The sequence below is a fragment of the Shivajiella indica genome, assembly GCF_042683085.1.
In the GTDB taxonomy this organism is placed as follows: domain Bacteria; phylum Bacteroidota; class Bacteroidia; order Cytophagales; family Cyclobacteriaceae; genus Shivajiella; species Shivajiella indica.
In genome coordinates this window covers 1-114,267 of sequence record NZ_JBHUIV010000005.1, presented here as the reverse complement: position 1 = coordinate 114,267, position 114,267 = coordinate 1, and the positions used below count along the sequence as shown (strand labels likewise).

The following is a 114,267-nucleotide window of genomic DNA, read 5'->3' as shown; positions in this document are numbered from 1 at the left end:
TTCCAGCTCCTCCACTACTTGCTTCTTAAAGCTAATACTGTACCTGTTGATTTCTCGAACCGTTTTTGTCATCTTTTTCCTGTTTTTAGTTTGACTTAATCTGTCAAGCTATTTCAGGACGTGACACATAATTCTACATTTCCAACTCCTCACTCCTCACTCTCCACTCATCACTTCCTACATCTACCACTAAGAGATGTTTCGCTTCACTCAACATGACGCAGGGTCTCTGCCCCACTTTCACATCCGACATTCCTTCTCACCTCTCGCTTCTAGTATCTCGCCTCTAATAAATCACTTCTGCCCATTTCTTTCCCGCAATCAGTTCCGCTTTTCTGTTCTCCCATTTTTCTTTGGAACCCATGATATTGATGAAAGCTTTATTCAGGTTTTCTTTTACTTTTTCATATCCGGCGATATAAATGTAGGTATTGGCATAAGACAACATTTCCAATATTTCTTCCGCCCTGGATTCAATGGCCTCATCCAACAAAATTGGATCTTCCCAATGTGGACGTGGACTAAGAGCATGAAAAGCCTCAAAGGTTGCCTTATCATAATAATTGGTCAGATCACCGTCTTTGTCATTAAGATAAAGTAATTCCAATCCACTTTTTGCGCCATAGAACAGGCGGATTTTGCCCTTCCAATCCTTCTCCTGGCTATAGATATGCTTGATAAATGCCCTGAAAGGAGCAATTCCTGTTCCCATACCTATCAAAATCATATTGGCATTTTTATCTTCCGGAACTTTAAATGGAAGTTCGAATGGACCGGTAATGGTGATTTCATCTCCAGCCCTTCTGTCGCAGAGATAATTGGAACTTACTCCATGGTATAATTCTCCACTAAAATCATCTACGTAAGAGCAGCGTTTGACGAGCATGGTAATTTTGGTGTTGCCATTTTCGGTAGCCGGTAAGTCTGCTACACTGTATAACCGATGGTGAAATTCGTTGCCAAAATCACTGCTATGTTTCACCAAAACACCGAAACTTTGATCCACTTTGCACTTGAATCCAGGATCTTCCACCTCCAGAATTATTTCCCTGATTTCTTCCTTATTGGTCGGGGTGAGTCGGTGTGTTTGCTTCACCTTTGCTTTATATTGCTGCTTGGTATTGAGATCTGATAAATAAGACATAGCAATAGTATTTTATGTGGTTGAATATTTTATCTTGATTTTTCTTTTTTACAAACTTTGGTGCAACCGCAGTTGCCACAACTTCTTCTTTCAGCTAAAACATCTACATCTGAAATGTTTTCCGAAAAGGTGTTCCGCCAAAGGGACTGAACACCAACCCAGGCCAGCATCATGGCTACTATGGCCCCGATTCCGATTATATAGGTGAGTATATTTTCCATCCTTAATTTTTTATCCTAATCCAGAAAAGCCCATGAATGTCAATGATAATATTCCTGCAACGAGTAAGGTGAGGGCAGTTCCTTTAACCACATTCGGTACTTCGGCAAATTCCAACTGTTCCCTGATACCTGCCATGAGAATCAGCGCCAGGGTAAATCCTGTCCCTGCACCGAGTGCATAAATCAGGCTTTGGGATAGACTGTAAGCTTTACTCGTTTGGAATAAAGCCAATCCTAAAATAGCGCAATTGGTTGTAATCAATGGAAGGAATATCCCCAAGGCCCTGAATAGGGCAGGGCTCATTTTTTTGATAAACATCTCTACCAATTGGACAGTGGAGGCGATGACCACGATGTAACTGATAAGCTGCAGGAATGGGGCATTGATTGCAACCAATAAAGCATGGATGCCATATGCACATAGAGAACTGATAAGCATCACAAAGGTCACAGCTCCCCCCATTTTGGAAGCTGTTTCCATTTTACCGGAAACCCCAAGAAAGGGACAGATTCCAAGAAAATAAGCCAGCACGAAGTTGTTGACCAAACTGGCATTGATAAATATGCTCCAATAAGATTCCGTATTCATACCTGTGCCTTTTTAGATTTGAAGAAATTGAAGAGTAAGAGCCAAAGCGCTAAGGTAAAAAATCCCCCAGCCGGCAGAATCATGATGATCCATTCCTGGAAGGATCCGGGAAAGATCTCGATATTGAAAATTGTCCCATTGCCCAACAACTCCCGTACTGCACCCAGGCAGAAAAGGGCGAAAACAAAGCCCAATCCCATGCCTAAGGCATCCATGATGGACTTCCCGATGCTGTTTTTAGAAGCAAAGGCTTCCGCTCTACTAAGGATCAGGCAATTGACAACGATCAGGGAAATAAATGCTCCTAAGTTTTTGTGCAGATCCACGCTGATGGCCTGAATGGCATAATCCACAATGGTCACGAATGTGGCAATGATCAGGATGAAGGAAGCTATCCTCACTTGTTTTGGGATAAAGTTCCGTAGTGATGCGACCAATATGTTGGACATCAAAAGGACAAATGCAGTTGCCAGCCCCATCGCGAGTGCATTTTGAGCAGTATTGGAAACGGCCAAAACAGGGCACATGCCCAAGACCTGTACAAATACTGGATTTTCACGCCAAAGCCCTTTGATAAATTCATCTGTCGAGCTTGGTGTGGTTTTCAGTTCAGTATTTTTTGTTATCCCAGCACTCATTTTAATCCAGTTTAAATTTTTCCAATTGATTGTAGATCAGAGGAATCATGGTGGAGGAACTTTCTCCAATAATATTTCCTATGGCTCTTGATGAAATTGTTGCACCTGTTATGCCATCTACTTCCCATGGATTGGTTTTACTTCCCTGCTTTACAGGTACCACTTTATTCTTAATCTGTTTGTAATCCTCTGTTAGAGCTACTGAAAGGGCATTGAAATTGGAAAGGAAATTTTCATCTTTTTCAATTTTATCTCCCAAGCCAGGCGTTTCCTTGCTTTCTAAAACATACATGCCAACTACCGTTTGGTTGGAGGGATTGTAGCCGTACAAAATCCGTATTACATCCGCATATCCTTGACCGCTGGCCTCTATGGCTATCCCGACTAAACTTCCTCCATCATCAAAACCCGCATAGACCAATTTTTTGCTTCGGTCTTTCCCATCTGAAGGGATAAAATTTCCATCTTCAATCAGTTCAAATATTTTGGTTTGGGATATTCCCGGTAATACCCTGAATACTGCTTGTTCGAGCGCTTCTGCTTTAAGTTTTTCTATCCTTTCTTTAGTGCCTTCGTAAGTCAACACAATCAATAGGGCACAGAAAACACCAATTCCTACCATAGCAGTCAGCATTTTTTTACTCCCTTGTGAAGCATCTGTTGGGGATGGTATGGTCTTATGTTGGCTCATTTTATCATTTTTTTAGTGCCATAGACTTTAGGTCTGATCATTTTGTCAATTTGTGGGCTGAGGGCATTGCCCAATAAAATGGCATACATAACCCCTTCCGGAAGACCGCCCCAAATCCTGATGACTACCACCAGAATACCTATGAAAGCCCCATAGATCCAAACCCCTAAAGATGTGATAGGAGAACCAACCATATCAGTGGCCATAAACACAGCACCCAACATCAGACCTCCTGAGAAGAGCATAAAGAGGGGGGAGGGGTAAACCTGATTATCGAGGAGATATAAGATACCGGTAAGGGCAAATACCGAAGCAAGTATAGCCACTGGAATTCTCCAGTTCATCATTTTTTTGTAGACCAAATAGAATCCGCCCAATACGATTATCAAGGAAGAAGTTTCTCCAATCGAACCACTGATAAGGCCCAGGGCGAGATCTGAGGTTTCAGCTGTTATTTTATCAAATTTGAATGCTGAAAGTGGAGTAGCCCCGGAAATGCCATCTATTATGGGTTCAGAAAAAGGAAGAGCCAAGACCGATTTGGAAATATTTAAAAACCTATCTTCCAAGAAAGAGGGATACCAAGTAGTAATGGCTACAGGAAAGGCCGCCTGAAGAAAGGCTCGGCCTACCAATGCGGGATTAAATGCATTGTATCCCAATCCTCCAAACACGAATTTCCCCAAACCTATGGCCAGAACCGCGCCTAGCAAAGTCATCCAAAGCGGGAAAATCGGTGGTAAAGTCAGTCCCAGAAGAATACCGGTTATCACTGCAGACCAATCTGATATTGTACTTTCTCTTTTGGACCACCTACAAAGCAGGTGCTCGGTGAGCAAACAACCGAAGACAGAGGTTGCAATGACCAACAGCGCATTGATCCCAAAGGCATAAATCGAAAACAATACAACAGGCATAAGGGCATAGACCACATTTTTCATAATGAGATCCGTGCTAACATCCTTTTTAATGTGAGGTGAGGAACTGATATGTAGGGTCTTGCTAAGCATTGTTTTTTTGTTGGGTGTTGGCTTTCCTTTTTCGGACAATTCCTTTTGACAAACGGAAATATTGTACCAAGGGGATATTGGAAGGACAGACATAGGAGCAAGAACCACACTCAAAGCAATCCATCAGATTGTACTCTTCTGCCATGGTATCGTAAGCTTCAAATTTGGCCAAAATCCCAAGCTTCGAAGGATTCAGGAAAATGGGGCAGGCATCCACACAGGCACCACATTTGATGCAGGGATAGATTTTGTCAGTTTTTTTAACATCATTGTCCCCAAAAACCACAATACCGGAAGTTCCTTTGACAATAGAAATATCCAAACTTGAGGCTGACACTCCCATCATAGGTCCTCCCATAAATACTTCATTGATATTATTACTGGCCCCAACCTGTTCCAGTACATATCGGAGTGGCGTACCGATAGGAATCAGGTAATTCCCTTTTTTACTGATAGCAGGGCCTGTAATGGTAATCACTCTTTCCTGGATCCCTTGACCGTGAGGCAATAACCTGCCAATCTCCGCTGTTGTGGCCACGTTGACAACTACCGCATTCACATCGATGGGTAAACCCCCAGAAGGAACTTCTTTTCCAATTATGGCAGTAATCAGCATTTTCTCTGCTCCCTGCGGATATTTCACAGGAACAACTTGCACCTTTACGGGCAGGTCAGTTGGAATTTTCCTTGAGAGATGGTCAGCAGCATCCTGTTTGTTGGCTTCAATGCCAATGACCACTTCTTTGGCTCCTGTTACTTTCAACAGATACCTTATTCCCATGAAAATATCATCTGCCTGCTCTAACATGACACGGTGGTCGGTAGTGAGATAAGGTTCACATTCAATCCCATTGATAAGAAGGTACTCACATTTTTTTCCATCCGGGATTTTGAGTTTCACATGGGTTGGAAAGGCTGCCCCACCCAAACCTACTATACCGGCATCCTGAATTCCTTGCAGAATTTCTTCAGGACTGGCAGAAAGCGGGATGGGTTTGCCTTCAATAGTTTCTTGTCCGGAAAATGGAAAGGGCTCCAAGTAAATTCCCGGTACCATCTGACCAGAAATTACCGGGACATTGGCAATTTTCCTAACCTTTCCCGAAACTGGGGAATGCATGGGAACAGACATATAACCATTAGCTTTGGCCAGTAATTGCCCCCGTACTACTTCCTGACCTTCTTTGACAATAATTTGTGATGGAGAGCCAATGTGCTGCTGCATGGGAAGAATGATAAGAGGAGCAAATGGGAATTGCCGGATGGGCAATCCATTTGTCTCCTCCTTGTTTTCCGGGGGATGAACGCCATGCTTGAAGGTATTTGAAGCCAGGTTGAACATGGGATCAATTAAATTTTTCGCCCCTTTTTATCCATTTTTCCATATCGGCGCCGTTTTTATCGGCAGGCAATCCGGGATGGATGACTCCAGCTGTACATTTTTCTGCTGCTTTGACCAGATCAGAATACGGTCCGGCATTGGGATCTTTGATATAGGCTTTTTTATCGTTATTGTAGGCGAAAACATTGGGATTGAGCTTGATGCATTCATCACAGGAAGTGCAGAAGTCAGTTTCTAGCCAAGGAGCCATATATTCTCCATTAGAACTAGGAGCTGGAATATCCGAACTTGCTGTATTTTTTTCTTCCAAAGCGAGATCCATGATGCCTGCGCCATTATCTCCTGCCAACTTCATCAGGCCTTTTGCAATTCTACCTACCACTTCGGCTCTTACTTTGCTTTCCATATCTTCAACCGGTGCAGCTTTTTCTGCTTTCACTCCGGCTATTGCTTTCAGCATAATCCAGAAATCACGGCGTTCTTCACAGGAATGGACCATGGTTTTGGAGACCAACACCCTTGTTAGGTGCTGCTTCCTGTCCACTGCCCAGATGAATGGGAACTTGCCTTCTCTTTCAGATTCATCCAAACCCAGGAACTCTTCCAAAACCACCATGTTTTCATTCCAGGTATCCCTTGGCGCATTTCTGAAATGTTTCCTGAATCGTGCTTCGGTTAAAGCAAAGTCGGCAAAGGTCATGGCGACCTCCATAGTTTTCTGACGGCCATTTTCAAGGTATTTGAGTTCGTAGGTAGGCCAGATTTTATCCAGGGCGGGATTGCCTTCCAGATCAAAGGCCTCCTGAGGAGTAACACCCTTCTCAGGATTATATCTAAACAAAGGATAAGCACGTGATTCTACCGCCAATTTCGCCTGATGGGCTCCAAGATCATCTGCAACGCCATGTTCTGGCTGGCAGGTAGTATACAAATTGAAAAGAGCAGGTCTTTTGGCCATCAACCCATCTATGAAACCTTCGATCATATGGCTGGTATTGGCTAGAGTGGATTGCATGACAAAAGTGTTTCTATGAGCCATGGCAATCAGCCCTATTTCTTTCCTTGGTTCAGGCTTGCCTTTCCAAACTTTGCCAAATTGAGCCATGTCTGATACTTGACCGATAAATCCGGAAGTACAGGCCTGTCCTCCGGTATTTGAATACACCTGTGTGTCAACTACCACCACTTTGATCGGCTTGCCGGAAGCCATCATTCGGGAAAGATTTTGGAAGCCGATATCATACATGGCACCATCCCCACCCAATGCGACTACAGGAGGGCACAATTTCCATTCCTCGTCCGTAAACTGTTCCCAATTGAAATAGGTAAAGAATTCTTTTTGTTCCCTGGAATTGTAATTCCCTTTCAATTCCATTTCTGCTTTTCGGATCAGTTTGAAACCATCTGCCATTTTTGCCATATGGCCTTCAAATATCCCCATGGCCATGGAGGTACTGTCTTGGAATAGGTGGTTGGCCCAAGGGAATGGATAAGGATTGTAAGGATAAGTACTTCCCCAAACTGAAGTGCAGCCTGTGGCATTGGTCATACCCATAGTAGAACGTCCTTTTCCGGTTGTTCCATTGGTATATTTCCATAATAAATGTTTCAATCCTGCCAGCATTTGGGTGGTTTCATGCAGCCATTCCTGATCAATTGGCTCTGAACCTTTTTCTGACTCCAATCGACTTGCAATGGAAGACATGGTCAGGTCTCCTCCCTTCATCTCAGAAACAATTTTGGACATCAGATTGCTGTCCATCACATTCATGGTTTTCATGAGACGTATTTGAATGTGTTTTTCCAGTTTTTCTACCAGTTCCTCCAGATAAGCGACATGTTTTTCAACCCTTGGAAGCATTAGGGATTCTACGGTAGCCATAAAGAGATGGACCACAGACTTTTCAGAACAACCCAAACAGGCACCATCTCCACTTGCGAAACTTTGATAAGCACTCTTGTCCAAAAGGATGGTTTCCAATGGGCCGATTTTTTCTTCCAGGTTGTCTATCCTATTGAATTTCTTTGGTGTGTTGGGAAGTTCAGACCAGACACTCCATTCCTCGCGGAGCCTGTTGATCGATTCGTCTGTTTGCTTGACAATCCTCAAGGCATCATCATCACAGACGGCCACGCATTCCATACAACCTTTACAGGTAGTTGGATTGACTGTTATGCTGAATAATCCCCCGCTATTTGCTTGCTTTTTCTCATGAAGGTCATAATAAGGACGGGTCAATGCAAATTGGAAATCTCCCAGTTCATCTCTGAACCATTCAAGTTCTGTTGCTAAAAGTGAATCCTTTTTCTCTTGGCTAATAACTTCATCTATGGCTTCATTGATCAGGTTGTTGACAGTGGCTTCACCATGGGGTTCATTGAAAAGGGTGCGGATTCTGGGTTCTAACTGTTTAACGGTTTTAGGTAAAAACTCCAGTTTGTCGTGTTTCCTTTTGACTCTTTTCAAAATGGTATCCAAAACATCGGATAATTCGCTGACCAACCCAGGAATAGCGGTATCAGGGCAGACCGTATAGCAGTTTCCGCAAGCAGTACAATTATTGGCAATCCATTCAGGATGTTCAAAGCGTATACCTGTCATATCCCTGAATAGAGAAGATGTTGCAGGCATCACACTCAACCCAATAAAGGGATCAGTCAGGTTGTCATTGCCTTGTCCAGTTTGATAGAAATTGCCTGTTTGTTCCCAAAAACGGTGGATATCACTGAGTTTGGATTCACTCACAGGGCTGTCTTTGAGCATGGATGGGATAGGAAGCGCAGTATGTCCATTGCTTTTTTCGGTTTGTGCGCCAAGAACTTTATTTTTTATTTCGTGAACTTCATCAAATCCCCGTTTCACTACCCGCATATTGTCATCTACCACCCTTTGGCCTTTGCTACCAAACTTGTGCTGTAATTGTTCTTCAATGGCTTTGAGTAATGCTTCATCACTTAAACCTGCCTTTTCCATAAGTGGTGAGGCAGCAAAAAATGCACCTTGGAAGGCAATACCTTGCATCCTTAGCTGAAGTTCCGGATCGGTGGCTTCCTCTCTGGCAATTTTGAAACCATCTACATAAAAAATTCGGATCTCGTTTTCAATGATTATTTTCTGATAGTGCTTTGGAATATCTGCCCAAACTTCATCCGCGGTTTTCTTCTCACTTTGGATGATGAATGTTCCCCCATTTTTAAGACCTGCCAGGGCATTGGTGTGCTTAAACACATTTGGATCGGGTGACAGCACCACATCCACGAAGAAATATTCACAGTTGATATTGATAGGTTCCGGGGCAGCAGCCAGGTAATAGGTAGTAGGCTGGCCTTTCTTTTCGGAACCGTATTTTGGATTGGCCTTGATGTCATAACCCAATAGGTCAAATAAGGTCATGGCCAGGTTTTTTCCTGTGGTAATGGCTCCCCAACCTCCTATGGAGTGGAACCTGACGGTAATGGCGCCTTTAGGCATCAGGTTTGGATTTTCAGATCCATGTACTGCCAAGTCTTTTACAAAAGGGTAGGCATCCTGAATGCTTTCCTGATGGGCTCTTTGTTTTGGGGAAAAGGCATTTTCCCTTATAAAATCAATGGATAAATAGAAATATTTCTTATGCTTGCCATCTGGGAGCATGTTTTCAATTGCTCCGATGATACCCTCTGGTTGCAAATCCCGGCTACCCATCCCAAAGGAGCCTGAATAGAGGGATGGCATGTCATTAGGAGTATAAGATGCCAGTTCAGGATAAGGTTTTTCTTTTTTGTAATTTCCGTTTTCCAGGCATTTGGTGATCACTGCCCTTGTTTCCCGCATAATTGGCGCATCTTCTGCCAAAGGCTGATCCAATCTTTCCAAGATGGTGACCCCTTTTCTTCCTTTCAATATATTTCCGAGAAGATCTGCCGGGAAAGGCCTGAACATTACAAGATCTACGACCCCTACTTTTATCCCTCTTGTTTTTCTCAAATAATCGACCACGGCTTCAGCACTGGAAACAACGCTTCCTTGTCCAAGAATCAGGTAATCCGCGTCTTCTGTTTTGTAAGTCATCACCCGTCCATATTTTCTGCCAGTAAGTTGGTAAAACTCTTCAAAAGCCTGGTCTGTAAGTTCTTTGATATGGTCAAAAAAGAAAGGCCTTTGAGCAGCCACACTTTGCATGTAGGAATCCTGATTTTGGACTATGCCTGCCATCAAAGGATTGTCTACATCCCACAATTCCGGTATCCTTCGGCGTTTATCACCATATATGATCCTTTGGGCTGGAGTTGGGGTATCAATGATATCATCAGGGCGGCCCAAAAATTCTTTGATCAGTTCGCGTTCAGGTAATAATAGAGATTCAATGAGGTGGGTGGTGAGGAAGCCATCCTGTGCAATGACCCCGGGATTTAGGGCAAGTTCTGCGATCCTGTGGGCAATGATATTAAGGTCAGCTACATGTTGGGCTTTTTTGGCAAAAAGTTGAAAAAAGCCTGTATCATCAATGGCGTGGTAATCATCGTGGCCAGCGTGGACATTTAAGGTGGATTTGGTAATGGCTCTTGCCCCTATATTTAAAACATAAGTCAGTCTTTTACCAACTGCTGCGTATAGAGATTCATGCATATAGGCGATGCCTTGACCGGAAGAAAAATTGGTAGACCGTAACCCGGTCATGGATAGTCCTGCAGTAACAGCCGCTGCAGCATGTTCCCCTTCAGGTTCAATGAAAATCAGCGGTCTTTCAGAAATGTTTAAGTGACCTTTGGCAGCTTCCTCTGCCCAATATTCACCCATTTGGGTAGAAGGGGTGATAGGATAGGCACCGGCTGCATCTGAGGACTCCCTTTCGCACATAATAGCAACAGTATTTCCGTCCATTGCCACTCTTACACCGGGGTATTTGAAATTTTTATTTTTGTTTTCCATGACAGTTTTGGGTTGTCAAATTGTTCTTAAGAGGTGAATAGGGCTATTTTCAAATGAAAACAGCATTAGCATTTGTGTATATGCTGACCAACTTTATATAAAGCGGAAAAATAAAATGGATTTACTTTTTAGCTTAAGCCCACCAAACCTCGGGTCTGCTTGGCAATTTTTATAAATTCCATGGCGGTGTGCAGATTGACCATCAACCTGTCTGCATGTTCCGCGTCCAATAATGGATTGAGATCAAGTTCCTTAAATTTAGGATCAATATTGTGGCATTGATGAAGTAACTCTTTGATGTGGTTTGAATTCTGGATATGAACCCCATGATTGAGGAGGTAGCCTGTAAGGTATTTTTCTATGGCTTTATAAGCATGCTTGCATACATTGTAATGTACCACATCTTCTTCAGGTCTGCACAGCTCTTCCTGGGCTGTATTCAACATTTCCTCAGCTTCGGAAAGTGTTGATTTGGATTTAATGTCGTTCATGGCTGGAAATATTTATTGGAAAAGGTATCCTATATTTTTGCTCAAGGTATCCACATAAAAGCTTAAAAATCATGACCTAAATCATTTTTTACCATGATTTACATCAATGGGGCTAGAATAAAAGGTGAAAAAAACCATGTTGCTTAAAAGAAAACTTTTAAAAGATTAAATCCTTCTAAGTAGTACTTCTAAAGGGGTATTTTCCATTTCTCGGCCAATGGGTTTTAGCCGGGGTAAGTACCACTACTTGGATTCAATCCATTTGGGATGATCCATACCAAAACCTTTTTAAAGGTAAAGTCATTATTCTACTAGAATAAATCAGTTCTAAAAATTCCAATCCGGAAGATTGTGTCCCGAACTTCGGGAGATTAAAATACAGATACTCTTAGAATTGACAAATGATGGGTTTGACATCAGGATTCAGTTCCCCTTTTTTTATAGGTGTAAGCCTGGAGGATTGCTGGTTTTCCACTCTCGGGAAAAATAAGGCTATATCATAGACCGCTCTCATTCTTTCTCTTTGGTCAAATGTAAAATGATCTACATCCCTTAAATAATCCATGATATTGGTGGAGATAAAACTCTTTCCGTCGCAGGTTGATTTGTTATTACTGAAGCGCTCGATTTGACTTCCCTGAAGAAGATGTGGAGGGGTATCTTCACAATAATCTCCAACATCACAATTGTCGAAAGTATGGTAAAGACCCAAAAAGTGACCCAGTTCATGGGCTAAAGTATATGGGTTTGGATTATTGTCCTTTATGGCAAAATTATAGTCAAGCGTAATGGAATAAGGAAAATCAAAAACCTGGTCCGTATTGACAAAAAGGCCGGGTATGGAATTATCGGGTATGTCAGGTAAATAGGCATAGCCCGCAGCGAATCCGATATTGTCAATAAATACATTAATATAACGGTTGGGATCCCAAATGGCGTTGAATTTCACCAGATCGTAATCGCTACTGTTTTGGGAGAAATCATTTGAAACAGTTATAACATTATAGCCCAGCACAGGCAAAGGGTTTCCCTCAGGATCTTTGTCCGCTAATCTAAACCTAAAATAGCTATTGACTGAATTCAAATTTCTTCGGAAGCTTGTTCTAAGGGAATTGTTAAAAGCAAAATTTGATTTCATGATCTGATCGTTCATCTCAGATGGGGAGATTTTAGGCCCATTGGAGAAAACATGAAAGATGATGGGCATTTCATAAACAGGCAAAATTTTGTCTTCCCGGGAGTCAATTTTAAGTGTATTGCTTTCTACTCCAAAGACCTTGGCTTTGGCATCAAGAATTCCTAATTGTTCTACGGAAATATTGTTTAGCCTGTCATTTTTCTGATTGCCGACCTGTAATTCCAAATTTCTAAAAATCTGATCTTCCAATCCGGTGATTTCTCCTTCAGGTCCAAACACTTTGATGGTAAAGTCCAGATTTCCGATTCCTTTGACTATATGTGAGTTTCTGGTTGTTGCAGCAAAATCGAGCACTACTTCCCTGATATATTCAGGTCCGACCACTCTTACTTCTATATTATTGCTAAAAACCTTTTCTTTTGTTGGGAAGGCGGCCCTCATCTGGTAAGTACCTTTTCGGGAAAGATCCAGTGTAGGTTGATTAATAATGGAATCAGTCAGTAATAAATCATATGGAATTGGCCTATTGTCAAATAAAGGCCTGTTATTTCTGTCAAAAAATCTAATGGATAGGTTGAGATCTCTCTGAAGGTTTTCTGAAAAGAAAAGCGTAAGGGGTGTAGCTATCTGTATCCTGTCAATCTGGTTAAGGTAAAAAGAATTCTCTTCCTCCCTTTCTACCATACAGGAATTAAAAAGGAAGAAAATGAGAATAAAAGAAATATACTTTAAGGTATTCATCTAGTAGACAAGGATAAGTTGAACCTGATTGATGCTGTTTGAAATGACCGGATCTTTGACGAAGTCATTAAGGGATTGGTAATACCTCAATTCCACCAACCTTTTTCCGATATAAGCACCTATTCCATAGGAAAAACCATATTGCAGGGAATTGGTTTCCACTTCGAAATTACTGACCGGATCACCGTCCAATGTAGTTTTCTGAGAGCTGCTGAGATAATACTTGGCAAAACCGCCAAATGAAACCTGACCTTTAATTTTGCCCCCATAAGTTAAAACTAAAGGTAGGGCATCTAATCCTAAAATAAAGTTATTAAATGTAGTTATCGCTGAAATATTGGGATTTATAGAATTATTGGATACCATTTGATATTCCAGGTAAGGTTCGATCCTGAACCGGTTCCAATCTGTGACTTTCCAGTCAAAAGCCATTCCCAAGGCAATTCCAAATTTATTATCCGAAGCAATCTGGCCAAAAGACAGATCCCCATAATCGAAAAAATTCAAAGAAGGGGATAGTCGTATCCCCATTTTCATTTCAGTTTTTTTGGCCGGGATGCTATCGGAAAGGAAAGCTTCTTCAGCTTCTTGGCCAAAAGCCTGAAAACAGGTTAAAAAAAGGATTGGTAAGAAAATTCTTTTCATTTGATAGGTATAAATCAACTTTTGTTACCCAGTTTTGAAAGTATTCTATCCAATCAAAATCCTGATTTGAAATTTAATTGATTTCCAAAATTGAGCTTTGGAAATTAAGGAATTATGTCAATTAATTCAACGGAATAGGGAATTTTGATTTCGTGCTTCCTGCCCAATTGACTTAATGGTTTATTTTGGAAGATCATAAACAGCATTATATGGATAATATTTGATCAGATTGTTTCTTTAATTGATTGCAACGTTTTTTAAACAAATTACATTAAATTGAAATATGTCCACCATGCTAAATATAACCCTTATTTATAAGAACTTAGGTTATTGGGTCCTGCAACTTTTCGTAAATTTATACTCCTGCCTTTATTAATCATTCTTAAGATTATCAGCAGGGTTGGAGAAGGCAGCGCGAACTGCCTGTGAACCTACAGTAAGCACAGACAAGACCAGGATCAAGGCGATTGCCAATGAGATGGTGCCCAAGCCCATATTGACCCTATTGGCCAAGGTTTGAAGCCATAGGTTATTGAGAAACCATGCTGCCGGTAAACCAACTACAATCGCAATTAGGACAATTTTGATAAAACCCATGGACAATTGCAGGGTGATTCCTGAGGCTGTTGCACCCAGGATTTTCCGGATGGCAACTTCTTTGATTTTTGTTTCGGCAATATAGGTAGCCATTCCCAACAATCCCAAACAGGAAATCATAATGGCCAGAAATGCCACTACTCCTACAACTTTGGTCAATAATCCAAAGAAAACCTGGTACATCTCCCTCATCTCAAAATCGAAGAAACCATAATCCATTTTAAGGTCAGGGTTGATTTTGTTCCAAGCTGTCTGAAGAGTGGCTATAATCTGGTCTTCACTTCCATTATATTTCACCTGAAGCTGACTGAACCCCTCGGGATTGTACATCAATGCCATCGGGGCATCATCCATCAGTAAATTTCTGTGGTTATAGTTGTGTACTACACCAATAATCTCATATGCATTGAGACCATCGCCTTCAAAAATTATATTTCCCAAAGCTGCACCAGCTGTTTCAAAACCTAATTTTTCTACTGCCAATTGATTAATGATGACCTTTGATTTGTTCGATTCGGGAAGTTGGGAATTGAAATTATTGCCAGCAATCAACTCCAAACCCATATTGTCCAGGTAATCCTCATCGACTTGGAAATAATCTATGTTCAGTTTCTCTGCTTCTGCAGTTGTCCTAAAATCCTCACCAAAAGTAATTCCGGATCCTGGTATGTGGGAAATTCCGGAAACACTTTCCACATTACTGTAGTGGAGCAGTTCAGATTTCAACAGCTCATAACTGGTATTGTTGAGCCTTACCAACATCTTGTCATCAACGGCAAACCCAACATCTTTGGTTAGAAAAAACTTTGTTTGGTTGAAAACTAATATAGCGGATAAAATGAAGATCAGAGAAATGGAAAATTGCAGGACCAATAAGGACTTCCGTAAGCCTAAGGCAGAGAATAATTTCACCCCTACCAAATTCTTCAACACTTTGATGGGCTGGAAAGAAGACAGGATTACAGCAGGGAAAAATCCGGCCAATATACCTACCAAAATCGCAAACCCGATTAAATAAGGGTACACTTCTAGGGAGGTGGAGAAATCCCATCTTAACACCTGAACCAGTTTGAGATTCAGTAAAAAAGGCTTGATCAATATGACAATCATCCATGAAAAAATCAGTGCCAACAATGCAATGACTACTGCTTCTGTTAGAAACTGTGTGAAAATCTGTATTCTTTTTGCACCTGTTACTTTTCTGACGCCGATTTCTTTGGCTCTAGTTAGTGATCGCGCAATGGATAAATTGGTAAAGTTGAAACAGGAAGTAAGCATAACAATTATTGCCAGTCCACCTAAAAATATGACCACAATTTTTGGTAAAATAGGTCCTATGGGATTGTTGAGATCCGGTCCCGGCGTAATTTTCGTAAGACTTTGCAAAGCAAAGGAATTGGTTTGAGGTTCACTTTGGCCGTATTGGGCAAAAGCGATTTCATTGAGGCTTTTTTGAATTTGTTGGGGTGAAAGCCCTTCCTCCAACAAAATGTACACATATCCGTCATAGATGTTCTCCCAAGAATCCAATGAACTTTTGTAGGAACTGTCTGATGCAGCTTTACTGCTCAGGGTAGAGATGGAAGCTAATCCATCAAAAATAATATGGGACTTTTGGTCAGGCTGATCTTTCAATACGCCAGTTACTTTGTAATCTCCTTGGTCTCCTACCTTAATCACTTCCCCTATGGGGTTAGGAGTGGTAAATATTTTTTCTGCAGCTTCTTTTGTCAACACTACCGAATAGGGATCAATCAGGGCTGTGGCTGGATTTCCCGATTCGAGTTCCAGTTCAAAAATTTCAAGAAATTCCGGGTCTGTATAAAAACCGGTCACAGGGATATTGATGTCTTTTTCAAAATCCACCATACTCCTGTTCCCAAAGCCCCTTTTAATGCGGACAGCCTTTTCAATTCCGGTATAATCCTCAAGCAGGACATTCCGTACAGCCAAGGTGGTGGAAGCAGTGGCTTTCCAATTATTGGGTAGTGTATTAATCCTAAAAATCCGGTCTTTCTTTGAGTTATGACGATCAAATTTATATTGGTCCATGACCAACATGATCACTATCAAACTTAGAGACATACTGATGGCCAAACCAAAAATATTGATAAATGAAAATGTACGGTGCCTGATTAAATTCCGGAAGGCTACCTTTAAATAATTTTTCCACATGGCTTTTTCTATTTTTGGTTATATGAATGAAATAATCACTAATGTTTTTCAATTTTGAAAACTTGGATTCCAATAAAGTGCCAGATAATTATGCCCTAAAACTTCCAATAAAGTTGTATTTATTTTTTTTTGATAATAAAAATGGACAGAATTGTTCGGTGAGGGACGATTTTAATTTTCAAACTTTAATCCATGATAATGACCTTATAGCTTGATTTTTTACTATTCGTGTTATTTCAGACAATTGATAAGAAACAAGGTCTTTTATTATAAATCCATCGCTACCTATTGACAATTTAATTGAGTTAAACTGTGATTGCTTTAATCACTTCGGAAAATATTTACCCTGTTCCGGACAGTTTATTGGGTTGTTGGTACTTGATTCATTTGGTAAAAGCTGATTTTAAAGTATCTTTTTTAAGATTGGTTATAATTACTGCCTATTTAACATGACTTAAACAGCAAGGGAAATGAAAAGAAGAAATTTTATCAAAACATCGGCCCTTTGCGCTACAGCAGTGAGCGCATTTGGATTTATCCGGTTTGATGGCGAAAAATATATAGGAGATTGTGCTACGACCTCTGATATTTTGGGACCATTCTATAGACCTGGAAGTCCGGAACGAAACAACTTAGTTGTTCCAGGTTCGAAGGGCCAAAAGGTAGAACTCCTCGGTAAAATCCTCCATCAGGACTGCAGCACTCCCTATAAAAACGCCAAGGTTGAGCTTTGGCATTGTGACGAAAACGGCGTTTACGATAATTCCACCCCAGCATTCAACTACCGAGGTACGGTACAAACTGACAATGAAGGCAATTATTCTTTTCAGACCATCCTCCCTGTGCCTTATGATGCAGGAGGGGGATTGATCCGACCTGCACATTTCCACATGATGGTGACAGCGGATGGCTATCAGCCTTTGGTTACCCAACTGTATTTTACCGGAGATAAAAATATTCCCAAAGACCCTTGGGCAAATGCTGCCAAAGGCCGTCATTTGAAAGTGGAGGATATTCCAAACGGCGTTAGCAAGGTTGTTTTCAATGTGGGCATGGCTAGAACATTGGCGGTGGAACCTGCTTCTATCGACAAACTTACCGGGACTTATATTCATGAAAGTGACCCAAATAAAACGATCATCCTTTTCAATAATCAAAATACAATTTGGGTAAAAAATGAGGTTTTTGGTCAGGAATACATTTATGCAGGTAATAACTTATTCGTCTATCCAGGCAATCCGGAAGGAAGTTTTGACAGGCTTGAGTTTGAAATCAGTCCTTCCGGGGCAGTTAAACTGACCCATTCCATACAATATGTTGACTTGGGAAAAGCAACTGAAGTTTATGTCAAATAGGGTGATTATTAAAACAAAATAAAAAAGTATTTTCTAGATACACATATGAAATTGAAAACAAACCTACTTTCCGTTATATCACTGATTCTATTATTGGCATGTAGCCCTCCTTCAGAAAAAGAAACTACTGCAAAAGAAATTTTTGCCATAAGCGAAGTACCCAAAAGAGAACTCAGAGAGGTTACTTTTTCTGGTTCTGGTTATGAATTGGGAATGCAACATGGGCAGTTTTTCAAAAAGGAAATCGGAGAAATCGTATTCAAATGGAGAGAAAGTGTAAAAGACCAATTGGAAAGAGAAGCCGATGAGGTGTTAAAAGAATTTTTTGCCTATGCAGATTTTGAAGGAAGCATCAAGAAATGGACTCCTGATCTCTACGAAGAAGTGAGAGGAATTGCTGATGGTTCAGGGCAGGATTTTGATCAGATCATGGTATTTAATCTGTTGGATGAGTTTTGGGTCTATCTGAATTCCATCGAAAACCATCACTGTAGCAATATCGGTGTCCCTTCAGTAAACGGTGGTCTTTCCAATATTGCCCAAAACATGGATATTGAACCCTATACGGATGGTTATCAAACACTTTTCAGAATCGAAGCTACTGCCGAAAGGCCTGAACAGTTGGTGCTTTCGCATCCGGGTTTGATTGCCCTGAACGGAATGAACAGTTCAGGCGTAGGTATGATCATGAATACCATTATGCAGCTTAATGCTTCCAATTCAGGATTACCTGTAGCCTTTGTGGTTAGAAAAGTACTTTCTTCTACGGATAAGGATGAGATCATTAAGTTCATCACCTCAATCAATCACGCTTCGGGACAGAATTACATCTTGGGAGTAAGGGGGGAAGTTTTCAATTTTGAGGCTTCGGCCAACAGGGTAGTGAGGTTTGATCCGGGAAACAAAAATCAAACCGTATACCATACTAATCATCCCATTGTCAACGATGATGTAAAACCTTGGTTTGCTGAATATAATCCTAATGAAATTGCAGATACTATCCCTATTACCTCCAACAGTTATATCCGATTGGCAGCTTTGACAACAAGAATTGCCGATAGGAATGCTGTCACAGATGACCATATCAAAGATGCACTTCGCTCGAAAGATGACGCCAACAATCCGGTGTGCCGGTCGGTAGATCCCAAAAAGAATGGATTCACATTTGCATCCGTGGTGATGACATTGACAGGAGAGCCCTATCTTCAAATTACAGCTGGCCCCCCTTCGGAAAGTGAGTATTTTACGGTTACTTTTTCCAATTAGGATAGGCTTGTTATTATGCTTTCTCAAATCATATTTTCATATAATGGAAGCGCTTTAAGCTAAAGACTGCGTAAAAATCCATTAATAACAATTACCTTTTATCCAATCCATAACCACTGACTTCAAAAATGAAAAAATCACTATTGATCCTTTCCCTGATTTTGACAACTTCAACCGGGCTTTTTGCCCAGTCCAAAACAGATATGGTCAAAGTCACCAACGATTTCCTGGAGTCTCTTTCTTCCGATGAAAAAAGTAGCGTTCTCTTTGCCATGAATGACAGCCTTCGAACCAAATGGACCAATCTTCCTATTGGTTTGGCACCAAGAAAGGGTTTGCGGTATGGCGATCTCTCCGAAGACAGTAAAATAAAATTCCATAAAATCCTAAGTACAATTTTCAGTTCTCAGGGATACCTCAAGACCTTTGCCATCATGCAGGTAGATGACATTCTTCATGAGATATTTGAAATAGCCTATGAGAGAAATCAAATTGATGAGCAGACCATTGGATTTATCCGCAAATTGAACTGGGATTATGGCAATTATTTTATAGCGATTCTGGGGAATCCAACTATGGATGATGCCTGGGGATTCAAATTTGAAGGGCACCATATTTCAATTAATCTTACAGTAACTAAGGATTCATTTAGTATGACCCCACTTTTTCTTGGTTCGGATCCGGCAGTGGTGGAAGTCACCCAATATGCAGGATTGAGGCCGCTGAGTAAGGAGGAGGATTATGGTTTTTGGTTTGTCAATACATTGGATGAAGATCAAAAAGCCAAAGCTACCTTAAGTCAAGAAGTACCTGGAGATATCCTAACCAACCCAGACAGACCCCAATGGTATGAAGAATTTATGGGCATTAAAGGCTCAGATCTCAGACCTGAGCAGCAAAATATTCTCCATTACCTGATTGAAGAATATATGAGAAATATGGAAAGGGAAAAGGCAGAGGAATACCTCGCTATTCTGCATGCGAGAGGAATGGATGAGGTTTATTTTGCCTGGATAGGAAGCTATGAACCCATGAAACCACACTATTACATGATCCACAGCCCTGATTTTATTATTGAGTATGATAACGTTGGCTTTTTGGACAATGCCAATCATATCCATTCTATCTTTCGGGAAAAAGGAAATGACTTCGGTGAAGACATTCTCCGAAAGCATTTATTGGAACATAAACATTGAATCCTATTCAGTAAAAATTTATCCTAATTGATTCAGAATTTGGAGGCTTATGTTTTGAACAGAGCTTTGGCAAGTAGGGGTATGCCTGACTTTTCGGGAAGATTGACGCAGAGTGATGTCGAAAAGATCAAAGCATTTATCCAGATTAGTGTTGATGCTGCTCAGTAATCACTAAAACAGGATAAAGTTGAATCTTTTCGACAATCCTAATGCATTACCTTACTTGGCAACCATAAACTTGTTTACATCAAGCCAGTGGATAAAGGCCTCAAACCAACGGTTACTGGTCCGGTTGGGATTTCCTAGGCCGAAACCGTGTCCCCCGTTTTGGTAAAGGTGAAATTCCACCGGAATGCCTGCTTTGTACCATGAATCGATGATACCAAACTGACCTCTGAAAAGGAAGTCATCCGTTGCGATGACATTAAACATAGGTGGTGCATTTTTTGGTACTTCTACTGGACCCATTCCCCCATAAATTGGACCTATAAAGGCGAGTTTCATGGTTTTGGAGTGTAAGGTAGAGTGCATGGTCAACCCTGCACCGGCAGAAAAACCAATCATGCCAATCCGATCTGTATCTACACCCCATTCTTCAGCCCTATTGACAATCATGGCATAAGCTGCTTCGGCATCTGCCAGTTGGTTGGATAAATCTCTTTGTGGTGGGGCAGGAGTAGTGTTACTTCCTGAACCTTCTGAAGAAGGGGCCGGGGCAGGGGTGCGTGGACGGTTCATCCAAGCGGAAAAATCTTCAAGGGATTCCGGAGTTGGGTTAAGTCTGTATTTGAGTACAAAGGCAGCGATTCCCTGGGCTGCAAGGGCCTCTGCCACTTCCCAACCTTCATTGCCCATGGAAAGCCAGCTGAAGCCTCCGCCCGGTGCAACAATTACTGCTGCCCCGTTAGCCTTTCCAGGTTCAGGGAGAAAAGGAGTGAGCGTGGCAGTGGAAATGTTTCGTGCCATCGGATCCCCCCACTGTCGGAACCAGGTCTCAGGAGCGGGCTGATTTTCGACACCTCCGGTTCCGAGTAAGATAGCGTTTGGCTCCGCTGGAGCTTCGAGAGGGTATATGGTGCCGTCCTGTGCCATTGCAGTAGAAGCAAAGGCCATAAAGAAAGCCAAAAAAGCCTTCAGCATAAAGAATCTGTGTGGGTTAGACATGGTTAAATAGGTTAAGAGATAGGTTTAATTGATAATGTCTTTGATTATTTTTTCCAGAGTTGACAGAATAAAGCCTTTCTTGATTTTATAATTTAGGGATGAATATATAAAAAAACTGTCAATATTACACTTATTATTTTCCAAAATACTTTCTAACAAATTCCTGTGAATTCAAAACAGGAAGTTCCGAAAAATAAAAATCAGTTTTATCTTCTGTCAGAATGACTTCACAACCTGAATGTAATGCTGAATAGTATTCAAGGCCATCCTTAAAATCAAACACCTTGGGATTCATAATGGCACTTCGAACAATTTCCTGATTGACAAGGGTACTTTGGACTTTTTGACACAAAATTTCCAGTTTCTTTTTTGCCAGTTTTCTCCCACTTTTTTTCTCAGAAAAATAAAAGATAATGGCCAAACAGATGGGAGAGGTAAAAATCTGATAATTGGGATTATCAGCCAAACTCAAAATTCTTGAAGAATAGTTAAAAAGTGGGTATTCATGATTGAGGACGGATATAAGGATATTGGCATCAATGAATATTTTCATTTTTTGGTGTTAAAATATTCGGATTTCATTTGTTTCCGGGAAGGGCTTTTCTTGTATTCGGTCTGCCCTTCAGCCAGGATGCTGATCCAGTCTGCTAAAGGCATATCATCCAAAGTCTTGTAATCGCCGGAAGTGATTTGGGCATATAGATATTCTGTCAATCTGGATAGACTGATATTTTGTTTCGCCGCAAATTCCTTTGCCTTTTCAATAACCTTTTTATCAAATGAAAGTGTGATTTTGGCATCCATGGTCTTAATTAGTTATACGTTTAATTTAAAAAATTTATACGTATAAATCAAAGTTTAATTCTATACAATAATAAAGGGTATTTTAAAAGAGATAATTATAGAAACTTATTGATATTGGGATATTACGTTAAGCTAAGTCTAAGGTGACCTAATGATTGGGAGGGTTAGGCTAGTGAGGTGATTTATTTCAAAAACAATTCCTTTATCCATCATGAAAAATTAAAGGATAAATCCTAAATTGATTACCTATCTGAAATTTCAAAAAATCTTGGTTTTAGATTTAAAAACTTCCACCAATCCCCATGAAAAAAGCCATTTCTACCCTCCTCCTCCTTTTCCTTGTTTTTCAAGTATTTGCCCAATCCATTTCCGACTACCTCTCAGTTCCATTTCCAACTTCATTGACAGCTTCTCCGGATGGGAATGCCATTGCCTGGGTTTTCAATGACCAAGGGGAGCGGAATGTTTTTTATGCCCAAGCACCGGGATATGAAACCAAGAAACTCACCGAATTCAAAGGCGACACCGGAGTGGATATTGGGGATTTGGTTTTTTCACCGGATGGAAAGATTCTGGTGTTTGTGAGGGGAAATACCAAGAATCCTGTGGGTGAACCCGCTAATCCGGCCCAATTGCAGGAAAGTACTGATAGGGAAATCCATTGGATTGATTTGGCCAAAGGGGAAGTGAAACACTTTTCAACAGGTTATGCCCCGCTCTTTCACCCTGGTGGGAAAAAATTGACTTTCATCAAATCAGGCAAGGTGTATTTGAAAGACCTTTCAGGAACGGACAAAGAGGATAAGCCTTTATTCTCTGCCAGGGGATCAATCGGCCAGTTAACATGGAGCCCTGATGGGAAATTATTGGCATTCACCAGCAGTAGAGTGGACCATGCATTTGTTGGACTGTTAGATTTGGAAAATGGGACAGTAAGCTATCCCGAACCCAGCATGGACCATGATGGCTATCCTGCCTGGAGTCCGGATGGAAAAAAACTGGCCTACCTCAGGGTTCCAAATATCAATAACAAACTGCCATTTACCTCCCTCAAAGAAGCCAATCCCTGGAGCATCCGGGTATTGGATGTGGCAAGTATGACAGGTGAAGAGGTATTTCAAGCCGATCGTGGTAAAGGGTCTGTGATGGTCCGTGATCTTCCTGCCATCAGTTCCCGTTTGTGGTGGACCACTTCAGGTTCCCTGGTTTTCCCTTGGGAGAAAAACAATTGGATGCATCTGTATGCAGTCAATCCTTTGAATAAAGAAGTCAAACACCTTACCCCTGGTGATGGACAGGTAGAGTGGGTGGAAAGCAGTTGGATTCCTGGTGAACTGCTGATCACTTCCAATATCGGGGATATTGATAGGAGACATATTTGGCGTTTAGATCTGAATAATTTTGATCTGAAACCTTTGGGTAAAAAGGATGAAATCCAATGGTCACCAGTCCGTTTGGAAAATGGTTTGGCATTTATTTCATCTTCCCACAACCGTCCTGCTTGGCCTGTAATTGTACAATATGGTCAGGAGAAATTATTGGCTGAAAACCTATTTCCAAGCCAGTTTCCAAAAAATCTGGTGATGCCCGAAGCACTTAAATTCAAAGCAAAAGACGGATTTGAAACCTACGGGCAGCTTTTCCTCCCACCAGATTACGATGCCAAAAAGAAATACCCTGCAGTGATTTTCCTGCATGGAGGAAGCAGAAGGCAAATGCTGTTGGGCTTTAATTACGGGCTGTATTACAGTCATGCCTATGCCATGCAACAGTACTTTGCGGCCAATGGCTATATCGCTCTTTCCTTGAATTACCGCAGTGGGATAGGGTATGGATTGGATTTCAGGGAGGAGGATAATTATGGGGCCGGTGGGGCAAGTGAAGTTCAGGATGTGATGGCGGCAGCTGATTACCTGGCATCCAGATCAGATGTGGATGCTTCCAAAATTATCCCCTGGGGAGGAAGCTACGGTGGATTTTTGACAGCCCATGTACTTTCCCAGGCACCCGGAAAGTTTTTGGCAGGGGTAGATATCCATGGGGTGCATAACTGGAACAATGACATTGGGGTGTTTGCGCCTTGGTTCAAGCCCGAAAAATTCCCCGAGATGGCAGAACTGGCATTTAAATCATCTCCTATGTACCATGTAAAGAATTGGAAAGAACCGGTCCTGTTGATCCATGGGGATGATGACAGGAATGTCTTGTTTTCTGAAAGTGTGGAATTGTTAGAGGTGTTGAGAAAACAGGGGGTACATGTAGAGCAGCTGGTATTCCCGGATGAGGTGCATTCGTTTTTGTTGCATCGAAATTGGGTGGGGGCATATGAGGCAACCTTTAGATTTATAGAGGAACAGGTGGGGAGGGAATATTGATATTCATTGATATTTTGAGGTCAAGGTTTTGTACATTCATTCAGTCTATGGTCTTTAAGGGCTAGTCAAATTCAACCCCAGTCGGGGTTGACGGGAAATGTTCATATTGGAATTTAAACCACACATCGCAATGTGGGGTAAAAAATGTTATTTAATCCAAGATTTTGATAACTCTGAAGGCCTGTCTACCGCCAGGTAGAAGTTGGATTTAAAAAGGGCTTAAAGAGAGATAAATTATTCCAGAAAGCAAAACCCAGCCTTCAGGTCAGTTCCAAACCCAAAAACCAGTTGGTAAAGTCATGCCAAAAGCCAAATTTGTAAAAGGTGAAAACAGAGACATGGTAGAGCAGTAACAGCCCCAATACAACCAGAAACACATCCTTTAGCTTATGTGCTTTCCAATCCCAGATTGTTAGCCCAATTACGATTATGTCAGCTAACAAAAAACCAAAAAATGGTACAATCGGCATACCTTCAATTTTAGGGGCTAAAGGTATTAAGGGTCGGATATAATTATAAATAATCCTGTCCGTAATCGGTGTAAACATAGGGAAAATAGTACATACCATATATCTGGCATGGGTCAATCTGTCCTTGCTGAAATACATTCCCAATCCATAAATAATGACCAAAACAATTGTCGCATTGACAATTAGGGCCATTTGATAGAGGATGGCTGTATTGATCCTTCCAAAAGAACTCAGGCTGAAATGGATCAGCAAAAAAGTCGAAATGATCAGGATGGGAAAAATCACAAATGAACTTTTGCCCACTAAATGGTGAATTTCAAATTTTTTAAACCGGATCAAAAAAGCCTGTCCTATCAACATCAGGCACCAGATAGTCATACTGATACCATGCAAGTGTTGGTAAAAAGAAAGATCCTTTTGAGGAAAGGAAAAATAACTTTTCCAGAATCCAAAAACAGCAAATCCGAAAAACAGGACCAGCCAAAAGGCAGAGTTTTGGTAAAGGGATTTATTCATTGAATCCAATTCAACTAAGGTAGTTTTTAATCACCTATACTATTTCTCTAATATAGCAGAAATTGGGTAAGAGTTTCTTAAATGGGTTGTTAGGATTATGATTCTACTTGATTTTGAGGTATTTAATTGGGTATTTTCTATGGATCATCTTTTTAAAATGGTATATTTGATCATAGCCCCTGAATTCTCGGTGGACTTTTTTAAGGCATTTCTCAAAACCCAAAAACTATGAAAGATCAAAGTTTCCGCCCGTCATTTTACAAATTCATCAAGACCACTCCATGGAAAAGCATTTTTTTCATTAAGAGTTATCTCATTTGTGGGTTATGCGTTACGCTTACTTTTTGGTCAGCCTGTAGTCCAAGAAATGAAATTGAAATAGGGGGGAGCGATATCAGCGGAGTGGTGAGCAGTCTTGATGGTCCGGAAGCTGGGGTTTGGGTAATTGCTGAGACATTTGATCTTCCCACAAGGTATGCCAAAATAGTGGTAACCGATGATGAGGGCAGATTTTTAATTCCCGAACTTCCTGAAGCGAAATACACCATTTGGGTGAGGGGGTATGGTCTGATTGACTCTCAAAAAAAGGAAATCACGCCTGGCAAATCCATCAATTTAGAGGCAGTTCCGGCTCCAAGTCCTGAGGCTGCTGCCTATTATTACCCTGGAGGATATTGGTTCTCACTTTTGCGGGTCCCTGAAATAAGTGATTTCCCTGGAACAGGACCCAATGGAAATGGCTTTTCCCCCAATATCAAAACCAGAGCTGATTTTTTAAGAAGTATCAAATCCGGGAATTGCATGGCCTGCCATCAATTGGGGAGTTTGGGAACAAGGAATATCTCTGAAAATTTGGGTAATTTCCATTCTTCAGAAGAAGCCTGGGAAAGGCGTTTACAGTCCGGGCAGGCAGGATCCAGTATGATTATGGGAATTCAAAGTTTGGGTAGGGAGGCTGTCCTTAAAATGTTTGCCGATTGGACAGATAGGATAAAAGAAGGGGAAATTCCCCAAACTCCACCAAGGCCTCAGGGAATTGAAAGAAATGTAGTCATTACCCAATGGGATTGGGCTGATCCCAAAGCTTATTTACACGATGTGGTTTCCACAGACCGGAGAAATCCTACGCTGAATGCCAACGGTCCTGTATATGGCGCATTGGAAGCCAGTGCGGATTATTTGCCTGTATTGGATCCTTCCAGTCATGAGATCAGTCAGGTGCCATTGACCGTACGGGATCCCAATACCCCTTTAGCCACAGGACCAGAGGTGGCAGCACCCTCTCTCTATTGGGGGGATGAGGCCATTTGGAACAGCCAGGCCAATGTCCACAATCCCATGTTTGATGATAAAGGAAAGGTTTGGATTACGGCTGCTGTGCGCCCTTTTGAAAATCCTTCTTTTTGTTTGGAAGGTTCGGACCATCCTGCCGCCAAAGTATTTCCAGTGGAAAGATCTTATCGGCATTTGGGTGTTTATGATCCTAAAACCAAAGAATATAAACATATCAGTAACTGCTTCAGTACACACCATTTGATGTTTGCAGAGGACGAAAACAATACCCTTTGGACCAGTGGTGGAGGACAGGTGATTGGTTGGCTGGATACCAAAATGTACGAAGAAACCGGAGATGAAGTGGCCTCCCAGGGCTGGACACCGCTGATTTTGGACACCAATGGAAATGGAAAAAGGGATGCCTATGTAGAGCCCAATGATTCCTTGGATCCATCCAAAGACAAACGGATTTCCAGAGGACTGTATGCTGTTTCACCTGCACCTGATGGTTCGGTTTGGGGTTCTTCTTTGGGGTATCCTGGAGCTTTGATCCGATTGAATCCTGGATCAAATCCTGTTGAAACTGCCTTAGTGGAATATTATGAACTGCCATTGGATGCAACGGGTTATCCTATTGAAGGTTACTCTCCAAGGGGCATGGATGTGGACCGCAATGGAGTGGCCTGGGTAGCCCTTGCCAGTGGGCATTTGGCGAGTTTTGACAGAAGGAAATGCCAAGGTCCTCTGAACGGACCCCATGCAACCGGCCAACATTGTCCGGAAGGATGGACTTTTTACACAGAACCTTTGCCCCAGTTGCAGGGACTGGATGAGTCAGGAAGTGCAGAATCCAGTTATTATACATGGGTAGATCAGTTCAATACTTTGGGTCTTGGGGAAAACATCCCCATCAATACCGGAAACGGCTCGGAGGGATTGTTGGTCCTTCAAGACGGCAAATGGGTGGTTTTGCGGGTCCCTTATCCACTGGGATTTTACACCAAATGGATGGATGGCCGTATCGATGATCCAAATGCGGGTTGGAAAGGTAGAGGCATCTGGGCCACCATCAGCACCCGGGCACCTTTTCATATGGAAGGAGGCAAAGGGACCACCAGCAAGGTGTATAAATTCCAAATGCGGTCCGATCCATTGGCGAGGTAGGAGTTTATTTTATTCCACAACTCTATTTTTTCCAAATTTTTTATTTGGATTTCAATTCATTTTCAAAATTTTCCAAATGAAATACCTATTTTAGGGAATTGTCAGCATCATTGATACAAATCTAATTTCATGGAATATATATCTCACAAACATTTGCCAATAAGAAGAATTGTTTGTCTATTTTTTGTTTTTTTATTTGGGATTGTCCCTTTCAAATCTACTGCTCAGATCAATTCGTCTCAAAGTATTCCCACTATTACAAATTATTCCTCTAAGGAATATAGAGGAAGTGCTCAAATCTGGAGTATCGGTCAGGATCATAGGGGGTTTATGTATTTTGGAACTTCCCAGGGGATCATAAAATATGATGGGAACACCTGGGAGACACTGATTTCCCCAGTAAAAAGCCTCAATACCACCACAAGGGCTTTGTTGAATGATGGCAAAGAAAATTTTTATTATGGCTCATTAGAAGATTTTGGATACCTGAAAGAGGATGAATTGGGCAATATCAAGCAAGTTTCATTGATAAATTTGATTCCTGAGGAACATAGAATTTTTAATGAAATATGGACCATTCATGAGCTTGATGAAAAGATTTATTTTCAGGCGAGGGGGGCTATTTTTATTTATTCTCCTCCAAAAGGAGTTCAGGAAGCTAAAATCGAAGTTTGGAAACCTGATACCCAATTTATGTATGCATTCCTAATAGATGACACTTATTATGTCCATCAGATAGATTTGGGACTTTTTAAATTGGTGGAAGGAAAACTCGAGTTCCTATCAGGCAGTGAATTTTTAGGAAAAGACAGGGCCCAGGTGATGTTTAATCATGGAAGTATTGGGGAGTTTGTGATAGGTACTTTTAGAGATGGGCTTCATCACTTCAACGGAAAATCATTTACTCCCTTCAAAACAGAGGCAGATGATTATATGATAGATTCCAGGCTCTATAAAGGCACAGTCTTACCTGATAAAAGTATTGTGTTGGGAGATGCGGCGAATGGTGTTCTTATTATTGATGATAAGGGCAAATTGATTACAAGAATTAATACTTCAAAAGAGTTGATCGATGATGGTGTTTACTCACTTTTTGTAGATAAGGGGGGAACACTCTGGGCCGGCACCAATAATGGCATATCAAAAATTGAAATTTCTTCTCCTCTTGCACGTTTAGTATCCCCTGACAGGCAGTTGGGTAATATTCTTTCTCTGAATGTTTTGGAGGATAATTTGTTTATAGGTGGTTCCCAAAATTTGCTTTTCATTGACAAAAAGGATGGAATGGTAAAGCAGGTCAAGGATGTTCCCAGTGCGCAGATTTTCACAATTATTTTGGACGGGGATCAATTATTGATCAGTAACCAAGGAATTTATTCCTATAAAAATGGGAAAAGCAGTAAAATTCCTGTTGCTGAAAACCTTCAGATTATTGAAATTCTGATTTCAGAATCACATCCTGGTTATGTATTTATCAGTGGAGCATTTGGAATAGCAGTACTTAAAAGGGAAAGAAGTCTTAATGCCCCTGGTGGTGAATATATATGGGAGTTTATAGGCCAACTTCCCCAAATCGAAAGGAATATTTATTCCTTAGCGGAGGATAGAGACGGTGAGCTATGGGGGGGGACACAGGCCGGAGAATTTTTCAGGATTACCTGGGCAAAAACAGCATCTAATAACATCGATATTTCAAATTCCAAAGTTAGGTCTTTTACAGAAGCAGATGGATTGACTGGGACAAGTGGTAGAGTCACCAAGGTCAAAGACAGAATTTATTTATCAGCCATTGATGGTTTTTATTATTTCGACAAAAATGAAGAGCGCTTTATAAAGGATACAGTTTTTAGTTTTTCAAATGAAATCGCAGATGTAAATTTTGATAGTTTCACTTTATTGGTGGATAACCTTGACCAGGTGATTGTTTTTTTTAAAAATGAAAGAAAGTTAGCTCTTCCCGGTCCAGACGGCACTTATATCTTACAGGATTATCCTATTAATCTATTTACAGGTGAAGGTTTAAGTACTTTTTATTCGGAATCTAATGGAGTCTTCTGGCTTGCAACCGATGAAGGTTTGATCAGGATTGATGGAGAAAAGCCGAATTCAACCGATCAGCCTTTTCCGGTTTACTTTACAAAAATAATTTCAAGTTCAGATACTTTGAGCCATAAAGTCCAAATGGGTGAAACATCTTTTCCTGAGATTGATTTCAAAAGTAATTCCATCCGTTTTAATTACGCAGCTCCTTTTTTTATTCAAGAGAAACTGACCAAGTATCAAACCTTTTTAGAAGGTTTTGATCAGGATTGGAGTAAATGGGAGGAAACATCTTTTAGAGAATTTACCAATTTACCAAGTGGTACCTATACCTTTAGGGTAAAGGCAAAAAACATCTACAACACCCTTTCGGATGAAATAGCCTATAGTTTTGTTATCCTTCCACCCTGGTATGCCACCTGGTGGGCGTATTTGAGTTATGTTGTATTTTCGGGACTGTTAGTAGGGTCCATAGTCGTCTCCCAGCGCAACAGGGCGATAAGCAGGGAAAGACAGCTTTCAGCCCTTCGGGAAGTTACCCTAAAAGCTGAGGCTGAAAATGAAAGACGCAAAAACATTGAGTTGATCGGCGAAATCGGAAAAGAGATTACCCGATCCCTATCCATCGAAAATATCATAGATACGGTTTACCACCATGTAAACAAATTAATGGATTCATCTGTCTTCGGAATCGGCATTTACAATAAACCCAACAACAGCCTGGAGTTTCCTGCCACCAAAGAAAAGGGAAGTGTTTTGCCGCCTTACAGTTACAAGGTGGATGACAATACCAGGCCTGCAAGCTGGTGTTTCAGAAACCAAAAAGAAATTTTCTCCAATGACTTTGAAATTGACCACCAACGTTATGTTGAGTTTGTTCCGCCTACAGTGCAGGGGGATGCTACACAATCCATTGTATATCTTCCCCTTTTTAATAAGGATAAAATCATCGGTGTTCTTACTGCACAGAGCTTTGAGAAAAATGCATATACGGATTTTCACCTCGATTTCCTGAGAAGTATTGCGACTTATGCGGCTTTGGCACTTGATAACGCAGAAGCGTACCGTGACCTGAAACATACACAGGAACAGCTTATCCAGTCCGAAAAGATGGCCTCTCTAGGAGAGCTTACCGCAGGGATTGCCCATGAGATACAAAATCCGTTGAATTTTGTGAACAATTTTTCGGAATTGAATGCGGAATTGATAGATGAGCTGGTGGAAGAAGCAGATAAAGGAAATATAGAAGAAGTTAAAGCTATTGCTGTCGATCTTCGGGAAAATGAAACAAAAATCAATTACCACGGTAAGCGGGCCGAATCCATCGTCAAAGGTATGCTGCAGCACAGCCGCACGGGGTCAGGAAAGAAAGAGCTTACAGATCTCAATGCCCTTGCAGATGAATACCTCAGATTGGCCTACCATGGACTTCGGGCCAAGGATAAATCCTTCCAGGCAGATTTTAAAGCGGACCTTGACCCCAATCTGCCTAAGTCGGAAGTGATGCCACAGGATATGGGAAGGGTACTGCTGAACCTGATCAACAATGCTTTTTATGCTGTGAATGAGAAGAGGAAAAAGCTTCTTGAAAGCGGGGACACAAGCTATAAACCTTTGGTGAAGGTCAAAACAAGAAGTTTGGGTAATGCCATAGAAATTTCTGTAATGGACAATGGGGAGGGAATTCCGGAATCAGTCAAATCCAAAATTTTCCAACCTTTCTTCACCACCAAGCCGACTGGACAGGGAACAGGATTGGGATTGAGCCTGAGCTATGATATTGTGAAGGCACATGAAGGCACATTGCTTGTGGAGTCTCCACCTAAATCTGGCATTGAAGAAATTCTGTCAGGAACTTTATTTATAATTACAATTCCTGTTTGAGAATTAAGTTAACACTCATTATTAAAAATCAACTTTTTGAAAATTGTTAAATAGAATCACTTAAATCAAAAAGCACAGGAAGTATTTTTAATTCCTTATAAATGTTTATTTTCCATGAATATTAGACTTCAGATTATTTATGCTTAAAAACACCCTTCCTAAAACCCAGACTCAACAAATTCGCACCTTATTTTTACTTTTTTTAATTACCCATTTTTTAGTGCTATTCCCAGTATCTGCCCAAATCAATCCTGAATTAGGACTTCCGTTAATTTCAAATTACACTTCCAAGATCTACAAGGGCCATTCCCAAATCTGGAGCGTCATTCAAGATGACAGGGGGATCATGTATTTTGGCACTACTTCAGGGATTACAGAGTATGACGGCGTGAACTGGAAACAGATTAAGTTACCAGGAGTAGGAGGGAATGCCATAATAAGAACGTTGGGAAAGGATAAAAAAGGAGTCATTTATTACGGAACGGTAAATGAATTTGGTTTTTTATCAGTCAATGAATTCGGAAATACCAAAGCTGTTTCTTTAACCCATATATTGCCTGAAGAATACAAGGGATTTTCGGTAATAAATTCAATTCAAAGTGTAGGTGATCATGTCTATTTCCAGTCCTCAGAAAATTTATTCAGGATTGAAGCGGAAAGCTCCAAACCTGATAGGGGATTGAAAATTTGGACTTCGGAAACTGGGTTTATGGCAGGCCATGAGCTTGAGGGATCGTTTTATATTGGACAGAGAAATAAAGGACTTTTTAAATTAGAAGGGGAAGAACTGGAACTTATTCCAGGAGGAGATTTTTTTATAGATCACCCTACATATTCAATATTACCCTATTCTCAGGGTAAAGGAGGGGATGTTCAGTTTTTGATGCCCACAGCCAGCAAGGGAGTATTTATATATGATGGGGGAAAATTCCAAAAACTGAAAACTGAACTTGATGATCAATTGGAGTCGGGTTCATTATATAGAAGTAAACTGCTGCCGGATGGCAATTATCTTTTTAGTGTCTTAGGAAAAGGTGCCTTTGTAATGAATCCCCAAGGGAAATTTATTCAGAAAATTGACTCTGAGGTTGGTATTCAGGATGATTCCATTTATGCCATTTTCATTGATGATTCAGGATTGATATGGTTTGGTATGGATAATGGTATTTCAAAAATTGAATTCAATTCCTTCCTGACAAGATTTTCAAGAGAGTCCGGTATCAAATCAGCCGTACTTTCAATTACCCGTTCAAATGGATTATTATACGTAGGGACTACATCAGGAGTATTTTTTCTTGATCCTACCAAACGGCAGTTTGAACTTGTACCTGAAACTGAAGGAGGACAGGTGTTTACTTTAATCAATGATGGAAATAGTCTATTGGTTCCTACTTCTTATGGGATAAAAGAAATAAAGCCAAAGTCGAGGGAAAGAAAATTTATCAATCCACAGTTATCTCCCATCAACTATTTATTCACCAAAAATAAGGGAGAAAGGTTATGGCTGGGAAGTACATATGGCATATCCGTATTTACCAGAAATGATAATCCAAATGAATTTCCCTGGATACAGGAAGGAGAACTTTTTGAACTCAAACTTGGTGTCTATACTATGGCGGAAAGGAATGATGGTAGCATATGGGCAGGAACTTCTTTAGGGATTGTATATAGAATAGTACCAAAAATGCTTCCTGATGGAAAGCTTGACTTGTTGAATTCAAAATTAGAGGAGTTTGGACCTGAGAGTGGTCTTGAAAATGGTCCTGGGTTAATTTATGGTGTAAATGGGGAGGTTTATTCACTCACAGAAGATGGTTTGGTTAAATTTAATCCCGAAGTTCAAAAATTTGAAAGGACTGATATTTTCGGAGAAATAAAGGTAGACTTTTCATCCACTGATAATTTTTCAGTTTTTGAGGATAGTGCTGGTAAGGTTTGGATGAGTATCAATAATAAAATCCGGGTAGCAAGCCCACTTCCTGACGGAAGCTATGCTTTAGAGGATAACCTTTTTAGTGCTTATCCCGGAGAGGATATTATTACCATTTACCCCGAAAAAGATGGGACTGTTTGGTTGGGAAGCGGTGAGGGTCTGTTTAGGATGGAGGGACAAAATGCAGTTGGGAAAACATTCAATGTACTTCTAAGACAGGTTTCTACAAAAGAAGACTCACTCCATATTAATAATCCCAATCAAAAAGCCATTTCTTTAAAAAATAACAATAACTCCCTCAAATTTGAATTTGCCGCTCCGTTTTATGAACAGGAAGAAAGGACAGTTTATCAGACTTTTTTGGAAGGGTTTGATAAAGATTGGTCGTCTTGGAACAGGAATTCATTTAGGGAATATACCAATTTATCTTCAGGTACCTACACCTTCAAAGTCAGGGCTAAAAACCTTTACAATACGGTAAGCAATGAAGCTACATTTACATTTACTATACTTCCCCCTTGGTATGCCACTTGGTGGGCTTACCTGTTTTATGTCTTGCTGATCGGGGGATTGATTACCGCCATTGTGAAATGGAGATCCAGTAAACTCCAAGCTGAAAACCGCATCCTGGAAGAGCGGGTGAATCAGCGTACTGCAGAACTTGAAAAATCCCTCGCAGACCTCAAATCTACCCAGTTTCAATTGATCCAATCAGAGAAAATGGCATCACTTGGAGAGCTCACTGCTGGAATTGCCCATGAGATACAGAATCCTTTGAATTTTGTGAATAACTTTTCTGAATTGAATACAGAATTGATTGAAGAGTTGGTAGAAGAAGCAGATAAAGGGAATATTGAAGAGGTGAAGGCTATTGCCGGCAATCTTCGAGAGAATGAATCCAAAATAAACCATCACGGTAAAAGAGCCGAATCCATTGTCAAAGGTATGCTGCAGCACAGCAGGACGGGGTCAGGGAAGAAAGAGCTTACCGATCTCAATGCCCTGGCAGATGAATACCTCAGGTTGTCCTATCATGGACTTCGGGCCAAGGATAAATCCTTCCAGGCGGATTTTAAAGCTGAACTTGATCCTCAGCTACCAAAACTGGAGGTGATGCCACAGGATATGGGCAGGTTACTGCTGAACCTGATCAACAACGCTTTTTATGCCGTGAATGAGAAAAGGAAAAAGCTTCTGGATAGCGGGGATACAAGCTATAAACCCATGGTAAAGGTCAAAACCCAAAGTCTGGGTAATGCCATAGAAATAGCTGTAATGGACAATGGCGAGGGGATTCCCGAATCCGTAAAGTCCAAAATCTTTCAGCCTTTCTTCACGACCAAGCCTACTGGGCAGGGAACAGGATTGGGATTGAGTTTGAGCTATGATATTGTAATGGGGCATAGTGGGGAATTAAAATTAAATAGTGAGGAGGGGAAAGGCACTGAATTCATCGTTATTCTGCCTATGTAGAATTAAGTGGAATTTTACAAACTAAGTATTGGTGTCTCAGTTATTTTAGTATTTTAGTTTTCAGAAATTTAATTTGAAAAATCCTGAGGGAGTACTAAGCCTGTTCAGGAAAATAGCTATCTTAACCTTAATACCAATGGCCTGTCTCCGACTGAAACTTCCTTCCGGACACCTCATTCTTGGTTGTTTGTTTCTGACCCTTTTCATTCCTTCCTTACTCTCCGCCCAGTCCATTTTCGAGCAGGTCGGAAGGCTTCCTGTTACTGTTTACACCAACGAGGAATATGGAGGAGATCCCTCAGTATTGGCTTCAATACAGAGTGAAGAGGGGCTGATGTACTTTGGTACTGCTACTGGCATACATGAATATGATGGGGTCTCCTGGCGTTCCCTGTTTAAAAGCAATGAATTAATCGGTATCCTTAGTTTTGCGAAAGATAACACAGGCCGGATTTTTTATACCGGTCAGGATTTTGGTTTTCTGGAAGCGGATTCAAAAGGAGAAACAAGGGCTGTTTCCCTGCTTCATCTGATCCCTGAGGAGTTAAGGTCAAACTTTGTTGCTGATGAAATCCATTTTTGGAACGGTTCCATCCTGCTTCGTACAAGAGATCATCACCTCATCCAGCTGGCGCTGAATGAGGATTTGACGCTGAAGTCCCTGAAATCCTGGCAGGCAGAGACAAGATTTGGAAAAAGCTTCTTGGTGGAGGATCAAATTTATGTGCAGCAGGCTGAGAGGGGACTGTACCGATTGGAAGGAGACGGACTAAAAATGATCCCGGGTACGGATATTTTTGGTAAAGAACGTCTTTCGGCCATACATCCATATTCTAAGGTTAAAGGAAATTCATTGCTTTTAGGAGCAGCAGGTACAGGATTCTATCTTTATGAAGATGGTGTTTTGACCAGGTTTCCAACTGAGGTGAATAACACGCTCAATAGTGCCACAACTCATAAAGGAAATTACTTTCTAAGCATTTATGGCGCAGGCATAGTCATGATGAATCAAGAAGGTGAAATAATCAAAAGGATAAGTACAGATCAGGGGTTGCCTTCAGATATTGTGTATAGTGTTTACTTTGACCAAACTGGGGGACTGTGGGCAACTACCGATGATGGTATGGCAAGAATAGCTATCAATACTCCAATTTTGAGTTTCGGTAAGGAATCGGGAATCGATTCAAGAGTCAGAAATATTCAGAAAGTTGGAGATCAGTTCTATTTAGGAACTTCTACAGGACTTCTAAAATTTGATATTGGTGAAAAAAAATTCAAAGCGGCCCTCCAAACTGCCTCTTTGCTTTATGATTCATGGGCTGATGGAGAAGATTTAATTATAGCAAATTCAGGAAATTTGGAACTCATCCGGGATGGGAAAACAATTAGATTTTATCAGGTAAAAGAAGGTAATCGTGCGCAGACAATTTTAATTCCAAAAAGCAATCCCAATCTTCTTTTGGTCGGTGCTACTAACGGGCTTATGGTTTACCAAAGAGGCCTTTCCAAAGAATACCCTTGGGAATATAGGGGAAATGTTCCAGGCGTTGAATCCGTTGGAACCATCCTTTATGAAGATAAGGATGGTAAGGTTATTTCAGGAAATGGAGAGAATTTGTTTGTGCTTGATCCAAAAGACATCGGTCTGGAAACTGACGATCCGACCAAAATGAAAGTTGCAGTTTTTGAAACCAATAGGTTAGAAACTAGGTATTCCTTGATAGATGGGGAGTTTTATATAAGCTCCTCTGAGGGCATGCTGAAATACTCCTCCAAAGAAGGGGAATTTGTAGCTACGGAAGACTTTAGTGCCATCGAAAAGGATATATTTGATTTTAACCAGGACAAATCGGGCATCATATGGTATGAATCCCTTGACAAAAAGAAATACATCCTTAACCGGGATGCTGAGGGGAAATTTGTCCGGGACGAAAGACCCAATTCCATTGCGCCTTACTTAAGCACCGAGGATTTTATTGATGAAGACAGCATCATGTGGTTTGGTACCCCTAAAGGCCTTGTCCGCTATGACCCCAAAAAAGACAATCAGAGCGATAAGAAATTTTTCACCCTCATCCGACGTATTGAAACCAAGACCGACACGATTCCCTTGCTTTTTTACGGAAGAAAAAAGGATATAGCTGCAGTAGAAAGGAAAGAGAATTCCTATCGCTTTGAGTTTGCGGCTCCCTACTTCGAAGAGGAGAAAAAAACCAAGTACCAGACCTATCTGGAGGGCTTTGATCCGGAATGGGTGGACTGGAACGACAATAAGTTTAAAGAATATACCAACCTGTCTCCCGGAACCTATACCTTTTATGTCCGGGCGATGGCATATACTGGAAGAGTAAGCGAGGAAGCGGCGTATTCTTTTGTGGTATTGCCACCATGGTTCGCCACCTGGTGGGCCTATTTGCTGTACGCGCTGTTGATGGGAGGAATAATCACCGCCATTGTAAAGTGGCGCTCCCAAAAACTCAAAGCTGAAAACCGTATCCTGGAAGAGCGGGTGAACGAACGAACGGCTGAATTGGAAAAATCATTGACCGAACTCAAGGCCACCCAGGCTCAACTGATCCAGTCCGAAAAGATGGCCTCCCTGGGAGAGCTTACCGCAGGGATCGCCCATGAGATACAGAATCCTTTGAATTTTGTGAATAATTTTTCGGAGGTGAGTAAAGAATTATTGGCGGAAATGAAAGAGGAGCTTGCCACAGGAAGCAAAGAGGAAGCCGAGGCAATAGCCGACGACGTGATCCAAAACCTCGAAAAAATCCATCACCACGGCAAACGAGCCGACGCAATCGTCAAGGGTATGCTGCAGCACAGCAGGACTGGGTCAGGGAAGAAAGAGCTTACCGATCTCAATGCCCTGTCAGATGAATACCTCAGGTTGGCCTATCATGGACTGAGGGCCAAGGATAAATCCTTCCAGGCGGATTTTAAAACGGACCTTGACCCCAATCTACCTAAGTTGGAAGTGATGCCACAGGATATGGGCAGGGTACTGCTGAACCTGATCAACAACGCTTTTTATGCCGTGAATGAGAAAAGGAAAAAGCTTCTGGATAGTGGGGATACAAGCTATAAACCCATGGTAAAGGTCAAAACCCAAAGTCTGGAGAATGCCATAGAAATAGCTGTAATGGACAATGGCGATGGGATTCCGGAGTCAGTCAAATCCAAAATCTTCCAGCCTTTCTTCACCACCAAGCCGACTGGACAGGGAACAGGCTTGGGACTGAGCCTGAGCTATGATATTGTGAAGGCGCATAGAGGGGAATTGGATTTAGATTCAATACCAGGTGAATCTACCCAATTTAGGATTATATTACCCTTAAAATGAATAATTAGGTATTATGTACTTATTTTAAATGGAAAATTACCATTTAAAGAAAAAAGGTTTTAAGCATATTCAAATAGATTATATTTAAAAAGTATTGTTCAGCATAATTCAAAAAAGGAATAAACTTTGAACCCCAATTTTAACCACAGCTTACATAACAGGGCCATTCTTCTTCGACTCTTTGGGACATTGGAAGAAGAATTATTGAATCAAATCCTTGAAAAAGGAAAAGTAATGGAACTGGACACAGGTGAATATCTCTTTCACCAAGGTGACCCTGACAGTTCTCTTTATATTGTTCTTTCGGGTAGGTTCCGGGCTCTCGCGGAACAGGAGGGGGATACATGGCATGCACTTGGTGATATTGGAGAAGGTGAACCGATTGGAGAATTTGCGCTATTTTTAGGTGAACCCCGATCAGCCAGCGTTGTGGCAATCCGGAAATCCATCGTACTGGAACTGAAAGAGAAAGATTACCTGGGAATAGTGGCCAAACATCCTGCATTTTCAACCAAATTAACCCGTTTTGTAGTCAACCGACTAAGGAGGAATACACTTCAGCAACACCTGGAAACATCGGCCAAAAATATTGCGGTAATCAACCTTCAGTCAGAGAATGACATTACGGATTATACAGAAGCCATTAAGGCCCAATTTGAATCCTTGAATGTCAGTATTCAGATACTTGACCATGATTCCCATGCTAAAATGGCATTGCAGGATATTTATGATACCCTGGAGCAACATGAGGGGTTGAATTTCCTGGTGTGCAGTGGCGAAAACCTGGAATGGTCCCGTCAATGTATTATTTATGCAGATTTGGTAGTATTGGCCACTGATTTTTATGCAGATAACAGGATTTATGAGATTGAGCGCCATTTGGATCTATATTCCAATAATATACTGAACAAGAAAATTTACTTACTTCTTCTACATCCTGAGGAGGCCAAATTCCCTGAAAATACCAGAAGATGGTTTGAAGGAAGGAAAATAGACCTGCATATACATTACCGGAAAAACCATGGTCCGGACATCAGACGTTTTGCCCGGATTCTGGCCAATAAAGCTATAGGGTTGGTATTAGGCGGAGGAGGCGCAAAAGGTTTTGCCCATTTGGGTGCAATCAAGGCATTGTATGATATGGGGGTGGAAATAGATTTTTTGGGAGGTACCAGTGCTGGGGCACTTTATGGAATGACAGCTTCGTTTAGCGATTTTAATAGGGAAAAAATAGATTTCTACAGTCAGGATTCTGCCAATAGCAAATTGACACGGAATGATTTCACTGTTCCTTTGATTTCCTTTATGTCAGGAAAGAAAATGAGCAACTACATCAAAAAGATGATGGGGAATACCTATTTGGAGGATTTTTGGGTAGCAAGCTATTGTGTTTCCACCAACTATTCCAATGCGTCTACCAAAGTTCACGATAGAGGACTGGCAAGAAAACAAATTGAAGCAAGTATTGCCATTCCCGGTATTTATCCCCCCGTGGTAATTGATAGGCAGCTTCATGTGGATGGAGGAGTAGTGGATAATCTGCCTATTGAAACTATGTACAAATATCCAGTAAAACACATCATTGCCATTTCTCTTACCCAGCTCAAATCCCAACCAGTGGAATTTGATGAAACTCCATCACCCAAAAAGATATTGCTGAATAAATTGACCGGAAAAAAGAAATACAGGATTCCGGGAATTACTTCTATTCTGGTCAATTCTTTGACTTTAAACAGTCGTCAAAAGCAGGAAATGGCAAAATCCGGTGTGGAAATATACCTTGAATTGGATCTGAAAGGGATTGGAATGTTAGATGATACCAGATGGAAAGAAATTGTACAGAAGGGATATGACCAGATGAAAGCTGCATTGGATAATTATCCTCCTGAACAAAAATTCTGGTAAGTTTTTTTGGAAAATCTGAACTATAATTTGCTGTGGAATATAATCTTCCGCATATTATTTATATTTTTAACTGAATTGAAATTTGATTTATGAATAGCCCAAACTGATTGGTTTAATGCAATGTTTTCCTGTTTTTTGAAAAAAAAGTTTTAAAAAGCAGAATCTCAAATCAGACCTCCTTTTCTGTAATTCCTGAAACTCAATGAGAAAATCCCTTACCCCAAGAAAAACCTTTCTTTTCCTCCCCATTTTTATCACTCTCCTTTTTTCTTGTGATCGGCGTACTGAGGTTCCTTTTCCTGAAAATGAATTAAGTTATGCATTTCCGGAAACCAAACCTTTTCAAATGCCGGAACCAAAAACCTTCGAATGGAAAGGTATCCATCCCGATAGTGTATTGGTTTCAAAGGTCCCTTTTGATATGGACAGGTTGCCATCCATTCCTTTTTCTCTGAATGAATTCAAGCCATTGAAGAAACCACTTGTTCCTCAACCTCTGGATTGGGAAAATCTACCTGAATTCCCTTTAAACATTGATACTATTTCTTCGAAACCTGTCCTGGTAAAACACTCCATTCTACCGGAACCCATCATTTCTGAAATCCAGGAAACAATAGTGCCCAACACTACCTCAGGAATAGTCAATTTTCCTTTGGAGAGAGGAAACTATGGGGTAAGTACTGCAGGATTGATTATAGATGATCATAATTTTGTCTGGCAGGCCAATAGGATAAACCTGGTCAAAATAGCAGGTGACCGGTTTTATTCTTACCCCATTCTATCAGAAATCCAGGACAGCCAAATTATTGGAATGAATAAGGATGCTTTTGGGAATATTTGGTTAGCAACAAGTGGCAATGGAATTTATCGGGTAAACCTTGAAACAAATATCATTACCAATTACAATATTCCTGAGGGCTTTCCAAATTTTGTATTCAGTATTGAATTTGAATCTGACGGAAAGATTTGGATATCCAGTAGCCGGGATGCATTGTATATTTTGGATCCAGTGGCAGAAACTATCAAAAGACTTCCGATCCAGGAGCTGGAAGGCATTTCTGATAATACACCTTTAGCAATAAAAAAAGATAGCCATAATAACTTATGGATCGGCAACAGAATGGATATTTCCATAATTTCCCCAGATAGAAAATCTTTTAAAAAAGTCGGTCCTGAGCAAGGTTTGGCAAGGGGAATTAAACCCGTTTTTTTTGAAGACAGTCAGGGGAATATGTGGATAGGATCTATTAATGGGTCGGTGGCCCAATTCCTTTCCCTTTCAGATAAAACTCTTACCACTTTGGGAAGAGATCAGGGATTTGAAGGGCAAGGGATACATTTCACTGAGGATAAACTGAACAGAATTTGGATCCATGACAATAATTTTTCCTATGTTTTTGACCTGCACAAAGGATTAATGAAAACAATTCAGACCAATGCTTCCTTATTTTCCGGATTTCCAGGGGCTGTGGTTTCGGATTCCAATGGGAATTTATGGTTGGGTTCCACTAATACAGGATTGTTGTTTATAGACCCATTAGGTCCTTTAGCTGAATTTTTTACAGCTAACCAAGGCTTTGAAGGCAATGATTTTTGGAGTTCGTTTGAAGATAGTATGGGTAGGATTTGGATTTTGTCTTACAAAAAAGTTCATATCTATGATCCGATCAAAAATGAAATGAAATTTTTAGGTTCTGAACAAGGACTGAGGAAGGGTGATGGAGATTACCGCCATTCATCAGTTTTAGATGAATTAAATATTTTCATCGGAACAGAAAGAGGATTTTCATTGGTTGACCTAGAAAATAAAAGCATCACAAATGTGAGTTTAAAACAATTTCCAAGAATTGTTTTCTTTTCAGGGTTTAAAGATAGGAAGGGAAATATCTGGTTGAGTACCAATTTAGGTATGTTTCTTTTTAATTCCACTTCTAAATCTTTTAAACATTTAAACCAGGAATCAGGCCTATCTTTCAATACAGTTTATTCTTCAAAAGAGGGCAAAGACGGAAGAATATATATTGCAACTTTGGATAAATTAAATATTCTGGACCCTGATGAAAACAGGATTTGGCATATTGGTGAGGAAGAAGGTTTAGGCTCTGATCAGATCTTGTCAATTCTTGAATCAGAACAGGGGGATTATTGGTTGGCTACTGTCAAAGGCATTTCTGTGGTGGATAAAGAATTCACAACAATAACCAATATTGACTCCAAAAATGGGCTGATTCCGGAAGATATCTATGACTTGGTTGAATCAGGGGAAAATATCTATGCAGGTTCAGGAAACGGGTTGGTTCAAATTCCTAAAAACCAATTTGGGTTTCGTAAAGAGGGTAAAATGGAGCCATTTAAAATTTATAATTATGCCAATGGTTTTGGATTTCCCTACAATGATTTCAATCAAAATTCAGGTTCCATATCCAAGACCGGTATTGGTTTTTATGGAATTACTCCGATTTTAGCAGTTACTACCCAAGAACCGATTTTTAATCCAACCGTTCCTGAGGTATTTATTACAGGTATGGACATTATGGATCAAAAGACGTCCTTCAAAAGGCTTACGGACATCCTAAGTCAGGTCAAGCCCGGCGATACCCTTTGGAATGCAACCCAAACTGATTTCTATTTTTCTGATAGTAAAATTGAGTCAGATGATTACCTGGCAAAAAACAAAATCACTTGGGACAGTCTTAGCCAAGCTTTTAATTTACCCGTGGGATTGAAACTTCCTTATGATCAAAATGCCCTCCATTTCTACTTTGAAAATCCAGACCCCAGAAGCCGGGGCAGTATAGTGTACAGCTATATATTGGAGGGCCATGATGACACTTGGTCCAATCCAATTTCTGAAGGGAAAACCAAGAGCTATTTCAACCTTAGTCCTGGGGAATACACTCTTAAAGTGGTATCAAAGGGTTTTAATGGTTCCTGGAGTAAACCTGCTATCATGAAATTCACCATTCTACCTCCTTGGTGGCAGACTTGGTGGGGCTATTTGATATTTGCCATGATCTTCTCGGGGATTGTTTGGGTTGCAGTTCAGATAAGATCCAATATTCTGAAAAAGGAAAACAGGATTTTGGAGGAAAAAGTAAAACTTAGGACTGCCCAGCTGGAAAAATCCCTTAATGACCTAAAAACTACCCAATCTCAGCTGATACAGTCTGAGAAGATGGCCTCCTTGGGTGAGCTTACTGCCGGCATTGCCCATGAAATCCAGAATCCATTAAACTTTGTAAATAATTTTGCAGAGGTGAGTTCGGAATTAATTTCCGAGATGGAAGAGGAACTGGATAAAGGAGCTATTGCCGAGGCAAAACTCCTTTCGAAAGACATCAGGGATAATCTCCAAAAAATACATCACCATGGAAAGCGGGCCGATTCCATTGTCAAAGGTATGCTCCAGCACAGCCGTGGAACCAGCGGAGAAACCAAACCCACTAATATCAATGGCATGGTCGAAGAATACATTAGACTTTCCTTTCAAGGATTCAGGGCAAGGGACAAGAGTTTTTCTGCCAGTTTTCAGACAGAATTGGACCCGGATCTTCCCCGCATCAATGTGGTCAGACAGGATTTGGGAAGGGTACTGCTCAACCTGATCAACAATGCGTTTTACGTAGTGAAAGAAAAAGCAAAATCGGGCCCTGAAGGCTATAAACCAGAAGTGGTAGTACGAACCAGAAAAACAGAAAAGGGTATTGAAATCTCAGTCCAAGACAACGGTCCTGGAATACCCGAGGCAATTAAAGACAAAATTTTTCAGCCTTTTTTCACTACCAAACCCACTGGCCAAGGCACTGGATTAGGACTGAGTTTGAGCTATGATATTGTGAAGGCGCATGGGGGCGATATTTGGGTGGAAAGTTTTCCTCCCGGAGGGAATGGTGAAGAGGGAAAAGGAACAACGTTTAAAATTTTTCTTCCTGTGAGTTAAGTATATGTTAGATTGGAATTCAATGAAGTGAAATCAAGAATGGGAAGTCAAAAACAAGCTTTAATACCAGAACCTTTAACATTCATGGTTTTGGTGGTGATGCTATCATCAGGTTGCTCAACTAAAAATAAACAAATAAGTAATAATAGTTTTCCCTCAAAAATCCCAGTTCTGATTGATACTGACCTTGGTGGAGATCCGGATGATATACAATCATTGTTTAGACTTTTACATTATTCAGACATTTTGGAAATAAAGGGGATTGTATCCACTCCTTGTTCCCAATTAGAAAGTCATCCTTGGGATACCATTCCCCAGGATAAATTGATCAAAGAATGGATACAGCGCATTGACATGGATCACCTCAGGAATAAGGGTTTCACTGAGCTTATGGGAGAGTATGAATTACTTCAGTTAGTCAAAAAAGGATCCCAGCAACCTCAGGCTCCAAGCAAATTAGGTAAAACTGAGGGCTCCGAATATTTATCTGAATTGGCAAAGCAATATAGAATGGAGAATCCTCTTTGGATTTTGGTTTGGGGCAGTATGACAACCTTAGCACAGGCCTTGCATGATCATCCTTCAATTGGTTCAAATATCCGAATTTATTCCATTGGATCAACCAATACCGAGCATGACAGTTTGAGCAGGAATTTTGTTTATGATTTTATGGAAAAGGAATATCCAGAACTTTGGTGGATTGAAAATGCCATTTTGCCCAAAGGAAAGCATGAAACTTTTAGGGGGGTATACCAAGGTGGAGAGCAGTCCGGAGAATGGGGGAATATTGCTTTCGTCGAAAATAACATTAGGGGTAAAGGGACGACCAGGAAAGGGATGTTTGATGAGAAATCAGGAGATGCATTTCCGGTGGCCACTTGGCCAAAAGGCACATTAAAGGAGGGAGATTCACCGTCCATCTTATACCTGATTTCTCCCTTAATTGGCGGAGTTGGGGATATCCATGATCCCACCCAGGAAAGTTGGGGTGGACAGTTTAGGAAAGCTTACCCTGAAAAATTCCCCAATTATTATGTTGACCTTGATGCCAGCCCGGAAGAGTGCCAGGCTACGATCAATAAGTGGAGGTTAGATTTCATGGCTGATTGGAAGAAACGGTGGGAGAGGTATGATTAATATTAAATTATTTTGAATTACCAGATAACCATCTTTCTCGGCAATCAATAATTATTCATAGGATTGAGGTGGACCGATCATAAATCCCTTGCCAGGCAGCTGATTAAAGATTTCAAAATATACTAATTGGGTTTTTTATTTTTTTTGGATTATCTTAATTCAGACCTAAAAAAACCTGTTATGAAATATTGCCTCATTGTACTATTCATCTGCTTCCCCTTTCTTATAATAGCTCAAACTGTCCTGAAATTTGAAGAACCTTCCAAGCAGCGGGTCTTTGTACTGACAGACATCACCAATGAACCGGATGACCAACAATCATTGGTCCGTTTCCTAGTCTATGCCAACGAATATGATATCGAAGGAATAGTGGCAACCACTTCCACCCATTTGAGAAACAATACCAGAAAGGATAAAATTGAGGAATTGGTCCGAAATTATGGGAAAGTCAGACCAAATTTAGACAAACATGCAGAAGGATTTCCTTCCATGGAATACCTGTTGAGTGTCACTTCAGAGCATCTTCCCTTATTCAGCATGGAAGGAGTGGGAGAAGGTAAAGATTCTCCAGGTTCCGAATTATTGATTCGGGTAGTGGATAAAGCGGATGAAAGACCACTATGGATATCTGTTTGGGGTGGAGCAAATTGTCTTGCCCAGGCACTTTGGAAAGTTAAACAGACTAGATCAGAATCAGAGGTTAAGAAATTTGTAGACAAACTTCGGGTTTATGCCATTTCTGATCAGGATTTCGCGGGAAATTGGGTTAGACAGAATTTTCCTGGCATTTTCTATATTGTAGATGCCTGTGCAGCAGACAATTGGAGAGAATATTATAGGGCAACTTGGACAGGCATTGCCGGAGATCGATGGTATAAGAATGGCCCCATGTTGGATTTTGACTTGGTGGACAATCCCTGGCTGATGGAAAATATCAGAGACAATCACGGGCCTTTGGGAGCAAACTACCTGCCTTTAGAATATATCATGGAGGGAGATACCCCGTCATTTATTGGTTTGATACAAAATGGTCTTGCCTGGTATAAAAGTCCTACATTTGGAGGTTGGGCAGGTAGGTATGAATGGTATAAATCCTTTGGGGAGGTCGATAAAATCTGGACTTCGTCCATCAACACGCAGGATGAAATCATATTACCTGATGGTAGATTAGAAGCCTCCAATCAGGCCACCATCTGGAGGTGGAGAAAAGCTTTCCAGCATGATTTTGCTGCCAGGATGGACTGGAATATTGCAGAAACTTATCAGAAAGCCAATCACAATCCTGTGTTGATGTTAAACGGCAACGAAGGAAAAGCTTTGGCATTTGGAAAAGTGGAGACGGGCAATATAGTAAGGTTATCAGCAAAAGGAAGCTTTGACCCAGATGGAGATCTGGTGAAATTCAAATGGTGGTTGTATAGGGAAGCCGGTAATTTTGATGGGCATCTTGAATTTTTTGATTCCCATGCAGAAGAACTTATTTTTACCATGCCAGCATTGAAACAAGGACAAAGTCTGCACATCATTCTTGAAGCAGTAGATAGTGGCAGTCCCTCTTTATTTAGTTATAGAAGAATTATTCTTACCCATCCATAAAAAGTTTAAAGAACTACCTCCCCAGCTTATGAACCCTCAGACCATTTCAACCAATCAACGCCTTGTTTCTTTGGATGCATACCGAGGACTCACCATGTTTTTGTTGATTGCGGAGGCTGCTTTTGTGTATGACTATTTACTGAAGCTTTTACCGGAAGATACCTGGTTGTATGGTTTGACTTTACAATTCACCCACCACCCATGGAATGGGCTCAGGTTTTGGGATTTGATTCAACCTTTTTTCATGTTCATAGTCGGGGTAGCCATGCCATTTTCCCTGAATAAAAGGCTTGCCATTGGTGGAGAAAAAGCCAAAGTGACCAAACATATTTTAAAAAGATGCCTGCTTCTTTTTCTCTTTGGTACAGGACTGCATTGTGTATATAAGCAGCAGCTTGTTTTTGAGTTATGGAATGTGCTGACCCAACTCTCTTTCACCATTCTTTTGACTTATTTTTTGATCCAACAGCCATTAAAGATCCAAGTGGGAGTTTCAATGGCATTATTGGGTCTTACCGAAATACTCTACAGATTCCATAATCCAGATGCTCCTTTTGTTATGGGGGAGAACTTTGGTTCTTATACTGATATGCTCCTTATGGGGAAAATTAACAGTGGGGGTTGGGTGGCCATTAATTGTATTCCTACAGCTGCCCATACGATTTGGGGGGCAATATGTGGCAATTTGTTGTTGTCTAAAAGGTCTGACCGGGATAAAATAAAAGCTTTCCTTATTTCAGGATTGGTTTTTTTGATTATTGGCTATGGACTTGACCTGAGTGGAATAACCCCAATCATTAAGAGGATCAGTACCAGCGCCTTTGTTTTTGCATCTGGAGGATGGGCTTTATTGGCTTTGGCTTTATTTTATTGGTTGATGGATGTCAAAAAGGTCCAATCCTGGGCCTTTGCATTTATTATTGTAGGGATGAATTCCATATTTATTTACCTTTTTGCAGAGGTTCTGGGACATCGGTGGCTTTTTGGATTTATTAAGATTTTCAGTTTTGGTTTTTTGGAGCCTTTAGGAATTGCAGTACCAATTCTGAACGTATTCAATGCGCTTCTGACCCTTGGGGCGATGTGGTATTTGTGTTATTTTCTTTATAAGAAGAAGATATTCTTTAAAATTTAAGCTGGCAGGATATCAGGAGGAAGAAATCAACTCAAAATTTAGCTGGGTTTTCATCAATAAAAATGCTTTCCATTTATGATATTGTACTTAAATTCGTTTTTTCAATAAATAAAAAAACAGAACAGGAAATTTTTCCCATTCTGTTTTTTATTCACAAAATGAAATAATGGGATTAAGGTTGCTTCATTACCCGTATGGTTTTAATTCCCTGTAAGGTTCTGATGTTGATCACATAAAGGCCTTTGCTCACAGTGGAGAAATCCAATTCCAGACGGCTTTCATCCGGATGCCATGTTCTTTGGATATATTGAATTCTGCCCATAGCATCGAAGATCACAAATGAATTGTCATTTGGTTCTTCATCCACAGATCCAATTAGGCTTAAATTCAAGCGGTCTTTTACCGGGTTAGGATAAACCTTAATTTGACCGTCCAATGCATTTAATTCCAAACTTGGATTCTCTTCTGACATGATTAAGTCTGATTCTGTTTCATTTTCCTCAGGCGCAACTCTTGCGGATTGCATATTGGTTCTAGGTTTAACTGGCCGTATCGCTATAGCCTGTGCTGCCCAGTGTTCGGCCAAAGATGCAATGGCACTCCTGTCTCCTGTGTTTCCGGCTTCATCCTGAATGAAGTATGCCATCATGTTAGAAGTTAGCCCTTGGCTATTGTTCGGATCATCATACAACTCTATTGTTCCGGTTGGTGGTGTCCATGTAGCATTTTTCTTATTGGTGTAGAAAAGCATCACCAAGCTGTTACAATCCTCTATTTTTATGGATGGTGCTGTGGCAATTAAAGACTGTGCTCCGGATGACCCACTGAAGGTTGCGATCGGGCCATCGGGATGATTGATATCAGCACCTGTGACGCGGGTAATTCCCATGGTCCATTTTGGACTTTGATTGATTCTAAATCCATAGGTTTCAGGTTCGTCATTATTTTTTATCACTTTGTAATAAGTAGCCAATGCTACCTGATTCAGTTGGTTGGTGCGGTCTATAGGTATCCAGTCATTATCGGGAGGGGTAATAGATGGAGCCTGACCTTTTTCAAACATTAGCCCCACTACCAGGATATCACCAATCTGGGTGTTGGCAGGTTTTTTAATCGTGGCAGGATTACTGGTGTTACCTGCTCCCATAGCTGTCTCAAAATCTCCTATGATTGGGGCTATATTCTCACAACCTATTACAGTAAGATTTCCAAATGTGGAATTGTCCAGATCGACAGAATAATTAGCCGGAGTTTTTAGGGTGACTTTCGGACGGATACTGTAAATGCCAATGGCTATACTACCTGTACTTGGATAGGAAATTCCTTCTTTGAGAAGCTCATATTCGATTTTCTCCACCACGGACTCCTTGTCATCTTTAACTGTCACCTCATTTCCACCCTCATCCAGGAAGGTAGAACTGTAAGCAAAACCTTCAAATTCAGATGAATATTCAGGAGCAGGATTGCCAAAGCTAATTTCATCAGGATTGGCTGAAGTGCTTACTGTAAGCGCAGCAGGGGTAATGGTTAGATTGCCTGGTAGGTAGGAAGCCTTGAAATTTCTGGCCTCAAAGGTTCCAGGTACAATGAAGTGGTTTCCAACACCAAAACCGGTTACGGTAGTAAGGGAGAAAAATTCCAGGTTAACATCATCTGGATTTTCTTCATCTATCTCGCCAAAGTCATAATACTTGACATTGTTAACTTCTACTTCATTTGCCCCATCAAGATCACTTTCTCTTAAGATAATCAGCACATTATCCAATTCCTCGATTTCGGCATCATTATTTCCCGCATTGATGATAGAACGTGCATTAATGATGTTTCGACCATTGATAATTGACCGTGCGTTGATGATATTTCGACCGTTGATAATGCTTCGGCCATTGATCATGCTGCGTCCATTGATGATTGTTCTGGCATTAATGATGTTCCTTCCGTTAATAACTGCACCCAACAAATCCTGGTTGTCAGGATTATCAAGGTAATCGAGGAAAGATCCAAGCGGTACATCAATTACAGAATTAATAATCTGTCTTCCGTTAATGATTTGTCTTGCATTGATGATTTGTCTTCCATTGATGATGTTTCGGCCATTGATAATGTTTCGACCACTTACCATAAAGCTGAGATTGACCAGTTCACTGTTGATGATATTTCTTCCATTGGTATCAAAAAGTCCCAAAGGAAGGCTGGTGTCATCTTCTGCAATGGCTTTTTCAAGATCCTGAAGGTATTGGTTAAGTGCCGCATTTTTTATCCCCTGCACATCCTGTATTTTGGCAGCATCCTCGTCTGATATGATTACTTCAAATTCCAGCGCATCACTGATGGATTCCCCATATTCCAGGGATTTTGGACCAGTCAGGTCAATTGGCTTAATAGTAATTGGTAATGTTTCAACAGTGATGATTCCAGGGCCATAGTTACCTAAGGCGGCATTGATTCCGTCATACAGAAGATTTCCGTTTTCCTGAACTACTCCCACGTAATTATAGAAATCAGAGAAAGCAACACCTGGTAATGGATGCGAAGCTGTAATAATATAGGTTCCTACTTCCGCAAGATCACCACTGATCGGACTGGAGAGCGTCAATGGAACCAAGGAACTGTTCTCATTTTGAGTATCCAGTGAAAGTCCGACATCTTCTAGGGTAAGGTCACTTTTCACCCAGCTATTATCTAACCTTTCATAAACACTTGCAGTTAAAGGTTCCAACTTATGAGCATACTTTTTGGTGATATCATCTGCTCGGATAGCAATAGTTTTTTTAACGATATCAAAGAAATATACTGGTCCAGCTGTTCCTCCGTCCAGCCCACTGTCCGAAATGGCATTATTGACCACTGTGACGCCTGGATTACCTGTAAATGGAGGAATTGTCGTCTCAAGATATCCAAATCCCTGATCATCAATTTTATAGGTTGCATTTAATAGTTCATCTCTTAGGTAAACATTAGAGCCTTCGTATATATTGGTTCCTGTGATAATCAGTTTAAATTCTATTTCACCGGGTGTGATACCATCTTCATAAACCAGTTCAATGTTATCAGGATTTGGGGCAGCGAGTGAGAGCAAAGCCCTGTCGGCCCGAACAAGTCCCGATCCCGATTTAATATCTTCTCCGGGTTCATGCATGTCCTGTGCGGTAGTTTTTAAAACTCTCCTGATATCGGCCGGCAAACTTGTGCCCGGATTCCCTAACCAGCCTGCAGGGTTTGTGCTTGGGTAATATTTCTTCCTAGCCTGTTTGACAAGTGCCGCAACTGCAGCAGCATGTGGTGCCGCAGCGGAAGTGCCGAAGAAGTTTGGAAAGTTATCACCTTCAAGATTAGGCGCTCCAAGATTAACTGTAGTATTCCCGCCATTTGGACCAGTAAAATCCGGCTTATTACGTAGTTCACCATTGGTGAAAGTCCCTCCCCTGGAAGAGAAGGTAGCCACAGTAAAAGGTGGCGTTCCTGAAGGAACCAGCGCTGGGTCAAATCCGAATACAGAGGTGTTGGCATAAAGAACGGCTCCAACTGTCATGGCCCCTGTGGAATTGGCATGTCCTACTATAGTGGAGGAATTTATGAAACTCTGATCGTTCGGGTCAAGTTCACCTCTGAAAACAACATATTTAAATTTAATCCCTCTGTTGGAATCCAGATCAGTACAGCTTTCACATTCCCTTGCAATCACCAAATTCACTGTAGTAGGTTCGTTGATGGTAAAAGAAAGTATTTCAATGGGATCCCCATTGGTATTGTTCCGGTTAAAACCAAAAAGCGGAGAGCCAAAGTCTTTCAGGTAGATGTCCAGGTCATATAAGCTGCCTGTTTGATCTATGGAATAAAGCGGATCTTCCCATTGCAGGGCAATCATATAAACCGCAGGTCCGTTTTGACCAGGATAAACCTTTATGGATTGTGTAGATTTACCATCATTGAATTGATGCACACGACCACCATTGGTCCATACACCCAAATTTAAAGGCAACTCAATAGAAGGATCATTGATGGGGTTAAATACACCTTCAAAAGATTTACTTCCAAAATTACCCGCAGAGGTAAAGTAAGAAACGCCATTGGCGGTAACCTCATTGACCGCTTTTGCTACCCTTCCATCACTAAAGAAAGGCTCAGTAATATAGGTTATATCATCTACAATAATGTCGCTTCCCGCAGCAGCTAAGTCACGGATCCCTTGAGCAAAATCACCTGCAGTTACCACACCGGTCCTGAAACCAAGTTCTGCTCCTGGAGCAATATCATGGACGATCTGAAGCATTGCCCTTCCTTCATCTGTACCTATTCCAAATCTGCTTGGAAGGTCCCTTCTAAAATAAAGGCTTTCAGGCAAATCTCCATTGGAAATATCAGTGGCCAAAGCATTTACCCCGCCATCCGTACGGGTAGCATAACTATCAGAAATTACCCCGATTTTTATTCCAGTTCCGTCAATGGGTTGGTCACCCTCAAAATGAGAATAACCAGCTCTGACAAGGTTGGACCGCATGACACGGTCACCTTGGGTTGTAGTCGCCCCTTTATTCGGGATTCCAGGTATTGCAGGGCGTACGGAATTAATGACGTCCGGGTAATCATTTAATTCCAATAATTTATCTATAGGTATAAACCCTGCGATGATCAATGAATTTGGATCTTGTTTTAATTCGGCTTCAGTGGGAGTAACAAATCCCAAAGCTTCCAAAATTGATTTGGCCTGAGTAAACTTATCCTTGATATAAATGGCCTCAATAAGAACCTCATTTCCGCTGATGTAAAATACTTCGTTTGAAACTACAGTTTGCCCTTGTCTTACAATTTCATGAAGGGCACTCAATTCAGAACCTATAATGTCATATACTTTACCTTGGGAACAGATCCCGAAAATTTGGCGGTCATTGACGGTAACAGTAAAAGTTTCGGTTTTGCCACATGCACCTAAAGCAGTAACCTCAATCACATCACCCTGAGTAACCAAAATGGATGTTGGATCTGTGATTGGACTACCTCCTCTTGAAAAAACAAGTTCTCCTATATCTGCACTCGCATAATTTGTCAAATCTGCTATGGCGGTATTGCCCCCGTTCTCTGTACTACAAAGTACCGCATCTACTACCGATAAAGACACAGGAGGGCTTACATTGACGGGTAATGAACATTGTGTCGGTTGACAAGCTCCTTGGCTGTCTACCTCCACAGATACAGTTCCGGAACTTGTCCAGTTTACAGTGATAGAGTTTGTACCTTGTCCGGAAATTATTTCTCCTCCTCCGGTAACCGTCCATCTGTAAGCAGACCCGCCAGACGGTACAGAGTAGGTAGCAGGTGTTGAACCTAAACAGACTTCACCTTGACCCCGAATAATACATTCAGAATCAAAGTCTATGACTTCTGAAGCTGCCTGCACGGAGCGGTTCTGGCTTCCCACTGAACTTCCATTTAAAGAAACAACTCGGGTATGGTACGGGGAACCAGTAATACTTGAGGCTGAATTGCCTTCCCCCCAATCCTTTGCACTGGCTATATGCCCACCCCATGCAATCACTACAGTATTATTTGGTCCGTTACTGCCGGCAGCTGTAAAAGATATGCTCAATCTGGTAATAGAGTTGATCGCTGAAGGGTCTCCTTCCTGTAAATATTCTATTTTACCAAGTGTACCCCCATAAATGGCAATTTCCCTTTCACCAGGCGTAAGTTCATTGAAACTTGCCGAAGGCTGTGGAATTCCAGTTGGGGATGGTATCAGTCCAAAGCTCGGAGTACCTCCATTTGGGATTACCTGCTCACAGATCCTGTCGAAACTGGTTATGTAATCAATGGCACTTTTACCGTTTGTACGGGCATCCCATTCAATGACCACTGTGTGATTCCCGGCTCTGAGCCTTGAAATGGTGAGACGATAGGGGATGGATTGTCCTTCAAAGAAGTGACTGTTACCGGCATTGGAATTTCCCGTTGCCCAGTTTACAGGGCTTACCGGATCATTATCGATACCTCCATTCTGTCCCTGTTCAAGTCGGACAGTTTGGGCTATGGCTGGATGTAGTACAAGTAGCCATATAATCGTTAGCAACTTGCTGGATAAGTAGAATGTTCTCATAGTGTGGTTTTAAAAATTTTCATAGTCCATGAATTTTCACATGAACTATGGAGTCAGGTTACGGCCTATCGGATATTTAAATGTTAAAAACTATATCTTAAGTAAAATGCAGTTTTCGTTTTATAAAAAGACTTTTCCAATATATGAAATGATTTTTTATTTTTCAATGAAAATCAATTAGTTATGCTTGTAATTTGAATATTCTTCAAAAAAAATTAAAGAGAGTAATAAACAAAAATTTAAATGTGTTCTTTAACTATTAAAAATAAAGTAGGTTTCATATAAATAAACTTTGAAAATAATTGAATTTTTAAAATAATTTAAGTTGAATATTTACTAAAATTAGCTTTTGTTTTTGATGGTTTATATACTTATCCTCTATCCCCAGTTCCGTTTATTTTGTATATGAGATTTTTTTTTGGAATTATTGCAAGGGAGATCAGCGCTTCGGTTTAAATACCAAATTAATTGTCCCTAAGATTTCTCTTTTTTTTATCAATAAAACAGAAATAAAGCAAGTGGTACAACTTGATTGGATTTTGCCAGAAAGAAAAGTTATATTAAACCATGAAATCCCCACTCATCTTATTCATTCTTATTTATCTCACTTTTCCGGTCATCAGTTTTGATCCATCCATTGGGCATAGCGGTTCTGCAAAAAATCTATTGGGAGAAAATCCTACTCAAGATATGCTGGACAGGTTTTCAAATGATAAGCATGTTACATCCCTAACACCACCTACTTTTCTTGTTCATGCCAAAAATGATCCGGTAAAGATTGAAAACAGTTATTTATTTATTCAGGCATTGGAGCAAAATAAGATCCCCTATTCCACCACAATTTACGAACAGGGAGGGCATGGCTTTGGTATGATCAATCCAACTTCTGAAGTGCGGAGGATGGATGAAGTGGAAAAGTGGCTCCCTTCCCTTTTTTAAAATTTAGAAAAAAAAATGATAAAAAAACAAAATAGATCCCTATGAACCAATTAACCTTAAAACCTAAATACGCATATTTAAATATTGCATTGATCTTCTTGGTGCTCAGTTTTTCAAATATTGTCTTGGCCCAGATTCCCAAACAGTATCTTGAAATTTCAGTGGTTCCGGACAGGCAGGACTGGACCTATAAAACCGGTCAAAATGTAGAATTTAATATTTCCATTACCCAGTCAGGTGTTCCAATTTCGGTAGAAAACGTGCGTTTTGTGGTCATGGAGGAAAAAATGGCACCCATCAAAGAAGGGAAACTCAATTTGAAGGATGGGAAGGCAAAGATTGACAAGTTTACCATGAAGGACCCAGGCTTTCTCAGGTGTGAAGTATATGCGACTGTAGATGGAAAAGAATACAAAGGTTTAGGGACAGCTGCATTTGAACCTGAAAAAATCAAGCCAACGGTGAAAATGCCAAAGGATTTTGAGGAGTTTTGGGAGGCAGGCAAAGAAGAACTTGCCAAAATTCCAATGGATTATAAAATGATCTATCTTCCGGAAAAGAGTTCTGAGGTAGTGGACGTTTATCATGTGAGTTTTCAGAATATCAGGAATTCCAGAATTTATGGGATTCTTTCAGTGCCAAAAGGTGGGGGGGAATATCCGGCCATTCTTTCTGTTCCGGGTGCTGGAATAAGGCCTTATTCCGGAGAGATAGCCAAAGCCATGAGAGGAGCAATTACCCTTCAGATAGGCATTCATGGCATTCCGGTAGATATGCCTCAGGAAGTGTATTCAAATTTGGCTTCCGGAGCATTAAATGGATACTGGCATTTCAATAATGGTGACAAAGATGTTTATTACTATAAAAGGGTTTATTTGGGTTGTGTAAGAGCGGTAGATTTTTTGGTTTCCCTTCCCCAGTATGATGGAAAGAATCTTGCTGTGCAGGGAGGTAGTCAAGGAGGGGCTTTGGCCATTACCACTGCTGCATTGGATCCAAGGATAAAATACCTGGTAGCAGTTTATCCAGCGCTAAGTGATTTGACCGGATACCTGAATGGCCGGGCAGGAGGTTGGCCTCATGTGTTTGGACCACAAAATATCAAGTATTATAACAAGCCTGAGGTGATTGAAACCCTAGCTTACTATGATGTGGTCAATTTTGCCAGAATATTGAAAACACCGGGTTTTTATACTTGGGGATTCAATGATGAAACCTGTCCCCCTACTTCTTATTATTCAGCTTATAACGAGATCAAATCACCTAAAGAAGTATTCATTGTACCTGAAACTGGACATTGGACTTATCCAGAACAACAAAAAAAGGCGGATGATTGGATTTTCGGGAAGTTTGGGAAATAAGAAATCCTTTAATAAAAGGTAGAATTGGTAAAAAGAATTTAAATATCTCCCTCATCTTATTCAAAAATTTAAGGGGTCACAACATCGTGTTGTATCCCTTTATTTTTTTAGGCAACTTTAGGATTCGACTAACATGATATGAACAGATTTATTATTGGATTTTTGGTAGCATTTCTGATTTTCGGGAGTATTTGGTTGCTCTTGGATAAAAGAGAAAGTAATGAGGAAATTCGTGAAAATACTGCATTGATACAGCAACAGATCCAACAGGTGGGGAAGTTGATTGTGACAGAGGGATATTTTTCACAGGTTTTTACATTCAAAAATTCACAGAACCTGTTTCTTAACCTGTATACTTCCGACAAAAAAGCCCTGGTGGTGGTCAACGCCAAAGTAACTGTTGAATATGATCTCAGGCAACTGCAGACAGAAATCGATCAGGAAAACAAAACAGTCATCTTAAAGCAGATTCCGGAACCGGTAATCAATATCTATCCGGATATTGAATATTATGACGTGACACAGGATTATTTCAACAAATTTGGCGCTGGGGATTACAACAAAATAAAAAATACAGTCAATGCCCGGATCAGAGAGAAAGTCAACCAATCCAGCTTATTGGACAATAGCAAAGAGAGGTTGATGGCTGAGTTGGCTAATATCTACATCCTCACCAAATCCCTGGGATGGACTTTGCAATACAATGAAATGATCATTGAAAATGAGGAGCAGATCAAAAACCTAAAAAGATAGGATGAGATTTATTTTTAATGCCCAAATGTGGCTGGTTCTCCTTTCAGCCTTTACCGTAGCAGCATTGACCCATTGGACGATACCTTATGGGGATTTGGGATGGATAGAAAATGGCCTGGCCTTGAGATGGATATTGTACAGTATCCTTATCAGTTTGATCGTTCATTTAAGGCTGAATATTTTGAGTGGTAAGGCTGCCTTTTTAATAGCTTCCGGTTTTCTAACAGCGGTGGTTTTGAGGATAGTTTTTGAAAGTTTAAAAAACGCTACCTCTCATAATTTATGGCCTTTGGAAATGGTTTTGGTTTTTGGGATAACTTTCATTCCAGCTTTTCTGGTGGGAATACTATTTAAGTCCATCAAAAAACTAAAATAAGACATGAAGGGCCTATAAATAGTAAGGCCTATTTTATCTTACAGCTTTTTTTGGAAATATTTGATGACAGGTAAAAAGCAATTCAAAGATTAACCTGCTCTGTTTTCAATGGCTTCTTTGATGCCACTTTCTTCCACCACTTTTCCAAGATCCATTCCTCCCCTAAATACCAGAACACCTCCAGCTACACCAATTGGAATATTCTTTTTTTGAATAGCTTGAATTAAAAGATAAGTTCCTGAGAAAAGAAGTATCGCTGGTTCTATGCTTTTGAATCCTTTTTTGATTTGGTTTATAAATGAATAGTTGGCCATATTACTTTTGTTAAGGTTCTTGGATAAATTATAACGTAAATTTAAGCAATTCATTCATTCCATTTCCATCAGTTAAATACAAAAAGACCATAAACAATTGAATAAATTGCTTCGGTGTAAATTATTTTGAGTTTTAGAAAATTTTTAAACATTTTCCTTTCTTATAGAAAAGAATAAGAAATATTCTATTATTCAAATGATGATTTTGAAATAAATGAATTCGATACCAAGCTCACTTTCACCCATAAGGATTTATTCTATAGATATTTTCAGAGCCATTACTATGCTCTTGATGATTTTTGTAAATGACTTGTGGACATTGAAAGAAATTCCGGAATGGCTTGGTCATGTGGAGGCAAATGTGGATGGGATGGGATTGGCAGATGTGGTATTCCCGGCATTTTTGGTGATTGTGGGCTTGTCTATTCCTTTTGCGATTTCTAAGAGGATCCAAAAAGGAGAAAATATTTCAGATACTTTGAAACATATTTTTTTCAGGACCTTGGCTTTATTGACCATGGGAGTTTTTCATGTCAATTTGGAAAATTACAATAGGGCGGATTCAGTGATTTCCAAACCGGTTTGGCAGATTATAATGACCCTTGCATTTTTTTTGATTTGGCTGGACTATTCTTCCTATCTGAATAAGAAAAGGAATAATCTGTTACAGTTAGCCGGTGTCTTGATTTTGGCAGTATTGGCTTATTTCTATGTTGGAGGAACCACGGAAAATCCGACCTGGATGAAATTCCATTGGTGGGGTATACTTGGATTGATTGGATGGGCCTATCTCATCGCATCTTTGGTTTATTTGGCTTTCCGTGAAAATCTAGGAATTTATATCGCTTTTTTTCTATTCTTCCTGTTTTTCAATTCCGCGGAAGAACTTGGTTGGTTAAACTTCTTGAATCCCATTAAACCTTATTTCTGGATTTCAGGGAATGGATCGAACCCAGCATTTTCCATGGCAGGAGTAGTAATAGGAGTTTACTACAAAAACTATTTATCACTTGGCAAATATAAAAATTATGGATTGGTTTTAGGGTCTTCGGCTGTAGTCCTGATTTTATTTGGACTATGGACCAGGCCGCTATGGGGAATCCATAAAATAGGGGCCTCACCTTCCTGGGTTGCCATCTGTACAGGTCTGAGCTTTTTAGTTTTGGCCCTTATGATTTGGTTGGTGGACAAAAAAGGTAAAGCAGCTTGGTTTGATAGTATCAAACCTGCCGGGACGAGTACCTTGACCTGTTATTTATTGCCATACATTCATTATGCCCTGTTTTCCATGGTTGGGATTGTTCTGCCATTGTTCTTGAGAACCGGAATTATTGGCATCTTAAAATCTCTTCTTTACGCATTCATCCTCATATTGATTACGGGCCTTTTGGAAAAACAAAAGATCAGACTCAAAATTTAACCTTCATCTTCCACGCTATGAATAAGATTATCCCACTCCTGTTTTTCTTTATTTCTTTAACTTGGCATGCTAATGCCTCTTTTGATCTCCTAATTGAGCCGGATGACTTACCTGTCAAAGGTTTGGCCATCGCAGCACCAAAGTCTAACGAAGTGGACCGTTTTGTCAGGTTTATCCATGAAGAAATGGCCTCTAGGAATATGAATACACTTGTATTGAGGGTAGATTTCAATTACCAGTTTCAAAGTCATCCTGAATTGAGAGACGAGGATGCTTTGAGCAAAAGTGATGTTAAAAAGCTGGTAGAGGCAGCAAAACAACATGAGATTAAAATAATACCCCAAATCAATCTTTTGGGACACCAATCCTGGGCCAGTACAGTAGGAAACCTATTGAAGGTATACCCTGAATTTGATGAAACACCCCATGTGCAGATGCCTGAAGTATATAAATGGCCTAATCCGGATGGCCTGTATTGCAAAAGTTATTGTCCTTTGCATCCAGGAGTACATGAGGTGGTTTTTGCTTTGGTAGATGAAATTGTAGAGGTTTTTGAAACAGATGCTTTTCATGCAGGTATGGATGAAGTGTTTTACATTGGAGATGATAAATGTCCCCGTTGTCAGGGATTGGACAAAGCTGAGCTTTTTGCCGGTGAGGTGACCAAAATCAGAAACCACCTTGCTTTAAAGGACAGAAAGTTATGGATTTGGGGAGACCGTTTGATTGATGGCAAAACTACAGGTATTGGATTGTGGGAAGGAAGTTATAACAGCACCCACAGGGCAGTGGATTTGATTCCTAAAGATGTGGTCATCAATGACTGGCATTACGAAAAACCTGTGGGGACTCCGGTTTATTTTGCAATGAAAGGATTTAATGTGATCAGCTGTGCATGGAGAAAACCCCATGTTGGTGTAAGCCATGTGGAGGACATGTTCCTTTTCAGAAGAAACAATACAGAAGAAATGAAAGAAAGGTTTGCTGGGGTAATGTTAACCGTTTGGTCAGGAGTCACCCCCTTTTTGGATGGCTTTGACGCGTTTAAAAGAAATCCCGATAAGGTGTTGACGGAAGAGGAAATGAATCATCCTTGGGTGACTTTTGTGAAGATGTTTGATAGGTTGGAGGAGATTACCAAAGCGGAGGAATAAGTGTATTAAAATTTCTAATTTATATCAATTTCCTCTCCGCAATTGATTCTTGCCTGGTCCAATGCCATCCCAATAAACATTGGGTAGCTCCAATTTTTGTAACGCCCCCAAACGTTACCAGAATATTTTGGAAAAATATCCGCCTTAACTGTTGGTACCAAGGGTTGTGCTTTTTCTTCTAGCAAGCGAAGAGCAATAGCTGCATGAAGGACAGTTACTTCATCTTCATTTTGGAGATACTTTACCAATGTTTGATAAGCTTTGGGGTCTTTATTCGCCAGTATAAGGATTTTAGCACTCATGATACAGTTGATAGGGGAAGGATCTTCCAAAAGAAGATATAAGCTTTCTGTAACTGCAGCTGCATCCAATCCAGAAGCTTCCAAAGCAACAAGTCCCCAATACCGGATATTAGGATCATTGTCCTGCAACATTTTTATAAGGGTCTCGTCCACATTGGTTCCAACCTGATTCATCGCTTGAATAGTTTTCTCAGGATCAAAGCTTTTATTGTTCCGAAGACACTCATAAACAGAACTGCCTTTAGCCCTTATCATATATTCTGATTCATTCAGCATACCAGAGTCTCTATGCTTGACCATCCAGTTGTTTAATTCCATTTGCATATTTTCAATTCGATTTTGGAATTCGGGTTTTTCAGCGAGATTATTCAACTCATAAGGGTCATTTTGCAAATCGTACAATTCTGTAATGGGTTTTTTGTGGAAGTATTGTTCCATGGTTTGCGGTAAAGTATTATTTTCTCTGGCGAGAAAAAGTTCTTCCATGGACTGTTTGGCTTGGTTAAAAATGACTGCATTTTGAATGTAAGGTAAGTGAGGCATGTAGTTCCTGATATAGAGGAAGCGTCCATCAAATACCGACCTTGACATGTCATAACAATCATCAGCCCTGCTTCTAAAGCCAAAGATGTATTCATTTTTTATTGCTTTTGCACCCAGGAAATTTTTTCCTTCCATGTAAGGAGATGGGCCTATACCAGCGAGTTCCAACACGGTAGGAGCAAAATCCACAAAACCCACCAGGTCTTCTACTTTCTGACTATTGAGGTTGGATACCAGATGTTTATATTTTTGGGGTACATGAAGGACCAAAGGAATCTGTAGCCCAGAGTTATTAAGCCAGCGTTTGTGTCTTGGAAGCCCAAAACCATGATCAGAAAAGACAAATATGATGGTATTGTCAAAAAGTCCATCTTCTTTTAACTGTTGAATGATATCACCAACCCCCTTGTCAAAAATGGAAATTAAATCATAGGTGTGGGCCATAATCTCCCTCATTTTGGGGGTGTTTGGGAAATAGGGAGGGATAGGGGCTTTATCAGGGTCATGTCTAAATTCAAAATCTTTTTTGAGGGATTCAGGATCTGTGTTATTGGTCGGGCCCTCATGGGTAATCATAAAATTGATGACAGAAAAAAAGGGTTGACCTTCTGCTCTGTTACTCCAATGGGCCTTATTGCTACTGTCATCCCATCTGCCTTCATGACTGAAATTATAATCCGTTTTGGAATTGTTGGAGGTGTAATATCCATGATCTCTTAAAATTTCGGGAAGTATTTTCAAATCCTTTGGCAAGGGGACTTCAGACCTGAGATGTTGCGTTCCCAAAGAAGTGGCATACATCCCTGTAATGAGTGTAGACCTGGCAGGGGCACAAATAGGAGAATTCGCACTTGCATTGGTAAATATAAATCCCTCAGCTGCCAATTGGTCGATATTTGGAGTATGGGCATATTTATCTCCATAACAGCCCCAGGCCGGATCAATGTCCTCGGTAGAAATCCACAAAATATTGGGAGGGGAAATCGTCGTTTGATTTTTTCCTGAACAGCTGATAAAAATCAAAAACGATGCAAAAAACCAAATGGACTTCAAGTAAAACATTCCTTTTTCTATTAGGTTCTAATTTTTTTATAGAATATAGATGATAACAAATAAATATATCTAATTTAGGATACCATCCTGTACTTTCATGCAGTGCATAGGTTTCAATTAGAAAAATTTTATGGGAAGTAACAGGAAAGTACAGGTTAGTTTTTTTCTTCCTGATATTTACCTTCTGGGCAGATTATAGACTTGGCTTCAATCTTATTTAAAAAGGAATTTGTCCTCTTAAAACCCATATTTCTTTCTTGGGGCTTTAGGTTTACTGAAAACTTTGAAAAGTTTAATCCATACTTCAGGATAGTTTTCGAATAGCTTGATAGTAGGATTTTGTTCAAGGAGAGGAGTATTTCAAGAATCAAGAGGCAGATAAAAAAATTAGATCAAGAATGTTGACAAGACAAAGGTACTTGGATAAAAAGATACAAATGAAAAGAGATATAATCATTTGCCTAATTCTGTTTTTTGTGGTTTTATCAGATATGGCTTTTTCCCAAAAGATTCATTGGATCAGATCTGAGGGAGGTGAGCGAAATGAATACGTTTTTTTCAGAAAGGATTTCGACTTGAATGAAGAAGCCAAAGAAGCTCAGTTTCACCTATATGTAGATTCCAGATATGCTTTGTACGTTAATGGGCATTATTTAGGATTTGGTCCGGTTAGGTCCTATCATGCCAATCCTTACTTTGACACATATGATCTTAAACCTTTTTTAAAAGTTGGGGAGAATGTTATTGCTGTCTTGGCGATGAACAATGGAATGGAAACTTTTCAGCTCTTTGATAATAGGGGTGGAGCAGCATTCTGGGGAGAAATATTTGTAGGGAATAAAAAAATCGATCTTGGAATCCATTCCTGGAAGGCAAAAAAATCAGCAGGATATGACCAAAGTACACCGAGGTTTTCTTTTGCCAAAGGCCCGATTGAGAGTTGGGATCTCAGGGAAGATTCAGGTTGGAATGCCCCGGGAATAAATTTAGAGGCTTGGATGGATCCAGTTCCGGTTAGAAATCAGTCCGTTTGGGGAGATATGCGTTCCAGACCAATTCCATTTCTGACAAAACTTGACATCAAAGCGTTCAGGTTGATGGGGGTTTATCTCCTTAAAAAAGAAGAGGATTTTTTTACTTTCAGGGTGTTGACACCTGATTTGGATATAGGGGAGTATTCCATTGGCCATCCCGGATTGGCTTATACCTACATTTACTCTCCCAAAAAGCAAAAAGTAAATGCCGGTTTGTGGTGGGGAGAGTATTTCCTTAACGGTGAAAAGATACATCCCAAGGAAGTAAAAGTAAAATCGTATCACCGACAAGAATTTGAACTTAAGTTAAATCAAGGTTGGAATGAGATGCTTGTTCGGAATAATGTCATTTGGGGAACCTGGGACTTTTACCTCACCCTTCCCACAAATCTTGGATTGTCTGTTTCCCCCTCTAAAAAGTTGGATGGCACAGAGTGGTTTCGATCTTTTGTTCCACTCGATCAACAATTGGAACTACAAATAAGACAGTTTGATTTGGGTTTGGGATTGGACGCTGTAGTCAAAGCATTTCCAAATGAATGGAGATCACACATAAAGGCTGAAAAAACCAACCCTGCAAAAGATTTGGCATGGATGGAGCCTGACAGAAACCTGCCACTCAGGGCTTCAAGTGTTTTTAAAGAACCCTTAATTTTTACCAAAGATCAATCAGAGATTGTTCTGTTTTTTGATATGGGCGAAATCCATCTTGGGCATTTCTTTGTAGAAGGCCAGTTTCCCATAGGGTCAACCATTGATATAGGCTTTTCAGAAGAACTCAATCAGGAAGGATTGCCCTGGCTCTATAAAAGACATCAGGTAGGGGCAGGGTTAAGATTTGTAGCCGATGGTAGCCAAAAAAGATTTCAATCCTTCAAACCTTATGGTGCCAGATACCTTAAAATGGTTGTTAGGGCAGAAAACCAGTCATTTACATTGGACAATGTAGGAATGGTCAGGCAGGTTTACCCATTTGAAGCCCTTGGATCATTTTCTTCCTCAGATCCTTTAATGGACAGAATATGGGAAGCTAGCTGGCGTACCCTTCAAATTTGTGCAGAAGATTCCTATACAGATACACCCTTTAGGGAAAGGGGGCTTTATGCCGGGGATATGATCCCCCAAATGGCCATGACCCAGGCGGTGAGTGGAGACATGCGCTTGGTCAAACATTCCTTGAACCTTTTTCAGGATATGTACCGGCCTCAAATGTGGGATGGGGAACCGGTTCGGCATGAGGACTATATTTTGTCATCTTTGGTAGCTTTAGATGAATATGCTAAGCTTACCGGAGATTGGGAACTGGTAAGAGAACACTATAAAAACTATAAATCACTGATCGGCCAATATCAATCCAGGTATGTCAATGGACTGGTAAAAATCGAGAATGTTTTTATCGAATGGACAACTCTTAATAAACGGGACGCTGCCATGACCGCATATCAAGCTCTTTATTATTATTCATTGAAAAGATTGGCCGACTGGGCGGATCGATTTGGATGGAATGAAGATAGGGAATCTTATTTGGAGGAGGCTTCCAAAATCAAACAAAGTACCCATTTGAACCTTTGGGATCAGGACCATCTTAATTATTTTGATGGCATAAAAGATGGTGAAATCTTAAAAGAAAAACACCTTACTTCCACCATTTGGCCAGTATTGATGGGAGTGACAGAACCAGAGTTTCAGCAACCCATCATCTCTTGGTTAAAAAACGAAATATTGGATATAGGTCAGGAAACAAGGAAAGAGAAGATTTCCCCTTACAGCGCATTTTATTTGTTTTCTTTATTATACCGGCACGGAGAATCAGGGGCTGTAGAAAACTTTATTCGCAAACATTGGGGACCGATGGCGCTGCACAATGACCGTCCAACGGTATGGGAAAACTTTGATGTGATCGAATCGGATATTGGGACGTCCAGCCATGCCTGGAGTGGACATCCAATGTTTTTTATGGCAACCGAAACGCTTGGAGTTAACTTAGGCTTTTTCAAAGATTTTGATCCAAATACCATTGAAATAAAACCCCAGTCTGAAACATTGACATGGGCCAAAGGAACAGTGGTACATCCCCTTGGACCTGTAGAGGTGTATTGGAGAATTGAAGGGGAAAACCTGCTGTTGGATTACAAAGCTCCAAAAGGAGCAAAAGTACTGGTCCAACCCAAAGGTAAACTGAGTAAATTAAATCTGATCATCAATCCATCAAACTAAAATTTAACCCATGAAGAAGATCGTTCAACTGTACGGATTTGCTTTATTGATTGGTATTTTATCCCTAATTTCTTGTCAGGAGAAAAAGTTGGAAGAATTGAACAAAAAACAGCCCAACATCATCTTCATCCTCGCAGATGACCTGGGTTACGGAGATTTGGGTTTTTTAGGGCAAGAATGGATTGAAACACCAAATATTGACCGCATAGCAGCTGAAGGGATGTTCTTTTCCAACCATTATACAGGAGCAACTGTCTGTGCTCCTTCCCGCTCTGCACTAATGACAGGATTGCATACCGGCCATACACCTATCAGGGGAAATTTTGAGATACAGCCTGAAGGGCAGTATCCGATGCCTGATACCTTATTGACCTTACCTAAACTTTTTAAACAGGCAGGCTATGCTACTGGAGCATTTGGAAAATGGGGTTTGGGTTTTATTGGTACCACGGGAGATCCAAACAATCAGGGATTTGATCAGTTTTTTGGGTACAACTGCCAGCGTATCGCCCATCGCTATTATCCGGAATACCTTTGGGATAACCATGAGAAAGTATTTCTTGAAGGAAATGACTGGAATCAAAAAAGCACATACGCCCCTGAAGTTATACACAAGGAATCCTTGAAGTTTATTGAGGATAATGCTTTAAATCCATTTTTTATGTTTGTTCCTATGGTGATGCCCCATGCGGAATTAGCAGCCCCTGATGGGGATTTGCTGGATCATTATAGAAAGAAGTTCGGTCAGGAAGAGGAGTTTAAGGCACCTGATGGATGGGACTACGGGGATGATCCCATTAATATTCCAGGCTATCAATCCAATCCTTATCCCCGCGCTAGTTATGCAGCTATGGTGGCTTTATTGGACCGACAGGTAGGGGAGGTCTTACAAAAATTGGATGATTTGGGATTAACTGATAATACAATCATCATATTTGCTTCTGATAATGGTCCCCATGTAGAAGGTGGCAATAATCCTGATTTTTTTAATAGCAATGGCATATTTCGGGGATATAAAAGGGATCTGTATGAAGGTGGAATCCGGACTCCTATGATTGTGAAATGGCCAGGTGTCATCCAACCAGGAAGCTCAACAGACCATATTTCAGCTTTTTGGGATTTCCTGCCCACATTTTCAGAAATCTTAGGACATGAAATCTCCAAAAATCTTGATGGGATCTCCTTTCTACCTGTTTTGAAATGGAAATCAGGGCAAAAGCAACATGATTACCTGTATTGGGAGTTTGTGGAGCTAGGCGGTAGACAGGCTATCCGAAAAGGGGATTGGAAAGCTGTCCGTTATGGGGTTAAAAACAACCCTAATGCAGCCATTGAAATTTACAACCTGAAAAATGACATTTCTGAATCCAATAATATTGCAGAAGATTATCCTGAGTTATTGTTGGAATTTCAAAAATTATTTAATGAGGCTCATATTCCCAATCCTGTTTTTAAACTCTTTGAATAGAATTGAGGATTTTATCCTTTTGGAATTTTAGGTAATTTCCAGGGATCACGGTAGTTTGGAGTGATCAAAGCATTCGCTTTTGGGGAATTTTTGAATTGCCTTTTGCTATCATCCCAATGCAATACGGGTTCGTGAATTCTGCCCGAAATATTGGGAATATGGGCATACAGTGCAGCAATCCTTCCTGTTTCAGGTGGGCAAATGGGAGTTTCCCTGCTTCTAATACAGTCAATGAAATTTTTCACATGTAAATTATGGGATTCACTTCCCTCGGTAAACTTTTGAGGTGTTACTTTAGGCGCCTGTTTTTCTCCATCCCATTCAGGTAAAAGCTGAAAACTTCTTCTATCGGCCACTATGGTTCCTTTTTCTCCTATAAAAGCAACCCCGTATGGTTTTTCGAAAGGGCCTTGTTGGATGCCTCCCAACATGTCCCACTGAATGGTAAATTCATCGTGTGGATAAAGTACTGACATACTATCGAAAGTTTCCCTTTGCCTGATATCCGTAGAGGTATTGCTGGCTTGGGTAAGTACTAGAGATGGTGCAGCAGGTTTTTCCATTGCCCAAACACCCATATCCAACAAATGAACGCCCCAATCCGACATTAGACCTCCTCCATAATCCCAAAAATGACGCCAGCTACCATGGAACCTGTTTTTATTGAAAGGTCTTTCAGGAGCAGGGCCCAACCAGAAATTATAATCCACCCCTTCAGGTACAGGGCTGTCCTCTGCAGGAGTAGCTCCTGATCCATAATTGAAGTTCGACCAGATGTTGACCTTTCTTAATTTTCCTATTTCTCCTGACCGTATCATTCTTATAGGTTCACTAAAGGTATAGCCACTTCGCTGTTGTTGGCCAACCTGAACGATCCGTTGGTAGTAGGTAGCAGCTTCAACCATGATGTCACATTCCCCGATACTGTTAGCCAAAGGTTTCTCTACATAAACATCTTTTCCTGCTTCACAGGCTGACACCACATGGAGGCAATGCCAATGATCAGGGCTCCCAACAATGACCGCATCAATGTCTTTCTGGTCAAGGAGCTTCCTGAAATCCTTATAGGCCTTTGGGTTTTGACCATAATTATCCTGCACTTCTTTAATCCTTCTGGTCAGAACATTTTCATCCACGTCACAAATAGCCGTACAATTTACACCTTCTAAATTTAAATGATGTCTCAAAATACTGAATCCATGGCCGTTACATCCAATTAAGGCAACATTCACCTGATCACTGGGAGCAATACCGGAGGCCCATACTTTGGAGGGAATGATGGAAAACAAACCTATTCCCATGGCGGTACTGCCTGTCTTTTGGATAAATTTCCTTCTGCTGTTTTTCATAGTTTGACTTTTGGGTTCAATTATTTTCACTGGGTTTAAGGGCATTTATTTTGTTGATCAGGTTTTCGGCATCCTCCCCATATAAATTTATAAAGTAATCATAAACAGGCAGGGTTTTGGCCTTAAATAAACTTTTGTCAGGGAAGGTGAATTCAACTCCTTCAAGTTCTATTTTTTCTTGAAGTTCTTTTTCCAATTTCTCTAGATAAGCCAATTGCCATTCAATGGAATTCTTTATGGCTGATCGAATGATGTTTTGTTGTTCCTTATCCAGTTTATTCCAGGTTCTTTCGCTTATCAGCACATAAGCGCAATTGAAAATATGACCTGTCATGGCCACATATTTTTGGGTTTCATACAATTTTCCCGTCCAAATGTTCTGAAGAGGGTTTTCCTGTCCATCTACCATCCCCTGGGTAAGTGCTGTATATAGTTCCGCATAGCTCAGAGGAGTTGGGATCCCTCCCAAAGCCTTGATGGTCTGGATATGGGCCATGTTTTCGGTAGTTCGTATCAGTAATCCATTTAGGTCTTCAGGCTGATGGATGGGTTTGATGGAGGTGGTCAGGTGCCGGAATCCGTTTTCATACCAACCTATAAGCCTGATGCCAAACTTATTGAGGGACCGCGCCAAGTCCTCCAAAATAGGTCCATTATTGACTGCTTTGACATGTTCCCGGTTTTCATACAAATAAGGGAGTTCCAAAACTGAAAATAGAGGTTCATGATTATTGACCAGTCCCGCAAGGGCCATATCGAGGCTTCCTATCATTAGCATTTCCTGCATCTCGCTTTCATTACCTAATTGGGAACTTGGATAAATCTTGATTTGGATTTTGCCTTGGGTATTCGTTTCCACTTCTTTTTTGAATTCCTCAAGTGCCAATGTAAAGGAATGGCTATTGCTATGGCTTAACCCCACTCGCAAAACTTTTACCTCAGTTTCACTAGATTGGCAGCTCCAAAAGAGTATTGCAAAGAGGATGATATGGAAGGCGGTAATTTTCATTTCATCCATTTGTTTACCAAAATCATTGAGATTTCAGGGAAATAGGTCACCAGCAATAATACCAGGAACATAGGGATTAAAAAGGGGATGATGGCTTTCATCAATACCTCAACTTTGATTTTACTGATATGGCTCATCATAAAGAGACAAACCCCTACTGGTGGTGTGGCTACACCGATCATCAAGTTTACCACCATAATCACCCCAAAATGAATTGGGTCAATTCCCAAATCAAGGGCCAAAGGATACAAAATAGGAGTAAAAAGGATCAGAACAACACCTGCCTCCAATATTGCCCCGAAAAAAAGTAAGATAAGATTGACCAATAATAGCACAACCCATTTATTCTGGGTAAAAGAAATCACGGAAGCAGTAATGGTTTGACCGGCATCCTCAATCGTCAATAAATAGGAAAATGGGGTAGTGGTGGAAATGATAAAGGTTATTACTGCGGTGGTAACCATGGTTTCCACAAAAATATCCGGCAGATCTTTCCATTTGATGGTCTTGTAATAAAATATCCCGATTACAAAGGCATAAAATGCAGCTACTCCTGCTGCTTCTGTAGGGGTAAATATACCTGCCAATATACCTCCCAACATGATGACCGGCATTAACAAAGGAATAAATGCCTTCTTAAACCCTTTGAAAATTGACTCGGACTTTGGAGGAGGATCTTTCGGGTAATTATTTTTCAAACTAAGAAGATAGATCATCAAAGAAAGGAATACTGCAATCAATAATCCCGGAATGATGCCTCCAACAAAAAGCTTTCCTACTGAATTTTCAGTCATGGCAGCATAAATGATAAAGGGAATGCTCGGAGGTATGATAGGGCCCAAAACCGAGGAAGCGGTAATGATAGAAGCAGAAAATTTATCATTGAAACCATTCTCTCTCATGGCTTTTAGGTTAACTTCCCCTAATGCGCCGACTGTGGCCACCGCACTGCCTGACATCCAGGAAAACAGGATACTGGAGAGAACATTTGTTTGGGCCAGTCCACCCCTGTAATGTCCTACCAGAATTCTTGCAAAAGAAAACAGTTCATTGGTGATTCCGCCTGCATTCATTAATCTCCCAGCCAACAGGAAGAGAGGTATGGCCAGAAATACATAATTATCCAGGCCTTTTACCATTTTATGGGGGATCATTTCCAATGGAATATCCAATCCAAAAATCAGATAACATAGCGCTGTCAATCCCAAGGAATAAGCGATAGGAACCCTGAAGAGTGCAAAAAGGATGAATAATCCAAACAATAGAAAAATCATGCTCCCTGGGTTTTGGTTGGACTTAAAATAGATTGAGATAAATAAATCAGTCCACCCAAGGATATAAATGGCAGGGGAAAGTAAAAAATGGATTGAGTCCACCCTGTAATAGGTAGAAAGGTGTTCCATAACCTATAAATAACCTGTACAGAACTGTACAAAATGGCCGCTAGGAAGACCATTATAGCCAGATTAGCAAACAATTGGATATGTTTTTGCGAAATTTTTAACCAATCTGTCAGGAAGGTGATGGTGATATGGGATTTTTGTTCTAATGCCAGAGCAGATCCAAAAAAGCAGGCCCAAACAAAAAAAATTCTACTGACTTCAGTTGAAAAAAGAATAGGTGTTTTTAAGATATATCTCGCTAAGATTCCAAGTAAAACCATCACAAAAAAAAGGATACAACAGGTTAAGGTCAGGAAATAATTGTATTTGGAGATAAGTTTCAGCAGTGACATAGGACGCAATGACTTTTTTAATAATAATACAAAAAATAAGGTCTGGGACAAACTATTTTCCATTGTAAAAATTTGTTATCATCCACTTGATTTTACAGGTGGATGGCACAGGATATCCTACTTTGACCCAGTATCAATTGGTGATTGTGGAGAAAAAGGATAAAAAAGAAATAAACTGGAAATTGTTCCTACTTATTTTAAAGAATGCAAAGCAATCCTGTTCCCTTCTGAATCAAGAAATAAGGCCATATATCCGATTTCTGGACTGATCAAGGTTTTGGATTGAATGATTTCTCCTCCAGCCTTTTTTATTCTGGCCAGTTCAATTTTCACATCTTCCGATGAAAAATAAACCTGAACTCCATCTTCACTGGGGGTGTAAAATTCTTCATTTTTAACCAAACTACCACCGGCACCTCCTTGTTCATGGTCCCAAGGAAACCAAGCCATATCGATAGTTTCCATTTGATGCCTATCTAATTTGCAATCAAAAACTGTTTCGTAGAATGAAATAGCTCTTTCCATATTTTTGACCGGTATTTCAAACCAGCCCACTACCACATGTTTCATAGATTTATGGGTTTAAACAATAAATTTATATAAATTGAAGCATTAATGCTTAATTATTTAAGTAAGAGAAAAGAATGAAAAAAATATTTATTAATCGGAGGAATTTTATCAAAACAAGCTCATTTGCAACCATAGGTTTAGGTTTTTTGGGAAATCCCAAATTAACTTTTGGTAGAAATTGGAATGAATCTAAAGGGAAGAAAGTTGGGATAATTGGATTGGATACCTCACACAGTATTGCCTTTACCAATGTCCTTAACAACAATAGGGGGAATAGCCAATATTTGGGGTATCATGTTGTGGCAGCCTATCCTTACGGAAGTAGAGATATTCCTTCCAGTATGGACAGGATTCCAGGATATACTCAAGAGATCAAAAGTATGGGGGTTGAAATTGTGGACTTTATAGCGGCCCTTTTGGAAAAGGTCGATGTGGTGCTTTTGGAAACGAATGATGGAAAGTTGCATCTGGAGCAGGCGATGGAGGTATTTAAAGCCGGCAAGAGGATGTTCATCGATAAACCCATTACCGCTTCACTAAAGGATGCCCATAAAATATTTGCTGCCTCGGAGCAATTTGGTATTCCGGTTTTTTCATCCTCTTCTTTACGTTATGTCAAAGGCATTGATGAGATCGACAAAAGTACTGTTGTAGGAGCAGATACATTTAGTCCGGCCACTCTGGAACCCAGCCACCCAGATCTTTATTGGTATGGGATCCATGGTGTAGAGACATTGTTTACAGTAATGGGAACAGGATGTGAGTCAGTTGTCAGGATAATTTCTAAAGATACTGATATAGTGGTGGGAACCTGGAAAGATGGCAGATTGGGAACTTTTCGAGGAACCCGTTCAGGGATACATGATTATGGAGGAACGGTTTTCACGATGAAGAAAAACATTGTCCTTGGGCCTTATTCGGGATATGAGCCATTATTGAGGGAAATCGTTAAATATTTCGATACCGGAATTATCCCGGTACAACCAGAGGAAACCCTAGAGATTTTAGCTTTTATGGAAGCAGCAGATGAGAGCAAAAAACAAGGAGGCAAAAGGATTTACCTCAAAGAAATCTTTGAAAAGGCTTAGATCAAATTAGGAAAACAATAAGGGTTTAAAACAATCTAAATAATTGGCAGGATTTTTTCGAACCACAAAAGTCAACATAGTGGACAAAAGAAGGGCATCTGAATAAGTTGCCCTTTACAGGAAAGATCAGATTGAAGAAAACTTTTGTGTTCCTTTTGTAACTATTGTGATCCGTTATTTAAAGTCTTAATATTTGTAAGGGGCTTTTTTTATTCAAGGTTTAACCTCCTCGGCCATTTTTCCGAACCACAAAAGTCAACAAAGTGGACAAAAGAAGGGCATCTGAATAAGTTGCCCTTTACAGGAATGATCAGATTGAAGAAAACTTTTGTGTTCCTTTTGTCACTATTGTGGTCTGTTAATTAAAGTCTTAATATTTGTCGGTGGCTTTTTTTATTCAAGGTTTAACCTCCTCGGCCATTTTTTCGAACCACAAAAGTCAACAAAGTGGACAAAAGAAGGGCATCTGAATAAGTTGCCCTTTACAGGAATGATCAGATTGAAGAAAACTTTTGTGTTCCTTTTGTAACTTTTGTGGTTCGTTAAATAAAAATCTTTGTTGTTTGACTATTTAATCGCTGGAAAAAACAACCTGCCCATTTTTAATCACCCTCATCACCTTGATTTTCCCCTCTTCGAAGTTAAAGATTACCCAATCTTCTTTTAGAGTTTGATTGGAGTCATTCAAAGCAAGAAATTTAACAGGGTAGGAAGTAGCCATTTTCCAGGCTGATGAAAGGTCAGTTATTCCGGATTTGACAAGGTATTCCACCCCTTCTCTGAGGTTTTTGCTTGCACCTGCCAAAAGTCCCTTGCCATGTTTTAAGGATAGTCTTCCATTTTCTTCCAGGACCACTTCATCTCCTATATGTGCCTTGTATTCACCGGGAGGCATCCCAGTGAATAAGGTGCTATCACTGATCAGGAATGATTTTTCACACTTAACTTTTATTACGGTTTTTAAGAAGGAATCATCCAAGTGAAAACCATCTGCGACCAAGCTTGCATATAAACCCTCCATGGCCAATTGATCCCAAAGAATATTCGGATGCCTTGGAAGGGTAAGTGGAACTGCATTACCCAGATGGGTAGACAGACGGGCACCTGCCTCCACCGCCTCCTTGATTTTTGGGTAAGTAGCATAACTATGCCCGATAGCTATTTGGATTCCTGATTCCTTACATTTTTTGATCAAATCGATTGCTCCTTCCAATTCAGGTGCCAAGGTGAGCAGTTTGATTCTTCCTTTTGCTGCTTTTTGAAATTCCTGCAATAGTTCCCACGAAGGCTCTTGGATAAATTTGGGATTATGGGCACCTCTGGCACCATCCAGATTTGAAATAAAAGGACCTTCTAAATGTACACCCAGAATACAGGAATCTACCAGTGGATTTATTTCACAGGCTTGAGTTATTGTATCCAAAATTTTCAGGATAATTCCCTTTTCATTAGTAATCAAGGTAGGTAGAAAACCTGTCACGCCTATAGTCAATAAATATTCAACTGACTTTTCTATATCCGAAATGGAAAGTGACGCATCATTAAAATCCACTCCATTGACTCCATTTACTTGTAAATCTATTAAGCCAGGGCCAAAAAAAGGAATTTTCTCTTTGATTTGGTCTGGGGGGTAAAATCTTACAGGGGTAAATCTCCCTTTATCGTTATTAAGCTGAAAGGATCCATTTTCTATATCTTGCAACAAATCATATTTGGTTTCCTTCCAAGGCAAATTTTCAGGGTAGGCAGCTCTATCTGTGAAAAGGTCGCATTGCCAATGCAATTTCAGTATTGAGGCAGGGCAGGAAGTGTCAATAGGGCCTGTTAAGGTCGATTCGAGCGCTTGCTTTTTATTGGGGCCGGGCACTACGCAGCAAAGGTAATCGGTCTCAAGCAAGGCAGGTATTGTAAGGCTAAGTGCGTGGGTAGGAACTTCTTCTATTGAAGGGAAGCAGGCATCATTCACCTGCTGCTGTCTGCAGGCAAGATCCAGTTCCACAATTTTTATGGTATTTGGGTCATTGAAATCGGCAACAGGTGGATCATTGAAGGCAATATGGCCATTTTCCCCAATGCCCAAGCAAACAATATCGATTGGGCTTTCATTTATTAAGCGGGTATACCGGGCAATTTCATCCTCCGTGTTTTTATTTCCTTCAATGATAAAGACGTCTTTGAAATTACAATGATCAAATAAATTCCTTTTGAGAAAATTCGAAAAAAGGGCCTGATCTTCGGGCAGTAAGCCCAGGTATTCGTCCATATGAAAGGCAACCACTTTTTCCCAGGGAATTAACTTTGAATTTCTTAGGTACTTTAAGAATTCATTTTGGGATGGTGCAGCTGCAAACACCATTCTTAAATAATCCTTTTTTTCAAGGACTGTCAATATCCTTTCCTCCACAGCTTTTCCGGCCGCATTCCCCATTTCTTCCCTGGTATTGAAAACATGTAATTGCATCTTTCAATTTTAGCTATTTTTTGATATTTGAGTCAGTAATACATCGACTTTTTCTGGAACTTTCTTCTTAGACAGTAATCCAAATGAAATAAAAACAAGGAAAGAGATAATCAAAGGCAAACTTACCTGAAGGGCATAACTTCCCATTTCGAAATTTTTGGTAAAAATAAAGGCAACAAGTCCCGACAAGATGGAGCTGATAGCAGCTATGGGCCCACATGACCTGAAGGTAGGAATCAATCCAAATAATAGTGGAATGGCAATAGGGCCCACCAATGCACCGAACCAGGAAATAATCAGGCCCAAGATGCCCCCAAAATATTCGTACTGTAAAGCAATGAGGATGGTCATCGTAGTAAATAGGAAAGTGACTATTCTAGCTGTGCTGAGGGCGTTGGATTTTAATTTGGCTGAGATGTTAGGTAAAATATCTCTTGTGATCACAGCAGCGATGGTATTGATATCTGAAGAGGTCATGGACATGGTATTGGCGAATAGGGAGGCAATAACCAGCCCCACTAAGCCTGAGGGCAATAATAACATGGTCAACTCTCCATAAGATTGACTGGGATCGGCCAGATTGGGAAGTAAGATGGGTGCTGCCCACATGGGGAAAAACAAGATCAGGGGCCATATCAAATATAATATTCCTGAAAGTCTAGCTGCCTTGCTTGCCTCTTGTTCGGTATTGGAAGAAATATACCGTGTAGCGAGATTCCATTGTCCTCCATTATAGGAGAGGAAATTGATGAATAGAAATGCCAGTGCGAATCCCAATCCATAAGGTTCATGAAAAGGTTGGCTGTTAGATGCAGGCAATTGATCCCAAAGGGTAAAAATGCTTTCCGCACCTCCCAAAAAATCCAGAACAGCCCAAAACATGACAATTCCAGCTAAGAGTTGGACGATGAATTGGGCAAAGTCCGTCATCACCACTGCCCATAAACCGCCAAAGGTGATGTACAATAATGATATTCCTCCTGAAATCAAGATGCCCACAGGTAGACTGATGCCAGTGAATACATTTAACAAAATAGCAATCGAGGCCCATTTTGCTCCAATATCAAAAAGTTTGAGTAATACTCCGCTCCAGGCCATGATTTGTTGGGTCCAAAGGTTGTAACGAACCTTTAGGAATTCCAGTGGAGACTGGATATGCAATTGTTTTCTTAACCTTACCCAAAACACAGGGAATATTTTGGCGCTTGCCAATATGGTTATTCCTATCGTAAATGCCCACCAAAAATAGACAGAAATTCCATGAGTGTAGGCCAATGCTGCGTAAGCAACAAAAACAGCACCACTGTATCCGGAGACATGGTGTGAGATGCCGGAAAGCCACCAAGGTAATTTTCCACCAGCAACGAAATAATCTTCCGGATTTTTATTTCTAAAATAAGAATAAATGCCAATGGCCAGCATCAATAGGAAAAACAGACCAATGATAACCAGGTCCAGGTTACTTAACTTCATGAGTTTGTTGGGTCAATGGGAAGAAATGTGGATTATATGGATGGTTCCCAGCCTGGTTCATAATCTCTGGACCAATGTTTCATGGCTTCTTTGTTATCAAGGATATGGCCGTTTTTGGGATCAATCTGCAAAGATCCTCCGGTTCTAAGTGCGATATTGCCCAACTGAACCAACAGGGTACTTGTCTGTCCTCCATTAATATCAGCTGCAAGGGGTGTTCCTTTCCGAATAGCATCAAACATGTTCTGAATATGGAATCCATCCAGGTCATAAGTTGGGTCAGAAAGGTTTCTTGGGTCTACTGGTCTTTGGTATTTTACCTCTTTGACAACCTGATTCTTGAGATCCATGATACTGTAATTATCTCCTCCATCGATCCTTATTGCTCCTTCTTCTCCATAAAAAATAACACCTACGCTTGATCCTTCAGAGTTCAGACCATTACAGCTTCTCCCTTCCCAGGTGATCATGGTATTGTTGTCAAACTCAAGATTGATGACCTGTGTATCGGGAGTTTCCCAGTCATCCTTATAGCGATACCTTCCCCCGGAAGAAGTTACCCTGGTAGGGAATTCTACTCCCAATCCCCATCTGGCCAAATCTACCATATGAGTCCCGTTGTTAAGGGCTTCCCCGGTTCCCCAATTCCAGAACCAATGCCAGTTGTAATGGATTATATTATCCCTATAAGCTTCCCTTGGAGCAGGTCCTTGCCATAGTTCAAAATCCAAATGCTCCGGAACGGTAGTTTTCTTACCGAAACCGATTGGGCCCCGGTTGTTTGTATACCAGGTTTTTGCAAAATATGGCCTTCCAATTACCCCTTCATGTAATTCTTTGATAGCAGCCACAACATTCGGCCAAGATCTCCTTTGGTTGCCCATTTGGATTACCCGTTTGTACTTTTCTGCGGCTTTCACCAAAATTTCACCTTCATGGGGATTATGGCTGGCAGGTTTTTCCAAGTAAACATCCTTGCCTGCTTTGCAAGCTAATATAGCTGCAGGGGCATGCCAATGATCAGGAGCGGCAACTACCAGGACATCCAGATCCTTATCTTCTAGACCTTTTCTGAAATCCGGTGTTGCTTTTGGTTTGTTTTGCTGGATGTTTGTTACAGCATTGATACACTTTTCTGCAGCCAATCTGTCTACATCACATATATGAAGTACTTCACTGTTGGGTTGGGAGGCGAAGTTCTGGGCCAATGCCATTCCTCTGCTGTTGACACCCATGACGGCAACTTTTATTTTCTCATTTGCACCAAGGATTTGGGCATAGCTCTTGGGACTAAAACTTGGAAGAATACCGCCAAAAGAAAGGGCTGCTGTTCCTGCCAAAGATTTTTTGAGAAAATCTCTCCGGGTTTCATTTGATTGGGCCATTGGGGTTGCTGGGTTTTTAAGTTTACTGTTTTGGATTGAGTGGAATTTTCGGGTAATCGATTGAATCCGTCCAGTTATGGATTTCTATTTTCCTAATATATCAATTTAATCCATGTCCCAAAATAGTTTTTACTTGACCTGTCAATCACTGCTATTTACTCCTTATCACTACAAAACATGCCCTATTGCACTTTTCCTATTTGAAATTACCTGTAAAAGCATTTTATTTAATAAAATAAACAGCTGAGGGAGTACAATTTTCTTTGACCAGAAAGGAAAAAGTCCAATGAATGTATATTTAATTACTTTCCTCCTAAATCTATTTCTCTGTTGAAAAAAATGGGAATTGCCCAAAACCCAAAAAAACTAGAAAATTCAATGAAATTATGTCAATATTAAACTCAAAATTGTCCAGACGGAAAAGTCTGAAAACCATGGCAGGTACTGCCGCCCTAAGTGTCTTAGGAACCTCAATTTCAACAAGAATCCAGGCAATGGAAAATCCTTTAGATAGGGATTTAAAAGGTAGGATCAACCATTCGGTTTGCCGCTGGTGCTATAATGATATTCCATTTGAAGATTTGTGTAAGGCAGCCGTTGAAATTGGTCTGAAGTCCATTGAACTGGTAGGTCCCGATGAATGGCCTGTGCTGAAAAAATATGGGCTGACCGCCGCCATGCCCTGGGGTGCAGGAATGGGGATTGAAAAGGGTTTCAATAATCCGGTTTACCATGACGAACTGGTCAAAAGTTATGAAGAAATGATCCCAAAAGTAGCTGAGGCAGGCTTTAAACAGATTATTTGTTTTTCTGGAAACCGCAATGGTCTGGATGACGAGACGGGCATAAAAAATTGCGCGATGGGCTTGAAAAGAATCATGCCGGTAGCAGAAAAGCATGGGATAATCATGTGTATGGAACTCTTAAACAGTAAAGTTAACCATAAAGATTACCAAGCAGATCATACTGCATGGGGTGTGGAGGTATGCAAGGCGACCGGTTCTGAAAATATTAAGCTCCTTTATGATATTTACCATATGCAGATCATGGAAGGAGATGTGATTGCTACGATCAAAAAATTCCATCCCTACATCTCTCATTATCATACTGGAGGTGTGCCTGGAAGAAACGAAATTGATGACACACAGGAGCTTTTTTATCCAGCAATTATGAGAGCTATCCTCGAAACTGGATACACAGGTTTTGTGGGTCAGGAGTTTATTCCCAAAAGACCCGATAAGTTGGCCTCCCTCAAACAGGGTGTTGAAATCTGTGATGTTTAATTAGGGTATTCCAGGTTTCTATTTTATAAAACAGGATTTAAAACTAATCATTGCCATCATGTCTAAGTTCTCCATTCCACCAAAAGCCAATGAAAGAAGGATTTTCTTGAAATCAACCGGTACTGCTCTATTGGGAAGTGCCGTATTGCCTATGTCCTTTTCCATCAATTCCAGTTTTGCTTCTAATGATAAGACGCTAAAAGTTGGGTTGATAGGTTGTGGAGGAAGAGGAACCGGGGCAGCTGCCCAGGCATTGAAGGCGGATGCCGATTCCATATTGACCTGTATGGCGGATATTTTTCCGGACTATTTGGAGGAATCTTACGATTCGCTGATGCAGGTTAATCCCAAGCAGGTGAAGGTGGACAATGCCCATAAATTCATAGGATTTGATGCGTATCAAAAGGTATTGGAATCGGATGTAGATGTGGTGATCCTTACGACTCCACCAGCTTTTAGGCCAGGTCATTTTAAGGAAGCTATAGCCAAAGGGAAGCATGTCTTTTGTGAAAAGCCCGTTGCGGTGGATGCTCCGGGGGTAAGAAGTGTTCTTGAGACAGCCAAAATGGCAAAGGAAAAGGGATTGTCAGTGGTTTCGGGATTTACCTTCCGGTACGATTTCCCCAAAAGGGCGCTTTTTGAAAAAATCAACAATGGGGAGATTGGTGAAGTGATGTCCGTCTTGACAGTTAGGAATGGGGGTGGCCTTTGGTATAAAGAAAGACAGAGCCAGTGGACTGAAATGGAATATCAATTGAGAAACTGGTATTATTATGATTGGCTTTCCGGGGATTACATTGTTGAAATGATGGTGCATAGTTTGGATATGATGTCCTGGGCATTTGGTGATAAAATGCCAATACGTGCGACAGGTTCCGGTGGACGTCAATCCAGGACCGAAGAAAAGTGGGGCAATATTTATGATCATTTTGCCATTGAATACGAATATGAAAACGGAGCAAAGGGCATTCATTTTAGCAGGCAACAGCAGGGATGTTCTAATGTCAATAAAGCAGAGGTTTTTGGAAGAAATGGAAATGCAATTGTAGATATAGGAAGACAGGTTCACAGCATTCAAAACAATTCAAAATGGGATTATAATGGAGAGAAAAACAATCCCTATGAGACCCAGCATGAGGAATTGTTTGCAGCCATTAGATCCGGGAAACCAATCAATGAAGGAGAATTGATGGCGAATAGCACCATGCTTGCTGTTTTGGGAAGGATGGTCGGTTATAGTGGTCAGACCATCAATTGGGAGGATGCCTTAAAATCCAATATGACACTTGGACCTAAGTTGGAGGATTACCGGTGGGATTTAAATTGGGAAGTGCCTCCTGTGGCAGTTCCTGGCAGGACAAAAGTTCTATGATTAAAATCCTTAATGCAGAGGAAAGTGTATATCCCTTACTCTAAATATGTAAAAATTGATCACCTGTCACTAAGAGATTTTAACATTTAGGTAAAAGTACAGAAAGGGTAATGACATCTTTTGTAACGTCATCCTGAACTGGAGCTTGCGGAGGTGAAGGATCTCAATAATTTAGGAGACCCTTCGCTTCACTCAGGGTGACGTACATTTCTGTCATTGGTAGTAATTAAAATTAAATCCATGAGAATTTACCTTATCAGTTTATTGCTTTTTATTTTAAGCTGGAATCCTGATTCCCTTATGGCTCAGGACTATTTATTTGAATTTGGAAAATCAAGGGGTTTGGAAAGCCTTGTGAGCCCTGATTCACCTGATGAAACACCTTTAAAATGGTATAACGTCAACACGGAAAAAGATACCTGGTATTTTGAAGGAGATGAACTGGTGTGTAAAGGTTTGCCGATTGGTGTAATCCGCTCCGAAAAGCAATATGAAAACTTTATTATGTATATTGAGTGGAAGCACATGGAGGCAGGAGGGAATTCCGGAACTTTTGTTTGGAGTAGTGCTGTCCCTGGAGAAAACCGATTACCTGATGGGGTGGAAGTACAAATGCTCGAGCTGGACTGGGTAAATCAGAATAAAAAAGATGGGGTGCTGCCTCCGATTGCCTATGTACATGGGGAACTCTTTGGGGTAGGGGGTGTGACCACATTGCCGGATAATCCACGGGGAACTAGAAGTAAGTCTATTGAAAACCGATGTTTGGGAAAAGGGGAATGGAATACCTATGTAGTTGTTTGTGTAGACGGGGTAATCAAGCTATCGGTAAATGGAAAATTTGTTAACGGGATCAGTCAGGCAAGCCAAAAAAAGGGATATATCTGCTTGGAATCAGAGGGTGCGCCTATCCATTTTAGAAACCTGAAGATTACAGAACTGCCACCAGGTGTGACCTCGGAGGAACAGATTGCTCCCTTATTGTCTATGGATTAATTTGATAATTGTCCGAAAAGTTTAAACCAGGATTTTAGACCCTTTGCATTCGAGTTGGATGTTATACTTACCCAATGACCATGAAGAATAAAACTATAATTACCCTAATGTTTTTTGCCCTGGCATTTTCCTCAAATGGGCAATCAGGATTCACCAAATTGGAACCCATTAGTTATTCTGAAGTCATCATCAAGGATGAATTTTGGAAACCCAAATTAGAAAAGGTCGCCACATCGGCCCTTCAGGTTTGTATACAGCAGACAGAAGTTGAGACCGGTAGGATTCGGAATTTTGAAAAAGTTGCCCGGGGGAAAAATGAAAAACATGAGGGGATTTATTATGATGACAGTGATGTGTACAAAGCACTGGAGGCAATAGCTTATTCTTTGAAAAACAGGTCGGATGCAGGATTGGAACAAAAGGCAGATGAATGGATAGATAAAATAGCAGCTGCTCAGGAGCCTGATGGGTATATCAATACCTATTATTCATTGACCGGTTTGGAAAATAGGTGGACAGATATGGATAAGCATGAAGCCTATTGCGCAGGTCACCTGATTGAAGCTGGCGTAGCCTATTATCAGACCACAGGAAAGAGAAAATTGTTGGATGTTGGCATTAGAATGGCTGACCATATTGATGAGACTTTTAGACAAAAAAATATTCCTTGGGTGGTTGGCCATGAGGAAATAGAATTGGCTTTGGTCAAATTGTATAAAGTTACAGAGGAGGAAAAATACCTTGAATTATCGGATTGGTTTTTGGAACAAAGAGGTCGTGGGTATGGTGTAGGGGCTATATGGGATAATCCAAATTGGGGAGCAAAATATGCACAGGACGATGTACCGGTGAAAGAACAGAAAGAAATTACAGGCCATGCGGTAAGGGCCATGTACCTCTATACAGGGGCAGCTGATGTGGCTGTGGCAAAAAGAGATGATGGCTATATGAATGCCATGAAAAATGTTTGGGAGGATGTGGTTTTCAGAAATATGTACATTACAGGCGGCATAGGTTCTTCCGGAAGCAATGAAGGTTTTTCGGTAGATTATGACCTTCCTAACGAAACGGCCTACAGTGAGACCTGCGCTTCTGTAGGGATGGTTTTTTGGAATCAGAGGATGAATGCTTTAGAGGGGGAATCAAAATATATTGACGTTTTGGAAAGGAGCTTATACAATGCAGCATTGGATGGATTGAGTCTACAGGGGGATAGGTTCTTTTATGGCAATCCATTGGCATCCTCGGGTCAGCACTTTAGGAGAGCCTGGTTTGGCACTGCCTGTTGCCCATCTAATATTTCAAGATTAGTGGCGTCTGTGGGGAACTACATCTATGCAAAATCAGATAATGCCATTTGGATCAATCTTTTTATCGGTAGTGAAACAATTATTCAAATGGGAAAGGTGGATGTTCCGATTATAATGGAGACAAAGTATCCATTGAACGGGGATATTTCCATTACCGTGAATCCTGAAAAACCTGTTCAATATGCCTTAAAACTGAGACTTCCCGGATGGGCCAATGAAGAACCTGTTCCTGGAGGCCTTTATAGGTTTGAGGCGAAGAGTTCTTCCTTCTATAAAGTCTCATTGAATGGAAAAGAGGTAAAGTATACAGAAGAGAACGGATATATTACCATTGATCGCAAATGGAAAAAGGGAGACAGAATTGAATATTACTTGCCAATGGAAGTTAGAAAAGTGGTAGCTAGAAAGGAATTAGCAGCAAATAAAGACAGGGTTGCTTTGCAAAGGGGGCCTTTGGTTTATTGTGTTGAAGGGTCTGATAATGAAGGGAAAGCATGGAATATCCTTCTGCCGGACCTTTCGAAATTTGAGGTGGTGGAACATAAAGTCCTGAATGAAAAAGTGATGGCTATAACTACTGAAGCTTCTATTTTAACACCCTCTCCTAATGGAGAAGGTATTGTTTCGGAAACTAAAACCATAACAGCCATACCCTACTACACCTGGGCTAACAGAGGTCAGAATGAAATGCAGGTTTGGTTGCCTACTAAAGTCAAAGAGGTGAAAATCAATTATTAAGGGTGTATTCGTCTACACCCTTGATAATTTGATTGGATAAGTTTTTGAAGCATTCCATTGACAGACATAAATGTTTTCATCCTGATCGATACAAACATCATGGCAGTGTTTGAAAACAGGTTCTTTCTGAATCATCAATTGAAGTTCTCCATCAATGTATTTTGGCTCGGTTCCTCCCGGGTTGGAAACCACCTTGTTGTGTTCATTCAAAATGGTTACAAAACCTGAGTTATCCATTTGTTCCAGGTATTTTGCCCTGGACCAGCAAACCCCAGCATAAAGGTTTTTTTCATGAATGACTGGGCGGCAGACAAAAGCACCGGGCAAGAAGATAGTTTCTAAATACTCTCCTTCCATAGAAAACCTTTTAAAGGAATTGTGTCCCCTGGAAGTACATAGCAATGTAGGTTTTCCCTCACTTCTATAGTCTACTGCTATTCCATGTGCGGTCTTAAACTGGGCATCGCCATGTCCATCCCCGCCAAATTTTCGGATAAAATTTCCATCACGATCGTATTGAAGGAAAAATTGAGAGCCATATCCATCGGCCACATATAGGTCTCCATTCTTTGCGATTGCCGTTTCTGTTGGCGTGTACCTCATTCCCTCTGAATATATCCCTTCTTTCAGGGGAGACTTTATCTCTGTGATTACTTTTCCTTTTAGATCTGTTTTGACGACTCTTCCGCCATTGTCAACAATCCAAAGGAACTCTTCCCCCCCTTCATCTACAAGGGACAGTCCATGGGCAGCAGTCATTCCTAAAGTCCATGAATCTAAAAGCTTTCCATCCTGACTGTATACAATAATATTGTTTTTTGGTTCATCCGTTACCATAAACAATCTCCCCTTTTTATCCATCACCATTTCATGGCAATTGATTACAGGATACTTGGCGGGATCAAGATTTCCCCATTTTGTGTCTACTTTATATCTAAAATCACCATGACCAATGATGGTGTCGGCATTCCATGCAAATGATAAATCGGGTTGAAGGCTCATAGCTATTCCTGTTATTGCGGTTTGTTTGAGAAATCGTCTTCGGCTGGTATTCATGGAGAATTTAAAGATTTGTTCTAATTCGAAACATAATATCAGAAAATTTTCAGTTTCTATAATACCATTGGTAAAAATTATTGATTATTGATATTTTGATTATGCTTATATTTCCATTAAAACCCTAAATGACCTATGAAAATAAATATTAAACACATGTTACTGGCCATTTTGATTCTGATTACTGCCAATCTTCAGGCCCAGGAAATTGCACTCCAACTGTATAGTTTGAGGAATGAAATGAAAGATGATGTGAAAGGCAGCCATCAACTTGTGGCAGATTGGGGAATCAAATACCTTGAAGGAGGAGGGACTTATGGCATGGAACTGGAGGAGTACAAGAAATTCATTTCCGGATTAGGTCTTTCAGTAATTGCCGTAGGAGCAGATTTTAAACAGCTACAGGAAAACCCACAGGAAATAATTGACAATGCCAAAGCATACGGGGCTAAGTACGCCACATGTTTCTGGATACCCCATACCAATGGTCAATTCAGTATCAAAGAGACCCAAGAAGCTATTAAAGTGTTCAATGAGGCAGGGAAAATCCTAAAAGATGCAGGTATCACGCTTTGCTATCACCCACATGGATATGAATTCAAGTCTCATGGTAATGGAACGCTTTTCGATGAAATGTTAAAAAATGCCAAGAATTATGATTTCAACATGGATGTTTTTTGGGTACAAATGGGTGGAGGAGATCCTTTGGCCATTATGAAGAAATATCCAAAGAAATTTCCTTTGCTGCATCTAAAAGACAGGGCAATTGGTACACCGGGAAGTGATGATGGAAAAGGAGATGTTGAAACGAATGTAGTTCTTGGGACAGGGGATATAGATATTCATGGATTGATCAAACAAGCGCAGAAAGTAGGGACGAAATATCTGATTATTGAAGATGAGTCCTCCAGATCTGTTCAGCAGATCCCGCAAAGTGTAGCCTATATCAAAAAAGTGATGGCCGAAAAGTAAGAAACAAAAAATTCAATGAAGAGCCCTCTAAATAATAGAGGGCTTTTTGATTTATAGGATGAGGTATTCGGTCTGAATTGTTTACTGTATGATTTTGGCTTACCTTTGCAGTCCAAAAAACTCAGCGGTTCAATAACCCGCTTTACCAAAAATTTAAATGGACAAGACAAAAGGAGTTAAAGAAGGATTGATGCTTCCTTTGATGGAAGCTTTCTACACCATACAAGGTGAAGGAGTATATTCAGGAGTGCCTGCATATTTTATCAGATTGGGTGGTTGTGATGTGGGATGTGTTTGGTGTGACGTCAAAGAATCCTGGGAAGCAGGAAAGTGGCCGGTAATTCCAATTGAAGAAATTGTGGAAGGGGCTTTGGAATATCCTGGTAGAATGGTGGTAATTACCGGTGGAGAACCTTTGATGTATAATTTAAATCCTTTGACAGCCCTTCTAAAAGAGAATGGTTTTGCGATCCATATAGAAACCTCTGGAGCACATCCTTTTTCGGGCGATTTCGATTGGGTTTGCTTCTCTCCGAAAAAGTTTAAAGCACCGCATCCGTCCATTTATAAAAAGGCAGATGAATTGAAAGTGGTTATTTTCCATAAATCTGATTTTGAATTTGCTGAAAAACATGCTTCATTAGTGCAGGAAACCTGTGTAAAATCAATTCAACCGGAATGGAGCAAAGCAAAATTGTATATGGATTCCATTGTAGAATATGTAAAATCCAATCCTGATTGGAAAATTTCACTTCAAACCCATAAATTTATGGACATACCATAAACCCATGAGAATCGCCCTCCTTGCTTTTATTTTATTGTTAGTTGCTGCACAAGGCTTTGCCCAGGAATATTCTATTATTGATAGCAGGGCTATAAAACTCCATCAGGAGGGAGATGAATTGGTGAAAAAGAGGATGTACGATGAGGCTATTGAAAAATACAAAGCCTCTATCAATAGGGAGGCGGGTTTTCTGGAGTCGTACATCAAATGGGGACGTATTCTGCTCACAAAGGGCAATCCTGAAGAAGCCCTAAAAGTAGTGGAAAGAGGGGAAGCAAGATCTGCCAAAGCAAGCAATAAGGTAAAATCAGAATTTGGTTGGCTTAAATTGAACATTTATCTGGCTCAAGGAAGGTTTAATGAATCACTCACTAAATTCAAAGAACTGGATCCTATTTTGTCTGCTGATTTCAAAAGGACTTTGGAATACCGGGAAATGACTGAACAAATGACTTTTTTGTCTGAACAGCTTAAAAGAGAAATTGTATTTCTTAAAGAAAAATTACCGGATCCTATCAATGGATACAAGCTGCAATATTTCCCGGTATTGACAGCAGACAGCAGAAAATTACTTTTTACCAAAAGGGATGGAACCGAAAACTATCAAACAGAGGATATTTTTGTAAGTTATTTACGTGATGATGAGGAAAGCTGGACCAAACCGGAAGGTATTTCAAAAATTATCAACACCTCTTATAACGAAGGTACCTGTACCATTTCTGCAGACGGAAATATATTGATTTATACCTCCTGCGATGCACCTGATTCTTTTGGGAGTTGTGACCTGTATATCGCATATAGAGTCAATGGAGAGTGGCGAAGGTCTGAAAATATGGGTAAAAACGTCAATTCCAGGAATTGGGATTCGCAGCCATCCCTTTCTGCTGATGGTAGGATTTTGTTTTTTTCATCAGACAGAAAAGGAGGATATGGGGGTAATGATATTTGGTATACCCTTAGAATGCCTGATGGAACATGGTCTGATGCCAAAAACTTAGGGTCAATCATCAATAGCCCAAAAGACGAAGTTTCACCTTTTATTTATTTCAATAATGAAATTTTATTTTTCGCTTCCAATGGGCATAGGGGATTTGGTGGGATGGATCTTTTTGTATCCAGGGTTGAAAACGGTGAATTCACAGAGCCTGAAAATTTAGGTTATCCTATCAATGATCAACGTGATCAGTTCTCTCTTTTCATTACCGCTCAGAGAGATTATGCTTATTACACAGAAAGTATTTTCAAAGAAGGAAAGGTTGAAAATTCCTTTTTGTACCGTTTTAAATTTCCTGAAGAAATTGAAATAGGGGAGAAATTAGTGGTTACCCAAGGAAAGGTGTTAAACAGTAAAACCGGTCAGCCCATTGATGCCAGGTTGTCTTTAGTAAGCCTAAGTAATGACAGTACCTTGTATCAGTTTAGATCAGATGGGAAAAGTGGGGATTTTATGATGATCTATCCTGACAAATCTTTCTCAGGACTTTATGTGGAAAAAGAAGGGTATCTGCCAAAGATTTATAATGTTGAAAGGGACAGCCTTAAAAATAAGGAAAACCTTGAAATTGCTTTGACCCCAATTGCAACAGGGGAAGCGTTCATTTTTGAAAACATATTTTTTGATTTTGACAAAGATGAGTTGAAACGGGAATCTATGAGTTCTTTGGTAAGGCTGTATGATTTTTTGATTGTCAATAAAAATGTGAAAATTCTTATTTCCGGCCATACTGACAATGTGGGGTCCAATACATACAATCAAAGCCTAAGTCAGAGGAGGGCAGAAAGTGTGAAGAAATATTTACTTTTAAAAGGGATAAAAGAAGATAGGATGCTTTCTGTTGGAATGGGAGATAAGGAGCCTATCCGACCAAATGATACTCCTGAAAACAGGGCGCTAAATAGAAGGATTACGATTACCATTCTTTAATTGGAAAGAATTTTTGGGCTGATTTCTTAGATAAGTAAAATTGCTGTGTGTTTTTGAAATCCAACGATATTCCAGATTTTTATGGTATTTTATCATTTAGGTGCAATTTTTTTTAAAAAATATTTTTATTAGGCTCAGCCATTATAATTCATCCTGATTTGAGGTCAAAAAAGGAAAATCTGTATTTGAAATTAAAAAAAATCTGTTTGAAATAAAATTTTGTTTTTAGTAGAATATGATTTTTTCACAACTGTCTTATTTTGAAAATAACAAATTTTATTTAATAATATTTTATTTAAATATTTTTTTTATAATTTTAGGCCAGGTGAAATGTGCTGCAACTTAATTTTACCTGATAGCTACATAAAAAAAAAGAATCTCAGGGTTCAATTAGAGAATTACATTTATTAAATCAAATAGACCCGATATGAAGGTATTTTTATCTTTGATCGCCTGTTTATTGTTTATTTCTACGGCCACAACAAATGCCCAGAGTAGAATTGTAAGCGGGCAGGTTTTTTCAAAAAAAACCAATCAACCCATTTCCGGTGCCTCCATAATTTTGAGGGGTACCACCATTGGAACTTTATCAGATTTAAACGGTAGGTATGTGCTTAACGTCAATCAGGAAGACTTTACCCTTGTATATAGTTATATAGGATATCAGACTGAGGAAGTGATATTTGGTTCTGAGGATTTAATGGATGTTTACCTTACTCCTTTACCTGAAATCAAGGAAGAAGAATTAATAACGGTGAAAGAGGTTATTGATGAGGAGGAGGAAGAAGTTCAGGATCCACAAAAGGATGATGCCAGATCGAAAGTGACCGGTGATTTGATAGAAAATATTCCTTACCAATCCTTTGACAGAGCAATGCAGGGAAGAACATCAGGGCTTTTGGTAAAAGCTGCCAGTGGGATTCCAGGAGGCGTAATCAACGCAAGGATCCGTGGAGTTGGTTCAATTTATGCTGGGAATGAGCCTTTATATATAGTTGATGGGATATTGATAAATAATGTTTCTTACTCACAGTTTACACAGTCCAACCCTTTGGCTTTTTTGAATCCCAATGAAATAGAATCTATTGAAGTATTGAAAGATGCGGCTTCTACAGCCATTTATGGTAATCAGGGGGCCAACGGAGTAATTTTGGTTACTACCAAGAAAGGCCAAACCGGGAAAATGAGAGTGGAACTGAATGCCTACGCAGGGGAAACGATGCCGATAAAATATTTTGATCTTTTGGAGGGGCCGGAATGGTATCAATTGAGAAGAGATGCCTACAGGAATTCCGGAAATATTATTCCCGAGGCTTTGGCACTGTCCAATATGGGGGTTTTACCGCAAAATTGGAATCAGTTGAGTGCTGCAGAATTAGATGCCATAGGATTGAGTCAACCTACCTATGATTGGCAGAAGGAAATGATGGGTAAAAGTATGTTGCATAACTATGAACTGAATGCATCTGGGGGTGGGAAAAATACCCTCTATTATGTGTCAGGGTCTTATCACTTCAGTGGTTCATCTTTTTCACCTGTTGATTTTGAAAGGGGTACAGTAAGGGCATCTATAAGCCAGACCATAAAGAAAAGACTTAGACTTGAAGCTAATGTCAATTTGGCCACCATCGGTCAGAATGTTCCATTTTCTATAGATGGTGCATTTTTGGGTAATCCTGCCTATGCCACATCCCTGATTTTGAGGCATAATCCAATTTTTAACGAAGATGGGACTTATAATACCAATATAGGAGGATTAGCAGGTCAGAATATTGCCATGGTCAGAGATTACAATTCAGGACAGGCAAAGACAGATGCAGCGGTGGGTAATTTTATTTTGAATTATAACATAACCAATAACCTCAATTATAAAGGTCTGGTTGGCGTAGATTACCGGATCATAGAGGAATTTAGTTTTAGGGACCCTAGGACACCAGACGGGGAAACCGTTAATGGGCGTAATTCCGCAGCAGAGTATCTTGTTGAAAGATATATGACCAATCATACCTTGGATTGGACAAAGAAATTAGAGAATAGCTTACTGTCGGTATATGTTGGATATGAATATTTAACGGAAGAAAGGGACGGTTTGTCCTCAGTGGCTACTGGCATATCCTCTCCTTCTTGGGATAATTCCCTTTCTGGAATCAATATAATTTCCAGTGATACACTTTGGGCTGGTTATAAAAGACAAGGGGCATTTTTAGGAGTAAATTATCAAATTGCTGAAAAATATCTTATTCATGCCGGAACAAGATATGATGGATCCTCCAAGTTTGGCACAAATTTCAGATATGGATGGTTTCCTTTTGTAAAATTAGGTTGGAATTTGGCCAATGAGGAATTTTTGAAAAGCTCCGGAAAATTGTCTGTATTGAGATTAAGGGCATCTTGGGGGCTTTCTGGAAATGATCAGATCGGTGATTTTAGGGCACTGGGTATGTATGGACAGGGTAATACTTATGCTGGGGGAAGTGGAATACAGCCCATATCCTATGAAAACCCCAATTTAAGATGGGAGACCAATGAAACTTTGAATTTAGGGCTGGATTTCGGTACGGCGAGTGGGAAAATTTCAGCGAGTATTGATGTATTTAACAGGAAAACCAATGACCTGATTTTGAATATACCCATTCTCTGGATCAATAATTCTGAGGCATTTTTTAGGAACATAGGAGGATTGAGAAACAGGGGTGTCGAATTTGAAATCAATACCGTTAACCTTGAAAAGGGAGTTTTCTCATGGTTTTCTTCTTTCAATTTTAGTTATATAAAGAATGAGGTGACAGCCTTGTATGATGGACTACAATCTATCCCTGATAATCCAAGATGGGCTGTGGGCCAGCCGGTTGGGAATCCGGCTTTTCCAGGTGAGCTTTCTCCGGGCTCTTGGTTTGTGGCTGAATATGCAGGGGTAAATCCTGCTACCGGAAGGCCAATGTGGCTGGATGCTAATGGAAATCACACCTATTTGCCTACCAATGATGACAGGATATATTGGGGTTCTAATTTCCCTCCCTATTTCGGAGGTTTCAATAATACATTCAAAATAAAGGGATTTGAACTGACAACTTTTTTCACTTATGAATATGGTGCAATTGTCTCAGATGGTCAGTATAATTTTTTAAGGGACAACGCCAATGTGTTTACCTTCAATGCATTGAGGGATATTAACGACAGGGCTTGGCGGGAGCCGGGAGACATGACTGATATTCCCAGGAATTTTGCCCAGCAATTGGGAGATGGGGCGCGAAGTCAAAACAGAAACTTCGGCTCAGCTTCCCTGCTCAAATCGGATTTTATAAGATTGGCCCAATTGAAGATTGCTTATTCCTTTAACCCTGAACTATTAAGGAATATAGGATTGTCACAGGCAAGAATATATGCCCAGGGAATCAATCTTTGGACGTATACCGATTATCCCGGTTATGATCCTGAATTTATGGGTACTGGAACAGGTCAGATTCCGGTTCACAAAAGTTATAATATTGGTATCCAGTTAAGTTTTTAATGGTTATGAAGAAGATCGGAGAAATACTTTTAAATGTAGCAACGAAAGCTTTACTGCTTTGGGCGGTAGCAATGGTGTTATTTTCCTGTGATCTCGAAGTGGACCCCAGACAGACTATCCGTACATCTGAAGCTCTGGATAATCCCCAAAGGATGGAACAGGCCCTGAATTCTGTATATGGAAGATTAAGGTCTACAGACCACTATGGTAGGGATATGTTTGCCAAGTCGGATGCCTTGTCCGATGTGGGATACGCAACGGGAAATTCCGGGAGATTGGTTCCGGAAAATGATAATGTGCCAAATGCCCATTTTTCTTCAGGCTTTTGGCAAAACAGTTATGCTGCCATCTCTGAATTAAATTTGATTTTGGATCAAATCGAAAAAGGAGTCACTGGGGCTTCTGAAACAGAATTGTCCAGATGGGAAGGAGAGGCAAAGTTTTTGAGAGCCTTGTATTTTTTTGATCTCGTAAAGGTTTATTCCTATATTCCTACAGCTATTTACCAGGAAGGGGTGGTGGATCAGGGAGGTATACCTATGCCATTAAACCCCATATATATAGCAGATGTGGCCTATTTTAATCAATATCCGAGAGCCACCCTTTCCCAAAACTATAGTCAGATTATCAGTGATTTGAATGAGGCTGTTTCCTTATTACAAAATTCTTCCAGACAAGGGGCTCAGTTCGCCTCAGCAGGTGCAGCATTGGGATTGCTTTCCCGGGTGGCTTTGTACAATGGAAACTGGCAAACTGCCTTGAATGCATCCAATTTGGCTTTAAGTTCCAGCAATGGAGAATTGCTCTCAGGTGAAGCTTATATTAATGGTTGGAGGGCTACAGTGAATCCGGAGTCTATGTTTGAGGTAAGAATTCAGTCTCCAGAGGAATCACTTGGACAAGATGTTTCTTTGCAGGCTTCTTTTACTACCATATTGGATTTGGAAGACAAAAATGCACGGGGAGGGTGGGGAGATTTGATTCCCAGTCCTATAGTCTTGGATTTATTCGGCTTGGAACCAGTTCAAATAGGGAATCCTGCTACAGACAATAATAACTGGGATGTTACCAGAAATCAGGATGTAAGAGCAATGCTGTACACTACAGGTAACAACCAGAGATTTGCCAGAAGACAGATTGAGTGTATGAAATTCATTGGAAAAAATGGGTTTAGATATGGGGATAATATTCCTGTCATAAGAAAATCAGAAATGTTATTGAATAAAGCTGAAGCACTTTATCATTTAGGAAGGGAAATTGAGGCTTTGGTCGAGCTGAATACTTTTAAAGCTTTAAGGGGGAATAATCCTGTGAGTTTGGATCGTCAGACTATTCTAGAGGAAATACTTTTGGAGAGATTTAAAGAGTTTGCTTTTGAAGGCCAAAGGTTTTTCGATTTGAAGAGATATGGGAGAGATATTGATAAGAGATCTTATTTAGGTCCTAATGATTTTGTTGCTTTTGAAGATTTCAGAATATTGGCTCCGATCCCGAGACGCGAAGTAGAATTGAACGGTAACCTTAATCAAAACAGAGGGTATTAAAATCCAATTATTTGGTTCAAGGATTTCCCTTACTTTCTATCCTGGAGGTAAGGGATTTTTTTTGAAGTGAGAGGTTCACCTTATCCTAACCATTAATAGCTTAAACAATACATTTAAAAATAATGTTAGAGGTATAAGAAAATATATGTATATACATAATTTTATAAATTATTTCATATACATATTTAAATTTTGTTATTTTTCTAAATAAAGATTAAAAGTATTGCAAAAATATAATTATACCAAGAATTTAACTAAAATTACTTTTAATTTTTAATATTAAAAAAATAATATAAAAAATAGTAAAATATAAATTAATTAAAAAAAATATTTTTTAAATTTTATTTTGTATTATTTTAATTAACCAAATAATTAAATAATTAGGTAAATGATTAATAATGTAGTTTTAATTTTTTGTTAACAAAAGTTAAAAAAAATTTTATTCCGTTAAATCAAAAATATTACCCGTATAAATATTGAGTAATTTTAATAAATATTGAAAATTCAAAATAATATTTTATATCATTTTAAATATTAAAATTTTTAAAGAATAGATAAAATAACATTAAAGTGGAAATTTTTTAAACGGTTTTGCATTATCTCAAGTTAATAAATAAAATTGAAAATCGTTAAACCAAAAATTTCAATTATGAGGAAAGTTTTACTTCTAGGACTTACACTTCTTTTTGCAGTTGCTTCGGCATTTGCCCAAAGTCGTGTGGTGACTGGAACGGTAACCTCCGGAGAGGATGGATTGCCAATTCCAGGTGCATCAGTCATAGTGAAGGGTACCACGATAGGTACCGCTACCGACTTAGACGGTAATTATTCACTGAATGTCCCACAGGAAAACAATACACTTGTTTTCAGTTTTGTGGGTTCTGTGACTCAGGAGGTCAACATTGGCAACCGAACGCAGATTAATGTGGTATTGCAACCCGATACCAGAAGTTTGGAAGAGGTAATCGTAACCGGTTACGGAACCCAGCCAAAAAGAGAAGTTACCGGTGCGGTATCTTCAGTGAAAGGTGAACTGATCGAAAACTTACCTATGCAGTCTTTTGACAGGGCATTGCAAGGTAGAGCATCAGGTGTTCAGGTTCGTTCAGCAAACGGTCTTCCAGGTGGTGCGGTAAATATTCGTATCCGTGGTGTGGGTTCCATTACTGCTGGAAACGAGCCTTTGTTTATTGTGGATGGTGTTCAGTTGAACAACCAGTCAGATGCTTCTTTTACTCAGGCAAACCCACTGGCTTTCTTAAACCCAAATGATATTGAGTCTATGGAAATCCTTAAAGACGCTGCGTCTGCAGCTATTTATGGTTCCCAGGCAGCTAATGGGGTTGTAATCATTACTACAAAGAAAGGTAAGTCCGGTAAGGCAAGATTTGAATTCAATGCTTTTGCCGGTCAGACGCAACCCATGAAATATTTGGATGTGCTAGGTGGTGCTGAGTGGTATGAAATGAGAAGGGATGCTTTCATCAATTCTGGGAATACTTTACCGGAAGCAAATGCCTTATCCAATATGGCTAGATTACCGGCAAATTGGCAGTCATTATCCAGAGAGGAATTGGATGCCATCGGATTAGCCCTTCCGACTTATGATTGGCAAAGAGAGGTTATGGGAACTGGAAATCTTCAAAATTATGAGTTGAATGTTTCAGGAGGTGATGACAAAACCCAATTCTTTTTGTCCGGTTCTTATAACTATCAGGAATCTTCTTTTAAACCTGTTGATTTTGAGAGAGGAACCTTCAGGACATCTATCAAACACAAGGCAAACGACAGATTGGATTTGGAGACCAATATTAACCTTGCCACTGTAACCCAAAACACTCCTTTTGCGGTTCAAGGGTCTTTTTTGGGTAGTCCTGCATTCTCCTCTTCTGCTGTATTACCGCACAACCCTATTTATAACGAAGATGGTTCTTACAATACCTCCATCGGTGGTGTTTTAGGACAAAACGTGGTGTTGGTTAATGATTACAATTCTGGAAAATCAACTACCAATACTGTTGTAGGTAATGCCATAGCTTCTTATAAATTAATGGATAACCTGGTTTATAGAGGATTGGTTGGTATTGATTACAGATTGATTCTTGAAGAACAGTATAGAGACCCTCGTACTCCTGATGGAGCAGGTGTTCGAGGTAGAGCAACTTCTGCCAATGACTGGAGGGCAAGATTCATCACAACCCATACCGTTAATTGGAATAAAACCTATAACAATGTCCATAACTTATCAGTATTGGGAGGATACGAATATGTATCCGAAACTAGAGAAGGATTGAGCGGTGAGACAATAGGTTTTCCAACTTTCCAATTCCGGTACCTCCAATCAGGTGCTGAGCCAGTATTTGCTTCAGGATTCTGGACTGGTTACAGAAGACAGGGTGTTTTTGCCAATGCAAATTATAACTACAAAGAAAAATACCTCTTTACTGCCACTGCCCGTTATGACGGTTCTTCCAGATTTGGTGCAAATACCCAGTACGGTCTTTTTCCTTCTGTGAGAGCAGGTTGGAATATTGCCATGGAGGATTTCTTAAAAGATTCTGAAGTAATTACAGACTTGAAATTGAGAGCTTCTTGGGGAAGAACTGGTAATGACCAAATCGGAAACTTTGCAGCAAGAGGTTTGTACAGTGGCGGCGGAAATTATTCAGGTTCTGCAGGTATCCGACCAACAAGTTTAGCTAACCTTGATTTGGGATGGGAAACCAATGAAACCATTAACATTGGTGTGGATTATGGTTTCTTAGGGAACAGGATCACAGGTAGTGTGGATGTATTTGACAGAAGAACAAAAGATTTGTTATTGAATCAGCCTATCCTTTGGACCAATGGTTTTGAATCCATCGCTAACAACGTGGGTGAATTGATGAATAAGGGGATTGAATTTGAATTAAGTACAATCAATATTGACAGAGGAGGATTCTCTTGGAGAACTACTTTCAACTTCACCTATATCAGGAATGAGATTGTCAGATTATATGATGATTTGGAATTCCTTCCTGCAAACCCAGGATTAGCTGTCGGCCAACCAGTAGGTAACCCACCATTCCCTGGAGCACAGGCTCCTGGTTCTTGGTTCGCTGCGGAATATGCTGGAGTTAACCCTGCCACAGGTCGTCCAATGTGGTACGATATAAATGGTAACAGAACTTATCTTCCAATTGCGGCTGATAGGGTCTACTTCGGTTCCAGCTTAGCACCGATTTATGGTGGTCTAAATAATACTTTAAGATACAAAGGATTTGAATTGACTGCCTTCTTCACTTATGAATATGGTGCAGTTGTCTCCGATGGCCAGTATAGTTTCTTGAGAGAAAACGGAACCCGTTTGACATTGAATGCTTTAAGGGAAGTGAATGACAGATCTTGGAGACAGCCTGGAGATATGACAGATATCCCAAGAAACCTAGCCTTGAACGGCGGTAATGAGGTAAGAAGTCAAGGAAGAAACTTCGGTACTGCAGGTTTGTTGAACGCAGACTTTATCCGATTGGCTCAATTGACAATTGGATATACTTTCAACCCTACCTTGGTTAGAAATCTAGGTCTTTCCAGAGCAAGAGTGTATGCACAAGGATTGAATTTATGGACATACTCTGAATATCCTGGCTATGATCCGGAATTCGTGGGAGTTGGTACAGGTCAGATTCCTTTGACTAAGAACTATACAATTGGTGTTCAGTTAGGATTCTAAAATTGAAAACAATGAAAAAGATGAAATTAATATATAACTACGCAATAGCACTTCTTCTCGGAGTGGGTATTTTGGCTACCTCCTGTAGTCTGGATGTGGATCCGAGACAGTCTATTGACGCCAATGGTGCTTTGAACACTCCAGATGGTTTGGAAGCTGCTTTGAATTCTGTTTATGCGAGATTAAGAGCGGAATCTAATTATGGGCGTGATTTGTTAGCCATGGCTGATGCACTTGCAGATGTAGGAAGGACTACTTCCAATTCAGGCCGATTGATTCAGGAAAATAATAACCAGCCAAATGCCCACTTTACTGCTGGATTTTGGGCAAACAGTTATTTCGCGATCAATGAAGCTAACTTGATCTTGGATCAGATAGCAAGAGGAGTAACTGGTGCTTCCAATGCACAGTTAGCAAGATGGGAAGGGGAAGCAAAATTCCTGAGAGCCCTTTACTATTTTGATTTGGTGAAAGCCTATGCATATATGCCTACAGCTGTTTACCAGCCAGGTGTAACAGACGAAGGTGGCGTACCAATGCCTTTGGAAGGGTCAATCACTTCCGATATAGCTTTTACAAGAAATTCTCCTCGTGCTACTGTTGCTCAGAATTATGACCAAATTTATGCGGATCTTAATTCAGCCATTGAACGCTTGGGTGTGTCCAGTAGATCAGGTTCTCAATATGCTTCTGTAGGGGCTGCTCAAGCCTTATTGTCAAGAGTTGCTTTATACAGAGGTGATTGGGCTACTGCTGTTTCTGCTTCAACTGCTGCTTTAGCTTCTTCTGCCGGAACTGTATTAGGAGGAGAAGATTATGTTGCAGGTTGGAGGTCTTCCATCCATCCTGAATCTATGTTTGAAGTTAGAATTCAGCTGGCTGCAGAGGCTTTGGGTGTAAACGTATCGCTTCAGTCTTCTTACACTGCTTTATTGAACCTTGACAACAAAAATGCCCAAGGAGGTTGGGGTGATTTTATCCCTTCTCCTCAAGTACTTGGTTTCTTTGGATTATCCCAAGTATTAGTAGCAGAAGGAGCTGATCCAGCAAATAATAACAACTGGACAGTAACCAACAATGATGATATCAGAGGTCAATTGTACACAACGGGTAATACTGTAAGAGGCGCAGGCCGTCAGATTGAGTGTATCAAGTTTATCAGTAAGAATGGTTTTGCTTATGGGGACAATATTCCTGTAATCAGAAAGTCTGAAATGCATTTGAACAGAGCAGAAGCCAACTTCCAACTTGGAAATACTGCAGAAGCTTTGGCAGAGTTGAATGCCTTCAAAGCATTGAGAGGTTTGGAAGCTGTAAACTTGTCCGGTGATGCAATTCTGGAAGAAATTTTATTGGAAAGATTCAAAGAGTTTGCATTCGAGGGTCAAAGATTCTTTGATTTGAAGAGATATGGCAGGAATATTGATAAGACTTCTTATCTAGCAGCTTCAAATTTCTTACCTTTCGACGATTTTAAGATTCTTCCTCCAATCCCTCAAAGAGAAGTTGATGGTAATGTTAATCTAAACCAAAACAGAGGATACTAAAATTGAAAATGACTATGAAAAAGATATTATCTATATTTTCACTGGTGGTGGTTTTTGTCCTCGGTTCTTGTATCGAGCAAAACTATCCTATCTGGGAGGGTGCTGAAGTGGAATTTCAAGCAGCTGTAGTAAATGCACCCGTAGCAGGTCAGAACTATCCTCGGTTGACTGTTGGCAATGATGTTGCAGGTGGAGTGGTAAACCTTCAAGTGAACCTTGTAGCGAGACAGAGGCCAAATGACGAAACGATCACTTATAGGGTAGTTCCTGAAGGAACAACAGCTGTAGCAGGTACAGATTTTAATGTAAGCGGTTCTTTAACTATTCCTGCAAATACCAGTTTTGGTACTTTGTCAGTAGGAATTGTGAATACTGGAGCCGTTGGTGGATCTGTTGACTTGTTGTTGGAACTTGAGGGGAATGCCAATATTATTCCAAGCGAAAATTACAAAAGAGTACAGTTAAGGATTACAAGACCGAATCCTCCAGCAGAAGAGGGAGAAGGTTCGTAATTAACACTATAAAATAAGTTGAAAAGAGGCTGATCCTATTTGTGAGACAGCCTCTTTTTTTTAGATTTGAATATGAAAAAGTTTAGTTTAAGTTTACTGGTTTTATTAACGTTTATTGGATTGACAAATAATACCTTTTGCCAGTTGCAGGTTCTGAGGGATCAGGGAACAGGCATTCCTGTCCTCGCAAATCCTTATCCTGAAGTGAAAGGGACTCCTTACTGGAGTGAATTTGAAATCGGGAAAATTATTTTCTCTGAAAAAGATACTGCAAGCAATTTGGTTATTGCATTCAATGCTTTTAACCATACCTTGGTTTATAGTATGGATAGGGAATTGTTGGCATATTCACCTGGGAAAATTTCCGGTTTTATATTAAGTCCTGAAAACAATCCTCAGATTTTCCGTTCGGGGTATATGATTCCCAATATCGGGAAGAACCGCTTTGTTGAAGTCCTGGTTGATGGGGATTATACTTTGGTCAACCACAAATACAAGAAGATGATTGATGATCCTGGAGCAACTTATGGATCCCAAAGAGCCAAGACTTTTGCAAATGCAGAGGATCTGTACCTCTATAAAGACGGTCAACCTTTTCTTTGGAAAAGCAGACGGAAGAACCTTATAGAAATCTTTGGGGAGGAAGGCTATAAAAAAGTCAATGAATTGGCCAATACCTATAATCTTGATTTAACCCAAAAAAATGACATCAAAAGATTGGTTTATTTCCTGAACAGCGGTGTTTGATAAAAACATTTTTTAATTTATTCACTATCCGAAAAATATATCGGAGGATTTTTGTTTTATTGACAATAGACAAAATTCATCAATTTTACCAATTACCATCTTTTTCCTTATTTTTGCGAACAATTTGATGAGTGATGATATACGTTTGCAGAAAAGAGCACTTCAATGCAGCACATAAGCTTTGGAATCCAAAATGGTCTGAAGATAAAAATAAGGAAGTATTCGGTCCCTGCGCCAATGTGAACTGGCATGGACATAATTTTGAACTGATTGTTACTGTCAAGGGCTTGCCTGACCCAGATACAGGATTCGTGGTTGACCTTAAGGAATTGAGTACACTCATTAAGAAATTGGTGATCGATCAGGTCGACCATAAAAACCTCAATATGGATGTGCCTTTCATGGAAGGGAAAATGGCCAGCTGTGAAAATCTGGTGATGGAATTCTGGAAAATTCTTGAGCCTGCTGTCAATCAAATTGTTCCCCATGGAAGTCTTTATAAACTAACCCTTTACGAGACCCCTAGGAATTTTGTGGAGTATTTGGGGGAGTAGGACTGATTGAAGAGAGGTTATTTTGATTTAAATAATTTTTATAATTTAGTTTTAGATTGATTTAGAATAGAAATTTTTCACAAGATCTTTCCCGTAAAAATTAATGGAATACTACATCATTTCAGGTGAAAGAAGCGGGGATTTACATGCCTCGAATCTGATCAGGTCCATCAAGGCTTTGGACCCAAAAGCTTCTTTCCGTGGAATGGGAGGAGATTACTCTTCAAAAGAAGGCCTGGTTTTGACTGCGCATTATGAGGTAGTGGCTGTAATGGGTTTTATTGAAGTGCTTTTTGGGTTTAGGAAAGTCATCAAATATTTAAATCTCATCAAAAACGATCTTTTGGCCAATAAACCTGACGTCTTGATTTTAGTGGATTATGGAGGCTTTAATATGAAAATGGCTGCTTTTGGCAAAGCCCATCATATCCCAGTCCATTATTATATACCACCAAAAGTTTGGGCATGGAATCAAAAAAGGACATTTAAAATAAAGGAATTCACTGATCAGGTTTATTCTATCTTACCTTTTGAACAGGCTTTTTTTCAAAAGTTTGGAGTAGATGCAATATATGTAGGGAATCCTTTATTGGACGAAATCGGAAAGTTTGAGCCCCATCCATTTTTTCATCAAAAAAATGAACTGAGTTACAGTCCGATCATTGCCCTTTTGCCAGGAAGTAGGAAACAGGAAGTGCAAAATATGTTGAAGGTTATGGTGGAGGTTGTCAAAAAGTTTCCCAATGCCCAATTTGTGATTGCAGGTGTGTCCAATCTTAAACAGGAACTCTATAAACCGGCAATTGATGTAGGAATCAAAGTTGTTATGGATCAAACGTATGATTTATTGCACCATGCTACTGCAGCAATTGTTACCTCTGGAACTGCAACTCTTGAGACAGCACTTTTCCGGGTGCCACAGGTAGTGGTGTATAAAACCAGTGGCCTGAGCTATGCAATTGCAAAGCGATTGATCCGCGTTCCATTTATTTCCCTGGTAAACCTGATTGCAGACCGGGAAGTGGTGAAAGAATTGATACAAAATGATTTTAATGTGGAGCGTTTGAGCCAGGAATTGAACCTTATTTTGTCCCAGATACAGTATAAGGCTTTTATTCTAAATGGATATGATGAAATCAAAGAAAAGCTTGGCAGCCAATCGGCATCTGAAACCGCAGCCAAACTCCTTGTAGAGAATCTTTCAAAAGAAAAAACCGCTTAAGATTTTTCAACTTAAGCGGTTCTATAATTCAACTGCTAAATTCCGAGAGGTATTCCCTTTTAGATTAATTAGCTATACTTTGCTGAGGGAAATTCGATTTGGGAAAATCGAATTACACTTTAAGCTACCTGTAGTTTTTTGAATTTGGATTTATCAAATTGTTCCCGAGCATATTTGGCATCAATGACCAATTCTTTCACACTTTCATCTGAAGGAAGTTCATACATAGCGTCAGTGATGATAGCTTCACAAATAGATCTCAGTCCCCTTGCACCCAAATTGTATTCCACTGCTCTGTCCACGATATAATCAATCCCACTTTCCTCAAATACCAGTTTTACTCCTTCCATTTCCATTAATTTTGTGTACTGCTTTGTCAGGGCATTTTTAGGTTCTGTAAGGATGCTTCTCAAAGCAGCTTTATCCAAAGGATCCAAATGAGTGACAACAGGAAGTCTTCCTATCAATTCTGGTATCAGTCCAAATGATTTCAAATCCTGAGCAGTGACATATTGAAGTAGGTTGCTTCGATCCACTTGTTTACCTTCATACACTTTATTAAAGCCCAAAGGTTGGGTGTTTAGCCTTCTGGCAATATGCCTTCCTATACCATCGAATGCACCTCCACAGATAAAAAGGATATTTTCTGTATTCACTGCTATCATTTTTTGGTCAGGGTGTTTTCTTCCCCCTTGAGGAGGTACATTCACGACTGTACCTTCCAAAAGCTTGAGCAAGGCTTGCTGTACACCTTCTCCGCTCACATCCCTAGTAATAGAAGGATTGTCGGACTTTCTGGCAATTTTATCAATTTCATCGATGTAGACAATACCTCTTTCGGCTGCATCTACATTATAATCTGCAGCCTGAAGGAGGCGTGTCAAAATGCTTTCCACATCTTCCCCTACATAGCCTGCTTCGGTGAGAACTGTGGCATCAGCAATGCAGAAAGGGACTTCCAATACCTTGGCGAGTGTTTTGGCAAGGTAAGTTTTTCCTGTTCCAGTATCTCCCACCATAATGATATTGGATTTTTCAATCCTGACTTCATCTTCTTCCGAATGATGTTGTCCCAATCTTTTATAATGGTTGTAGACAGCTACTGTCAATACCTTTTTCGCATCATATTGACCTATGACATATTGGTTAAGGTATTCTGTAAGCTCTTTGGGTTTTTTAAGCTTAAACTTAGGCTTTTTGACTGTTTTTTTGGTTTTTTCCTCTTCACCAAGAATCTGATAAGCCTGATCGATACAGAAATTGCAGATGTGGGCGGAAATGCCCGACACCATAAGATCTACATCTTTTTTATTTCTTCCACAAAAGGAACAGGTAACTTGTGCCATTATTTATTTTTTCTAATCAAAACTTCATCAATCAGACCATATTCTTTGGCTTCAGGAGCCCTCATCCAATAATCCCTGTCAGAGTCTCTTTCAATTTCATCATAAGATTTGCCTGAGTGGTCTGCCAATATCTGATACAGTTCCTGTTTCATGGAAAGAATCAATTTTAATGAAATTTCCATATCTTTTGATTGGCCCTGCATACCTCCTGAAGGCTGATGGATCATCACTCTTGAATGTTGGAGCGCTGATCTTTTATCTTTTGCTCCTCCGGCCAATAATACCGCTCCCATAGAGGCTGCAATTCCTGTACATATAGTCGCCACATCAGGATTGATATATTGCATAGTATCATAAATTCCCAATCCAGCCGTTACAGAACCTCCGGGACTGTTGATGTACAAGAGTACATCTTTTTTAGGATCGGTAGATTCAAGGAACAATAATTGGGCCGTGATGATATTGGCAATGAAATCATCTACTTGAGTGCCCAAGAAAATGATTCTATCCATAATCAACCTGGAGAACACATCTATTTCCCTGAAATTTGTCGGTCTTTCTTCAATAACTGACCGTGTCATATTTTCCACATGGGTGGTGTATTGGTCAAATGCATTGCCGCTGATACCTCTGCTGTGTACCGCGTATTTTCTGAATTCGTCTTTGTTGAACATGTTTTTATCCTTTTTGTATAGTGCAAAAATAAAAAAAGCCCTTACTTAATGAAGGACTTTTTAATAACGATTTATCCGGATAATTAGTTTGCCAACAAATCCTGGAATTTATCTACGGAAATTTCTTCTTCCTTAACCGCTGCTTTTCCTTTCACGAAGGATAAAACTTTATCATTTTGTACTGAAGTCAACATCTGCATGTAGTTTTGACCATCGTTTCCTTTTAGGTAATTGTCCACAAACATATCCATGCTGGCTTCCAATTGAGCACCAAGTCCCGAAGAAGCAAACTGCTCTCTAATCATTTCTTTTGTCTTTTCAATGACATCTTCATGCTCAGCCTGGATTTCGTTTTCTTTTGCAATGGCATTTGAAATGATAGTCCATGCCAACTGTTTGGCATAAATTGGATATTCTTTTTCTACTTGATCTTCTGTTACTTTACCTTCATTAGCTTTTAATAACCATTCTTTCAGGAAAGATTCAGGCAAATCAATTTGGGCACTCTCAATCAGTTTTTCTTTTATTTTTTCATCACTGAAAACTTTCAGTTCCTTGTTGTAATTTTCTGACATAATGGACCTTACTTTCTCCCTCATCTCCTCCTCAGAATTCACCTGTCCTTCACCGAATAATTTGTCAAAAAACTCCTGATTCAATTCAGCCAACTCAGTTCTGTTGATATTTTGAACAGTAAAGGTGAAGTTACCTTTCAGTTCAGCTGCCTCTTCTTCAGTAATTCCAATGGTGGAAGCAAGGTCTTCTTTGATGGTTTTACTTGGCTCGAAGGTTACGGTATCCCCTTTTTTCAAACCAAGAAATTTTTTAAGTGATTTTTTGTCTACTTTGGATAATGGAAGAGAGAATGTTTTTTCAAATGAAGCATCCTCAGACTTCAGGTCACCATAAAGGAAATCATTTTCTTCACTTGTCTCCGGATTGGTCATTTTGCCATACTGGCTTCTTAGGTTTTCTATGGTATTGTCCACTTCCTTTTCATCCATTTTAATGCTGTAAGAAGTAGCTTTTAAAGAACCGTCCAAATTCACCTTGATATCTTCAACAAAACCGATTTTATACTGAAATTCAAATTCTTTTTGTTCATTCCAATCAATTTTATCAGCATCTTCAATGACAGGAAGAGGGTCACCAAGAATTCTAAATGTTTGGGATTTCAGGTAATCGTTCAGAGAGGTAGAAAGAAGATTGTTGATTTCTTCTACCATCACCGAGGTGCCATACATTCTTTTCACCATAGAAACCGGTGCTTTACCAGGTCGGAAGCCCTTGATAGTCGCTTTTCTGGCATAGTCTTTAAGTTTCGCATCAACCTTTGGTTGATAATCTGCTTCATTTAGTTTAATTTTAACTGAAGCTTGATTTGCTGAATGTTTGTCTAATGTGATTTCCAAGGTAATTTGATTTTGGTTTGATTGAATTAAAAACCCTCAATCTCATTTCTCAAATCCGAGTGCATTTTGCATCTTCGAAATCGGAACCGTGATTGAGGGCTGTAAAGCGTGCGGATGGAGGGACTCGAACCCCCATGCCTCGCGGCGCTAGATCCTAAGTCTAGTGCGTCTACCAATTTCGCCACATCCGCTTAATTGTGGACGCAAAGGTAGTAATGAAATTCAAACTTGCAAAAGTAGGTAGAAAAAAATCCTTTGAAATTGGATAAATAATTACACAATAAGCGTTTATTTTTGATATATGATTTGGCTTTCCAGAATAATATGATTCAAGTAGATTTAGAAGAAGAGAGAAAAGAGATTTTAAAGCGGTACAGGAAACTGCTCAGGACTGCCAAACCCATGCTTAAGCCTGGTGATGCCAGAACAATAAAAAAGGCATTTAATGTAGCGAGTGAGGCCCATAAGGAAATGAGGAGAAAATCAGGAGAACCCTACATTTACCATCCTTTAGAAGTGGCACTCATCTGTGTAGAGGAAATTGGTTTGGGGACTACAAGTATAGTATCGGCATTGCTACATGATGTGGTGGAGGATACCGACCTTGAATTGGAAGACATAGAAAGGGAATTCGGTTCCAAAGTCGCACAGATTATTGATGGACTGACTAAAATTTCCGGTGTTTTTGAATATGGTTCCTCCCAGCAAGCTGAAAACTTCCGGAAAATGTTATTGACCCTATCTGATGATGTAAGGGTGATCCTCATCAAGCTTGCAGATAGGCTCAACAATATGCGGACTTTGGAAAGTATGCCAAGGCATAAACAGCTCAAAATTGCCTCTGAGACTATGTATTTATATGCGCCATTGGCACATAGACTGGGTTTGTATGCTATTAAATCTGAATTGGAGGATTTATACCTAAAGTATACCGATACTGAAACCTATAATTACATAGTCAACAAAATCAATGAGACAAGGGTATCGAGAAATAAATTCATAAAAAGTTTTGTGTTGCCGATAGAAGAAGAACTTGAGGCGCAGGGTTTTGAATTCACGGTAAAAGGAAGACCAAAATCTGTTTACTCCATATATAATAAGATGAAAAAGCAGAATATTCCTTTTGAAGAGGTCTATGATCTGTTTGCCATCAGAATTATCATCAATAGTGAACTGGAAGAGGAAAAAGCAGACTGTTGGCAGGTGTATTCCGTCGTAACCGATTTTTATAGACCTAACCCTGACCGTTTAAGGGATTGGATCAGTACACCAAGAGCCAATGGGTATGAGTCACTGCATACCACTGTGATGAGTAATACTGGGCAGTGGGTGGAGGTTCAGATCAGGACAGTACGCATGGATGATATTGCCGAAAGGGGATATGCTGCTCATTGGAAATATAAAGAAATAGAGGCAGCCCAAACAAGGAGCGGATCCGGTCTGGATGAATGGATTACCCAGGTCCGGACACTTTTGGAGTCCAATGATGGGTCTGCCATCGAATTTATGGACGACTTCAGGGGCAATTTATTTCATGATGAGGTCTTTGTCTTTACCCCTAAAGGAGATTTAAAAGTACTGCCATTTGGAGCTACAGCCCTTGACTTCGCTTTTGAAATCCATACGGAGGTGGGTGCAAAGTGTATTGGAGCCAAAGTGAATCAAAAACTTGTTCCCATTAACCACAAGTTGAAAAATGGGGATCAGGTAGAGATTCTAACCTCCAACAAACAAAAACCGACTGAGGATTGGCTCAATTCGGTGGTTACTTCCAGAGCCAAGGCCAAAATTAAAGATGCGCTAAAGGAAGAAAAAAAATCCACCATGATGGATGGAAAGGAAATTGTCCAGCGCAAACTGAGGCAGATGAAGATGGATTTCAACTCTGAGGTGGTGGAACAGTTGAGGGCTTATTTCGAAACCAAAACACCTAATGAGTTTTATTATAAGGTAGGAAAAGGGATAATTGATCCAACTTCTATCAAAAGTTTTAAGGATTTTAAAGAACAGAAAAAGTCAAAGAGTAAACCAAGCTTGGACAAGGTAAAAGATGAATCAAGCTTTACAAAAGAAATCAAGAACCTCAAGGGACCTGACCATGATCAGTTGCTAATTGGGGAGGATATGGATGTGGTTGATTACATTTTGGCGAAATGTTGTAATCCCATACCCGGTGATGATGTATTTGGCTTTGTGACCGTTAATGAAGGAATTAAGATACACCGAACCTCATGTCCAAATGCCTTAGAGTTGCTGTCAAACCATGGAAATAGGGTCATAAAAGCAAGGTGGACCAGCCAGCAGGAAATTGCATTTTTGGCAGGTTTACGGATTGTGGGTACTGACAGGGTAGGGTTGATCAATGATGTGACAAAAGTGATCTCGAATGAACTTAAGGTGAATATGAGGTCTATCACTGTTGATTCAGATAGCGGTATTTTTGAAGGTACTATTAAATTATACGTGCATAGTACCCAGCACCTGGAAAAATTGGTTTCAAATTTATCCAAAGTGGAAGGAATTATTAAAGTGACTAGGTTTGATTGAGAAAAGTTTTGAGGATTTTCTTCAATATTTCCAGAGGTTATGATATCAGAGGGCCTATTTGAATCATTTCTAAATAAGAACCGTTATATTTGGCAAAAATCAGTAATTCATGGCCTTAAATGAAAGCCTTTTTGATGAGGTAAAAAAAATATTTACAGCTTATTTAGAAAATAAAAAGCTTCGTAAAACACCGGAGAGGTATGCAATTTTGGAGGAAATATATGGTAGAACCGGTCATTTTGATGTTGAATCGCTGTACATCAGTATGAAGAACAAAAACTATAGAGTAAGTCGGGCTACCGTTTATAATACATTGGATCTTTTGGTGGAATGTGACCTGGTGACCAAACATCAATTCGGTCAGAATCTGGCTCAATTTGAAAAATGCTATGGTTATAAACAACATGATCATCTGATTTGTGTGGACTGCAATAAAGTCCTTGAATTTTGTGATCCTAGAATTCAGAACATTCAAAATACAGTAGGGGATATATTGAATTTTCAGGTACTCCACCATTCTTTAATACTCTATGGTAATTGTAAGAAAGAAAACTGCGAAAACAAACCATTGATATGAAATTAACATATAATTTAGAAAAGGGTAAAAAAGCTTATTTTTTATTTGTAAAAGGGGATTTGATAGGAGATGAAGTTGGACCTCAACTCGTGGAATTTGTATCTGATGCGGTAAATGAAAAAATCAAAAACTTTGTAGTGGACCTTAGTGAAGTAAGATATATCAGTTCAAGTGGGATAGGTCTTTTGATCACTATGCTGACCAAAATGAGAAATGTAGGAGGTGAAGTTTACCTTACATCACCGTCTGAACATGTGAAAAAGTTACTTATCATTACCAAACTGAATAATATCTTCACTGTATTTGACTCTGTAGAGGAAACCAAGAAAAAATTCTCCTAAATATTCACCATTTCCTTGCAATTATTTATCCTTATTCCAAATTTCACGCTTCAAAAAGACAAACCAATAAACTTTTAAATTTTATTATAATGAAAATGGATATTCTATTAGGCCTGCAGTGGGGTGATGAGGGTAAAGGTAAGGTAGTTGATGTATTGGCACCTCAATATGATGTGGTCGCAAGATTCCAGGGAGGTCCAAATGCAGGGCATACTTTGGAGTTTGATGGTATCAAGCATGTGTTACATCAGATCCCATCAGGAATTTTCAGAGAGAATATTCAAAATATAGTTGGAAATGGTGTTGTGTTGGATCCCGTCATTTTGAAAAAAGAAATCGAGGGATTGCAAAAATTCAATATTTCATTCAAAAAGAACCTTTTTATTTCAAAAAAAGCTACGATAATTATCCCTACGCATAAACTATTGGATGCCGCTTACGAAAAATCCAAAGGGGATAAAAAAATAGGATCCACCTTGAAAGGAATAGGGCCTACCTATCAGGATAAAATAGGTCGGCTGGCATTGAGGGTAGGGGACATTCTCTCGGATGATTTTTTGGAGAAATACCAGGCATTGGTAGAAAAGCATAAAACTATCCTTTCCTTTTATGAATTTGATTTGGCGCAATTGACTGAATTGGAAAAGGCATTCTTTGATGCAGTAGAATTTTTTAAAACCTTGAATTTAGTTGACAGTGAATATGAAGTGAATGATCACCTGAATGGAGGGAAAAAAGTTTTGGCTGAAGGGGCACAGGGTTCATTGTTGGATATAGATTTTGGAAGTTATCCATTTGTTACATCCAGTAATACCATGGCGGCTGGTGCATGTACTGGCTTAGGGGTGGCACCATCCAAAATAGGAGAGGTATTTGGAATTTTTAAGGCATACTGTACAAGGGTTGGAAGTGGGCCATTTCCCACCGAATTATTTGATGGGGTGGGAGAGGCTATGAGAAAAGAAGGAAATGAATTTGGTTCAACCACAGGAAGGCCCAGAAGATGTGGCTGGATTGATCTTCCTGCTTTAAAGTATTCAATCATGATCAATGGGGTGACCCAATTGTTTATGATGAAAGCTGATGTTCTCAATATTTTTGAAGAAATCAAAATTTGTACCCATTATGAATTACCGGATGGAAGTAGAGTAGATAGGTTGACATATGAACTCAATACAGAGGATGCGAAACCTGTTTACAAAACTGTTCCAGGATGGTTTACTTCTCTGGCTGAGGTACGGGAGTATAATCAGTTTCCAAAAGAATTGAAAGATTATGTCACTTATCTGGAAGAAGAACTTGGAGTTCCTATCAAGATGGTTTCAGTTGGACCGGACAGGACACAGACGATAATGAAATAAACAATAAAAGGCTTCCCATTCCGGGAAGCTTTTTATTTTTGGGGATAATCTGTAATTTCAAAAAATCGGGTTTACGGTTTCTTCAATGAAAGCAATGGGAAATACTTTTAGTTTAAGATTAATTTTTAGTGTTACTTTTTTGGCACTTGTTTATTCTTTTTTACCAAATGTTTCCAAAGCGCAATTGGGATTCCCTTACTGTGAATCATTTGAAGGTGGAACAGTCCAGGATAACACAATATTTGGAGGAAGCGCCAGGTTGACCGATGGTGTGATCCGGCTTACCGATGCTGTAGTTGATCAAAATGGATTCATTTATATTGATATTCCTTTTTCATCAACTTATGGATTAAAAGCTTCTTTTGAATATTACAGCTATGGGGGAAGTGGAGCCGATGGCCTGTCCTTTTTTTTATTTGATGCGGAGACTCCTGTGTTTTCACCGGGTGGATTTGGAGGTTCTTTGGGTTATGCGCAAAGGAACAATGAAGCAGGGCTTTCCAGGGCATATCTAGGAGTTGGTTTTGATGAATTTGGTAATTTCGGAAATTCTGCAGAAGGAAAAAGCGGAGGTTTTTTTGGAGTAGGGACGGATTTAGTGCCTAATGCGGTAGTGGTTCGGGGGCCAGGGAATGGTTTGATTGGGTATCCTTTTGTTGTAGGGAGAAGAACAATGCAGACTGGGAATGATGGCATGCGGCCAGATGATCAATTTCCCATAAGTTCAGGAGGGTTTAATGCAAACAGAGTTAAAGATCCCAATACTCCGGGCTATAGAAAAGTATTTATTGAATTGCAGCCTAATCCTGAAGAGGGTGGTTTTTTTTTAACAGTAAGGATGATGGTAACCACTGTTCCAGGTCAGCCGAAAATGCTGACGATTTTTGATCGACCTTATTATTTTATAGCTCCCCAAAACCTAAAAGTCGGCTTCGCGGGATCTACCGGCGGCTTGACCAATATTCACGAAATCGATGACCTCATCGTGGAAGTGTATGATTTAGACGGACTGGAAGAACCATTGGCAAAAAACATTGACGACAAGGCATCTTGCGCCAGTCAGGAAAACACTTTTGAGATCACTTCAAACGAAGTGGAATTGTTTAACGAAAACTCCCAAATAGCTTGTCTGCAGTTTTACGCTTCTTTGGAAGAAATTGAAGCAGAAGATGCAGATGTGTGTTCCAGAGCAAAATGCAGACCTGAAAACAGGGTTTTGGAGCTTCCCCAAGGGGTTTTTAGGGCTGCGGACCAAGGTGGTAAATTCACTTTTTTTCCAAATCCGGAATATATTGATGATACAGTCAAGGTATATTATACAGTAACGGATAATTATGGCAAAACTTCCAAAGGGAAATATATTAGCTTGTTGATCCAGGAATCTCCTGATCCAGTGAGTTTGGTAGCGGAAGGCTTTGATCCGGAAATTGATCAAGCTAGGAGATGTGAAGGGGAAGGGATTTTGTTAAAGGCAATCGGCGATGAAGCCTACTTCTCTTTTGAATGGTATAAAAACGATGAACTGATTCCAGGGTCCAATACAGGGGAATGGTTGGCATCTGAAGCTGGCGTTTACCAAGTGATTGCTTACAATTCCAAAAACTGTCCGGCAAAATCAAATCTTTTTGAAATTATCATTCCGTCTTTTCCTTCCCTTGAGATTGATTCTCCTGTAGTAGGTTGTAGGGTTGGAATGACATTGGATATTAGGGATTATATAACTAATTATGATCTTGAGCTTTATGATTATCAATTAGAAACTCCTTTGGGCTTATTTCTGGAAAATGAAGAAATGGCATCAGTGAATATTTCTGGGACTTACTTTTTAAGAATTAAACATAAGGATTTATCCTGTTGGTCAGAGCCCGTGGCCTTTGAAGTGAAGATTGTTACAGAGGTTTTAGTTGCCAGGTTTGATTATGAGGCTGATGGAACCGGCATCAAGACAGAAGAAGAAGGGGGTATATTTATTGATGATCCAATAAGGTTTAATGATTTATCAACCGGGGGCGTGGTTTCATGGTTGTGGGAATTTGATGATGGAAATACAAGTACCTTGAGTTCACCTGTCCATGTATTTGGAAAGAAGGGGAACTTTAAGGTAAAACTTACGGTCACTAATGAATTGGGCTGTGAGAAGTCCTTTGAAATGGAAGTTCCTTTGACATTATCTTACAGGGTCATGTTTCCGACCGGGTTTACTCCCACTATGGAAGAAAATCAATTTTTCAGACCTAAAACAAAAGGTATTGTAAATATGGAGCTATTGATTTTTAACCTCTGGGGAAATATGCTTTTCCGCACAGATGTCTTGGATACTGATGGGTGGGACGGTAGGATCAACGGGGAATTGGCTCCTGCCGGGAATTATGTGTATAGGGTGAATATGGTTTCTATCGATGGCGAGTTCATTGAAGAAAGTGGGACATTTTCTTTGATAAGATGAGAAATTGGATTTTTATATTGCTTACAATTTTCCCCATTTGGCAGGTTCAAGGACAGGACATTCAATTTTCCCAATTTTATGCCGCACCCTTGTATTTGAATCCGGCATTTGCGGGAAGTTCAGAGCTGACAAGGGTAGGGGTTAATTTCAGGAATCAATGGCCGTCTCTGGATCAGACTTTTATTGCTTATTCGGCCTATTTTGATCATTTTATTAAAGATAAAAATTCAGGAATTGGACTGATTTTCAATGGAAACATGCAAAGCCTTACCAATTTATCCAATTATGAAATAGGTTTGGCTTATTCCTATAGGGTTCAATTTGGGGAGAACAGTTTCCTGCACATGGGGATTCAGGGAAGTTATGTGACCCGTTCCGCAGCCTTTGATGATGTAGTCTTAAGTACCCAATTGGATATTAATAGAGGAATGGTTTTGCCTGGACCAGGTCCGGGATTACCTGATGATAGGCAAAGGAGTTTTCCCGACCTGCATACCGGATTGCTTTTTTATAATAATAAAATTTGGTTGGGATCCTCACTTCATCACCTGACCCAACCCAATATTTCCTACTTGGAAGCAGAAGAGGACTTTCTTCCTTTGAAATATTCTGCGCATGGTGGAATCAAGTTTGATTTAGAACCTGGTTTTATCAACGATTACTTCAATAATACCAGACAGGAAAGAACTTTGTCTTTTGCATTCAATTACAAGCGACAAGGTTTATATGATCAATTGGATATTGGAACTGAACTTTATTTTGAACCAATTGTATTAGGGTTGTGGTATAGAGGCTTACCTACCAGGATAGGGCTTCCAAATAATGAAGCTTTAATAGTTATGTTGGGGTTTTCTTTGCAGAATGGGGTTGATTTAGGTTACAGTTATGACTTTACCCTTTCGGATTTGGGCTGGAGGAATTCAGGTGGGGCACATGAGATTTCTTTTCGTTATTCTTTTGTGGAGCAACTGATTGATAAAGGCAGAAAGAAAAGGTTGCCTACATTTAAATATTGATGATGGAGAAGTTGTTGTTTATTTTTTTATCTGATTATCAGTCATATTCTTCCAAAAAGGAAAATATTTTCCATAGTGCTTTTGTAATTCAAAAAAGTGTTGCACCTTTGCAAACCCAAACGACGGGACACTGAATAAACTCACCCAATATTTATTCAATATTTAATTTAACAAAGCCTAAAAGAAAAATAATAATTTAATTTTTAGGTTTTGGAAAAATAAAATTTTGATTTACCTTTGCAGTCCTGTTCGGAATGATCGGGAAAAAAGATCGGCCATATGGGCCGACGGTTCTGCCTTGAGAGGCGGAAAAAGTTCATTGAAGTGCTGGATACGAAACGACACAATTAAGAAAGA

At 40.1% G+C, this 114,267-nt stretch carries 75 protein-coding genes, 1 tRNA gene and 1 pseudogene; 45 read left to right on the top strand and 32 right to left on the bottom strand.

Going from position 1 to position 114,267, the window contains the following annotated elements:
- Positions 1–286 precede the first annotated feature (286 nt).
- From ACFSKV_RS02550 to ACFSKV_RS02495, 12 genes are all read right to left on the bottom strand, one after another.
- Positions 287–1,144, bottom strand: coding sequence for a ferredoxin reductase domain-containing protein (locus tag ACFSKV_RS02550; protein WP_380800127.1), 858 nt, complete (start codon positions 1,142–1,144; stop codon positions 287–289).
- 29 nt (positions 1,145–1,173) lie between these two features.
- Complete coding sequence (locus ACFSKV_RS02545; RefSeq protein ID WP_380800126.1) at positions 1,174–1,365, bottom strand: hypothetical protein; 192 nt, start codon at positions 1,363–1,365, stop codon at positions 1,174–1,176.
- A 10-nt stretch (positions 1,366–1,375) separates the two neighbouring features.
- Positions 1,376–1,954 (bottom strand): electron transport complex protein RnfA, encoded by a 579-nt coding sequence (locus ACFSKV_RS02540; protein WP_380800125.1) that lies wholly within the window; start codon positions 1,952–1,954, stop codon positions 1,376–1,378.
- On the bottom strand, positions 1,951–2,592 hold the full coding sequence (gene rsxE / locus ACFSKV_RS02535; protein ID WP_380800124.1) for an electron transport complex subunit RsxE: 642 nt from the start codon (positions 2,590–2,592) through the stop codon (positions 1,951–1,953). The genes ACFSKV_RS02540 and rsxE overlap by 4 nt, the downstream gene beginning before the upstream one ends.
- Position 2,593: 1 nt before the next feature.
- The gene (locus ACFSKV_RS02530; RefSeq protein WP_380800123.1) at positions 2,594–3,283 is read right to left on the bottom strand and encodes an RnfABCDGE type electron transport complex subunit G; all 690 of its coding nucleotides are present in this window, start codon (positions 3,281–3,283) and stop codon (positions 2,594–2,596) included.
- Positions 3,280–4,293, bottom strand: a complete 1,014-nt coding sequence (locus ACFSKV_RS02525) for an RnfABCDGE type electron transport complex subunit D (protein ID WP_380800122.1) — start codon at positions 4,291–4,293, stop codon at positions 3,280–3,282. Before ACFSKV_RS02525 ends, ACFSKV_RS02530 begins: the two co-directional genes overlap by 4 nt.
- Positions 4,286–5,635 carry an electron transport complex subunit RsxC gene (gene rsxC, locus ACFSKV_RS02520; protein ID WP_380800121.1) on the bottom strand — a complete coding sequence of 450 codons (1,350 nt, stop codon included), beginning with the start codon at positions 5,633–5,635 and terminating at the stop codon, positions 4,286–4,288. The genes ACFSKV_RS02525 and rsxC overlap by 8 nt, the downstream gene beginning before the upstream one ends.
- 4 nt (positions 5,636–5,639) lie before the next feature.
- Positions 5,640–10,547 (bottom strand): 2-oxoacid:acceptor oxidoreductase family protein, encoded by a 4,908-nt coding sequence (locus ACFSKV_RS02515; protein WP_380800120.1) that lies wholly within the window; start codon positions 10,545–10,547, stop codon positions 5,640–5,642.
- A gap of 128 nt (positions 10,548–10,675) precedes the next feature.
- On the bottom strand, positions 10,676–11,038 hold the full coding sequence (locus tag ACFSKV_RS02510; protein WP_380800118.1) for a HEPN domain-containing protein: 363 nt from the start codon (positions 11,036–11,038) through the stop codon (positions 10,676–10,678).
- A 388-nt stretch (positions 11,039–11,426) separates the two neighbouring features.
- Positions 11,427–12,917: a M43 family zinc metalloprotease gene (locus ACFSKV_RS02505; RefSeq protein ID WP_380800117.1), complete on the bottom strand. Its 1,491-nt coding sequence runs from the start codon at positions 12,915–12,917 to the stop codon at positions 11,427–11,429.
- Positions 12,918–13,562 carry a hypothetical protein gene (locus tag ACFSKV_RS02500; protein WP_380800116.1) on the bottom strand — a complete coding sequence of 215 codons (645 nt, stop codon included), beginning with the start codon at positions 13,560–13,562 and terminating at the stop codon, positions 12,918–12,920.
- Between the two features lie 372 nt (positions 13,563–13,934).
- Complete coding sequence (locus ACFSKV_RS02495; protein ID WP_380800115.1) at positions 13,935–16,334, bottom strand: ABC transporter permease; 2,400 nt, start codon at positions 16,332–16,334, stop codon at positions 13,935–13,937.
- A gap of 470 nt (positions 16,335–16,804) precedes the next feature.
- Here ACFSKV_RS02495 and ACFSKV_RS02490 point away from each other — a divergent pair, with 470 nt between their 5' ends.
- From ACFSKV_RS02490 to ACFSKV_RS02475, 4 genes are all read left to right on the top strand, one after another.
- A complete protein-coding gene (locus tag ACFSKV_RS02490; protein ID WP_380800113.1) occupies positions 16,805–17,689 on the top strand; it encodes a dioxygenase family protein in 885 nt (294 codons plus the stop codon).
- A 45-nt stretch (positions 17,690–17,734) separates the two neighbouring features.
- On the top strand, positions 17,735–18,955 hold the full coding sequence (locus ACFSKV_RS02485; protein ID WP_380800111.1) for a C45 family autoproteolytic acyltransferase/hydolase: 1,221 nt from the start codon (positions 17,735–17,737) through the stop codon (positions 18,953–18,955).
- Between the two features lie 128 nt (positions 18,956–19,083).
- Positions 19,084–20,151 carry a DUF3500 domain-containing protein gene (locus tag ACFSKV_RS02480; RefSeq protein ID WP_380800110.1) on the top strand — a complete coding sequence of 356 codons (1,068 nt, stop codon included), beginning with the start codon at positions 19,084–19,086 and terminating at the stop codon, positions 20,149–20,151.
- A 27-nt stretch (positions 20,152–20,178) separates the two neighbouring features.
- The gene (locus ACFSKV_RS02475) at positions 20,179–20,319 is read left to right on the top strand and encodes a hypothetical protein (protein ID WP_380800109.1); all 141 of its coding nucleotides are present in this window, start codon (positions 20,179–20,181) and stop codon (positions 20,317–20,319) included.
- A gap of 51 nt (positions 20,320–20,370) precedes the next feature.
- Here the strand turns inward: ACFSKV_RS02475 and ACFSKV_RS02470 are convergent, their stop codons facing one another.
- The 3 genes from ACFSKV_RS02470 to ACFSKV_RS02460 form a co-directional block, all read right to left on the bottom strand.
- Positions 20,371–21,291: an alpha/beta hydrolase gene (locus ACFSKV_RS02470; protein ID WP_380800131.1), complete on the bottom strand. Its 921-nt coding sequence runs from the start codon at positions 21,289–21,291 to the stop codon at positions 20,371–20,373.
- 157 nt (positions 21,292–21,448) lie between these two features.
- Positions 21,449–21,868, bottom strand: a complete 420-nt coding sequence (locus tag ACFSKV_RS02465) for a PIN domain-containing protein (RefSeq protein WP_380800107.1) — start codon at positions 21,866–21,868, stop codon at positions 21,449–21,451.
- On the bottom strand, positions 21,865–22,119 hold the full coding sequence (locus ACFSKV_RS02460) for a DUF6364 family protein (RefSeq protein ID WP_380800106.1): 255 nt from the start codon (positions 22,117–22,119) through the stop codon (positions 21,865–21,867). Before ACFSKV_RS02460 ends, ACFSKV_RS02465 begins: the two co-directional genes overlap by 4 nt.
- 302 nt (positions 22,120–22,421) lie before the next feature.
- On the opposite strand from ACFSKV_RS02460, the gene ACFSKV_RS02455 reads away from it, so the two are divergent.
- Positions 22,422–24,494 carry a S9 family peptidase gene (locus ACFSKV_RS02455; protein WP_380800105.1) on the top strand — a complete coding sequence of 691 codons (2,073 nt, stop codon included), beginning with the start codon at positions 22,422–22,424 and terminating at the stop codon, positions 24,492–24,494.
- Positions 24,495–24,754: 260 nt separating this feature from the next.
- Here ACFSKV_RS02455 and ACFSKV_RS02450 read toward each other — a convergent pair whose 3' ends face one another.
- Complete coding sequence (locus ACFSKV_RS02450; RefSeq protein WP_380800102.1) at positions 24,755–25,480, bottom strand: hypothetical protein; 726 nt, start codon at positions 25,478–25,480, stop codon at positions 24,755–24,757.
- Between the two features lie 228 nt (positions 25,481–25,708).
- On the opposite strand from ACFSKV_RS02450, the gene ACFSKV_RS02445 reads away from it, so the two are divergent.
- From ACFSKV_RS02445 to ACFSKV_RS02400, 10 genes and pseudogenes are all read left to right on the top strand, one after another.
- Positions 25,709–27,919, top strand: coding sequence for a hypothetical protein (locus ACFSKV_RS02445; protein ID WP_380800101.1), 2,211 nt, complete (start codon positions 25,709–25,711; stop codon positions 27,917–27,919).
- Positions 27,920–28,048: 129 nt separating this feature from the next.
- A pseudogene (locus ACFSKV_RS02440) lies at positions 28,049–30,343 on the top strand (two-component regulator propeller domain-containing protein); the annotation flags it as partial.
- A 48-nt stretch (positions 30,344–30,391) separates the two neighbouring features.
- A complete protein-coding gene (locus ACFSKV_RS02435) occupies positions 30,392–31,843 on the top strand; it encodes a GAF domain-containing sensor histidine kinase (RefSeq protein ID WP_380800130.1) in 1,452 nt (483 codons plus the stop codon).
- A gap of 220 nt (positions 31,844–32,063) precedes the next feature.
- Positions 32,064–35,249 (top strand): sensor histidine kinase, encoded by a 3,186-nt coding sequence (locus ACFSKV_RS02430; RefSeq protein ID WP_380800099.1) that lies wholly within the window; start codon positions 32,064–32,066, stop codon positions 35,247–35,249.
- A gap of 136 nt (positions 35,250–35,385) precedes the next feature.
- Positions 35,386–38,595: an ATP-binding protein gene (locus ACFSKV_RS02425; RefSeq protein ID WP_380800098.1), complete on the top strand. Its 3,210-nt coding sequence runs from the start codon at positions 35,386–35,388 to the stop codon at positions 38,593–38,595.
- Between the two features lie 126 nt (positions 38,596–38,721).
- A complete protein-coding gene (locus ACFSKV_RS02420) occupies positions 38,722–40,500 on the top strand; it encodes a patatin-like phospholipase family protein (protein ID WP_380800097.1) in 1,779 nt (592 codons plus the stop codon).
- A 202-nt stretch (positions 40,501–40,702) separates the two neighbouring features.
- A complete protein-coding gene (locus ACFSKV_RS02415; protein ID WP_380800095.1) occupies positions 40,703–44,440 on the top strand; it encodes an ATP-binding protein in 3,738 nt (1,245 codons plus the stop codon).
- A 39-nt stretch (positions 44,441–44,479) separates the two neighbouring features.
- Entirely contained in the window at positions 44,480–45,577 is a 1,098-nt protein-coding gene (locus ACFSKV_RS02410) for a nucleoside hydrolase-like domain-containing protein (RefSeq protein ID WP_380800093.1), read from the top strand.
- A gap of 180 nt (positions 45,578–45,757) precedes the next feature.
- Complete coding sequence (locus tag ACFSKV_RS02405; RefSeq protein ID WP_380800091.1) at positions 45,758–47,173, top strand: DUF1593 domain-containing protein; 1,416 nt, start codon at positions 45,758–45,760, stop codon at positions 47,171–47,173.
- Between the two features lie 28 nt (positions 47,174–47,201).
- On the top strand, positions 47,202–48,308 hold the full coding sequence (locus ACFSKV_RS02400; protein WP_380800090.1) for an acyltransferase family protein: 1,107 nt from the start codon (positions 47,202–47,204) through the stop codon (positions 48,306–48,308).
- A 172-nt stretch (positions 48,309–48,480) separates the two neighbouring features.
- Here the strand turns inward: ACFSKV_RS02400 and ACFSKV_RS02395 are convergent, their stop codons facing one another.
- Positions 48,481–54,402 carry a S8 family serine peptidase gene (locus tag ACFSKV_RS02395; protein WP_380800088.1) on the bottom strand — a complete coding sequence of 1,974 codons (5,922 nt, stop codon included), beginning with the start codon at positions 54,400–54,402 and terminating at the stop codon, positions 48,481–48,483.
- 567 nt (positions 54,403–54,969) lie between these two features.
- On the opposite strand from ACFSKV_RS02395, the gene ACFSKV_RS02390 reads away from it, so the two are divergent.
- The 4 genes from ACFSKV_RS02390 to ACFSKV_RS02375 all read left to right on the top strand — a co-directional run bounded on the left by ACFSKV_RS02390 (position 54,970) and on the right by ACFSKV_RS02375 (position 57,831).
- Positions 54,970–55,341, top strand: a complete 372-nt coding sequence (locus tag ACFSKV_RS02390) for an alpha/beta hydrolase (protein ID WP_380800085.1) — start codon at positions 54,970–54,972, stop codon at positions 55,339–55,341.
- A gap of 41 nt (positions 55,342–55,382) precedes the next feature.
- Positions 55,383–56,702 (top strand): acetylxylan esterase, encoded by a 1,320-nt coding sequence (locus tag ACFSKV_RS02385; RefSeq protein ID WP_380800083.1) that lies wholly within the window; start codon positions 55,383–55,385, stop codon positions 56,700–56,702.
- Between the two features lie 138 nt (positions 56,703–56,840).
- Positions 56,841–57,455 carry a DUF4230 domain-containing protein gene (locus ACFSKV_RS02380; RefSeq protein WP_380800081.1) on the top strand — a complete coding sequence of 205 codons (615 nt, stop codon included), beginning with the start codon at positions 56,841–56,843 and terminating at the stop codon, positions 57,453–57,455.
- A 1-nt stretch (position 57,456) separates the two neighbouring features.
- The gene (locus ACFSKV_RS02375; RefSeq protein ID WP_380800080.1) at positions 57,457–57,831 is read left to right on the top strand and encodes a hypothetical protein; all 375 of its coding nucleotides are present in this window, start codon (positions 57,457–57,459) and stop codon (positions 57,829–57,831) included.
- Positions 57,832–57,920: 89 nt separating this feature from the next.
- On the opposite strand, the gene ACFSKV_RS02370 is transcribed toward ACFSKV_RS02375, so the two are convergent.
- The gene (locus ACFSKV_RS02370) at positions 57,921–58,145 is read right to left on the bottom strand and encodes a hypothetical protein (RefSeq protein WP_380800079.1); all 225 of its coding nucleotides are present in this window, start codon (positions 58,143–58,145) and stop codon (positions 57,921–57,923) included.
- 214 nt (positions 58,146–58,359) lie between these two features.
- Here ACFSKV_RS02370 and ACFSKV_RS02365 point away from each other — a divergent pair, with 214 nt between their 5' ends.
- Positions 58,360–59,565, top strand: coding sequence for a DUF5009 domain-containing protein (locus ACFSKV_RS02365; RefSeq protein WP_380800077.1), 1,206 nt, complete (start codon positions 58,360–58,362; stop codon positions 59,563–59,565).
- A gap of 17 nt (positions 59,566–59,582) precedes the next feature.
- Entirely contained in the window at positions 59,583–60,719 is a 1,137-nt protein-coding gene (locus tag ACFSKV_RS02360) for a family 20 glycosylhydrolase (protein WP_380800075.1), read from the top strand.
- 14 nt (positions 60,720–60,733) lie between these two features.
- Here the strand turns inward: ACFSKV_RS02360 and ACFSKV_RS02355 are convergent, their stop codons facing one another.
- Positions 60,734–62,626: a sulfatase-like hydrolase/transferase gene (locus ACFSKV_RS02355; RefSeq protein WP_380800074.1), complete on the bottom strand. Its 1,893-nt coding sequence runs from the start codon at positions 62,624–62,626 to the stop codon at positions 60,734–60,736.
- Between the two features lie 428 nt (positions 62,627–63,054).
- Here ACFSKV_RS02355 and ACFSKV_RS02350 point away from each other — a divergent pair, with 428 nt between their 5' ends.
- Complete coding sequence (locus tag ACFSKV_RS02350) at positions 63,055–65,868, top strand: alpha-L-rhamnosidase-related protein (protein ID WP_380800073.1); 2,814 nt, start codon at positions 63,055–63,057, stop codon at positions 65,866–65,868.
- Positions 65,869–65,878: 10 nt separating this feature from the next.
- The gene (locus tag ACFSKV_RS02345) at positions 65,879–67,336 is read left to right on the top strand and encodes an arylsulfatase (RefSeq protein ID WP_380800072.1); all 1,458 of its coding nucleotides are present in this window, start codon (positions 65,879–65,881) and stop codon (positions 67,334–67,336) included.
- An 11-nt stretch (positions 67,337–67,347) separates the two neighbouring features.
- On the opposite strand, the gene ACFSKV_RS02340 is transcribed toward ACFSKV_RS02345, so the two are convergent.
- The 5 genes from ACFSKV_RS02340 to ACFSKV_RS02320 form a co-directional block, all read right to left on the bottom strand.
- Entirely contained in the window at positions 67,348–68,685 is a 1,338-nt protein-coding gene (locus tag ACFSKV_RS02340) for a Gfo/Idh/MocA family protein (protein WP_380800071.1), read from the bottom strand.
- Positions 68,686–68,701: 16 nt separating this feature from the next.
- Positions 68,702–69,694 carry a TRAP transporter substrate-binding protein gene (locus ACFSKV_RS02335; protein ID WP_380800070.1) on the bottom strand — a complete coding sequence of 331 codons (993 nt, stop codon included), beginning with the start codon at positions 69,692–69,694 and terminating at the stop codon, positions 68,702–68,704.
- Positions 69,691–70,968 carry a TRAP transporter large permease gene (locus ACFSKV_RS02330; RefSeq protein WP_380800069.1) on the bottom strand — a complete coding sequence of 426 codons (1,278 nt, stop codon included), beginning with the start codon at positions 70,966–70,968 and terminating at the stop codon, positions 69,691–69,693. Before ACFSKV_RS02330 ends, ACFSKV_RS02335 begins: the two co-directional genes overlap by 4 nt.
- On the bottom strand, positions 70,965–71,429 hold the full coding sequence (locus ACFSKV_RS02325; protein WP_380800067.1) for a TRAP transporter small permease: 465 nt from the start codon (positions 71,427–71,429) through the stop codon (positions 70,965–70,967). The genes ACFSKV_RS02330 and ACFSKV_RS02325 overlap by 4 nt, the downstream gene beginning before the upstream one ends.
- Before the next feature lie 192 nt (positions 71,430–71,621).
- The gene (locus ACFSKV_RS02320) at positions 71,622–71,999 is read right to left on the bottom strand and encodes a VOC family protein (RefSeq protein ID WP_380800066.1); all 378 of its coding nucleotides are present in this window, start codon (positions 71,997–71,999) and stop codon (positions 71,622–71,624) included.
- 74 nt (positions 72,000–72,073) lie between these two features.
- On the opposite strand from ACFSKV_RS02320, the gene ACFSKV_RS02315 reads away from it, so the two are divergent.
- Positions 72,074–73,087, top strand: coding sequence for a Gfo/Idh/MocA family oxidoreductase (locus tag ACFSKV_RS02315; protein WP_380800065.1), 1,014 nt, complete (start codon positions 72,074–72,076; stop codon positions 73,085–73,087).
- 571 nt (positions 73,088–73,658) lie between these two features.
- On the opposite strand, the gene ACFSKV_RS02310 is transcribed toward ACFSKV_RS02315, so the two are convergent.
- The 3 genes from ACFSKV_RS02310 to ACFSKV_RS02300 are packed head-to-tail and all read right to left on the bottom strand — an operon-like array spanning position 73,659 to position 78,406.
- A complete protein-coding gene (locus ACFSKV_RS02310) occupies positions 73,659–75,548 on the bottom strand; it encodes a 6-phosphogluconolactonase (RefSeq protein ID WP_380800063.1) in 1,890 nt (629 codons plus the stop codon).
- A gap of 9 nt (positions 75,549–75,557) precedes the next feature.
- Positions 75,558–77,021 carry a sodium:solute symporter family protein gene (locus ACFSKV_RS02305; protein ID WP_380800060.1) on the bottom strand — a complete coding sequence of 488 codons (1,464 nt, stop codon included), beginning with the start codon at positions 77,019–77,021 and terminating at the stop codon, positions 75,558–75,560.
- A gap of 32 nt (positions 77,022–77,053) precedes the next feature.
- Complete coding sequence (locus ACFSKV_RS02300) at positions 77,054–78,406, bottom strand: Gfo/Idh/MocA family oxidoreductase (protein ID WP_380800059.1); 1,353 nt, start codon at positions 78,404–78,406, stop codon at positions 77,054–77,056.
- A 434-nt stretch (positions 78,407–78,840) separates the two neighbouring features.
- Here ACFSKV_RS02300 and ACFSKV_RS02295 point away from each other — a divergent pair, with 434 nt between their 5' ends.
- The 4 genes from ACFSKV_RS02295 to ACFSKV_RS02280 all read left to right on the top strand — a co-directional run bounded on the left by ACFSKV_RS02295 (position 78,841) and on the right by ACFSKV_RS02280 (position 84,105).
- Positions 78,841–79,689: a hydroxypyruvate isomerase family protein gene (locus tag ACFSKV_RS02295; RefSeq protein ID WP_380800058.1), complete on the top strand. Its 849-nt coding sequence runs from the start codon at positions 78,841–78,843 to the stop codon at positions 79,687–79,689.
- Positions 79,690–79,747: 58 nt separating this feature from the next.
- Complete coding sequence (locus ACFSKV_RS02290; RefSeq protein ID WP_380800056.1) at positions 79,748–81,061, top strand: Gfo/Idh/MocA family protein; 1,314 nt, start codon at positions 79,748–79,750, stop codon at positions 81,059–81,061.
- A 240-nt stretch (positions 81,062–81,301) separates the two neighbouring features.
- Positions 81,302–82,057, top strand: a complete 756-nt coding sequence (locus ACFSKV_RS02285; protein WP_380800055.1) for a 3-keto-disaccharide hydrolase — start codon at positions 81,302–81,304, stop codon at positions 82,055–82,057.
- 80 nt (positions 82,058–82,137) lie between these two features.
- Entirely contained in the window at positions 82,138–84,105 is a 1,968-nt protein-coding gene (locus ACFSKV_RS02280) for a glycoside hydrolase family 127 protein (RefSeq protein WP_380800053.1), read from the top strand.
- A gap of 12 nt (positions 84,106–84,117) precedes the next feature.
- Here the strand turns inward: ACFSKV_RS02280 and ACFSKV_RS02275 are convergent, their stop codons facing one another.
- The gene (locus tag ACFSKV_RS02275; protein ID WP_380800052.1) at positions 84,118–85,161 is read right to left on the bottom strand and encodes a twin-arginine translocation signal domain-containing protein; all 1,044 of its coding nucleotides are present in this window, start codon (positions 85,159–85,161) and stop codon (positions 84,118–84,120) included.
- A 135-nt stretch (positions 85,162–85,296) separates the two neighbouring features.
- On the opposite strand from ACFSKV_RS02275, the gene ACFSKV_RS02270 reads away from it, so the two are divergent.
- The 11 genes from ACFSKV_RS02270 to lpxB all read left to right on the top strand — a co-directional run bounded on the left by ACFSKV_RS02270 (position 85,297) and on the right by lpxB (position 102,190).
- Positions 85,297–86,133, top strand: a complete 837-nt coding sequence (locus ACFSKV_RS02270) for a sugar phosphate isomerase/epimerase family protein (RefSeq protein ID WP_380800050.1) — start codon at positions 85,297–85,299, stop codon at positions 86,131–86,133.
- Positions 86,134–86,290: 157 nt separating this feature from the next.
- Positions 86,291–86,917, top strand: a complete 627-nt coding sequence (locus ACFSKV_RS02265) for a 7-carboxy-7-deazaguanine synthase QueE (RefSeq protein WP_380800048.1) — start codon at positions 86,291–86,293, stop codon at positions 86,915–86,917.
- Positions 86,918–86,921: 4 nt separating this feature from the next.
- Complete coding sequence (locus ACFSKV_RS02260; protein WP_380800047.1) at positions 86,922–88,841, top strand: OmpA family protein; 1,920 nt, start codon at positions 86,922–86,924, stop codon at positions 88,839–88,841.
- 427 nt (positions 88,842–89,268) lie between these two features.
- Positions 89,269–92,352, top strand: a complete 3,084-nt coding sequence (locus ACFSKV_RS02255) for a SusC/RagA family TonB-linked outer membrane protein (RefSeq protein ID WP_380800045.1) — start codon at positions 89,269–89,271, stop codon at positions 92,350–92,352.
- 5 nt (positions 92,353–92,357) lie between these two features.
- Positions 92,358–93,896: a RagB/SusD family nutrient uptake outer membrane protein gene (locus ACFSKV_RS02250; protein WP_380800043.1), complete on the top strand. Its 1,539-nt coding sequence runs from the start codon at positions 92,358–92,360 to the stop codon at positions 93,894–93,896.
- 649 nt (positions 93,897–94,545) lie between these two features.
- Positions 94,546–97,608 (top strand): SusC/RagA family TonB-linked outer membrane protein, encoded by a 3,063-nt coding sequence (locus tag ACFSKV_RS02245; protein ID WP_380800042.1) that lies wholly within the window; start codon positions 94,546–94,548, stop codon positions 97,606–97,608.
- A 20-nt stretch (positions 97,609–97,628) separates the two neighbouring features.
- Positions 97,629–99,155, top strand: a complete 1,527-nt coding sequence (locus tag ACFSKV_RS02240; RefSeq protein WP_380800041.1) for a RagB/SusD family nutrient uptake outer membrane protein — start codon at positions 97,629–97,631, stop codon at positions 99,153–99,155.
- A gap of 14 nt (positions 99,156–99,169) precedes the next feature.
- On the top strand, positions 99,170–99,667 hold the full coding sequence (locus ACFSKV_RS02235; RefSeq protein WP_380800040.1) for a DUF4843 domain-containing protein: 498 nt from the start codon (positions 99,170–99,172) through the stop codon (positions 99,665–99,667).
- A gap of 72 nt (positions 99,668–99,739) precedes the next feature.
- A complete protein-coding gene (locus ACFSKV_RS02230; RefSeq protein WP_380800038.1) occupies positions 99,740–100,414 on the top strand; it encodes a hypothetical protein in 675 nt (224 codons plus the stop codon).
- Between the two features lie 134 nt (positions 100,415–100,548).
- On the top strand, positions 100,549–100,968 hold the full coding sequence (locus tag ACFSKV_RS02225) for a 6-pyruvoyl trahydropterin synthase family protein (protein WP_380800035.1): 420 nt from the start codon (positions 100,549–100,551) through the stop codon (positions 100,966–100,968).
- A 103-nt stretch (positions 100,969–101,071) separates the two neighbouring features.
- Positions 101,072–102,190: a lipid-A-disaccharide synthase gene (gene lpxB, locus ACFSKV_RS02220; protein WP_380800034.1), complete on the top strand. Its 1,119-nt coding sequence runs from the start codon at positions 101,072–101,074 to the stop codon at positions 102,188–102,190.
- A 119-nt stretch (positions 102,191–102,309) separates the two neighbouring features.
- Here the strand turns inward: lpxB and clpX are convergent, their stop codons facing one another.
- The 4 genes from clpX to ACFSKV_RS02200 form a co-directional block, all read right to left on the bottom strand.
- Positions 102,310–103,536, bottom strand: coding sequence for an ATP-dependent Clp protease ATP-binding subunit ClpX (gene clpX, locus ACFSKV_RS02215; protein ID WP_380800033.1), 1,227 nt, complete (start codon positions 103,534–103,536; stop codon positions 102,310–102,312).
- Positions 103,536–104,210 carry a ClpP family protease gene (locus tag ACFSKV_RS02210; protein WP_380800031.1) on the bottom strand — a complete coding sequence of 225 codons (675 nt, stop codon included), beginning with the start codon at positions 104,208–104,210 and terminating at the stop codon, positions 103,536–103,538. The genes clpX and ACFSKV_RS02210 overlap by 1 nt, the downstream gene beginning before the upstream one ends.
- 83 nt (positions 104,211–104,293) lie before the next feature.
- Entirely contained in the window at positions 104,294–105,622 is a 1,329-nt protein-coding gene (tig, locus tag ACFSKV_RS02205; protein WP_380800028.1) for a trigger factor, read from the bottom strand.
- A 109-nt stretch (positions 105,623–105,731) separates the two neighbouring features.
- Positions 105,732–105,813, bottom strand: a tRNA-Leu gene (locus ACFSKV_RS02200).
- Positions 105,814–105,946: 133 nt separating this feature from the next.
- Here ACFSKV_RS02200 and ACFSKV_RS02195 point away from each other — a divergent pair.
- The 6 genes from ACFSKV_RS02195 (at position 105,947) to ACFSKV_RS02170 (ending at position 113,910) form a co-directional block, all read left to right on the top strand.
- The gene (locus tag ACFSKV_RS02195; protein ID WP_380800027.1) at positions 105,947–108,169 is read left to right on the top strand and encodes a RelA/SpoT family protein; all 2,223 of its coding nucleotides are present in this window, start codon (positions 105,947–105,949) and stop codon (positions 108,167–108,169) included.
- A 109-nt stretch (positions 108,170–108,278) separates the two neighbouring features.
- Positions 108,279–108,746 (top strand): Fur family transcriptional regulator, encoded by a 468-nt coding sequence (locus tag ACFSKV_RS02190; RefSeq protein WP_380800026.1) that lies wholly within the window; start codon positions 108,279–108,281, stop codon positions 108,744–108,746.
- Complete coding sequence (locus ACFSKV_RS02185) at positions 108,743–109,087, top strand: STAS domain-containing protein (protein ID WP_380800024.1); 345 nt, start codon at positions 108,743–108,745, stop codon at positions 109,085–109,087. Before ACFSKV_RS02190 ends, ACFSKV_RS02185 begins: the two co-directional genes overlap by 4 nt.
- 89 nt (positions 109,088–109,176) lie before the next feature.
- A complete protein-coding gene (locus ACFSKV_RS02180; RefSeq protein ID WP_380800023.1) occupies positions 109,177–110,448 on the top strand; it encodes an adenylosuccinate synthase in 1,272 nt (423 codons plus the stop codon).
- Between the two features lie 94 nt (positions 110,449–110,542).
- Positions 110,543–112,894, top strand: a complete 2,352-nt coding sequence (locus ACFSKV_RS02175) for a PKD domain-containing protein (protein ID WP_380800022.1) — start codon at positions 110,543–110,545, stop codon at positions 112,892–112,894.
- Positions 112,891–113,910, top strand: a complete 1,020-nt coding sequence (locus ACFSKV_RS02170; RefSeq protein ID WP_380800020.1) for a PorP/SprF family type IX secretion system membrane protein — start codon at positions 112,891–112,893, stop codon at positions 113,908–113,910. Before ACFSKV_RS02175 ends, ACFSKV_RS02170 begins: the two co-directional genes overlap by 4 nt.
- Positions 113,911–114,267: the final 357 nt, after the last annotated feature.

Excerpts from the sequence above, each read along its gene's own strand:
- lpxB (WP_380800034.1), top strand. The coding sequence starts at position 101,072 with ATGGAATACTACATCATTTCAGGTGAAAGAAGCGGGGATTTACATGCC.
- ACFSKV_RS02380 (WP_380800081.1), top strand. The coding sequence starts at position 56,841 with ATGAACAGATTTATTATTGGATTTTTGGTAGCATTTCTGATTTTCGGG.
- ACFSKV_RS02530 (WP_380800123.1), bottom strand. The coding sequence starts at position 3,283 with ATGAGCCAACATAAGACCATACCATCCCCAACAGATGCTTCACAAGGG.
- ACFSKV_RS02390 (WP_380800085.1), top strand. The coding sequence starts at position 54,970 with ATGAAATCCCCACTCATCTTATTCATTCTTATTTATCTCACTTTTCCG.
- ACFSKV_RS02180 (WP_380800023.1), top strand. The coding sequence starts at position 109,177 with ATGAAAATGGATATTCTATTAGGCCTGCAGTGGGGTGATGAGGGTAAA.
- ACFSKV_RS02290 (WP_380800056.1), top strand. The coding sequence starts at position 79,748 with ATGTCTAAGTTCTCCATTCCACCAAAAGCCAATGAAAGAAGGATTTTC.
- ACFSKV_RS02495 (WP_380800115.1), bottom strand. The coding sequence starts at position 16,334 with ATGTGGAAAAATTATTTAAAGGTAGCCTTCCGGAATTTAATCAGGCAC.
- ACFSKV_RS02550 (WP_380800127.1), bottom strand. The coding sequence starts at position 1,144 with ATGTCTTATTTATCAGATCTCAATACCAAGCAGCAATATAAAGCAAAG.
- ACFSKV_RS02275 (WP_380800052.1), bottom strand. The coding sequence starts at position 85,161 with ATGAATACCAGCCGAAGACGATTTCTCAAACAAACCGCAATAACAGGA.
- ACFSKV_RS02280 (WP_380800053.1), top strand. The coding sequence starts at position 82,138 with ATGAAGAATAAAACTATAATTACCCTAATGTTTTTTGCCCTGGCATTT.
- ACFSKV_RS02255 (WP_380800045.1), top strand. The coding sequence starts at position 89,269 with ATGAAGGTATTTTTATCTTTGATCGCCTGTTTATTGTTTATTTCTACG.
- ACFSKV_RS02225 (WP_380800035.1), top strand. The coding sequence starts at position 100,549 with ATGATATACGTTTGCAGAAAAGAGCACTTCAATGCAGCACATAAGCTT.
- ACFSKV_RS02325 (WP_380800067.1), bottom strand. The coding sequence starts at position 71,429 with ATGTCACTGCTGAAACTTATCTCCAAATACAATTATTTCCTGACCTTA.
- ACFSKV_RS02335 (WP_380800070.1), bottom strand. The coding sequence starts at position 69,694 with ATGAAAATTACCGCCTTCCATATCATCCTCTTTGCAATACTCTTTTGG.
- ACFSKV_RS02365 (WP_380800077.1), top strand. The coding sequence starts at position 58,360 with ATGAATTCGATACCAAGCTCACTTTCACCCATAAGGATTTATTCTATA.
- ACFSKV_RS02235 (WP_380800040.1), top strand. The coding sequence starts at position 99,170 with ATGAAAAAGATATTATCTATATTTTCACTGGTGGTGGTTTTTGTCCTC.
- ACFSKV_RS02265 (WP_380800048.1), top strand. The coding sequence starts at position 86,291 with ATGGACAAGACAAAAGGAGTTAAAGAAGGATTGATGCTTCCTTTGATG.
- ACFSKV_RS02260 (WP_380800047.1), top strand. The coding sequence starts at position 86,922 with ATGAGAATCGCCCTCCTTGCTTTTATTTTATTGTTAGTTGCTGCACAA.
- ACFSKV_RS02485 (WP_380800111.1), top strand. The coding sequence starts at position 17,735 with ATGAAATTGAAAACAAACCTACTTTCCGTTATATCACTGATTCTATTA.
- ACFSKV_RS02310 (WP_380800063.1), bottom strand. The coding sequence starts at position 75,548 with ATGCAATTACATGTTTTCAATACCAGGGAAGAAATGGGGAATGCGGCC.
- ACFSKV_RS02170 (WP_380800020.1), top strand. The coding sequence starts at position 112,891 with ATGAGAAATTGGATTTTTATATTGCTTACAATTTTCCCCATTTGGCAG.
- ACFSKV_RS02345 (WP_380800072.1), top strand. The coding sequence starts at position 65,879 with ATGAAGAAGATCGTTCAACTGTACGGATTTGCTTTATTGATTGGTATT.
- ACFSKV_RS02415 (WP_380800095.1), top strand. The coding sequence starts at position 40,703 with ATGAGAAAATCCCTTACCCCAAGAAAAACCTTTCTTTTCCTCCCCATT.
- ACFSKV_RS02190 (WP_380800026.1), top strand. The coding sequence starts at position 108,279 with ATGGCCTTAAATGAAAGCCTTTTTGATGAGGTAAAAAAAATATTTACA.
- ACFSKV_RS02355 (WP_380800074.1), bottom strand. The coding sequence starts at position 62,626 with ATGTTTTACTTGAAGTCCATTTGGTTTTTTGCATCGTTTTTGATTTTT.
- ACFSKV_RS02465 (WP_380800107.1), bottom strand. The coding sequence starts at position 21,868 with ATGAAAATATTCATTGATGCCAATATCCTTATATCCGTCCTCAATCAT.
- ACFSKV_RS02490 (WP_380800113.1), top strand. The coding sequence starts at position 16,805 with ATGAAAAGAAGAAATTTTATCAAAACATCGGCCCTTTGCGCTACAGCA.
- ACFSKV_RS02455 (WP_380800105.1), top strand. The coding sequence starts at position 22,422 with ATGAAAAAAGCCATTTCTACCCTCCTCCTCCTTTTCCTTGTTTTTCAA.
- clpX (WP_380800033.1), bottom strand. The coding sequence starts at position 103,536 with ATGGCACAAGTTACCTGTTCCTTTTGTGGAAGAAATAAAAAAGATGTA.
- ACFSKV_RS02405 (WP_380800091.1), top strand. The coding sequence starts at position 45,758 with ATGAAATATTGCCTCATTGTACTATTCATCTGCTTCCCCTTTCTTATA.
- ACFSKV_RS02295 (WP_380800058.1), top strand. The coding sequence starts at position 78,841 with ATGGCAGGTACTGCCGCCCTAAGTGTCTTAGGAACCTCAATTTCAACA.
- ACFSKV_RS02330 (WP_380800069.1), bottom strand. The coding sequence starts at position 70,968 with ATGATTTTTCTATTGTTTGGATTATTCATCCTTTTTGCACTCTTCAGG.
- ACFSKV_RS02175 (WP_380800022.1), top strand. The coding sequence starts at position 110,543 with ATGGGAAATACTTTTAGTTTAAGATTAATTTTTAGTGTTACTTTTTTG.
- ACFSKV_RS02370 (WP_380800079.1), bottom strand. The coding sequence starts at position 58,145 with ATGGCCAACTATTCATTTATAAACCAAATCAAAAAAGGATTCAAAAGC.
- ACFSKV_RS02320 (WP_380800066.1), bottom strand. The coding sequence starts at position 71,999 with ATGAAACATGTGGTAGTGGGCTGGTTTGAAATACCGGTCAAAAATATG.
- ACFSKV_RS02410 (WP_380800093.1), top strand. The coding sequence starts at position 44,480 with ATGGGAAGTCAAAAACAAGCTTTAATACCAGAACCTTTAACATTCATG.
- ACFSKV_RS02510 (WP_380800118.1), bottom strand. The coding sequence starts at position 11,038 with ATGAACGACATTAAATCCAAATCAACACTTTCCGAAGCTGAGGAAATG.
- ACFSKV_RS02505 (WP_380800117.1), bottom strand. The coding sequence starts at position 12,917 with ATGAATACCTTAAAGTATATTTCTTTTATTCTCATTTTCTTCCTTTTT.
- ACFSKV_RS02480 (WP_380800110.1), top strand. The coding sequence starts at position 19,084 with ATGAAAAAATCACTATTGATCCTTTCCCTGATTTTGACAACTTCAACC.
- ACFSKV_RS02515 (WP_380800120.1), bottom strand. The coding sequence starts at position 10,547 with ATGGAAAACAAAAATAAAAATTTCAAATACCCCGGTGTAAGAGTGGCA.
- ACFSKV_RS02285 (WP_380800055.1), top strand. The coding sequence starts at position 81,302 with ATGAGAATTTACCTTATCAGTTTATTGCTTTTTATTTTAAGCTGGAAT.
- ACFSKV_RS02525 (WP_380800122.1), bottom strand. The coding sequence starts at position 4,293 with ATGCTTAGCAAGACCCTACATATCAGTTCCTCACCTCACATTAAAAAG.
- ACFSKV_RS02350 (WP_380800073.1), top strand. The coding sequence starts at position 63,055 with ATGAAAAGAGATATAATCATTTGCCTAATTCTGTTTTTTGTGGTTTTA.
- ACFSKV_RS02250 (WP_380800043.1), top strand. The coding sequence starts at position 92,358 with ATGAAGAAGATCGGAGAAATACTTTTAAATGTAGCAACGAAAGCTTTA.
- ACFSKV_RS02385 (WP_380800083.1), top strand. The coding sequence starts at position 55,383 with ATGAACCAATTAACCTTAAAACCTAAATACGCATATTTAAATATTGCA.
- ACFSKV_RS02245 (WP_380800042.1), top strand. The coding sequence starts at position 94,546 with ATGAGGAAAGTTTTACTTCTAGGACTTACACTTCTTTTTGCAGTTGCT.
- ACFSKV_RS02315 (WP_380800065.1), top strand. The coding sequence starts at position 72,074 with ATGAAAAAAATATTTATTAATCGGAGGAATTTTATCAAAACAAGCTCA.
- ACFSKV_RS02230 (WP_380800038.1), top strand. The coding sequence starts at position 99,740 with ATGAAAAAGTTTAGTTTAAGTTTACTGGTTTTATTAACGTTTATTGGA.
- ACFSKV_RS02445 (WP_380800101.1), top strand. The coding sequence starts at position 25,709 with ATGAAAGATCAAAGTTTCCGCCCGTCATTTTACAAATTCATCAAGACC.
- ACFSKV_RS02425 (WP_380800098.1), top strand. The coding sequence starts at position 35,386 with ATGGCCTGTCTCCGACTGAAACTTCCTTCCGGACACCTCATTCTTGGT.
- ACFSKV_RS02450 (WP_380800102.1), bottom strand. The coding sequence starts at position 25,480 with ATGAATAAATCCCTTTACCAAAACTCTGCCTTTTGGCTGGTCCTGTTT.
- ACFSKV_RS02305 (WP_380800060.1), bottom strand. The coding sequence starts at position 77,021 with ATGAAGTTAAGTAACCTGGACCTGGTTATCATTGGTCTGTTTTTCCTA.
- ACFSKV_RS02210 (WP_380800031.1), bottom strand. The coding sequence starts at position 104,210 with ATGTTCAACAAAGACGAATTCAGAAAATACGCGGTACACAGCAGAGGT.
- ACFSKV_RS02240 (WP_380800041.1), top strand. The coding sequence starts at position 97,629 with ATGAAATTAATATATAACTACGCAATAGCACTTCTTCTCGGAGTGGGT.
- ACFSKV_RS02375 (WP_380800080.1), top strand. The coding sequence starts at position 57,457 with ATGAGATTTATTTTTAATGCCCAAATGTGGCTGGTTCTCCTTTCAGCC.
- ACFSKV_RS02185 (WP_380800024.1), top strand. The coding sequence starts at position 108,743 with ATGAAATTAACATATAATTTAGAAAAGGGTAAAAAAGCTTATTTTTTA.
- ACFSKV_RS02460 (WP_380800106.1), bottom strand. The coding sequence starts at position 22,119 with ATGGATGCCAAAATCACACTTTCATTTGATAAAAAGGTTATTGAAAAG.
- ACFSKV_RS02540 (WP_380800125.1), bottom strand. The coding sequence starts at position 1,954 with ATGAATACGGAATCTTATTGGAGCATATTTATCAATGCCAGTTTGGTC.
- ACFSKV_RS02300 (WP_380800059.1), bottom strand. The coding sequence starts at position 78,406 with ATGGCCCAATCAAATGAAACCCGGAGAGATTTTCTCAAAAAATCTTTG.
- ACFSKV_RS02500 (WP_380800116.1), bottom strand. The coding sequence starts at position 13,562 with ATGAAAAGAATTTTCTTACCAATCCTTTTTTTAACCTGTTTTCAGGCT.
- ACFSKV_RS02545 (WP_380800126.1), bottom strand. The coding sequence starts at position 1,365 with ATGGAAAATATACTCACCTATATAATCGGAATCGGGGCCATAGTAGCC.
- ACFSKV_RS02340 (WP_380800071.1), bottom strand. The coding sequence starts at position 68,685 with ATGAAAAACAGCAGAAGGAAATTTATCCAAAAGACAGGCAGTACCGCC.
- ACFSKV_RS02270 (WP_380800050.1), top strand. The coding sequence starts at position 85,297 with ATGAAAATAAATATTAAACACATGTTACTGGCCATTTTGATTCTGATT.
- rsxC (WP_380800121.1), bottom strand. The coding sequence starts at position 5,635 with ATGTTCAACCTGGCTTCAAATACCTTCAAGCATGGCGTTCATCCCCCG.
- ACFSKV_RS02395 (WP_380800088.1), bottom strand. The coding sequence starts at position 54,402 with ATGAGAACATTCTACTTATCCAGCAAGTTGCTAACGATTATATGGCTA.
- ACFSKV_RS02470 (WP_380800131.1), bottom strand. The coding sequence starts at position 21,291 with ATGCTGAAGGCTTTTTTGGCTTTCTTTATGGCCTTTGCTTCTACTGCA.
- ACFSKV_RS02400 (WP_380800090.1), top strand. The coding sequence starts at position 47,202 with ATGAACCCTCAGACCATTTCAACCAATCAACGCCTTGTTTCTTTGGAT.
- ACFSKV_RS02360 (WP_380800075.1), top strand. The coding sequence starts at position 59,583 with ATGAATAAGATTATCCCACTCCTGTTTTTCTTTATTTCTTTAACTTGG.
- ACFSKV_RS02195 (WP_380800027.1), top strand. The coding sequence starts at position 105,947 with ATGATTCAAGTAGATTTAGAAGAAGAGAGAAAAGAGATTTTAAAGCGG.
- rsxE (WP_380800124.1), bottom strand. The coding sequence starts at position 2,592 with ATGAGTGCTGGGATAACAAAAAATACTGAACTGAAAACCACACCAAGC.